This window comes from Streptomyces sp. NPDC045026, assembly GCF_056432625.1.
In genome coordinates this window covers 167528-280875 of sequence record NZ_JBWKIS010000009.1, presented here as the reverse complement: position 1 = coordinate 280875, position 113348 = coordinate 167528, and the positions used below count along the sequence as shown (strand labels likewise).

At 70.7% G+C, this 113348-nt stretch carries 103 protein-coding genes and 1 pseudogene (2 of these 104 running past the window's edge); 41 read left to right on the top strand and 63 right to left on the bottom strand.

The annotated features are described in order from the left end of the window. Positions 1-172, bottom strand: partial view of a right-handed parallel beta-helix repeat-containing protein gene (locus AC07EJ_RS21850; RefSeq protein WP_478884751.1) — the start only. The gene continues 2663 nt to the left of window position 1, outside the view; only the first 172 of its 2835 coding nucleotides appear in the window; the start codon lies at positions 170-172; its stop codon lies beyond the left edge, outside the window. 301 nt (positions 173-473) lie between these two features. Between AC07EJ_RS21850 and AC07EJ_RS21845 the strand changes: the two genes are divergently transcribed. Next, positions 474-1262, top strand: a complete 789-nt coding sequence (locus tag AC07EJ_RS21845) for an MBL fold metallo-hydrolase (RefSeq protein WP_478884750.1) — start codon at positions 474-476, stop codon at positions 1260-1262. Positions 1263-1272: 10 nt separating this feature from the next. Here AC07EJ_RS21845 and AC07EJ_RS21840 read toward each other — a convergent pair whose 3' ends face one another. Beyond that, entirely contained in the window at positions 1273-2079 is an 807-nt protein-coding gene (locus AC07EJ_RS21840; RefSeq protein ID WP_478884749.1) for a hypothetical protein, read from the bottom strand. A gap of 119 nt (positions 2080-2198) precedes the next feature. Next, complete coding sequence (locus AC07EJ_RS21835) at positions 2199-3473, bottom strand: FAD-binding protein (RefSeq protein WP_478884748.1); 1275 nt, start codon at positions 3471-3473, stop codon at positions 2199-2201. Positions 3474-3682: 209 nt separating this feature from the next. Between AC07EJ_RS21835 and AC07EJ_RS21830 the strand changes: the two genes are divergently transcribed. The 5 genes from AC07EJ_RS21830 to AC07EJ_RS21810 all read left to right on the top strand — a co-directional run bounded on the left by AC07EJ_RS21830 (position 3683) and on the right by AC07EJ_RS21810 (position 10470). Next, a complete protein-coding gene (locus AC07EJ_RS21830) occupies positions 3683-4744 on the top strand; it encodes a LacI family DNA-binding transcriptional regulator (RefSeq protein WP_389482289.1) in 1062 nt (353 codons plus the stop codon). A gap of 278 nt (positions 4745-5022) precedes the next feature. Then, complete coding sequence (locus tag AC07EJ_RS21825) at positions 5023-6333, top strand: ABC transporter substrate-binding protein (RefSeq protein ID WP_389482291.1); 1311 nt, start codon at positions 5023-5025, stop codon at positions 6331-6333. Positions 6334-6347: 14 nt separating this feature from the next. Then, positions 6348-7283, top strand: coding sequence for a carbohydrate ABC transporter permease (locus AC07EJ_RS21820; RefSeq protein ID WP_389482294.1), 936 nt, complete (start codon positions 6348-6350; stop codon positions 7281-7283). Beyond that, positions 7280-8101: a carbohydrate ABC transporter permease gene (locus AC07EJ_RS21815; protein ID WP_384676492.1), complete on the top strand. Its 822-nt coding sequence runs from the start codon at positions 7280-7282 to the stop codon at positions 8099-8101. The genes AC07EJ_RS21820 and AC07EJ_RS21815 overlap by 4 nt, the downstream gene beginning before the upstream one ends. Then, the gene (locus AC07EJ_RS21810) at positions 8098-10470 is read left to right on the top strand and encodes a beta-xylosidase/alpha-l-arabinosidase (protein ID WP_389482297.1); all 2373 of its coding nucleotides are present in this window, start codon (positions 8098-8100) and stop codon (positions 10468-10470) included. The genes AC07EJ_RS21815 and AC07EJ_RS21810 overlap by 4 nt, the downstream gene beginning before the upstream one ends. 79 nt (positions 10471-10549) lie before the next feature. Here the strand turns inward: AC07EJ_RS21810 and AC07EJ_RS21805 are convergent, their stop codons facing one another. Beyond that, on the bottom strand, positions 10550-12514 hold the full coding sequence (locus tag AC07EJ_RS21805) for a M13 family metallopeptidase (RefSeq protein WP_389482299.1): 1965 nt from the start codon (positions 12512-12514) through the stop codon (positions 10550-10552). A 171-nt stretch (positions 12515-12685) separates the two neighbouring features. On the opposite strand from AC07EJ_RS21805, the gene AC07EJ_RS21800 reads away from it, so the two are divergent. Both AC07EJ_RS21800 and AC07EJ_RS21795 read left to right on the top strand, forming a co-directional pair. Next, on the top strand, positions 12686-13864 hold the full coding sequence (locus AC07EJ_RS21800; RefSeq protein ID WP_478884747.1) for an FAD-dependent oxidoreductase: 1179 nt from the start codon (positions 12686-12688) through the stop codon (positions 13862-13864). 41 nt (positions 13865-13905) lie between these two features. After that, positions 13906-14610 (top strand): TetR/AcrR family transcriptional regulator, encoded by a 705-nt coding sequence (locus AC07EJ_RS21795; protein WP_389482303.1) that lies wholly within the window; start codon positions 13906-13908, stop codon positions 14608-14610. A 24-nt stretch (positions 14611-14634) separates the two neighbouring features. Here AC07EJ_RS21795 and AC07EJ_RS21790 read toward each other — a convergent pair whose 3' ends face one another. Continuing rightward, a complete protein-coding gene (locus tag AC07EJ_RS21790; protein WP_393581827.1) occupies positions 14635-15129 on the bottom strand; it encodes a YceI family protein in 495 nt (164 codons plus the stop codon). Positions 15130-15532: 403 nt separating this feature from the next. Here AC07EJ_RS21790 and AC07EJ_RS21785 point away from each other — a divergent pair, with 403 nt between their 5' ends. Both AC07EJ_RS21785 and AC07EJ_RS21780 read left to right on the top strand, forming a co-directional pair. Then, the gene (locus AC07EJ_RS21785) at positions 15533-16159 is read left to right on the top strand and encodes a hypothetical protein (protein ID WP_389482309.1); all 627 of its coding nucleotides are present in this window, start codon (positions 15533-15535) and stop codon (positions 16157-16159) included. A 114-nt stretch (positions 16160-16273) separates the two neighbouring features. Next, positions 16274-16873: a uridine kinase family protein gene (locus AC07EJ_RS21780; protein WP_478884746.1), complete on the top strand. Its 600-nt coding sequence runs from the start codon at positions 16274-16276 to the stop codon at positions 16871-16873. 22 nt (positions 16874-16895) lie between these two features. Here the strand turns inward: AC07EJ_RS21780 and AC07EJ_RS21775 are convergent, their stop codons facing one another. Beyond that, the gene (locus AC07EJ_RS21775) at positions 16896-17465 is read right to left on the bottom strand and encodes a PadR family transcriptional regulator (RefSeq protein ID WP_389482314.1); all 570 of its coding nucleotides are present in this window, start codon (positions 17463-17465) and stop codon (positions 16896-16898) included. Positions 17466-17536: 71 nt separating this feature from the next. Here AC07EJ_RS21775 and AC07EJ_RS21770 point away from each other — a divergent pair, with 71 nt between their 5' ends. The 5 genes from AC07EJ_RS21770 (at position 17537) to AC07EJ_RS21750 (ending at position 23344) form a co-directional block, all read left to right on the top strand. Beyond that, positions 17537-17929, top strand: a complete 393-nt coding sequence (locus tag AC07EJ_RS21770; RefSeq protein WP_389482317.1) for a nuclear transport factor 2 family protein — start codon at positions 17537-17539, stop codon at positions 17927-17929. 173 nt (positions 17930-18102) lie between these two features. Beyond that, on the top strand, positions 18103-18798 hold the full coding sequence (locus tag AC07EJ_RS21765) for a type 1 glutamine amidotransferase domain-containing protein (protein ID WP_389482320.1): 696 nt from the start codon (positions 18103-18105) through the stop codon (positions 18796-18798). Positions 18799-19017: 219 nt separating this feature from the next. Further along, on the top strand, positions 19018-20331 hold the full coding sequence (locus tag AC07EJ_RS21760; RefSeq protein ID WP_389482322.1) for an aldehyde dehydrogenase family protein: 1314 nt from the start codon (positions 19018-19020) through the stop codon (positions 20329-20331). 188 nt (positions 20332-20519) lie between these two features. Then, positions 20520-22856 (top strand): molybdopterin cofactor-binding domain-containing protein, encoded by a 2337-nt coding sequence (locus tag AC07EJ_RS21755; RefSeq protein ID WP_389482324.1) that lies wholly within the window; start codon positions 20520-20522, stop codon positions 22854-22856. Positions 22857-22867: 11 nt separating this feature from the next. Next, complete coding sequence (locus AC07EJ_RS21750; protein WP_389482327.1) at positions 22868-23344, top strand: (2Fe-2S)-binding protein; 477 nt, start codon at positions 22868-22870, stop codon at positions 23342-23344. Between the two features lie 33 nt (positions 23345-23377). On the opposite strand, the gene AC07EJ_RS21745 is transcribed toward AC07EJ_RS21750, so the two are convergent. Together AC07EJ_RS21745 and AC07EJ_RS21740 are read right to left on the bottom strand one after the other, a co-directional pair. Then, positions 23378-24163 (bottom strand): hypothetical protein, encoded by a 786-nt coding sequence (locus tag AC07EJ_RS21745; protein ID WP_389482329.1) that lies wholly within the window; start codon positions 24161-24163, stop codon positions 23378-23380. 147 nt (positions 24164-24310) lie between these two features. Then, entirely contained in the window at positions 24311-25501 is a 1191-nt protein-coding gene (locus AC07EJ_RS21740) for an MFS transporter (protein ID WP_478884745.1), read from the bottom strand. 110 nt (positions 25502-25611) lie between these two features. Between AC07EJ_RS21740 and AC07EJ_RS21735 the strand changes: the two genes are divergently transcribed. Next, a complete protein-coding gene (locus tag AC07EJ_RS21735; protein WP_389482334.1) occupies positions 25612-26763 on the top strand; it encodes a serine hydrolase domain-containing protein in 1152 nt (383 codons plus the stop codon). Between the two features lie 34 nt (positions 26764-26797). Here the strand turns inward: AC07EJ_RS21735 and hemC are convergent, their stop codons facing one another. Then, positions 26798-27733, bottom strand: coding sequence for a hydroxymethylbilane synthase (gene hemC / locus AC07EJ_RS21730; RefSeq protein WP_389482336.1), 936 nt, complete (start codon positions 27731-27733; stop codon positions 26798-26800). Positions 27734-27899: 166 nt separating this feature from the next. On the opposite strand from hemC, the gene AC07EJ_RS21725 reads away from it, so the two are divergent. Next, positions 27900-28433: a GNAT family N-acetyltransferase gene (locus AC07EJ_RS21725; RefSeq protein WP_393581822.1), complete on the top strand. Its 534-nt coding sequence runs from the start codon at positions 27900-27902 to the stop codon at positions 28431-28433. Here AC07EJ_RS21725 and add read toward each other — a convergent pair. From add to AC07EJ_RS21710, 3 genes are all read right to left on the bottom strand, one after another. Then, positions 28394-29425: an adenosine deaminase gene (gene add, locus AC07EJ_RS21720; protein ID WP_478884744.1), complete on the bottom strand. Its 1032-nt coding sequence runs from the start codon at positions 29423-29425 to the stop codon at positions 28394-28396. The genes AC07EJ_RS21725 and add overlap by 40 nt on opposite strands. Positions 29426-29442: 17 nt before the next feature. Then, a complete protein-coding gene (locus AC07EJ_RS21715; protein WP_478884743.1) occupies positions 29443-30402 on the bottom strand; it encodes a nucleoside hydrolase in 960 nt (319 codons plus the stop codon). 88 nt (positions 30403-30490) lie between these two features. After that, a complete protein-coding gene (locus AC07EJ_RS21710) occupies positions 30491-31918 on the bottom strand; it encodes an MFS transporter (protein WP_389482347.1) in 1428 nt (475 codons plus the stop codon). 137 nt (positions 31919-32055) lie between these two features. Here AC07EJ_RS21710 and AC07EJ_RS21705 point away from each other — a divergent pair, with 137 nt between their 5' ends. After that, positions 32056-32850 carry a GntR family transcriptional regulator gene (locus AC07EJ_RS21705; RefSeq protein WP_389482350.1) on the top strand — a complete coding sequence of 265 codons (795 nt, stop codon included), beginning with the start codon at positions 32056-32058 and terminating at the stop codon, positions 32848-32850. Positions 32851-32971: 121 nt separating this feature from the next. Here AC07EJ_RS21705 and AC07EJ_RS21700 read toward each other — a convergent pair whose 3' ends face one another. From AC07EJ_RS21700 to AC07EJ_RS21680, 5 genes are all read right to left on the bottom strand, one after another. Next, positions 32972-33616, bottom strand: coding sequence for a GOLPH3/VPS74 family protein (locus AC07EJ_RS21700; protein ID WP_478884742.1), 645 nt, complete (start codon positions 33614-33616; stop codon positions 32972-32974). Between the two features lie 131 nt (positions 33617-33747). Next, positions 33748-34437: an alpha/beta fold hydrolase gene (locus AC07EJ_RS21695; RefSeq protein ID WP_389482354.1), complete on the bottom strand. Its 690-nt coding sequence runs from the start codon at positions 34435-34437 to the stop codon at positions 33748-33750. Between the two features lie 89 nt (positions 34438-34526). Then, the gene (locus AC07EJ_RS21690; RefSeq protein ID WP_362902842.1) at positions 34527-35429 is read right to left on the bottom strand and encodes a polysaccharide deacetylase family protein; all 903 of its coding nucleotides are present in this window, start codon (positions 35427-35429) and stop codon (positions 34527-34529) included. A 188-nt stretch (positions 35430-35617) separates the two neighbouring features. After that, positions 35618-36772: a maleate cis-trans isomerase family protein gene (locus AC07EJ_RS21685; protein WP_478884741.1), complete on the bottom strand. Its 1155-nt coding sequence runs from the start codon at positions 36770-36772 to the stop codon at positions 35618-35620. After that, positions 36769-38010, bottom strand: a complete 1242-nt coding sequence (locus tag AC07EJ_RS21680; RefSeq protein WP_389482358.1) for an MFS transporter — start codon at positions 38008-38010, stop codon at positions 36769-36771. The genes AC07EJ_RS21685 and AC07EJ_RS21680 overlap by 4 nt, the downstream gene beginning before the upstream one ends. A gap of 235 nt (positions 38011-38245) precedes the next feature. Between AC07EJ_RS21680 and AC07EJ_RS21675 the strand changes: the two genes are divergently transcribed. Further along, positions 38246-38926: a GntR family transcriptional regulator gene (locus AC07EJ_RS21675; RefSeq protein WP_393581815.1), complete on the top strand. Its 681-nt coding sequence runs from the start codon at positions 38246-38248 to the stop codon at positions 38924-38926. Here AC07EJ_RS21675 and AC07EJ_RS21670 read toward each other — a convergent pair. The 13 genes from AC07EJ_RS21670 to AC07EJ_RS21610 all read right to left on the bottom strand — a co-directional run bounded on the left by AC07EJ_RS21670 (position 38920) and on the right by AC07EJ_RS21610 (position 52671). After that, positions 38920-40377, bottom strand: a complete 1458-nt coding sequence (locus AC07EJ_RS21670) for an amidase (RefSeq protein ID WP_389482363.1) — start codon at positions 40375-40377, stop codon at positions 38920-38922. The genes AC07EJ_RS21675 and AC07EJ_RS21670 overlap by 7 nt on opposite strands. A gap of 26 nt (positions 40378-40403) precedes the next feature. Further along, complete coding sequence (locus AC07EJ_RS21665; RefSeq protein ID WP_393581814.1) at positions 40404-41732, bottom strand: purine-cytosine permease family protein; 1329 nt, start codon at positions 41730-41732, stop codon at positions 40404-40406. A gap of 133 nt (positions 41733-41865) precedes the next feature. Further along, positions 41866-42378, bottom strand: coding sequence for a hypothetical protein (locus AC07EJ_RS21660; protein ID WP_389482369.1), 513 nt, complete (start codon positions 42376-42378; stop codon positions 41866-41868). Positions 42379-42469: 91 nt separating this feature from the next. Further along, positions 42470-43258: an SAM-dependent methyltransferase gene (locus tag AC07EJ_RS21655; RefSeq protein WP_389482371.1), complete on the bottom strand. Its 789-nt coding sequence runs from the start codon at positions 43256-43258 to the stop codon at positions 42470-42472. 66 nt (positions 43259-43324) lie between these two features. Next, positions 43325-44770 carry a hydrolase gene (locus AC07EJ_RS21650; protein WP_478884740.1) on the bottom strand — a complete coding sequence of 482 codons (1446 nt, stop codon included), beginning with the start codon at positions 44768-44770 and terminating at the stop codon, positions 43325-43327. A gap of 175 nt (positions 44771-44945) precedes the next feature. Beyond that, on the bottom strand, positions 44946-45818 hold the full coding sequence (locus AC07EJ_RS21645; RefSeq protein WP_478884739.1) for a MurR/RpiR family transcriptional regulator: 873 nt from the start codon (positions 45816-45818) through the stop codon (positions 44946-44948). Positions 45819-45983: 165 nt separating this feature from the next. After that, positions 45984-47198 carry a M20 family metallopeptidase gene (locus AC07EJ_RS21640; RefSeq protein ID WP_478884738.1) on the bottom strand — a complete coding sequence of 405 codons (1215 nt, stop codon included), beginning with the start codon at positions 47196-47198 and terminating at the stop codon, positions 45984-45986. Then, complete coding sequence (locus AC07EJ_RS21635) at positions 47195-47947, bottom strand: amino acid ABC transporter ATP-binding protein (protein ID WP_389482611.1); 753 nt, start codon at positions 47945-47947, stop codon at positions 47195-47197. Before AC07EJ_RS21635 ends, AC07EJ_RS21640 begins: the two co-directional genes overlap by 4 nt. An 8-nt stretch (positions 47948-47955) precedes the next feature. Beyond that, the gene (locus AC07EJ_RS21630) at positions 47956-48921 is read right to left on the bottom strand and encodes an amino acid ABC transporter permease (protein ID WP_389482379.1); all 966 of its coding nucleotides are present in this window, start codon (positions 48919-48921) and stop codon (positions 47956-47958) included. A gap of 2 nt (positions 48922-48923) precedes the next feature. Further along, the gene (locus AC07EJ_RS21625; RefSeq protein WP_389482381.1) at positions 48924-49871 is read right to left on the bottom strand and encodes an ABC transporter substrate-binding protein; all 948 of its coding nucleotides are present in this window, start codon (positions 49869-49871) and stop codon (positions 48924-48926) included. Positions 49872-50108: 237 nt separating this feature from the next. After that, the gene (locus AC07EJ_RS21620) at positions 50109-51002 is read right to left on the bottom strand and encodes a hypothetical protein (RefSeq protein WP_478884737.1); all 894 of its coding nucleotides are present in this window, start codon (positions 51000-51002) and stop codon (positions 50109-50111) included. After that, the gene (locus AC07EJ_RS21615) at positions 50999-52414 is read right to left on the bottom strand and encodes a phenylacetate--CoA ligase family protein (protein WP_478884736.1); all 1416 of its coding nucleotides are present in this window, start codon (positions 52412-52414) and stop codon (positions 50999-51001) included. The genes AC07EJ_RS21620 and AC07EJ_RS21615 overlap by 4 nt, the downstream gene beginning before the upstream one ends. A gap of 107 nt (positions 52415-52521) precedes the next feature. Next, on the bottom strand, positions 52522-52671 hold the full coding sequence (locus AC07EJ_RS21610) for a hypothetical protein (RefSeq protein ID WP_165914302.1): 150 nt from the start codon (positions 52669-52671) through the stop codon (positions 52522-52524). Between AC07EJ_RS21610 and AC07EJ_RS21605 the strand changes: the two are divergent. Both AC07EJ_RS21605 and AC07EJ_RS21600 read left to right on the top strand, forming a co-directional pair. Then, positions 52664-53728, top strand: a pseudogene (locus tag AC07EJ_RS21605) (TIGR03619 family F420-dependent LLM class oxidoreductase). The gene AC07EJ_RS21610 and the pseudogene AC07EJ_RS21605 overlap by 8 nt on opposite strands. Before the next feature lie 97 nt (positions 53729-53825). After that, positions 53826-54134, top strand: a complete 309-nt coding sequence (locus AC07EJ_RS21600) for a zinc ribbon domain-containing protein (RefSeq protein ID WP_362902818.1) — start codon at positions 53826-53828, stop codon at positions 54132-54134. Positions 54135-54138: 4 nt separating this feature from the next. Here AC07EJ_RS21600 and AC07EJ_RS21595 read toward each other — a convergent pair whose 3' ends face one another. The 6 genes from AC07EJ_RS21595 to AC07EJ_RS21570 form a co-directional block, all read right to left on the bottom strand. Beyond that, positions 54139-54705 carry a 2'-5' RNA ligase family protein gene (locus AC07EJ_RS21595; RefSeq protein WP_389482390.1) on the bottom strand — a complete coding sequence of 189 codons (567 nt, stop codon included), beginning with the start codon at positions 54703-54705 and terminating at the stop codon, positions 54139-54141. Positions 54706-54749: 44 nt separating this feature from the next. Continuing rightward, complete coding sequence (locus AC07EJ_RS21590; protein ID WP_389482392.1) at positions 54750-55385, bottom strand: LAETG motif-containing sortase-dependent surface protein; 636 nt, start codon at positions 55383-55385, stop codon at positions 54750-54752. Between the two features lie 108 nt (positions 55386-55493). Then, positions 55494-56699, bottom strand: coding sequence for a Gfo/Idh/MocA family protein (locus AC07EJ_RS21585; protein WP_478884735.1), 1206 nt, complete (start codon positions 56697-56699; stop codon positions 55494-55496). Positions 56700-56796: 97 nt separating this feature from the next. Further along, a complete protein-coding gene (locus AC07EJ_RS21580; protein ID WP_389482396.1) occupies positions 56797-58140 on the bottom strand; it encodes an ABC transporter substrate-binding protein in 1344 nt (447 codons plus the stop codon). A 15-nt stretch (positions 58141-58155) separates the two neighbouring features. After that, a complete protein-coding gene (locus tag AC07EJ_RS21575; protein ID WP_389482398.1) occupies positions 58156-59073 on the bottom strand; it encodes a carbohydrate ABC transporter permease in 918 nt (305 codons plus the stop codon). Positions 59074-59101: 28 nt separating this feature from the next. Next, entirely contained in the window at positions 59102-60073 is a 972-nt protein-coding gene (locus tag AC07EJ_RS21570) for a carbohydrate ABC transporter permease (RefSeq protein ID WP_478884734.1), read from the bottom strand. A 232-nt stretch (positions 60074-60305) separates the two neighbouring features. On the opposite strand from AC07EJ_RS21570, the gene AC07EJ_RS21565 reads away from it, so the two are divergent. From AC07EJ_RS21565 to pspAB, 3 genes are all read left to right on the top strand, one after another. Then, a complete protein-coding gene (locus tag AC07EJ_RS21565; protein ID WP_478884733.1) occupies positions 60306-61460 on the top strand; it encodes an ROK family protein in 1155 nt (384 codons plus the stop codon). Between the two features lie 206 nt (positions 61461-61666). Beyond that, on the top strand, positions 61667-62593 hold the full coding sequence (htpX, locus tag AC07EJ_RS21560) for a zinc metalloprotease HtpX (protein WP_389482405.1): 927 nt from the start codon (positions 61667-61669) through the stop codon (positions 62591-62593). Between the two features lie 17 nt (positions 62594-62610). Further along, positions 62611-63195 carry a PspA-associated protein PspAB gene (gene pspAB, locus AC07EJ_RS21555; protein WP_389482407.1) on the top strand — a complete coding sequence of 195 codons (585 nt, stop codon included), beginning with the start codon at positions 62611-62613 and terminating at the stop codon, positions 63193-63195. 1 nt (position 63196) lies between these two features. On the opposite strand, the gene AC07EJ_RS21550 is transcribed toward pspAB, so the two are convergent. From AC07EJ_RS21550 to AC07EJ_RS21530, 5 genes are all read right to left on the bottom strand, one after another. After that, positions 63197-63916: an HAD family hydrolase gene (locus AC07EJ_RS21550; RefSeq protein WP_389482409.1), complete on the bottom strand. Its 720-nt coding sequence runs from the start codon at positions 63914-63916 to the stop codon at positions 63197-63199. A 48-nt stretch (positions 63917-63964) separates the two neighbouring features. After that, positions 63965-64762: a family 1 encapsulin nanocompartment shell protein gene (locus AC07EJ_RS21545; RefSeq protein WP_389482411.1), complete on the bottom strand. Its 798-nt coding sequence runs from the start codon at positions 64760-64762 to the stop codon at positions 63965-63967. Then, entirely contained in the window at positions 64759-65799 is a 1041-nt protein-coding gene (locus AC07EJ_RS21540; RefSeq protein ID WP_478884732.1) for a Dyp-type peroxidase, read from the bottom strand. Before AC07EJ_RS21540 ends, AC07EJ_RS21545 begins: the two co-directional genes overlap by 4 nt. Positions 65800-65873: 74 nt before the next feature. Next, the gene (locus tag AC07EJ_RS21535) at positions 65874-66362 is read right to left on the bottom strand and encodes a DUF5709 domain-containing protein (RefSeq protein ID WP_389482614.1); all 489 of its coding nucleotides are present in this window, start codon (positions 66360-66362) and stop codon (positions 65874-65876) included. 591 nt (positions 66363-66953) lie between these two features. After that, the gene (locus tag AC07EJ_RS21530) at positions 66954-68096 is read right to left on the bottom strand and encodes a hypothetical protein (RefSeq protein ID WP_478884731.1); all 1143 of its coding nucleotides are present in this window, start codon (positions 68094-68096) and stop codon (positions 66954-66956) included. 306 nt (positions 68097-68402) lie between these two features. Here AC07EJ_RS21530 and AC07EJ_RS21525 point away from each other — a divergent pair, with 306 nt between their 5' ends. Next, positions 68403-68621, top strand: a complete 219-nt coding sequence (locus AC07EJ_RS21525; protein WP_100594626.1) for a hypothetical protein — start codon at positions 68403-68405, stop codon at positions 68619-68621. 96 nt (positions 68622-68717) lie between these two features. Here the strand turns inward: AC07EJ_RS21525 and AC07EJ_RS21520 are convergent, their stop codons facing one another. After that, positions 68718-69653 (bottom strand): SDR family oxidoreductase, encoded by a 936-nt coding sequence (locus AC07EJ_RS21520; protein ID WP_389482419.1) that lies wholly within the window; start codon positions 69651-69653, stop codon positions 68718-68720. A gap of 248 nt (positions 69654-69901) precedes the next feature. On the opposite strand from AC07EJ_RS21520, the gene AC07EJ_RS21515 reads away from it, so the two are divergent. Then, a complete protein-coding gene (locus AC07EJ_RS21515) occupies positions 69902-70357 on the top strand; it encodes a pyridoxamine 5'-phosphate oxidase family protein (protein ID WP_389482421.1) in 456 nt (151 codons plus the stop codon). Between the two features lie 140 nt (positions 70358-70497). Here the strand turns inward: AC07EJ_RS21515 and AC07EJ_RS21510 are convergent, their stop codons facing one another. Beyond that, entirely contained in the window at positions 70498-72108 is a 1611-nt protein-coding gene (locus AC07EJ_RS21510; RefSeq protein WP_478884730.1) for an MDR family MFS transporter, read from the bottom strand. 184 nt (positions 72109-72292) lie between these two features. After that, a complete protein-coding gene (locus AC07EJ_RS21505; protein ID WP_393581800.1) occupies positions 72293-72967 on the bottom strand; it encodes a TetR/AcrR family transcriptional regulator in 675 nt (224 codons plus the stop codon). 198 nt (positions 72968-73165) lie between these two features. Between AC07EJ_RS21505 and AC07EJ_RS21500 the strand changes: the two genes are divergently transcribed. Continuing rightward, entirely contained in the window at positions 73166-73735 is a 570-nt protein-coding gene (locus AC07EJ_RS21500) for a DUF4232 domain-containing protein (RefSeq protein WP_478884729.1), read from the top strand. Positions 73736-73832: 97 nt separating this feature from the next. Here AC07EJ_RS21500 and AC07EJ_RS21495 read toward each other — a convergent pair whose 3' ends face one another. From AC07EJ_RS21495 to AC07EJ_RS21485, 3 genes are all read right to left on the bottom strand, one after another. Continuing rightward, entirely contained in the window at positions 73833-74555 is a 723-nt protein-coding gene (locus tag AC07EJ_RS21495) for a PP2C family protein-serine/threonine phosphatase (protein WP_389482430.1), read from the bottom strand. Positions 74556-74781: 226 nt separating this feature from the next. Beyond that, positions 74782-75177 carry a nitroreductase/quinone reductase family protein gene (locus AC07EJ_RS21490; RefSeq protein ID WP_389482432.1) on the bottom strand — a complete coding sequence of 132 codons (396 nt, stop codon included), beginning with the start codon at positions 75175-75177 and terminating at the stop codon, positions 74782-74784. Positions 75178-75324: 147 nt separating this feature from the next. Beyond that, on the bottom strand, positions 75325-76014 hold the full coding sequence (locus tag AC07EJ_RS21485) for an MFS transporter (RefSeq protein ID WP_478884728.1): 690 nt from the start codon (positions 76012-76014) through the stop codon (positions 75325-75327). A 172-nt stretch (positions 76015-76186) separates the two neighbouring features. Here AC07EJ_RS21485 and AC07EJ_RS21480 point away from each other — a divergent pair, with 172 nt between their 5' ends. From AC07EJ_RS21480 to AC07EJ_RS21450, 7 genes are all read left to right on the top strand, one after another. Beyond that, positions 76187-77095, top strand: a complete 909-nt coding sequence (locus AC07EJ_RS21480) for a TIGR03619 family F420-dependent LLM class oxidoreductase (protein ID WP_478884727.1) — start codon at positions 76187-76189, stop codon at positions 77093-77095. 157 nt (positions 77096-77252) lie between these two features. Then, complete coding sequence (locus AC07EJ_RS21475) at positions 77253-78275, top strand: LacI family DNA-binding transcriptional regulator (RefSeq protein ID WP_393581796.1); 1023 nt, start codon at positions 77253-77255, stop codon at positions 78273-78275. Positions 78276-78425: 150 nt separating this feature from the next. Continuing rightward, complete coding sequence (locus AC07EJ_RS21470; RefSeq protein WP_478884726.1) at positions 78426-79838, top strand: extracellular solute-binding protein; 1413 nt, start codon at positions 78426-78428, stop codon at positions 79836-79838. Between the two features lie 31 nt (positions 79839-79869). Beyond that, positions 79870-80817: a carbohydrate ABC transporter permease gene (locus tag AC07EJ_RS21465; RefSeq protein WP_478884725.1), complete on the top strand. Its 948-nt coding sequence runs from the start codon at positions 79870-79872 to the stop codon at positions 80815-80817. A 32-nt stretch (positions 80818-80849) separates the two neighbouring features. Next, on the top strand, positions 80850-81725 hold the full coding sequence (locus AC07EJ_RS21460; RefSeq protein WP_389482617.1) for a carbohydrate ABC transporter permease: 876 nt from the start codon (positions 80850-80852) through the stop codon (positions 81723-81725). A 77-nt stretch (positions 81726-81802) separates the two neighbouring features. Then, positions 81803-83404: a glycoside hydrolase family 13 protein gene (locus AC07EJ_RS21455; protein WP_389482444.1), complete on the top strand. Its 1602-nt coding sequence runs from the start codon at positions 81803-81805 to the stop codon at positions 83402-83404. Between the two features lie 150 nt (positions 83405-83554). Then, positions 83555-84985: a PP2C family protein-serine/threonine phosphatase gene (locus AC07EJ_RS21450; RefSeq protein ID WP_389482446.1), complete on the top strand. Its 1431-nt coding sequence runs from the start codon at positions 83555-83557 to the stop codon at positions 84983-84985. 94 nt (positions 84986-85079) lie between these two features. On the opposite strand, the gene AC07EJ_RS21445 is transcribed toward AC07EJ_RS21450, so the two are convergent. Then, positions 85080-86579, bottom strand: a complete 1500-nt coding sequence (locus AC07EJ_RS21445) for a DNA-binding protein NsdB (protein ID WP_389482448.1) — start codon at positions 86577-86579, stop codon at positions 85080-85082. 232 nt (positions 86580-86811) lie between these two features. Between AC07EJ_RS21445 and AC07EJ_RS21440 the strand changes: the two genes are divergently transcribed. Continuing rightward, positions 86812-87990 carry an aminoglycoside phosphotransferase family protein gene (locus tag AC07EJ_RS21440; RefSeq protein WP_389482451.1) on the top strand — a complete coding sequence of 393 codons (1179 nt, stop codon included), beginning with the start codon at positions 86812-86814 and terminating at the stop codon, positions 87988-87990. 73 nt (positions 87991-88063) lie between these two features. Here AC07EJ_RS21440 and AC07EJ_RS21435 read toward each other — a convergent pair whose 3' ends face one another. The 6 genes from AC07EJ_RS21435 to AC07EJ_RS21410 form a co-directional block, all read right to left on the bottom strand. After that, positions 88064-91192, bottom strand: coding sequence for a ThuA domain-containing protein (locus AC07EJ_RS21435; protein WP_478884724.1), 3129 nt, complete (start codon positions 91190-91192; stop codon positions 88064-88066). 68 nt (positions 91193-91260) lie between these two features. After that, positions 91261-92136, bottom strand: a complete 876-nt coding sequence (locus tag AC07EJ_RS21430; RefSeq protein ID WP_478884723.1) for a sugar phosphate isomerase/epimerase family protein — start codon at positions 92134-92136, stop codon at positions 91261-91263. Further along, positions 92133-93332: a substrate-binding domain-containing protein gene (locus AC07EJ_RS21425; RefSeq protein WP_478884722.1), complete on the bottom strand. Its 1200-nt coding sequence runs from the start codon at positions 93330-93332 to the stop codon at positions 92133-92135. Before AC07EJ_RS21425 ends, AC07EJ_RS21430 begins: the two co-directional genes overlap by 4 nt. Next, positions 93329-94339, bottom strand: a complete 1011-nt coding sequence (locus AC07EJ_RS21420) for an ABC transporter permease (protein ID WP_389482459.1) — start codon at positions 94337-94339, stop codon at positions 93329-93331. Before AC07EJ_RS21420 ends, AC07EJ_RS21425 begins: the two co-directional genes overlap by 4 nt. Further along, positions 94336-95337: an ABC transporter permease gene (locus AC07EJ_RS21415; protein WP_478884721.1), complete on the bottom strand. Its 1002-nt coding sequence runs from the start codon at positions 95335-95337 to the stop codon at positions 94336-94338. Before AC07EJ_RS21415 ends, AC07EJ_RS21420 begins: the two co-directional genes overlap by 4 nt. Beyond that, positions 95334-96848, bottom strand: a complete 1515-nt coding sequence (locus AC07EJ_RS21410) for a sugar ABC transporter ATP-binding protein (RefSeq protein ID WP_478884765.1) — start codon at positions 96846-96848, stop codon at positions 95334-95336. The genes AC07EJ_RS21415 and AC07EJ_RS21410 overlap by 4 nt, the downstream gene beginning before the upstream one ends. Before the next feature lie 202 nt (positions 96849-97050). On the opposite strand from AC07EJ_RS21410, the gene AC07EJ_RS21405 reads away from it, so the two are divergent. Both AC07EJ_RS21405 and AC07EJ_RS21400 read left to right on the top strand, forming a co-directional pair. Next, positions 97051-98265: an ROK family protein gene (locus AC07EJ_RS21405; RefSeq protein ID WP_478884720.1), complete on the top strand. Its 1215-nt coding sequence runs from the start codon at positions 97051-97053 to the stop codon at positions 98263-98265. 323 nt (positions 98266-98588) lie between these two features. After that, a complete protein-coding gene (locus AC07EJ_RS21400) occupies positions 98589-100574 on the top strand; it encodes an N-acetylmuramoyl-L-alanine amidase (RefSeq protein WP_389482467.1) in 1986 nt (661 codons plus the stop codon). 68 nt (positions 100575-100642) lie between these two features. On the opposite strand, the gene AC07EJ_RS21395 is transcribed toward AC07EJ_RS21400, so the two are convergent. Together AC07EJ_RS21395 and AC07EJ_RS21390 are read right to left on the bottom strand one after the other, a co-directional pair. Continuing rightward, positions 100643-101143: a hypothetical protein gene (locus AC07EJ_RS21395; RefSeq protein WP_389482469.1), complete on the bottom strand. Its 501-nt coding sequence runs from the start codon at positions 101141-101143 to the stop codon at positions 100643-100645. A gap of 208 nt (positions 101144-101351) precedes the next feature. Then, positions 101352-101975 (bottom strand): CGNR zinc finger domain-containing protein, encoded by a 624-nt coding sequence (locus tag AC07EJ_RS21390; RefSeq protein WP_389482472.1) that lies wholly within the window; start codon positions 101973-101975, stop codon positions 101352-101354. 50 nt (positions 101976-102025) lie between these two features. Between AC07EJ_RS21390 and AC07EJ_RS21385 the strand changes: the two genes are divergently transcribed. Then, positions 102026-102736 carry a leucine-rich repeat domain-containing protein gene (locus tag AC07EJ_RS21385; protein WP_389482474.1) on the top strand — a complete coding sequence of 237 codons (711 nt, stop codon included), beginning with the start codon at positions 102026-102028 and terminating at the stop codon, positions 102734-102736. A 15-nt stretch (positions 102737-102751) separates the two neighbouring features. On the opposite strand, the gene AC07EJ_RS21380 is transcribed toward AC07EJ_RS21385, so the two are convergent. From AC07EJ_RS21380 to AC07EJ_RS21355, 6 genes are all read right to left on the bottom strand, one after another. After that, positions 102752-103666 carry a universal stress protein gene (locus tag AC07EJ_RS21380; RefSeq protein WP_389482477.1) on the bottom strand — a complete coding sequence of 305 codons (915 nt, stop codon included), beginning with the start codon at positions 103664-103666 and terminating at the stop codon, positions 102752-102754. A 198-nt stretch (positions 103667-103864) separates the two neighbouring features. After that, positions 103865-104107 (bottom strand): DUF397 domain-containing protein, encoded by a 243-nt coding sequence (locus tag AC07EJ_RS21375; protein WP_389482479.1) that lies wholly within the window; start codon positions 104105-104107, stop codon positions 103865-103867. Positions 104108-104189: 82 nt separating this feature from the next. Continuing rightward, the gene (locus tag AC07EJ_RS21370) at positions 104190-105377 is read right to left on the bottom strand and encodes a thiolase domain-containing protein (protein ID WP_389482482.1); all 1188 of its coding nucleotides are present in this window, start codon (positions 105375-105377) and stop codon (positions 104190-104192) included. Continuing rightward, positions 105374-106420, bottom strand: coding sequence for a thiolase domain-containing protein (locus tag AC07EJ_RS21365; RefSeq protein ID WP_393581782.1), 1047 nt, complete (start codon positions 106418-106420; stop codon positions 105374-105376). Before AC07EJ_RS21365 ends, AC07EJ_RS21370 begins: the two co-directional genes overlap by 4 nt. Beyond that, positions 106421-107377, bottom strand: coding sequence for a Zn-ribbon domain-containing OB-fold protein (locus AC07EJ_RS21360; protein WP_478884719.1), 957 nt, complete (start codon positions 107375-107377; stop codon positions 106421-106423). 28 nt (positions 107378-107405) lie between these two features. Next, a complete protein-coding gene (locus tag AC07EJ_RS21355) occupies positions 107406-108242 on the bottom strand; it encodes a crotonase/enoyl-CoA hydratase family protein (protein WP_389482489.1) in 837 nt (278 codons plus the stop codon). Positions 108243-108438: 196 nt separating this feature from the next. On the opposite strand from AC07EJ_RS21355, the gene AC07EJ_RS21350 reads away from it, so the two are divergent. The 3 genes from AC07EJ_RS21350 (at position 108439) to paaK (ending at position 112396) form a co-directional block, all read left to right on the top strand. Beyond that, positions 108439-110055 (top strand): acyl-CoA synthetase, encoded by a 1617-nt coding sequence (locus AC07EJ_RS21350; protein ID WP_389482492.1) that lies wholly within the window; start codon positions 108439-108441, stop codon positions 110053-110055. 92 nt (positions 110056-110147) lie between these two features. Continuing rightward, positions 110148-110936 carry a GNAT family N-acetyltransferase gene (locus tag AC07EJ_RS21345; RefSeq protein ID WP_478884718.1) on the top strand — a complete coding sequence of 263 codons (789 nt, stop codon included), beginning with the start codon at positions 110148-110150 and terminating at the stop codon, positions 110934-110936. Positions 110937-111100: 164 nt separating this feature from the next. Next, the gene (gene paaK / locus AC07EJ_RS21340) at positions 111101-112396 is read left to right on the top strand and encodes a phenylacetate--CoA ligase PaaK (RefSeq protein WP_389482496.1); all 1296 of its coding nucleotides are present in this window, start codon (positions 111101-111103) and stop codon (positions 112394-112396) included. A 79-nt stretch (positions 112397-112475) separates the two neighbouring features. On the opposite strand, the gene thrS is transcribed toward paaK, so the two are convergent. Next, positions 112476-113348, bottom strand: the 3' portion of a protein-coding gene (thrS, locus tag AC07EJ_RS21335; RefSeq protein ID WP_478884717.1) for a threonine--tRNA ligase. 513 nt of this gene lie beyond the right edge of the window; the window shows 873 of its 1386 coding nt (coding positions 514-1386); its start codon lies beyond the right edge, outside the window — the gene reads right to left on this strand; its stop codon occupies positions 112476-112478.

Below are 113348 nucleotides of genomic sequence, written 5' to 3'. Positions count from 1 at the left end.
GATCGTCGCCGGTGGGCGCCACGTGGAGGGTGACGGTCTTGCCGCCACCCGCGGCCGCCGACGCGGTGGGCGCGGTGGCGGCGCCGAGGCCCAACGTGACGGCCACCGCCGCGGCGAGCAGACCGGGGAACGGGGATCTTCGGCTCTTGCGGAAACCTGGGACGGTACGCACGGGGACTCCTGAGGCCGGGCAGGTCGGGATTGACCATCGATCTACGGACCGAACATCCAACGTTTGATGGACAGTTGGCTCAATTGAGGAGCGTCTGGCCACGGAAGCTATAAATTCATCGGATGACTGTCAAGGGATGCTGCACGCATCGGCTGCCCGATGCCCCCCATCGATGGCATCCGGGCGGGAGAGGCGATCGACTACCCTGCCTGCGACCGCTACAGCAGGCCGGTCACCGCGGTACCCCGGCTCCCCCGTGCTTCCCGGCCCCAGTGGCATACCTCAAGAGATGCGGTCCGTCATGCGCGAAGGCACCCTCGTTCACGCCGCCCCCGGCGTTCATCTGGTCCACGGCAGCAACACGAACTGGGTCATCCTGAGCGAGGGCGACGCCGTCACGCTCATCGACTGCGGCTACCCCGGCGACCGGCAGCAGGTCCTGGAGTCACTGGCCGACACGGGCCACTCCCCCGAGGCCGTCACGGCGATCCTGCTCACCCACGCGCACAACGACCACCTCGGGTCCGCCGAGTATCTCAGCCGCACCTTCGACGTCCCGGTGTACGCACACGAGGCGGAAGTCCCGCACGCCCGCCGCGAGTTCCTGGACCAGGTCTCGGTCGGCCGGGTCCTGCGCAACAGCTGGCGTCCTGGCGTCCTGTCCTGGGCCGTGCATGCCCTGCGCTCCGGCGGGACCACGGACGTCCGTGTCGAGGAGCCCCAACCGTTTCCCGCTGAAGGTGCCCTCGACCTGCCGGGCCGCCCCGTCCCGGTCCACACCCCCGGACACACCGCGGGCCACTGTGCCTACCACCTCCCTGGCGCGGGCATCGTCATCTCCGGCGACGGTCTGGTCACCGGCCACCCCACCTCGCGCACACGGGGGCCGGGGCTTCTGCCGACCATGTTCGACGGGGACCGCGAGCGCACCCGGGACTCCCTGAGCGTGTACGAGAGACTCGCGGGCGACATGCTGCTGCCCGGGCACGGACCGGCCCACCACGGCTCGGTGAGCGAGGCCGCGAGGACGGCACGCGAACGTGCGACCCCGGCGGGGCGGAGGTCCTCAGCGGTGCGCGTCCGAGCGTGAGCGGCCCGTCTCAGTCCTGCGAGCGGGAGCGGCGCCTGGCGACGTTCACGCCCGCGCCGCCCAGGGCGCCGGCCACCAGCGCGGCGCCCGCCACGAGCTGCACGGCGTCGAGCTTGGAGGGGCTGCCGCCGGCTCCGGCCTCTACGCCCCCCGGCACGGAGGGCGAGGCGGGCCGGGCACCACCGTCTGTACGACCGCCGGTGCCACCAGCATCCGTACGACCGTCGGTGCCGCCACCATCCGTACGACCACCGGCGCCACCACCGTCTGTGCGACCGCTGGTGCCACCACCATCCGTACGACCGTCGGTGCCGCCCTCGGCGTCTCCGCCACCACCGCCGTCGCTACCGAGGTCGGTACCGCTGTCGGAGCGGGCGCCACTGTCGGATTCGTAAGTGGGCGTGGGGTCGCCACCGTCGAGGGGGGTGGCGCCGCCGACGTCAAGCGGGGTGGTGCCGCCGACGTCAAGGGGCGCGGTACCACCGGAGTCAAGGGGCGCGGTGTCGCCGGCGCCGAGGGGCGCGGTACCACCGGCGTCAAGGGGCGCGGTGTCGCCGGCGCCGAGGGGCGCGGTACCACCGGCGTCAAGCGGCGCAGTGTCGCCGGCGCCGAGGGGCGCGCTACCACCGGCGTCAAGCGGCGCAGTGTCGCCGGCGCCGAGAGGCGCGGTACCACCGGCGTCGAGGGGGGTGATGCCGCCGGCGTCGACGAGGGGGGTGGTGTCGACAGCGTCGTCCGCCACGGACGCCGGTGCGGTCACGGACATCAGCGCGGCAGCGCCGAGCAGTGCTGCGGAAGCCAGACCTACGGAACGCACAGTGGACCCTCCAGACAGAAATACCCCGTGCCTGTGGGAACGCTAGGTTCGGCCCCGGACCGCTGCGACCCGGGCGCCGCCGAACGGACCAGCCCTGAGCTCCGCGCATGGGATCACGTTCAGTGACCGGCGAAGAGTTCCGTCACGAAGGAGTTGCTGAACTTCCCTGCCGGGTCCAGCTCTTGTCGTAGCCGCTGGAAGTCAGGGGCACGTTCATAGAGTGCGGCGACGCTGCCGGGGGCTGCCGTCGTCACCTTCCCCCAGTGCGGGCGCGCCCCGAGCGGCAGCAGCCGCTCCTCGACGGCACCGAGGACAGGGAGTACGTCGTCGGGGCGGGGCGCCCACGTGAAGTGCAAGGCGACGGATGCTCGGCCGTGGCTCGGGCTGAGCCACAGGTCGTCCGCGGCGACCGTGCGGATCTCCGAGACGAGGAGTACCGGGGCGATCCGGTCTCCGAGCGCGCGCAGGGCCGTCATGGCGTCGGCCACGGCCTCGCGCGGCAACAGCAGTTCGGACTGGAGCTCTTCGCCGTTGCTGGGGGTGAAGTCCGGCCGGAAGTGCGGCAGGCGCTCGTGCCACGGTCCGGGGACGCCCAGTTGTCCGGTGCAGGACACCGGTGGCATGCCGGGGACCGGGTGGCGTGGGCCGTCGGCAAGGCCGCCGCCCATCCACTTCTCCCCCGGGGTGCCGCTCGGCAGCCGGTCGGTGCGGCGCTTCAGCCACACCGTGGCGGTGTCCGCGCGCCAGTCGGTGAACGCGCTGACGCTGTACGCGGCACCGAACACGGCGTCGAAGTCCTCAGCGATCCGGCCCAGCGGCACGTCGTCGTACACCCATTGGGCGACGTCGAAGGCGGGCTCCACGGCGAGTGTCATGGCGACGACGACGCCCAGCGCGCCCAGGTTCACGACGGCGCCGGGGAAGCGGTCCGGGTCGGACGCGCGGTCCAGCGTCGTCCGCGTGCCGTCGGGGCCGATCAGCTCGATCCCGGTCACTGCGGTGGCCAGACCACGCAGCGAGTCCCCTGAACCGTGCGTGCCGGTGGCGCAGGATCCCGCGACCGAGATGTGCGGCAGCGAGGCGAGGTTGGCGAGAGCGAGCCCCTGGCCTTGGAGCGCCGAGGCGACCTCCGCGTACCGCATGCCAGCCGAGACGGTCACGGTGGCGCGGTCCTCGGACACCCGCACCTGACGCGCGAGCCCGTCCATGAGCACGAGGTCGCCGTCCGTGTCCGCGATGCGGTTGAACGAGTGGCCGCTGCCGAGGACCCGTACCTTCTCGGCGGAGGCGACGGTCCGGCGCAGTTCGGCCTCCGACGTCGGACGGTGGATCCGCGCCGGGGCGAAGGTGACGTTTCCCGCCCAGTTCCGCAGTGGTGTGTCGGTCGCGGGCATCCGCATGTCCGTTCTCAGGGGGTCGGAGTTCGAGGTTCAGGGGTCGGTGTTCGGGGTTCGGTGTTCAGTGTTCGGGGTTCGCCTTCAACTATTTCGGCACTGTAGGCGCATGTTGCGAAAAACTAGAAGGATCTTGCCGGTGCGTCAAGGCACCATGGCGCGCAGATCCCCTTGCCCTGCCTCACCCCCAAGAAGTTACGATCCGTACCGTGAACTCCTCAGCGGTGCAGAAGAAGCAGACGCCGGCGTCCAAGGAGGCCCCCGAGGCCGGCACGGCGACGCTCGCCGAGATCGCCCGCGAAGCGGGAGTCTCCGCTCCGACTGTTTCGAAGGTCCTCAACGGCCGGGCCGATGTGGCTCCGGCGACCCGCGAGCGGGTCGAGGAACTGCTCCGCCGTCACGGCTACCAGCGCCGCAGGGCCAACACCACGGCCATCCCCCTCCTCGAACTGGTCTTCCACGAGCTGGACAGCTCCTGGTCGATGGAGGTGATCCGCGGGGTCGAGAACGTCGCCCGCGAAGAGGGGCTCAGCCTGGTCCTGTCCGAGCACGCCGGGCAGCTCAGCATCGGCCAGTCCTGGGTCGACGGGGTCCTCGCCCGCCGCCCCACCGGCGTGATCCTCGTCCTGTCCGGGCTCGACGCCGCCCAGCGGGCGCAGCTCACCAGCCGCGACATCCCGTTCGTGGTGATGGACCCGGCCGGCGACCCCGGCGAGGACGTGCCCGCGATCGGCGCCACGAACTGGCAGGGCGGGCTCGCCGCCACGCGGCACCTGCTGGAGCTGGGGCATCGCCGGATCGGTGTGATCGCCGGCCCGACAGGGATGATGTGCAGCCGTGCCCGGATCGACGGCTACCGGGCGGCCCTGGAGACGGCCGGGGTCGCCTTCGACCCGACGCTGATCCGCGAGGGCACCTTCCACCACGAGTCCGGACACGCGGCCGGTCTCGAACTGCTCGGCCTGCCGGACCGGCCGACCGCCGTGTTCGCCGGAAACGACCTCCAGGCGCTGGGCCTCTACGAGGCGGCCCGCGAACTGGGCCTGCGGATTCCGGACGACCTCAGCGTCGTGGGCTTCGACGATCTGCCCCTGGCCCGCTGGGTCGGGCCGCCGCTGACCACCGTCCGCCAGCCCCTGGTCGAGATGGCCGAGGCGGCAGCACGACTGACGCTCGACCTGGCGCGGGGCAGGAAGCCCCCGACGCTGCGTATGGACCTGGCAACCCGTCTCGTCGTACGGAGCAGCACAGCGGCGCCCGCCGAGCGGTAGGCCTCGCCCCCTCGCCGCGACGCTCATCAGTCATCACGCTCTGCCGCGGTCTTCGAAACTGTCGGAGCGCATTGTCCGCGCCTTCCATGGCGGCCCGAACCGGGGCCGTCTCGCCGTCGTGCCCGTTTGCCGCAAGGCTCGACCTGCGCCGGGCGCCCGAACCGATAACGCTTCGGAAACCCCTACGCCGAGGGTTGACCGCCTCCTCGGCGCGCCTTAGCGTCACACCGCTCAATACATTTCGCTCTCTTGACCGACACTTTCGAGAGGCTCCAAAGATGAAGACACCCGCACGGATCTCCCGCGCCGTCGCCGGAGGTGTGGCGCTCACCCTCGGTCTGACCCTGTCGGCCTGCGGCGGCGGCTCCTCCGACTCGGCAGGCGGCGGGGGTTCCGACAAGATCCACGTGCTGGTGTACGGGGACGCGGCCAACAAGGTCGAGAAGCAGCTCGTCGCCACCTTCAACAAGACGTCGAAGGTCAAGGCGGTCCTGGACACCATCCCCGGCGCCGACTACCAGCAGAAGCTGCAGACCATCATCAGTACCCCGCAGGCCCCGGATGTCTTCTTCAACTGGGGCGGCGGCAGCATCAAGCCCTTCGTCGACGCCGACCTCCTGCTGCCGCTCGACGGCTTCATCAAGGACGACCCGGCCCTCAAGTCCAGCTTCCTGCCGTCGGTCTTCGACAGCGCGTCGGTGAACGGGAAGCCGTACGGCGTCCCGATGCGCGGCACGCAGCCCGTGCTGCTCTTCAACAACAAGAAGGTCCTCGCCGATGCCGGTGTCACGCCGCCGAAGACCTGGGACGACCTGCTCGGCGCGGTGAAGGCGCTGAAGGCCAAGGGCGTCACCCCGATCGCGCTCGGCGGCGGCGACCAGTGGCCGACGCTGATGTGGTTCGAGTACCTCTACGACCGTGTCGCAGGCCCGGAGGTGTTCCAGAAGGCGCTCGGCGGTGACAAGAGCGCCTGGGAGAGCGCCGGCAGCAAGAAGGCCCTGGGCATGATCAGGCAGCTCGTCGACGCGGGCGCGTTCGGCACCAACTACGACTCGGTCAAGTTCACCGACCAGGGCTCGCCCACGCTGCTCGCCAGCGGCAAGGCCGGCTTCGAGCTCATGGGTTCCTGGGAGTTCTCGACCCAGCAGGACTCCCACCCCGCGTTCGCCAAGAAGGACCTCGGCTACTCCTCGTTCCCGACGGTCGCGGGCGGCACGGGCGACGCGGGCAACCTCGTCGGCAACACCAACAACTTCTACTCCGTGATGAAGAAGACGAAGCACCCCGAGGCCGTCGCCGCGTTCCTGAAGCTCCAGTACTCCGACGAGTTCGTGAAGGCGCAGCTGGGCATCGGCAACCTGCCGACCACGACCAACACGGAGAAGTTCCTCGGCGCCTCCGCGAGCCCGGCGTACTCGAAGTACCAGTTCGACCTCGTGAAGAAGGCCCCGTCGTTCCAGCTCTCGTGGGACCAGGCCTACCCCCAGTCCGCCTCGACGCCCATGCACCAGGCGGTCCAGCAGTTCTTCAACGGCGGGCTCGACACCGACGGCTTCATCAAGGCCATGCAGGCCTTGCCCACCGCGTGAGACCTGGTACCGAAATGACCACCACCGTCACCAAGGCCGCGGTCGTCGCCGAACGGCGACCCGTCAAGCGGCAAGCGGGAGGCGTGGGGCGCCCGGGCTTCGCCTGGGCGCTGCCCGCCACCGCGTTCTTCGTCCTGTTCGCCGTCGTCCCGCTCGTCCTGGTCGCCGTGCTGTCCTTCACGAGCTGGAACGGTCTGGGCCCGCCCCGGTTCGCCGGGCTCGACAACTGGACCAAGCTCTTCGACGACCCGGTGATGCTCAACAGCCTCTGGCTGAGCGTGCTGATCACCGTCCTGGGCGTGCTGGTCCAGACGCCGCTGAGCATCCTGCTCGGCGTCTGGGCGGCGGGCCGCCAGCGCAACCGCGCCATCCTGTCGGCGATCTACTTCGTCCCGCTGCTGCTGTCCGCCACCGCGGTCTCCGTCCTGTGGCGCACCCTGCTCGACCCCAACTTCGGAGTGCCGTCGCAGGCCAAGTGGCTGTTCGGCGACGGCAATCTGCTCGGCATGCAGAGCGGGGCCATCGGGGTGCTCGTCTTCGTGGGGGCCTGGCAGTTCACCCCGTTCCACACCCTGATCTACCAGGGCGCGGCGCGGGCCATCCCTCAAGTCCTTTACCAGGCGGCGCAGATCGACGGTGCGGGCACAGTGCGCCAGTTCTTCCACATCACGCTGCCGCAACTGCGCAACACCATGATCACGTCGATGATCCTCATGGTCGTCGGCGGCCTCACCACGTTCGACACGGTCCTGATCCTGACCCAGGGCGGTCCCGGCACGGACACCACCATCAGCGCCTACTACATGTACCAAAAGGCCTTCAAGAGCTTCGACTTCGGCGCGGGCTCGGCCATCGCGCTGCTCCTGGTGGTGGTCGCGACGGTCATCTCGCTCGTCGTCGTACGGGTCTCGGGCTATGACAAGATGCGCAGCTCGGTGGAGGGCCTGTGAGCAAGCAACGCCCCAACTACCTGGCCGGCCTGGGCTCCGTGGTCTGGCTGCTCGTCGTCGGCGCACCGCTCTACGTCCTGGTCTCTGCGTCCGTGCAGTCCCGCGCGGACTACGGCGCGAGCGGCCCGCTGAGCCTGCCGCGGCACTTCACGCTGCACAACTACATCGACGACTTCTCCACCGGCTTCGGCCGGTACTTCCTCAACACGGTGATCGTGACCGTGTGCGTGGTCGCCATCGTCCTCGTGGTGGTGCCGCCGCTGTCGTACACCATCGTCCGCAGCCGCGGCCGCGTCACGACCGCCGTCTTCCGCCTCTTCCTGCTCGGCCTCGCCATCCCCGCGCAGGCGGTGATCGTGCCGATGTTCTACGTCATCAGCAAGGCCGGGCTCTACGACAACCTCATCGGCGTCATCCTGCCGACCGCGGCCTTCTCGCTTCCCATGTGCGCCCTGGTCCTGACCGGGGTGATGCGCGACATCACCCCGGATCTGTACGAGGCGATGGCCATCGACGGCGCCTCCTCGTGGCGGGTGTTCCGTCAGCTCGTGCTCCCCCTGTCGCGGGGCGGGCTCTCGACGATCGCGGTCTTCTCCGCCCTCCAGGCATGGAACGGCTTCCTGTTCCCCCTGGTGCTCACCCAGTCCGACTCCACCAAGGTGATCACCTTGGGGCTCTACAACTTCCGCACCCAGTACGGCATCAACGTCCCGGGGCTGCTGGCCGCCGTGGTCCTGTCCATGGTGCCCGTCCTGCTCGTCTACCTGTTCGCCCGGCGCACCCTGGTCCAGGGGCTCATGGGCGTGGGAGGAAAGTGACCCACAACGTGGCCGTAACGACAGAATCCACCACGCCCCTGTGGCGTGACACGACCCTCGACCACGAGACGCGCGCCGACGCCCTCATCGCCGAGATGACCCTCCAGGAGAAGGTCGCCCAGCTGTTCGGCGTCTGGGTCGGGGCGTCCGACGAGGGGGGCGACGTCGCCCCGCACCAGCACGAGATGGAAGAGGCCGTCGACCTCGACGCGCTGCTGCCGCACGGTCTCGGGCAGCTCACCAGGCCCTTCGGCACCGCCCCCGTGGACCCGGCTCTCGGCGCGCTGTCCCTGCTGCGCACCCAGCGCCGCATCGCCGCGGGAAACCGCTTCGGCATCCCGGCCCTCGCCCATGAGGAGTGCCTCGCGGGCTTCGCCGCCTGGGGCGCGACCGCCTACCCCGTCCCGCTGTCGTGGGGCGCGACGTTCGATCCGGCGCTGGTACGCCGCATGGCCCGGGCCATCGGGCAGGACATGCGCTCGGTGGGCGTGCACCAGGGTCTCGCCCCCGTACTCGACGTCGTGCGCGACGCGCGGTGGGGCCGCGTCGAGGAGACCATGGGCGAGGATCCGTACCTCGTGGGAACCCTCGGCACCGCATACGTCCAGGGCCTGGAGTCCGCCGGGATCGTCGCCACCGTGAAGCACTTCGTGGGCTACTCCGCCTCCCGTGCGGGGCGGAACCTCGCGCCGGTCGGCATGGGGCCCAGGGAGCGCGCCGATGTGATGCTGCCGCCGTTCGAGATGGCGCTGCGGGAGGGCGGCGCCCGCTCGGTGATGCACGCCTACACCGACACGGACGGCGTCCCGTCGGCAGCCGACGAACAGCTGCTCACCGGACTGTTGCGGGACACCTGGGGCTTCACGGGGACGGTCGTGGCGGACTACTTCGGTGTCGGGTTCCTCAAGACCCTGCACGGTGTCGCCGGCACCTGGGGCGAGGCGGCCGGGGCCGCGCTGGCCGCCGGAGTGGACGTGGAACTGCCTACCGTCAAGGCGTTCGGGCAACCGCTCCTCGACGCGGTCACGGACGGCCGGGTGTCCGAGGCCGTGGTGGACCGCGCGCTGCGCCGTGTGCTCGTACAGAAGGCGCAGCTGGGCCTTCTCGACACCGGCTGGGACGCGGTGCCGCAGGCGCTGGCCGGTTCGGACCTCGGGGATCCGCAGGCGCTGCGCGGCACGGTGGCACTCGACACGGCGGACCGCCGGGCCCTCGCGCGGGAGGTCGCCGAGCAGGCCGTCGTCCTGCTCCGCAACGACGGCACACTCCCCCTGGCCCGGCCCGCCAGGATCGCGGTCGTCGGCCCGACCGCCGACACCGCGACGGCCGTTCTCGGCTGCTACGCGTTCCCGGTGCACGTGGGTGCCCGGCACCCCGAGGTTCCGGTCGGTATCGAACTGCCCACCCTGGTCGAGTCGTTGAGGGCGGAGTTCCCGGACAGCGACGTCGTCACGGCGCCCGGGTGCGACATCGACGACACGGGCACCGGCGGCTTCGCCGAGGCCGTGGAGCTGGCCCGTGGCGCCGACGTCGTCGTCCTCGCGCTGGGCGACCGCGCCGGGCTCTTCGGCCGGGGCACCAGCGGCGAGGGCTGCGACGCCGCCACGCTCGCGCTGCCCGGCGTGCAGGAGCAGCTACTGAACACGCTCCTGGACACCGGCACACCGGTCGTCCTGACGCTCCTGGCGGGGCGTCCCTACGCGCTCGGCCGCGCGGTGCGGGAGTCGGCCGCCGTCGTCCAGTCCTTCTTCCCCGGCGAGGAGGGCACGCCCTCCATCGCCGGTGTGCTCAGCGGGCGGGTCGCCCCGTCGGGAAGGTTGCCCGTCAGCATCCCGAACGGCCCGGGGGCCCAGCCGTCCACGTATCTGGCGGCGCGGCTCGGGCACGTCAGCGGGGTGTCGAACATCGACCCGACGCCGGCGTTCGCCTTCGGGCACGGCCTGACGTACACCTCGTTCGACTGGTCCGACCTCACCGTGGAGCAGTCGACGGCCGGGACGGACGGCGAGGCCGAACTCGCCTTCACCGTAAGGAACTCGGGCGAACGGACCGGCAGCGAGGTCGTGCAGCTGTACCTGCACGATCCGGTCGCCTCGGTCGTGCAGCCCGTCCAGCGGCTGATCGGGTTCGTGCGCCTGGCGCTCACTCCCGGGCAGGCCGCGCGGGTCCGGGTGACGGTGCCCGCGGACCTCGCGTCGTTCACCGGGCGGGACGGGAGGCGGATCGTCGAGCCGGGAGAGCTGGAGCTGCGCCTCGGCGCGTCCAGCGCCGACCTCCGGCTGACCGCGAAGGTGACGCTCACCGGGCCCGTACGGGCCGTGGACCACACCCGCGGACTGCACGCCGACTTCAGCGTCACAGCCTCCTGAACCAGCCGTGGCCCGTGCCTTCCTGAAAGGTCTGCCTGGACGTCTTCCTGGAAGGTACGGGCCACGCACCACGGGCGCGCTACCAGATGCGCACGCGGTCCGCCGGATCGAGCCACAGACCGTCGCTGTCCGACGTGTCGAACGCGTCGTGGAACTCGTCGAGGTTGCGCACGATGTTCGCGCGGAACTCCGGCGGCGAGTGCGGGTCGATCGTCAGGTACTGCTGCTCCTGCTCCTTGCGCCGCTTGGTGCGCCAGCAGTACGCCCAGTTGAGGAACAGCCGCTGGGAGCCGGTGGTGGCCCCGTGCTCCGGCGACGGGGTGTCGCCGAGCGAGATGACGTACGCCTTGTGACCGATGGTCAGGCCGCCGAGGTCGCCGATGTTCTCGCCGACGGTGAGCGCGCCGTTGACGGTCTCGCCGGGCAGGTTGCGCGGCGAGAAGCCGTCGTACTGCTCGATGAGGGCCTTCGACTTGGCCTCGAAGGCCGTCTTGTCGGAGGCGGTCCACCAGTCGTTGAGGTTGCCCGCGCCGTCGTACTGGGCGCCCTGGTCGTCGAAGCCGTGGCCGATCTCGTGGCCGATCACGGAACCGATGCCGCCGTAGTTCTCCGCCGGGTCGGCGTCGGGCGCGAAGAACGGCTTCTGCAGGATGCCCGCGGGGAAGCAGATCTCGTTGGTACCCGGGTTGTAGTACGCGTTCACCGTCTGCGGCAGCATGAACCACTCGTCACGGTCGACCGGCGAGCCGATCTTGGCGAGCTCGCGGTCCGTCTCGAACGCCGCGGCCGCCTGCGCGTTGGCGAGCAGGTCGTCCGCGGTGACCTTGAGCTTGGAGTAGTCGCGGAACTTGTCCGGGTAGCCGATCTTGGGACGGAACGTGGCGAGCTTCTCGTACGCCCGCTCCTTCGTCTCGTCGGTCATCCAGTCGAGCTGGGCGATCGACTGGCGGTAGGCCTCGAGGAGGTTGGCGACGAGCTCGTCCATCATCGCCTTGGACGCCGGCGGGAAGTGCCGGGCCACGTACTCCTTGCCGACGGCCTCACCCATCGCGCCCTCGACGAGCGCGACGGCGCGCTTCCAGCGGGCGCGCAGCTCCGGGGTGCCGTTGAGCGTGCGCCCGTAGAAGTCGAAGTTGTTCTGCACGAACGCGTCCGAGAGGTACGGCGCCGAGGCGCGCAGCACGCGCACCAGGACCCAGTCGCGCCACTGCTCGATCGGGAACTCGGTCAGGACCTGGGAGAGGTGCGCGAAGTACGACGGCTGCCGGACGCAGGTCTCGGCGATGGTCGCTTCGGTTCCGCCGATGCCGACGGTGTAGGCGTGCCAGTCGAACTCCGGTGTCAGGGCCTTGAGTTCGTCCAGTGCGGTGAGGTTGTACGTCTTCTGCACGTCACGGGTCTCGGCCCGCTCCCAGTGGCCCGCGGCCAGCTTGGTCTCGATGGCGAGGACCGTCCGCGCGGCGGCCGCGGGGTCGGCGTGCTGGGCGAGCTTCAGGAGGTCGGCGAGGTAGGTGACGTACTTGTCGCGGATCTCGGCGAACTTGTCGTCCCGGTAGTACGACTCGTCGGGCAGGCCGAGGCCGCCCTGTACGACGTTGACGAGGTAGCGGTCGGAGTTGCGGTCGTCGGTGTCGACGTACGACCCGAAGAGGCCGGAGCCGCCGACGCGCTCGAAGCGGCCGAGGAACGTCGCGAGGCCCCGGAGGTCGGCGATGGCCGCGACCTCGTCGATCAGCGGGCGCACCGGCGCGAGCCCGAGCGCCTCGATGGCCTGCTCGTCCATGAAGGAGGCGTAGAGCGCGGCGATCTTGCGCGCCTCGCCGGAGTCGGCCGAGGTCGCGTCGGCTCCCGCCGCGAGTTCCTCGATGATCGCCTTGACCTGCTCCTCGGCGGTGTCGGCGAGCTGCACGAAGGGGCCCCAGCTCGAGCGGTCCTCGGGGATCGGCTCGGTGTCCAGCCAGTGGCCGTTGACGTGGCCGAACAGGTCGTCCTGCGGCCGGATCTCGGGGTTCATACCCGGGCGGGCGTCATCAAGAATGCTCATCGACGCAGCTTATGCGAGGCGCGGCCGGGACGTTTCGTAATCCCCCGGGCCCGGCTCCCCGCGAGATTTCACGAACACGTTCGTTAAAAACTTGTTCGTAACGAACATGTTCGTTACGGTCGTGGCGAGGCCCCGGAACAGCGGGCGCCACCCCCGCCCCGAGGAGCAGCCATGACCACCACCACCCATCACCCCATCGCGATCGTCGGAGGAGGCCTCGGCGGCCTCGTCCTCGCGCGCGTCCTGCACATCGGCGGCGTCGAAGCGGCCGTCTACGACCTGGAGGCCTCGGCGGCCGCCCGCCCCCAGGGCGGCATGCTCGACATGCACGTGGAGTCCGGCCAGGCCGCACTGCGCGCCGCGGGCCTCTACGAGGAGTTCCTCGCCGCCATCCACCCGGGCGGCGAGGCCATGCGGATCATCGACAAGCACGGCGCCGTGCGCATGGAGGAGAGCGACGACGGCGGCACCGACGGCCGGCCGGAGGTCAACCGACACGACCTTCGCGACATGCTGCTCGCCTCGCTGCCCGAGGGCACCATCCGCTGGGGCGCCAAGGCCACCGGCGTCCGCCCGCTGACCGGGGGCCGCCACGAGGTGACCCTCGCGTCCGGCGAGACCTTCACCGCCGATCTGCTCGTCGGCGCCGACGGCGCCTGGTCCAAGGTCCGCCCGCTGCTCTCCGACGCACGCCCCGCCTACTGCGGCATCTCTTTCGTCGAGGCGTACCTCGACGACGCGGACACCCGGCACCCGGAGAGCGCCGTCGTCGTCGGTGGCGGATCGCTGTTCGCCCTCGGGGACGAGAAGGGCTTCCTCGCCCACCGGGAGAGCGACGGCCGACTGCACATCTACTGCGCGCTGCGGGTGCCCGCCGACTGGTTCAGCACCAGCGGCGTCGACTTCACCGACGCCGAGGCGGCCAAGGCCCGCATCCTCACGTCCTTCGACGGCTGGGACGAGCGGCTGCGCGGGCTCATCGGTGACGCCGACAGCGCGCTCGTCCCGCGGTCCATCCACGCCCTGCCCGTCGGACACCGGTGGGACCGGGTTCCGGGCGTGACGCTGCTCGGCGACGCCGCCCACCTGATGTCGCCGTTCGCCGGTGAGGGCGCCAACCTGGCGATGCTCGACGGCGCGGAGCTGGCCGCCGCGATCCTGGCGCACCCCGGGGAGACCGAGAAGGCCCTCGCCGTCTACGAGGAGGCGCTCTTCCCCCGCAGCGAGCACGCCGCGGCCGAGTCCGCCGACAACCTCGACGTCATCTTCCGTCCCGACGCACCCCAGGGCCTGCTCGACATGTTCGCGTCGTTCCGCGAGGAGGCGGAAGCCGCGGGAACAGGTTCGTGACGAACTTGTTCGTCACGAACCTGGATCGTTACGGTGAGACCGTGTCCCCCCAGCCCGCAGCACCCCGCAGCCGCCGAGAGCGCCCGGCCAAGCCCGCCCTGACCCGGGACGGCATCGTCGCGACCGCGGTCGCGATCATGCGCGCCGAGGGCCTCAAGCGCGTCACCATGCGCCGTCTGGCACAGGAGCTCGACACGGGCCCGGCCTCGCTCTACGTCTACGTGCGCAACACCGCCGAGCTGCACGCGGCCATCCTGGACGAGCTGCTCGGAGCGGTCGACCTCTCCCCCGCCACCGCTCCGGGTCACTGGCAGGACCGTCTCGTGCGGATCCTGTCCTCTTACACCGCGGTGTTGTTCGAGCATCCGAGCCTGGCCCGGTCGGCGCTGGTGGCGATGCCCTTCGGCGAGCACTATCTCGACCTGCTCGAAGCCCTTCTCGCGCTGCTCGCCGAGGGCGGCGTCCCGGACGCGCAGGCCGCGTGGGGCGTGGACGCCCTTTTGCAGTACGCCACTTCGACCGCGGCCGAGCAGTCGACCCGCAACGGGGGCGAGGACGCCCAAGGCGACTGGGACGCGCTGACCACCGCACTGCACGACGTGTCCGCCACCACCCACCCGCGCCTCGCGGCGCTGGGTGACGAACTCCTGTCCGGGCCGGGCGAGGCCCGCCTGGGCTGGGGCCTGCGAGTGCTGATCAACGGGATGCCGCACACTCCGAGGCCGTCCACCGCCGACACCCCGTGACCCGGAACCGCCTGTCACGGCAGGTCAGCGCGTCGCCCTGACGTCCAGGCGCACGGTCAGCCGACGCCCGGTCATGCCCTTCGCCGTGGTCATGCCGAAGGCGTAGCGGTCCACGACGGCCGACCCCACGACAGACAGTCGGCGGCCCTCGACAGTCACACTCTCCACGGTGACGTCGACCCGTCGGCTGACACCCAGGACGGTCAACTCCCCTGCCAGGACCGGCCCGTTGGACCCCACCTCGACACCTTCAGCGCGGAACACGATTTCGGGGTGGGTGGCCACATCGAGGTAGTCGGCCGACCTGACGTGTTCATCGCGGCGCGCCACACCCGACTCGAACGTGTCCGCTCCGATCCTGACGTCCACCGTGGACTCCTCGACAGGTCCGACCACGTCGATACGTCCCCGCGTGATCCGGAAGCTGCCCCGCACCGGGAACAGCCCGAAGACCGTGCGCGTACGGAAGTTCACGCTCGACGCCGCAGGATCGATCTCGTACGTGCCGCTCTCGGGCACAGGATGTTCTCCCACTCGCGATGCCACCATGACCTCCATCGGTCTCGTCGCCGCCGGCGCGGCGGCCGACCTCAGCATCTCCGGCGGCGGACGGCACGCGGCAGAGCGAGATGTCGTCACCCGACCGGTACAAATGTCACCCCTGACGGCCAATGCACAGGTGCCGCGCGTGCCACGCCCACCCGCAGCGAGCAACTGCCGGGCCACATAGGGGTGTTGGTGTTACGCACACCCCTTCCGACACGCTCCCGGCACGCCTCGAAGCGCCCCGCACGGCCTTACATGGTGTCATCCCACCAACACTGCTCAGGGGCAATGCACCGAAGGACCGTGCACAAGTGTGTGTGGTGTGAGTACCCTTCGGCACCAACACACAGCCCCACAGCACAGGAAGCGGGCAGCCATGTCGGACAGCAACACGCTCAAGTCCCAATACTCCGCCCAGGTAGAGGCAGACCTCGAGCGCAACGCCAAGGAACAGGAGCGCGTCGCCGCCGAGTTGGCCGCGCTTCAGGAGCAGCTCCAGACACTGGACCACGACCGCACCCTGCTCGTGGGGATGCGCGAGGCGCTCTCCACTCAAGGCGCGGCAGCAGTGGCCGGGGAAGCACCGGTCACGCCGCAGGCGGCGCCTCCGGTCGAACTCCCCAAGGCACGCAAGCCGAAGGGCGAGAGCGCGGCACCCAAGCAGCGCGCGAAGAAGGCCGACGGCAAGAAGGCCGCCACGAAGAAGGCACCCTCCGTGGCGCAGCCCCGCACACCCGGCTCACCCACCCTGCGCGAACTGGTCCTGAACCTCATCACCGCCAGCACCGAGCCGCGTTCGGCCGCCGAGGTCACCACGACGCTCGCCGAGACCCACCCGGAGCGCAAGGCCGGCGGCACGGTCGTGCGCAACACCCTCGAATCGCTGGTCGCCCGCGGGCAGGCCGAGCGCACCAAGCAGAACAAGTCCGTGTTCTACACCGCCATTCCGGCCGCGGCCAAGCCTGAGGACGCCGACAAGAAGGACGCACCGGCGAACGCCTGAGACAGCATGGCAGGCGCCAGGTGGGTGCGTGCGATGCCTACGGTGCGTGCGGTGCCTGCGGTGCCTGCGAAAATCCCGGTGGCCGCCGGACAATCGCCGCTATCGTGCGCCCTCATGGAACCCACCCCTGAGACGTACACAGCGCTGGCGACCCGTATCCAGGCGGCGCCGCCGCGGTGCGGCCCGGTCAGGCTCGTCGCCGTCGACGGCCCGTCGGGGGCGGGCAAGAGCACGTTCGCCGAGCGCCTGGCCGGGGCACTCGGCAGCGCGCGCATCGTGCACACGGACGACTTCGCGTCGTGGGACGACCCGTTGGGCTGGTGGCCCCGCCTCGAGGAGCAGGTGCTCCAGCCACTGGGAAGCGGGGTGGCCGGCCGGTTCCAGCGCTACGACTGGGTTCGCCGCGAACTCGCCGAGTGGCACGACGTCCCCGTCGGCCACACCGTCGTCCTCGAAGGTGTGTCGACGGCGCGCCACGCCGTCGCCGACCGTCTCACCTGCGCCGTGTGGGTCGAGACGGGTCGGACGGTGCGTCTGCGCAGGGGCCTTGCCCGTGACGGTGAGGACGCGTTGCCGCAATGGCGCCGGTGGATGGCCGCGGAGGACGAGCACTTCGCCCAGGACAGGACGCGCGAGCGGGCCGACGTGGTGGTCGACGGCAACCCGCTCACCGCACCCGCCGATCCGGCACACACCTACATGCGGCTGCGCTAGACACCCCTCTGCGTACGGGAGTTCAGGTGCGGCCTGCACGTGACGTGCGGCGGGCCAGGATGTCCAGGACGCGCTCGCCCCACCGGAGGTTCTCCTCCTCGAAGGAGCGGCCGCGCATCAAGGTCAGGTAGGGGCCGATGCGTTCGGCCTCGCGCAGGTACGTGTCCTCGTCACGCCCGTTCAGGAGCCGCTCCCGAAGGCGTTCGTAGCGGGCCAGTTTGCCGCGCGCCCACCCCATGCGCTCCTCCACGAGCGCGCGTACGGCGTCCGGGTCCGCGCCGTCCGAGGCCTGGATCTTGACCATGAGTTCGTCGCGGATGGCGGTGGGCCTCGGAGGGGCGACCACGAAGTCGTCCAGGGCGGCACGTCCCGCGTCGGTGAGCGTGAACATCCGCTTGTTCGGCCTGCGTTCCTGCGGCACGACCCGCGCTTCGACCAGGCCGTCCACGGTGAGGCGCTCCAGCTCGCGGTAGAGCTGCTGCGGGGTCGCGGACCAGAAGTTGGCCACCGCCACGTCGAACACCTTGGCCAGGTCGTACCCCGACGCCTCGCCCTCGAGGAGGGCCGCGAGAACCGCGTGCTTCAGAGACATCTGGACACGCTAACACCAGCGCGACTAATCTCATCCGCACCTACTCAACAAATTGACTATGGAGCGCGCGCATGCAGGCATTCCGCAAGGCCGTGGAAGCGAACGACCCCGACGCCGTCGAGGCGCTCCTCGCCGAGGACGTCGTGTTCACCAGCCCGGTCGCCTTCCGCCCCTACCCGGGCAAGGCGATCACCGCCGCGATCCTCCGCGGCGTCACGCGGGTCTTCGAGGACTTCCACTACGTACGGGAGATCAGCAGCGCCGACGGCCGCGACCACGCCCTGGTCTTCGTCGCCCGCGTCGGCGACCGCGAGGTCAACGGCTGCGACTTCATCCACCTCGACGAGAACGGACTCATCGACGACCTCACGGTCATGGTGCGCCCCCTGTCCGGCGCCGAGGCCCTCTCCGAGGCCATGGGGGCGCAGTTCGAGCGGATCCGGCAGGAGGCCGCGGGCGCGTAGCCACGCCGCCACCGCGTGCGGGCCGGCCGGGCGCGGCGACGAGGACGAACGGGGAGACCCGTCCTACGGTCGGTGCCATCGCCACGCTGACGATCCGAGCACAGAGCGTCAGACGTTCCGCGATCCGAACCCGCCCTCCGGGCCCGCGGGCCCGCACCCTCGGAGCACCCACCATGTCGAAGATCCTTTTCGTAGTCACCGGCGCCACCCACTGGACGCTGGCCGACGGCACCCTGCACCCGACCGGCTTCTGGGCCGAGGAGGCCGTCGCCCCGTACGAAGCCTTCAAGGCCGCGGGCCACGACATCGTCGTGGCCACGCCCGGCGGCGTCGTCCCGACCGTGGACAAGGGCTCCCTCGCGCCCGAGTTCAACGGCGGCCAGGAAGGCGCGGACCAGGTGGCCGCGGCCCTCGCCTCCTTCACCGAACTCCAGCACCCGGTCAAGCTGGAGGACGTGCACCTCGACGACTACGCGGCGGTGTTCTACCCCGGCGGCCACGGCCCCATGGAGGACCTCTCCGCCGACGCCGACTCGGGCAGGCTCCTCACCCTCGCCCTGGAGACGGGCAAGCCGCTCGGCATCGTCTGCCACGCCCCGGCAGCCATGCTCGCCGCGATCAAGGAGGACGGCAGCAACGCCTTCGCCGGGTACCGGGTGACCGGCTTCACCAACACCGAGGAGACCCAGGCCGGCTTCGCCGACAAGGCGAAGTGGCTGCTCCAGGACCGGCTCGTCAACGCGGGCGTGGACTTCCAGGAGGGCGAGCCCTGGGCCCCGAAGACCGTCGTCGACCGCAACCTGGTCACCGGCCAGAACCCGTCCTCCGCCGCCCCGCTCGCGGCCGAGCTCCTCGACAAGCTGGCCTGACGGCGACATCGCCTCCGCCAGGGGCGTGCTCCTTCTCAGCCCCGTACCCGTGTGCACCTCGCGGGTGACAACGCCCGGCGGGGCGCCGCCCGGATCCGCGCCCGGCCCCGCGTGACCGACGAGACTGTGCCCCCCGTCCCCAGGCCACCGCCGGACGCTCCCCCCACCCCTGACCTCCTGCTCGACACCCGCCGAGCACCCCTCCACAGGAGACCCCTCGTGACCGACATCGAAGACCTGGTCGCCCGCCTCCGCGCCACGTTCGTCAGTGGCCGCACCAAGCCGCTCGCCTGGCGCAAGGAGCAGCTCACCCGGCTGCGCGCCATGTTCACCGAGCACCGAGGTGACATCGCGGACGCCCTGTACACCGATCTGCACAAGCCGCGCGCCGATGCCTTCGCCACCGAAATCGACTTCCCCGTAAGGGAGATCGACCACACGCTGAACCATCTCGACGAGTGGCTGCGCCCCCGTCCCGTGGCCTCCGGCGCGCTCGCGGGCCTGCCCGACGGATCGGCGGCCGGAACGCAGTACGACCCGCTGGGCACCGTCCTCATCATCGCGCCGTGGAACTACCCGGTGCAGCTGCTGCTCGTGCCCCTCGTCGGCGCGCTCGCCGCCGGCAACACCGTCGTCCTCAAACCGAGCGAGGTCACCCCGGCGACGTCCGCGCTCATCGCACGCCTGGTGCCCGAGTATCTCGACCAGGAGGCCGTCGCGGTCGTCGAGGGCGGCATCCCGGAGACCACCGAGCTGCTCGCCCAGCGCTGGGACCACATCTTCTACACCGGCAACGGCACGGTCGGCCGCATCGTCATGCGGGCCGCCGCCGAGCACCTCACCCCGGTCACCCTCGAACTGGGCGGCAAGTCACCGGTGTTCGTGGACCGCGACGTCGATCTGAACCGCGTCGCCGAGCGCCTCGCGGGAGCCAAGTTCCGCAACGCCGGGCAGACATGCGTCGCCCCCGACTACGTACTGACGGACCCGCAGACCGCCACCGCGCTCGCCGCCGCACTCGCCAAGGCGGTCGAGGCGATGTTCGGCACCGACCCGCAGTCCTCGGACGCGTACGGGCGCATCGTCAACGAGCGGCACTTCGACCGGGTGTCCGCGCTGCTCGACTCCGGGACGACCGCCTTCGGCGGGCACACCGACCGCGACGACACCTACATCGCGCCGACCGTCCTCACCGGTGTGAAGCCCGACGAGCCGGTCATGCAGGAGGAGATCTTCGGTCCCGTCCTGCCCATCGTCGAGGTCGCCGGGCTCGACGAGGCGATCGAATTCATCAACGACCGCGACAAGCCGCTCGCCCTCTACGGCTTCACGCAGAGCGAGGACACCCGGCGCCGCCTCGCCGACGAGACGTCCTCCGGCGGCATCGGATTCGGGCTGCCGATGGCCCATCTCCGCATCCCCGAGCTGCCGTTCGGCGGCGTCGGAGAGAGCGGTCTCGGCAACTACCACGGCCCGCACTCCATCGCGACGTTCAGCCACCGCAAGGCCCGGCTCGACGTGCCGCTGGGCTGAAACCGGCCGGGCGGGGCGGGGCCCGGCGGCCCGCCCCTCTCGCAGTCGCGAGCCGTGAGGCTCAACCGGCCCGCATACGCGAGTGTGTGGCGTTCATGTGGAGCTTGCCCGCACCGTGTACACCGCCCGCCTCCCGCGCCCTAGGCTCCCCGGTTGATCACCTCAATCCGTGCGCCGGGAGGCACCCCATGGCAGAACAGAGCCGTTCGCCACGCGAACCCGCACAACCCGATGGCCCCGGCGGTCCCGGACGGCGGCGGGTGCTCGCCTATCTGCTCGCCGCACCGACGCTGGCGGTCGGTGCGCGCATCGGCCTGGACGCCGTGGGCGGTGAGTCCGCAGAAGCCGCGGTGCCCTCCCTGCCGCAGCCGGAGGAGCTCTTCGACCTCGGTGACATGCAGAACCTGGCGGCGGCGCCCACGTCCGGTCTGATCTCCGTCCAGGTGCACGCCGACGGGACGGCGTCGTTCGCGGTTCCGCGCGCCGAGGTGGGCCAGGGCATGACGACCGCGGTCGCCATGATGATCGCCGAGGAGATGGACCTCCCGCTGGCGAAGGTGCGGGTGTCGCTGGCCGACGCCCGCCCGGAACTCCTGATGAACCAGCTGACGGGCGGCTCCAACTCGATGCGCAGCATCTACCTCCCGGTCCGCTCGGCCGCGGCTGTCGCCAGGCAGCGCCTCGTCGCCACGGCCGCACAGCAATGGGGCATACCGGAGTCCGAACTGACCACCCGGGACGGCGTGATCACGCACGGCACCGCCAAGAGCATTACGTACGGCTCGCTCGCCGGGGCCGCTGCCAGCACGCGCACCGTGACCGCCTCCGCCCTCCTCAAGGCGACGTCCGACTTCACGATCCTGGGCACGCCGCAGAACCGCGTCGACGCACGCGACATCGTGACCGGCGCCAAGAAGTTCGGCATGGACCTCCACGTGCCCGACGCCAAGCCGACGATGGTGCGCAGGCCGCCCACGGTCAACGGCACGGTGGTCTCCGTCGCGAACGCCGACGCCGTCAGGAACATGCCGGGCATCACCGACGTCGCCACCGTCGAGCACGGTGTCGCGGTACGCGGCGAGACCTTCGGCCAGTGCATCGACGCGCTGCGGGCGCTCGACGTGACCTGGGGCCCCGGCACCGTGGACAAGGAGTCGGACGACACCGTCCTCGCCAAGCTCAGGGCCGCGGCGCTGCCCATGGTCGTACCGCCGCTCCTCACCAAGAAGATCGACGCCGAGTTCACCTTCGCGTTCGCCAGCAACAGCCCGCTGGAGCCGGACAACGCGATCGCCGACGTGCGCTCCGACCGGGCCGAGATCTGGGCGAGCCTCAAGGTTCCGATCGTGGCGCAGCGCGACATCGCCGACCGGCTGGGGCTCCCGCAGACGGCTGTCACGGTGCATGTGGTGGAGGGCGGCGGTTCGTTCGGGCGGCATCTCTTCCATGACGTGGCCGCCGAGGCCGCGGAGATCTCGCAGAAGATGGGCAAGCCGGTCAAGCTGTCGTGGTCGCGGACCGACAACTTCCGGCAGGGCAGGACCCACCCGATGTGTGTCTCCCGGGTGCGCGCCACGTACGCGCTCGGCAATGTCGTGAGCTACGAGCAGCGTCACACCAGTTCGCAGACCGACTTCGGGCACGGGCTCGGAGAGATGATCACGTCGACTGCGGCGAAGCTCCCCGTGGCCGGCAACCTCACGTTCGCCGAGACCATCTTCCAGCTGACCCAGTCCACGCCGTACAACTTCGGTGTCACGACACAGCTCCTCAACGAGGTGCCGCTGAAGTTCAACACCGGCAGCATGCGCAACATCTACTCGCCCAACGTGGCGTGCGCGCGCGAACTCGTCGTCGACCAACTGGCCGCGAAAATGGGCAAGGACCCCGTCGCGTTCCGCCGCGAGTTCCTCAAGGAGAAGCGACTGCGCGCCGTCCTGGACAGGGCGGCCGAGGCCGGGGAGTGGGGCAGGGCGCTGCCCGCCGGAGTCGCCCAGGGGATCGCCCTGCACACGGAGTACCGCGGCGCGGTCGCCTCGCTCGTCGAGATCGACTGCCGGCCCGAAACGGTGAACCGGAAGGTCCGGGACGGTGTCACCGGCCCGCGTGTGACCCGCGCACTGATGGTCGTCGACGCCGGATTCGCCATCAACCCCCGTGGTCTGGAAGCCCAGATGATGGGCGGCATGAACGACGCGCTCGCGATGGCACTCACCTCCAGCCTGCACATCAAGGACGGCATCCCGCTGGAAGGCAGCTGGGACCACTACTTCTACACGCGGCAGTGGAACACCCCGCCCGAGCTGCGCGTCATCGTGATGCCGGCCACGGGTGACAAACCGTCAGGGGCGGGCGAGCTGGGTGTCGCGCCCGCGTTCGCCGCCATCGCCTGCGCCTACGCCCGCGCCACGGGCACACTGCCGACGAGCTTCCCGATCAACCACTCCACTCTCTCCTTCGACCCGCTGCCGCTCGAACCGTCCACGCCCCAGTCCCCCACCGACGGTCTCGACCGCGCCTTCTGAGGAGCCCTGTCATGCCCAGTCACACCTTCAAGCTCAACGGCGAGCAGATCACGGTCGAGGCCGAGGACGACGTGCGGCTGCTGTGGGTCCTGCGTGACCTGCTCGGCGTCACGGGACCCAAGTACGGCTGCGGCCTCGGCGTGTGCCAGGCCTGTACGTCGCACATCAACGGCAAGGCGTTCAACCCGTGTTCGGTGCCGGTGGCGAAGATCGGCCCCGACGACGAGGTCACCACGATCGAGGGTCTGCCCGCCACCGTGGGCAAGGATCTCCACCCGATGCAGGAGGCCTGGCTCGACCTCGACGTCGCACAGTGCGGCTACTGCCAGCCGGGCCAGATCATGACGGCGGTCGCCAAGGTCCGGCAAGCGGCGGAGGCCGGCCGCGACATCACCGACGCGGACCTCGACGAGATCCGCAACATCTGCCGCTGCGGCACGTACACCCGGATCCGCGAGGCCATCAGGACGGGCGCCAAGAACATGTGAACGCCCCTCGTGGGCCGCCCCGGCGAAAAGAACCTAGGTCAGCGGCCGGGGCGGTGCGGGTCCTCTGCCGACGTCGCGTACGAGGTCGAGGCCAAGCACCCGGTCCACGTACGCGAAGGTCTCGAAGAGCGCTCCGGCCGGGGCGTCCCCGGAGTGCTCGAGGCGGTGCAGCGTGCGCAGCACCCCGGGCAGGTCGAGGTTGTCCTCGAGGCAGTCGCTGATGCTGTCGCGGGCGGGGCCAGGCATCGGCCGGGACGGGCTGTCCGCCCAGGTGGCCACCGCGTGCCGCCAGCGCAGGAGCGTGTGATGCGCGGCGGCCACCGACGCGGGCGCGAGGCGGAGCGGCTCGGTGCGCGGCTCGGTCAGCAGCGCGAGGCGCAGGGCCAGGGGGTCGTCGGCCCTCTCCACGACGTCGGCGGCATGGGCGTCGCCGACGGCGAGCCGGATGACGTCCCCGTCCACGTCGTTCGGTGCTTCCTCGCTCCGGCTCACCCGGACGGCGAACGGCCCGCCCAGCTCACCCTCCACGCCCCGCTCGTCGCCGTGCGCGGCGGCCGGATGCATGCCGAGCTCGGCGGCCCGCGCCTGGAGCGCCGCCCGCCGCTCGTCGGCCCCGTCCGGGCAGATCAGCCCCGTGTACGCGATGGTTCCCGACAGTTCCAGTACGCGGGTCAGGACGTCGGCGACGAGCATCGCCCGTACGTCGGAAAGCGCCTCACCACCCTCGGGAAGCGCCACGGGTACGCCGATGCGCACCACGCTCCGGTGCATCACCGGAGCGACAGGAAGGCCCGAGCAGGCATCGACGAGGCGCAGCATGGCGCGAAGCCTATGCGCAACTCCCTCCGCGCGCCGAGACGTGCGGCCGAATCAGGACCTCGCGCGTCGCGGATCCCGGGTCCGGGGGCGGCGTTCCGTCCGAACTGACCTGCCCCGCCGAGGTGTTGGCTGGGCTGTTGGGGGCTGTCATGTGCGGCGGAGGCTGATGCCGGTGACGGCCAGCAGGAGGAGGGCCGCGGCCTGGATCGCGGCCACCACGGCGATCAGCACAGGGATCGAGACGTCGTAGAGCACACCCGTGAGTGCCCCTCCGGCGAACGCGGCCACGCCCACGACCGCGGCGAAGACACCGTACGCCGTCGCCCTGCGGCCCGGCGCGACGAGATCGGCCACGACGGCGCGCACGGTGGACTCCTGCACACCGGTCGCCGCGCCCCACACCAGAGACCCGAGTACGACCGGGGCGAGGGAGTCGGTGAACGCGAGCGCGGGCACCGCCGCCGAGAGGACCGGCAGGACGATCAGGACACGGGGCCCGACCCGGTCGTACACCCACCCGGTCGCCAGCGCGGCGAGCGCGTCGACGGCCATGGCGGCCGCGTAGAGCAGGGGGACGGCGGCGGTCGGGACGAGCCCGCGCGCGACGAGGTGGAAGGAGAGCACACCGAACGTCGCGAAGCCTGCCATCGTCGCGGCGGTGAAGGACGCGTACACCCAGTAGGCGCGCGGCAGTCGGGCGCCGGGTTGCGGCTCCTCGGCCTTGGGTGTGACCGCGCGTTCGTAGGCCGCCGGGTCGGGGACCTGGCGCCGCAACCATACGAGCAGGACGAGTACGGCGACGCCGGGCACCGCGAGGACCGCGAGCGTGGGCCCGTAGTCGTCACCCGTGAGCGCCAGCATCCCCGCCACCGTCAGCGGGCCCAGCAGCGCGCCCACCTGGTCCATCGCCTCGTGCACCGCGAAGCCCTTGCCGCGCCCGGTGGCCGCCGCCGCGTGGGAGAGCAGCGTGTCCTTGGCGGGTGAGCGCACCGCCTTGCCGACCCGCTCGGCGATGACGAGCGCGCACGCCGCCCACAGCACTCCGGTCACGCCGAGCGCGGGGACGCTGGCCACCGTCAGCGCGTAACCGGCGATCGCCCACCCCCAGAACCGGCCGCTGCGGTCGGCCAGCGGTCCCGAGCCGAGGCGCAGCAGGAGCGCCGCGGCCTCGCCCGCGCCCGTCACGACGCCGACGACGGCCGCGGAGGCGCCCAGCGAGGCGAGGAGGGGGCCGGTCACCGAGCGGGCGCCTTCGTAGACGAAGTCGGCGAGGAGGCTGACCGTCCCGAACCAGACCACGAACCGCCAGGGCCTCATCGTTGTCGCCTCTTGGGTCATCCGGCTTCCTCACCGCCGCCTTTCGGGTGCGTCGACGGCGCCCCGACCGATGATTCCGCGCCGTGTGGGGAGTCTCCCCTCCGACACCCCACACTCAAGAAGGTGGATCGATGACCAGCTTGCAGGACGTTCTCGCGCCGCACGTCCGTGACGGTTCGCTGCCGGGGGCGGTGGCGCTGGTGGCCCGTGGTGACCGGGTCGAGGTGGAGACCGCCGGTTCGACCGCCCTCGCAGGCGGCGTACCGATGGCCCGGGACTCGATCTTCCGGATCGCCTCGGTCACCAAGCCCATCGTCGCCGCGGCCGTGATGATGCTGGTCGACGAGGGGAGGATCGCGCTGAACGACCCGGTCGACCAGTGGCTTCCCGAGATCGCGAAGCCTGTTGTGGTCCGCACGCCGGAGGCTCCTGCCGACGACGTGGTCCCCGCGGCCCGGCCGATCACGGTGGCCGATCTCCTGACGTTCCGCGCGGGGTGGGGCTTCCCGTCCGACTTCTCGCTGCCGGCGGTCCAGTCACTGTTCGGGCTCCAGAAGAACGGACTCTCCCCTCAGCTCGTCCCGCCGCCCGGCGAGTGGATGGCGCACCTCGCCCGTATCCCGCTGCTCAACCAGCCGGGTGAGGCGTGGCTGTACAACACCTGTTCCGACATCCAGGGGGTGCTGATCTCGCGGGTGACGGGGAGCGCGCTGCCGGACTTCCTGGCCGAGCGGGTCTTCGAGCCGCTCGGCATGACCGACACCGGGTTCATGGTGCCGGCCGGCAAGCTCGACCGGTTCACCACGTCCTACCGCCCCCGCCCGGAGGGCGGCCTGGAGCAGGCGGACGCCCCCGACGGACAGTGGAGCAGCCTGCCCGAGTTCCCGTCCGGCGCGGGCGGGCTCGTCTCGACCGCGGACGACTGGCTCGCCTTCGCCAGGATGCTGCTCGCGGAAGGGGTCGCGGGCGACCGGCGCCTTCTGTCGGCCGACGCGGTGCGGCAGATGACGACGGATCATCTGACGCCTGCCCAGCGCGAGGCCAGCGGCCTGTTCACGGAGGGGCAGGGCTGGGGCTTCGGCGGCTCGGTCGACGTGGCGCCCATCAATCCGTGGAACGTCATGGGCCGCTACGGCTGGGTCGGCGGCACCGGAACGGCGGCGTATCTCGTCCCGTCCACGGGCGCGGTCAGCATCCTGCTCACGCAGGTGGAAATGACCGGCCCCACCCATCCCGCGCTGATGCGCGACTTCTGGCGGTACGTGGCCGCCGAGGCCGCCTGACGGTCGGGCGAGGCCGATCGCGTCGGCCGGCGTTTCAGTGCGCGATCGAGTCGATCAGCTCACGCGCTCCCTGCCGCAGCAGGGCAACGGCGACCGAGGTGCCGAGGGTGGCGGGGTCGAGAGGGCCGGCCCACTCGTGGGCGTTGAGCACGGTCTTCCCGTCCGGGGTGAACACACAGGCCCGCAGCGAGAGATCACCGCTGCGCTCCGCCCTGGCGAACCCGGCGATGGGGCTGTTGCAGTGTCCCTGGAGCACATGGAGGAACATGCGCTCCGCACTCGCCTCACGGTGGGCTCCGGGGTCACCGAGACCGGAGATCGTGTCGATCAGGTCGGTGTCACCCTCACGGCACTGAAGAGCCAGGATCCCGGCGCCGATCGGCGGGCACATGACCTCCGGCGAAAGGATCTCCGTGATCACGTCCGTACGTCCGATGCGTTCGAGGCCGGCGGCGGCAAGCAGGAGCGCGTCGGCGTCGCCCGCCGCGAGCTTCTCCAGGCGCCGGTTCGCGTTGCCGCGCATCGGCACGCACTCGATGTGCGGATACGCGGCGGCGAGCTGGGCGATGCGCCGCACGGACGAGGTGCCGATCCGGGTGCCGGACGGGAGTTGGTCGAGCGTCAGGCCGTCCGGGTGGATGAGGGCGTCCCTGATGTCGTCCCGCTTGAGGAACGCGGCGAACACCGTTCCGGCGGGCAGGGGCCGGTCGGCGGGCACGTCCTTGACGCAGTGCACCGCAAGGTCGGCCTCACCGGCGAGCAGCGCGGCGTCGACCTCCTTGGTGAACGCCCCCTTCCCCTCGACCAGGGACAGGTCACCCATCCACTTGTCGCCGGTCGTCTTGACGGGGACGACCGTGGTGCGGATTTCCGGATGCAGGGCGGCCAGTTCGGCGCGTACGCGCTCCACCTGGGCCAGCGCCATGGGCGAGTCGCGGGAGACGATTCGGATCAGTTCAGGGGCGGACATGGCCTCCACCTTAGAGGGTCGTGTCCGCCCCGCCCGCGTGACGTGTTCAGCCGTCGCGCGTGAACTTGTCACCCGTCACCGTGACCTGTGCCGATGTGCGCGACTCCGGCTGTCCGTGGTGGTCCTTCTACTATGGCGGCGGCGATCGGACGAGAGGCGAGAATCCGTGGACACGAGCCAGGCACTGCACACCGACGGCGACATCACGGTCCGCAAGGGAGGGGCCGAGTTCATCGACGGCCTCGCGCCCCTGTGGCTCGCGCTGCACGCCCATCACCGGTCCGTGCAGCCCGGGTTCACCTACTTCCCCGACGCGGACTCCTGGGAGCTGCGCCGCGATTGCTACCGGCGCTGGATCCTCGACGAGGGCTCGTTCGTGCTCCTCGCCGAACGGGACGGGCAGGCCGTCGGCTACGCCTTCGTACAGATCGAGGAGGGCCCCGACGACACCTGGGTGACCGGCACCCGCATCGCAGAGCTCCAGACACTGTCCGTCCTGCCGGCCGAGCGCGGCCACGGCATCGGCACGCTCCTGCTCGACCTGGTCGATGCCGAACTGGACCGCATGGGCGTCGCCGACCTCCTCATCGGCACACTGGCCGCGAACACGGGGGCGCAGCGCCTCTACGAACGCCGGGGCCTGCGGCCGGTGTTGGTGCACTACGCCCGGTTCGCCGCCGACGACGCGAAGCCTGCCTGAGCGCGGGCGCCGGCTGCCGTGTCCCGATCCGAGCGACGCCGCAGCGCGGCCCGGGTCCCGTCGTCCATGAATCCGGCCTCGACGGCTGCCAGCCCGACGGCCCTGAGCGCGGGTGCGTCGAAGCCGAGGTCGCGGGCGAGGAGCCGGTACTCGTCACTCAGGAGCGAGCGGGTCTGCATGGGGTTGTCGTCGCCGAGCACGACAGGGATCCCGGCCTGGCGGAAGCGGGGCGCGGGGTGGTGCAGGAGTGAACTCGTCGCGCCCGTATACCAGTTGGATGTCGGGCAGACCTCGACGGTGATGCCTGCGCCCGCCGCCCACGCCATGGTCTCGGCGTCGTCCGCGATGTGGGTTCCGTGGCCGATGCGGCTGACGCCGAGGTACTCGACCGCCTCGCGCGCGGCGGAGGCCGGGCCCGCCTCGGCGGCGTGGCACGTCAGCCCGAGACCGGCCGCGCCCGCGGGAGCGAACGCCCCCGCGTAGGCGCGGACGTCGGGGTGGAGGGCCTCGTCGCCGGCGAGATCGAAGCCGACGACGCCGTCGCCGGCGTGGCGGGCCGCGGCACGGGCCACCTGTTCGTTGAGTTCCGTCCCGTGGTGGCGCAGGGCCGCGACGACGATCCCGGCGGGCATCCCGGTGGCGGTGACGCCCTCGCGCAGCCCCTGGCAGGCGGCCGCGATCACGTCGTCGAGGCCGAAGCCGGGCCGGACGTGGGTGGCCGGCCCGAAGCGCAGTTCCAGATAGTCCTGGCCGTCGGCCGCCGAGTCCTCGACGGCCTCACGGGTGATGCGGGCCAGGGTCTCTCCGGTGTCGAAGAACGGGTACGTGGCCGCCACCTTCGCCAGGTAGACGGTCAGGTCGGCGGGGCCGTCGAGCCGGATGGCCGTCTCCCAGCCCTGCTCGGGTTCCACGAGCCCGGCGCGCCGGGCCAGTTCAGCCGCGGTGGACGGGCGGACCCGCCCTTCCAGGTGGGTGTGCAGGTTGATCAGCATGACGTATCCCGCGGTGGTCAGAGGGCGAGCATGCGCTCGGTGAGGTGGGCGGCCACGTCGGCGTCCGTGGCGAGGACGACGCGGCAGCGTGCGCCCGGCTGGTCCGGGAAGCCCTGGTGGGCGCCGCGCAGGTCGCAGATGGTCTGGCCGCGGCCGGGTCCGTCGGTGTCGTCCACGCTCACGTGCACGCGCGGGGCGAGGCTCGCCACGACTCCGCCGGTGGCTACGGCGGCGGCCAGCGGGTCGTGCGCGGCGCAGCACGGGCGGCCGAACGTCTGGACGTAGAAGGCGAAGTAGAGGTCGAGCATCTCGCCGAGTGCGCGCGCCAGGGGGCGTTCCGACTCCAGGAGTTGCGTGCGGTGCGACTCTTCGAGGGTGTGCGAGAGGGTCACGTCGAGGGGGACGAGGGTGATGTCCCAGGGCGCGGAGAGGACCGCGTTGGCCGCCTCGGGGTCGTTGTAGACGTTCGCCTCGGCGACGGGCGTGACGTTCCCGGAGACGAGTCCGGCGCCGCCCATGATGGTGATGTCCTCTACGAGGGACGGGAGTTCGGGGTCGAGCTTGAGGGCGGCCGCGATGTTCGTGAGGGGGCCGGTGGTCAGGAGCCGCAGGCGGCCCCCGTGGGCGCGGGCGAGACGGACGATCATCTCGGGGCCGCTCTCGGCCTCGGGTGCGGCCTGGGCGTCGGCCACTTCGATGTCACCGATGCCGTTCACGCCGTGGATGTGGGGGACGCCGCCGGGGAAGGTGCCCGCGAGCGGGTCGTGTTCGCCCACGGCGACGGGTATCTCGGGCCGCCCTGCCAGTTCGAGGAGCGCGAGGGTGTTGCGGGCGGCCTGCGTCGAGTCGACGTTGCCGCTGACCGTACCGATGCCGACGAGGGAGATCTCGGGCGAGGCGAGGAGGTAGGCCAGGGCCATCGAGTCGTCGATGCCCGTGTCGCAGTCGAAGTAGAGCGGCTGGGGCGCGTTGTTCATGTGGTTCTCGGCTTCCTTGTGTACGTGCGGGTTCGGGGAGGTCAGGGTTTCAGCGGTGGTCGGTGCGGAGTTCGGGGAGCTCGGGGTCTCAGTCGCGGTCGGTGCGGGGCGCCGCGATGAACAGGCTGGTCCCGAGGGCGAGGACGGTGATGGCGACCGAGATCCACAGGGCGGTGGCATAGCCGCCTGCCGTGGCGCGGGCCGCGTACGGGGCGACGATGCCGATGCCGAGACCCGCGCCGATGCCGAACGCGGCGCCGTTCAGACCCGGGAGCGCCGCGGGGGCGTCCTTCGGTGAGAGGAGGACGCCGAGCCCGTTGAGCGTCGTGAGGACCAGGCCGTTGTACGTGATGCCGAGGAACGCGACCGCCCCGAGGACGAGCCACTTGTCGAGCGGGAAGGCCGCGACGGCGCAGAGGGCCACGATGCTCAGGACGAGGCCGGCGCGCAGCGTGATGAGCCAGCCCTGCTTGCCCGCGAGCCATCCGGCCATCGGCGCGGCCCCGAGACCGATGAGCGCGGCCGGGGTGAGGAAGAGCAGGGCGGAGTCGGTCGCCGAGAGGCCGAAGCCGGTGTCGGGGTTCTGGCTGATGACGACGACGGTGAAGTTGATGACGGCGAAGACGCCGGACAGGACGAGCACCGTCGTCGTGACGAGCGGCCACATGCGGCGGGACTTGAGGTGGGCCAGGGAGACCAGCGGGGTGGCCCGGCGGCGCTCGACGAGGCCGAACGCGAGGGCGGAGACGAGGGTCCCGGCGAGGTAGCCGAGGGTGCTCGGGCTCGTCCATCCGTCGGACGAACCGTGCGACACGAAGTACGTGACGCAGTACAGCGCGACGGACAGCGCGCCCGCGCCCCACCAGTCCATGCGGCCCTGGGTGACCGACGGCCGGTCCTTGGGGATGAACAGCGCGACACAGACGGCCGCGAGGACACCGACCACCAGGATCACGGCGAAGATGGCGCGGAACCCGTAGCGGTCGGAGAGGGCGCCGCCGAAGAATCCGTCGACGCCGCCGACGCCGCCGTTGATGGCGGTGAGGACTCCGAGCGCGGCGCCGAAGACCTTCGCGCTCAGGCGTTCGTTGAGGATCACGTACGCGATCTGGAAGGCGGCGCTGGACGCGCCCTGGAGGACCCGGCCGATGAGCAGGACCGGCAGGTTGGGGGCCAGGAAGCAGATCAGGGTGCCGATCGCCGTGACGGTGAGCACCGCGACGAGGACCTTGCGCCGGCCCACGAAGTCGCTGATCCGGCTGAGGACGACACCACCGATGGCGCCGGCCAGGAAGAACAGCGAGGACACCTGGGCTATGTCGTCCAGGCTGCCGCCGAGCCTCCGGGCCATGTCCGGCAGGGCGGGCGTGACCATGCTCGCGTTGAGCTGGAACGAGATCACGCCGAGCAGCAGTGTGGCGACCAGGCCCACGACCTGCGCACCGCGCAGGGGCGGCGCGTCGGACGCGGCTTCGAGGCCGGCGCTCTCCCTGTTCTGCACACCGTGAGTAACCATGTTGGACACCTTGATTTCGTAGCGTCGCCGCCCGGTTGATGTGTGATGTTATACCTCTCGGTCCGACATGCGTCCAGAGCCGTGGTTCTGCGGCTACGCTGGTCCCCCAATCCAGCAGCACGGCCTAGTGAGGTGCAGTGGTCGCGACCGTCGACAACTTCGACGACTTCTTCGCTCAGCCCTTGACGGTTCCCCTGGGGCAGCCGCGACGTGTGGCGGTCTACTCACGCCTCGCCGCCGGCATCCGCGCGCAGGTCTTCCCGCTCGGCTCGCTCCTGCCGAAGGAGAGTGACCTCGGCACCCGCCTCGGCGTCAGCCGCACGGTCGTCAGGGAGGCCCTGATGCTCCTGGAGGAGGACGGCCTCATCCACACTCGGCGCGGTGTCGGCCGTTTCGTGGCGCCCGAGTTGCCCCGCGCGGGCCTCGAACGGCTGCGGCCCTTCGAAGAGGTGCTCGCCTCCCAGGGCAAGACCGTCGGTGTGGAGAACCTCCAGGCGACCATCCAGCACGCGACGGACTTCGTCGCGGGCGGCCTCAAGCTGGACCCCGATGCGAACACCTGGTTCTGGGAGACCCGTCTCACGCGCGACGGCGAGCCGGTGGCGCTCGTCCAGGAACACATCCCCGCCGGGCGCGACCTGCGCGACATCAGCCCGCTGCTCGCCGAGCGCCTGCGCGACGCCCAGGATCCGGGCCGCACCCTGTTCGCCGTGATGACGGACATACTCGGCCCCGTCTTCGGACCGGGCGAGTGCGCGATGACGGCGGGCGTCGCGGGGGCCACGCGCGGACGCCTGCTGTCCCTGGCCCCCTCGGCTCCGCTGCTCATCCTGACCCAGACCGCACAGCACGGCGGCCGGGCGGCCTATCTCGCGAAGTACATCGTCCGCGCCGGTGAACGGCTCTCGATCAATCAGCCGCCGCAGTCATAGGCCATTCCATTCCCAAGTGAGCGTCTGTAAGGGGCTGGTGGCCCAGTCGTCGCACGGGCGCGGGCACAGGCGCAGGCAATTCGACCGGCGCGCCCCTTCGGACCGTGGCTGAGGAGCCGACTCAGCCGCCGCCCAGCCCGCCCTGCGCGGCCACCATCGTCATGCCGAGTCCGCCGACCGCCTTGCCCAGACCGGGGGCCACGGCGTCGAGCCGTCCGGTCAGTTCCTCGATGCGGTCCTTGCGGGCGTGGGCGTCCGAGCGGGAGACGACCGACCGGATGCCGCCGACGGCGGCCAGGGCCACCAGCGCGGCGTCCTCGGGCGCGATCCGCGCGGCGGGCCCGGTGCCGTGCAGCAGTCCGGCCGCCGTGGCCTGGAGCGAGGTGACGGCGGAGGCGTCCCGCACCGTCACCTCGCGCCGGGACCGGCCGAAGGACTTCTTCTCCTCCACGGCCAGCACGCCCTGGGCGGCGAGCCGATCCTCGACCGCGTGCAGCGTCTCCTTGCGGTCGCGCTTGATCCAGGACTTCCAGCCGCGCCGGTCACTCGCGACGTGGCTGAGCGTCAGGTCGAGGACCGGGTCCCCGGTGGGTCCCGGCGTCGCGACCGACACATCGCCGCCGGAGCCGACCAGGTTCCCCCGGATCGCCAGCTCGGCCAGAACGGCGGCGCGGAGCAGGAACCCGGTCCTCGTGCGGTCGTAGAGGGCGTGGGCGGCGGTGTCGTAGGCCGTGAGGTAGACCCGGCCGTACAGAGTCTGCGTCATGGCATAGACGCTACGGCGATCACGACCGTGCGTGCTCCGCCCAGCGGGTGGAAGGGCGCTGGGCGGAACGGGTGAGTCGACCGTGTGCTCATGCTGAAAGGTGAGTCACGCCACCGGGGCGCCGGCGGGCGTCAGGCGCACTCCTTGGCGTAGGCCTCCAGCCGGTCGGCGAGCTCCATCGGGTGGCTCAGCGCCGCCAGATGCCCGCCCGGCACCTCGTCGGGCGTGATGCCGAGCCGGTCCTCCGCCACCCGGCGCTGGAAGTCGGCGGGGAAGAAGCGGTCGTCGCGGCCGGTCACCACCCGCGTCTCCACCGCCGGCCACACGTCGAGGGTGAACGGCGTGGCGAAGGCCGCCTCGGACTCCTCCGTGGCGTGCTCCGCCGACGCGTCGATCTCGGCCTGCGACAGGTCGTGCAGGAAGTACGTCTCCAGGTCGGTCTCGGCGTCGGGGTTGCGGCCCTCGCGCACGTCGTTCGCGCGACGGGCCTCTTCCTGCCCGGTGTGGGCCCACCACTCCCCCGGTGTCTCGCCGGGCCGGGGGATCATCCCGTTGACGAGTACGAGGAGCGACACGGGCAGGCGCGGGCAGACCAGCGGCGCGGTGAACCCGCCGAGGGACTGCCCCACGACCACCAGGTCGGTCCGGTCACCGACCGCGTCGACCACCGTGTCCACGTACTCCGGAAGACCTGCCCGGGTGTCGTCTCCAGGGAGGTCCACGGAGACGACGTCCCACCCCCGGCGCATCAGCTCGTCACCGACCCCGTGCCAGTACCAGGCCGAGCCGCCGGCTCCAGGGATCAACACGTACGTGGTCATGGTGCACCCTCCACGATGGGACCGTCCGTCTTCTGTGCGACCGTCGTGCGCACGACGGTCGTCTCTCTGACTGTCGGCCCCCGCGGAACTCACCGCATGTCGGCGGGCCGCTCCTTGGACTCGAACGGGAAGCGGCGGCGGAAGTCGTCCGCCGCGTCCTCCAGGGTGCAGAAGGAGACACCCTCGTGGGCCGAGACGTAGGCGATGAAGCGCTCCAGCATCAGCAGCACCTGGGGACGCCCGGAGACGTCCGGGTGCAGGGTCACCGGGATGACCGCGTAGTCGAGCTCGCGGTGGACCCAGTCGAACTGGTCCTTCCAGTCCTGTTCGAGCGCCCGCGGCGACACATAGCCGTGGCTGTTGTGGGAGTGCTTGTTGAACATCATGGGCGGGAGGTCGTCCACGTACCAGTTGCCGCAGAACTCGACGAGGTCGACCTCGTGCCCGTGGATGAGGGGCTTCATCCAGTCCTTCGCCTCACCGGCGTAGTCGATCTTCGTCCAGGAGTCGCCGACGCGGGCGTAGAAGGGGGTGAAGTCGCGGTAGTTCTGGGAGTGGTCGTAGGAGAAGCCGTACTTGTGGAGCAGCGCGGCGGTGGACTCGGACATCTCCCACCAAGGGGCTACGTAGCCCTTGGGCCTGCGGCCGGTGAAGCTCTCGATCAGCTCGACTGACTTGGCGAGGACGTCCTCCTCCTGCTGCGGGGACATCGCGATGGGGTTCTCGTGGCTGTAGCCGTGCGCGCCGATCTCGTGGCCCGCCTCGACGATCATGCGGGTCTGCTCGGGGAACGTCTCGATGGAGTGCCCGGGTATGAACCACGACGTGCGGATGCCATGGCGTTCCAACAGCTTGAGCAGGCGTGGGGTGCCGATCTCGCCGGCGAAGACGCCGCGCTGGATGTCGTTCGGGGAGTCCTCGCCTCCGTAGCTGCCGAGCCAGCCGGCGACGGCGTCGACGTCAACTCCGAGGGCGATCTTGATGTCCTTCATGGGGCGGCTCCTAGGGTCTTTCGTTTGGGTCGGGCCGGGTCAGGGAGCGGGGTCTGGTGCGTGCAGCTGCAAGGCGGAGGATTGAGGCGACGCGATGGGGGTCCCCCCTGCTCGAGCGAAGCCGAGAGCTTGGGGGAGTGCGTGCCAGGCCCCGCGAGCCCGGCATGATCCACACGAGAGGCCCTAGGTCACAGGGCGGTACGGATGCGGGTGACGGCGTCGTCGAGCGCGGCGGTGGCGGTGGGCGTCCAGTCGCGTTCGGCCAGGCTGTGGACGGAGATCCAGCCGGTCATGGCTCCGCCGGTCTCCACGGGGGCGAGCATCTGGGCCCGCACGCCGTAGACGTCGACGAGGGCCTGCGGCGGGTGGGGGTCCGCCTGGAAGTGGGGCTGGATCAGAGGCTTGCGGTGGTGTTCGAGCCACGCGACGGTGTTCAGGTTGCGCTGGTCGAGTGAGGCGTCGCGGCGAATCGGGCGGACGCCGGGGCGCAGCGCCTCTCCGGCGGTGCGGTCGACGTGGAGGCCGAGTCCGGGCAGGTCGACGCGGAACGTGGTGCGGTCGGCGCCGGTCGCGGCGAGGAGGCCGGTCAGGGTGTCCTGGATCAGGGCCCGCAGGCTGCCCGAGCGCAGCAGGTCGCCGTGGCCGGTGAGCCGGGGTGCGGCGCCCGCGAGGTCGAGGGCCTTCCAGAGGGTGACGGTGACTGAGTCCAACACCGGTATGCGCAGGGCCTGTTCGAGCCGTTCGGCCTCTTTGGCGCCGTGGACGTTCGTGCAGAGGACGGCCACGGCATGTGTGTCGCCCTCGGCGGCCCGTTCGATCTGCCGGGCGACGTCGGCGGCGGGGATGCGGGCGAAGGCCTCGTTGTCGTCCTCGCCGAACGGCTCCGCGAAGGAGCACGCGAGCCCCTCCTCCGCATACGTGTCGACGATCCGCTCGCACACGTCGCGGGTGTAGGGCAGGGCGAGTCCGAGCTCGGTGACGCCGTACGCGGCGCAGGCGTCGAGGAGGGCGAGCGTGGAGGTGGTGGCGGGGATGCCGGTCTCGGCGGTGATCGCGGCGGCGAGTGCGCGGTCGTGGTCGATGCCGAGCCAGGAGCCCGAGGTGCCGTTCCACGCGATGACGTCGACCTTGGCGTCGGCGAGCTGCCGGGCCGCGGCCAGCATCGGGGCCGGGTCGAACTGGGCGTCACTGTCCCCGTCGAGGGCGATCCGGGTGACCGGGACGCGGGCGAAGTGGGCGGTCGCGACATCGGTGCCGTGCAGGAGGGCGTAGGTCTCCGGCTCGAGGGCGATGTTGGACGACGGGGTCAGCATCCCGAGGCGGGGCGGCGTGTGACTGGTCATCGGGTGGCGAGCCTCCTGGAGTAGTCGATGACGAGGGACGAGACGGTGAACAGGACGCCGGCGCCGACGAAGTAGAGCAGGGCCCAGGTGTAGGAGCCGGTGCCGCCGACGATGAATCCGACGGCGATGGGCGTGACGATTCCGGCGATGTTGCCGGAGAGGTTCATGGCGGCGCCGACGACGCCCGCGTTGGCCCGGCCGCCGAGGATCGTGGGCAGGGACCAGTAGAGGCCGGCCCAGCGCAGGAAGAAGAGCACGACGGAGAGCAGCGCGACCGCGGTCAGGGCGTCGGGCACGAGGACGACGCCGAGAAGCCCGGCGACGACGGCGGCGCCGGCGATGCCCATCAGGGTGCGCATCACGCGGTTGGCTCCGGCGCCGGTGGCCTGCCAGCGGTCGGAGATCCAGCCGCCCGTCAGCTCGCCCACGAAGCCCGCGCCGAAGATGGCGAGGGTGGACCAGCCGATGGTCTTGATGTCGAAGCCCTTGGTCTCCGAGAGGTAGAGCGGGCCCCAGGTGAGGATGCCGTAGAAGACGCCGTTGAAGCCCATCCAGCCCAGGCACATGCCCCAGAACGAGCGGTACTTGAGGTAGGCGCCGAGGCGGGCGCGCCGGTCGGTGCCTGCGGTGGCGTCCTCGGCGGCGTGGGCGCGCTCGATGTAGTCGGCCTCCGCCGCGTTGACGCGGCGGTGGGCGCGCGGGGTGTCGCGCAGGAACCACAGGGCGAAGCAGCCGATGGCCGTCGTGAGGACACCGGCGACGACGAAACTGATGCGCCAGCTGCCGGTCCAGGCGATGAGTCCGGAGATGGCGATGCCGCCGAGTGCGGAGCCGAGCGGTGCGCCGCCGTCCATGAGGACGGCGCCGCGGCCGCGTTCCTTCGCGGGCAGCCAGTTGGCGTTGAGCTTGCCGCCGGCGGGCATGACCGGCGCCTCTACGGCGCCCAGGAGCAGGCGGAACCCGAGGAGGGAGCCGACGCCGGTGGCCGCGCCGGTGAGTCCCGTCGCGACGCCCCATCCGACGCAGGCGCCACCCGCCATGTAGCGGGGCCCGAAGCGGTCGATGAGCCAGCCGCTGGGGATCTGCATCAGGGCGTACGTCCAGAAGAACGCGCTGAGGACGAAGCCGGTGACCTCTTTGGAGAGGTGGAGGTCCTCGGTGATGAGGGGCAGCGCCACGGAGACGGACCCGCGGTCGATGTAGTTGAGGGCCACGACGGCCAGGAGAAGGACGAACACTTTCCAGCGGGTACGGGTGGGCCGGGCGGCGGGGGCGGGCCCCGCGCCGGCCCCGGTTCTTTCGTCTGTGCTGCGTACGGGGTTGACCTGCGACATGGCGGACCCTCGATTCGGCGGACTTCGGGTACGTGCTGACGTGCAACTTCCGCGCTATGGCATACCAAACAATGAAGGGAACCCCAGGGCCCCGTCAAGCGTTTGGTATACCGTAAGGGCAACTTTTCGGGGAGGACACATGACACAGGGCCAGACCCGGGACGCCACGTCCCAGAGCGGGACGGGGTGGCTGCGCGACCAGGTCTGCGAGGGGATCCGCGACCAGATCATCGGCGGCCGGCTCAAGCCGGGCGACCGCCTCGTCGAGCGGGACGTGGCCGAGGAGTTCGGCGTCTCCCGCATCCCAGTGCGCGAGGCCATCCGCATCCTGATGAGCGAGGGGTTCCTCCAGGCCCTCTCCCCGCGGCGCATCGTCGTCAAGGAGCTGTCGCGCCAGGACGTGGCGAACCTCTTCGACCTGCGCGAGGCCCTGGAGGTGCTCGCGGCGCGCCGCGCGGCGGAGAACGCGGACGAGGCTCAACTCCGCCAGCTGAAGCGCCTGTTGGAGAGCGCCCGCAAGGCCACGCTCGCCGGGCGCCCCGAGCGCGTGTCACGCGCCAACACCGCGTTCCACCACCACATCGTCGAGACGGCGGGCAACGAACTCCTCGCCGCGACCCTCGAACCCCTCGAAGGCCGCCTGCGCTGGCTGTTCCACCAGATCGACGACCCCACGTCGGTGTGGGAGGAACATCGCCGCCTGTACGAGACGATCGCCGCGGCCGACCCCGAGGCGGCGGCCGCGTGCGCGCTCCGGCATGTGCGCCACTACAGAGAGGTGGCGCTGCGCCTCCTGTTCGAGGCGCCCGACACCTACTGAGCTCCGAAGCCGACCGGCCAGCGGTGGGCCCATGGCGCCGCCCGCTCGAACGCCGCGGCGGCGCGCAGGACTTGGGCGTCGGCGAGGTGGCGGCCGACGATGTGCAGCCCGACCGGCAGACCGTCCCTGGTCCATCCGGCGGGGACGCTCACCGCGGGCTGGCCCGTCAGGTTGGCGGGGAACGTGAAGCCGGTCCAGGCCGTGTCGGCGACGGCGCGACCGTCGATGCGCTCGGGCCCCTGGACGCCGATCTCGAAGGGCGGCACCGCCGCCGTCGGCGTGACGAGCAGGTCGTACGTGGACATGAGGCGCGCGGTCCGGTTCACGACCGACTTGCGGACCATGTTGGCGTCAGTGAACTCCTCCGCTGTCCAAGGGCGTTGCATCATCGCCACGAGGTGGGGCGACATCCGCTCGCCGTGCCGGCCAACGAGGCGGCGCATACCGGTCAGGTCGGTCTCGGCGGCGATGAGCGCCGCGAACGCCTCGGCCGGGTCGTCCCAGCCGGGGTCGACGGCGTCGACACGGCAGCCGAGGTCCTTCTCCAGGACGGCGACGGCCTCACCCACGACGCGCCGCACCTCCGGGTCGACGGCAAGATAGCCGAGGTCGGCGCTGTAGGCGACGCGCAGACCGGCGAGGTCGCCCTCCTCCTGCTGCGCGGCCCAGTCGACGTCGCCGCACGGGACGGAGTGCCGGTCGCGCGGGTCGGGGCCGGCGAGCACGGACATCATGAGGGCGGCGTCGGCGACCGTGCGGGTCAGCGGGCCGATGTGCTCCAGGGACTCCCAGCCGGAGACTCCGGGATACCGTTCGTCGCGGCAGCCGGGCCACACCGGGACCCGGCCCATCGCTGCCTTGAACCCGACGAGCCCGCAGTGCGCGGCGGGCACCCGTACGGAGCCCCCTCCGTCGGAGCCGAGCGCGACCGGGCCGAGGCCCGCGGCGACGGCGGCGGCCGACCCGGCGCTCGAACCGCCGGTCGTGAGGGCGGTGTTCCAGGGGTTACGGGTAGCGGGAAAGACCGGGTTGTGGCCCACCGCGCTGTAGCCGAACTCGGTGGCGTTGGTCTTGCCGAGGACGACCGCGCCCGCGGCGAGGACGCGTTCGACCACGATGTCGTCCTCGTCGGGCACGAAGTGCTCGTAGGCGACGGAGCCCGAGGTGGTGCGGATGCCCCGGGTGGTGATCAGGTCCTTGACCCCGATGGGTACGCCGGCCAGCGGGCCGGGGTCCTCGCCGCGCGCCAGGCGCTCCGCGATGCGGCGGGCCCGTTCGCGTGCCTGATCGGGGACGGGGGTGCAGAAGGCGTGCAGGGTGGTGTCGAGGTCCGCCATGCGGTCGAGTGCCGCGTCGACGGCCTCGACCGGCGATACGTCCAACTTCCGTATACGGGCGGCGAGTTCGGTGGCGGGCAGGCGGCAGAGCTCGTTGCGGGCGGCGCGGTCCATGGGTGGGTCCTCCTCCGGCGTGCGGGTCAGGCGGTGCGGAGCGCGAGCGGGGCGGCCAGACGCTCCGAGATCACGTACACACCGCAGGCGACAGCCATGCCGATGACCGCGTCCACCGAGCCCGGCAGAAGGTAGTGGGCCAGCGTCGCGGCGCAGGCTCCCGCCGCCCAGGCGGCGAGGGCGGACGGGCGCAACGCGCGCGGCGCCCGCCCGGCCGTGCGGCGGCGCAGGAACACCTGGTCGGCGATGAGGACGGCGCCGATGGGCGGGACGAAGATGCCGAGCAGGTTCAGCCAGTCGAGGAAGAGGCTCCAGACACCCGTCAGCGCCGCCGCGAGTCCGATGGCACTGAGGACGACCGCGAGCGGGCGCATCCGCAGCGGCGTGATCGCGGACCAGCCGACGGCACCGTTGTAGAGGCAGTGCGAGGCGACCGAGCCGAGGTTGACGAAGACGAACAGCACGGCGACGGCGGTGAGGAGCGGCCCGTGGCCGGTGAGCAGGCCGAGGAATCCACCGCCGTTGACCGCGGGGTCGACCGCGCCGCCGACGGCCACGACGAGCCCGCCGATCAGGTACGAGACGCTGTTGGCGAGGGGGAACGCGCAGCTCGCGGCGGCGACGGCCGCCCTGCCGCTCCTGGCCCACCGCGTGAAGTCGGCCGTCATCGTGCCCGAGTCGGAGAACCCGGCGACGACGATGCTGGTCGCCGCGGCGAAGGACAGGGTGTGCCCCGCGCCGTCGTACGACAGGGCGGAGCCGAGCGAGGCGCCGCCCTCGCCGAGCGCGAACCAGACGGCGACGCCCGCGAGGACGACGAACAGCGGGGCCGCGATCAGGCCGATCAGCGCGAGCGCCCGGATCCCGATGACGGTCAGCACGGTGTAGAGGGCCCCGCCGGCCAGCGCACCCAGCAACGGCGCCCAGCCCAGGGCCTCTTGGAGTGTGGTGCCACTCAGGCCGATCTGGAACGAGTACCAGCCGATGACGACCGTGGAGAGGAACCCGGCCGGGATGCGGCTGCCCAGGGTGCCGAACGTGCGGGCGGCCTGGTGGGAGAAGTTCTCTCCGGTGCGGCCCGCCAGCCAGCTCAGGGCGCCGACGTAACCGAAAAGCACCAGGTTGCCCAGCAGGATCGCGGCGGCTCCTCGCGCGAAGCCGAGGTTGAAGACGATGACACCGCCGAACACGGCGTTGCCGAGGTTCATCGGGAAGCCGAACCAGACGGCGGACACCGACAGGAGTGAGCGGCGCGCGTGCGGGGGCACGGGCTCGTGCTCGAACTCCTCGCCCAGCGGCCCGCCGTCACTGTGCGGCGGCCGGGCGGCCTTGCTCGCGGTCGTGGTGGTGGTCACGGATCCTCCCCGGAAATTTGGTATACCGTCCTGTCGCTTGGACGGTAGGTTCCGGGTGTTTCCGTCGTGGACACGATGCGTTACGGGAACGGGACGCCTGCGCCGGTGCGTCAGGGCCCGCGCGGGCTCGCGGTCAGTGCCCCGCGAGCAGCTTCACCCCCACCACGCCGGCCCCGATCACCGCGTCGACCACGGCCGCCAGGCTCGACGCGAGCAGCCCGCCGCCCATCCGGCGGCCGCCCTCGAAGCCCCAGGCGGCGAGGCCGGCGAGGCCCACGCCGGCCGCGATCCACAAGGCGGTGTTGAGGTCGACGGCGCCGGTCGCGGACAGAGCGTCCATCACGAGCGGGCCCGCCGCTGACGACAGGAGAGGGCTGCTGACGTACAGCATGTGCCGCGCCTCGGCGCGCCCTGGGAATCGCTGGTGCACGACGCGGTGCGACTGCACGTCCGCCACCAGCGTGGCCAGCCACAGGCCGACCGCGGTACCCGTCACATAGGCGGCAGCGGTCCAGTGTCCGGTGTCCGGGTTCTGCGCGAGACCCACGACCACCGCGAGCATCGTGATCGCGGCATAGATGCGCTCCTTGAGCCGCTCGCGCAGGGTGCTGAGCAATTCCCCTTTTTTCTCCACATTCACAGCCATGCGCGAACGATAAATTGCGCGAACGACAAATGCAGCGCCCGCCGGGAGGTCGCTCCCGCCGGACGCTGCACCGGTGTCCGCTGTGAGGTGCCTACGGCTTGCGCGCCACCGCGGCGTAGATTCCGCCGTTCTCCGCCCGCGGTGCGTCCGTGCCCCGGAACCAGTCCGTCGCCGTCACCAGGCCCGGCTCCACGAGTTCGAGCCCCTCGAAGAAGCGGCCGACCCCGTCCCGCGAGCGGAACCCGAGCTCGATCCCGCCCTTCGCGTACTCGGCCGTCACCTGCGCGGACAGCTCCGGGAAGATGTCGGACGACGCATGCGACAGCACGAGGTGACTGCCGGAGGGCAGCGCTTCCACCAAGGTGGAGACGATGTCGTACGGCTCCTGCTCCCCGGGCAGGAAGTGCATGAGCGCGATGAGTGAGAGCGCGATCGGCCGGTCGAAGTCGAGGAGCTTGCGGGCGTGGTCGAGGATCTCCCCGGGCGCGCGCACATCCCCCTGGACGTAATCGGTCATGCCCTCGGGGCTGCTGACCAGCAGGGCCTCGGCGTGCCGCAGCACGATGGGGTCGTTGTCCGTGTAGACGACGCGGGACTCGGGGCGGATCGCCTGGACGATCTGGTGCAGGTTCGGCGAGGTCGGGATCCCGGTGCCGATGTCGAGGAACTGGTCGACACCGGTGCCCGCCAGCCACGCGACGGCGCGGTGCATGAACTCACGGTTCTGGCGCGCCCCGTCCCGTGCCTGGGGCGGCAGTTGCTCCCCCACTTCCTCGTCGACGGGATAGTTGTCCTTGCCGCCGAGGAGATAGTCGTAGACACGGGCCGGGTGGGGCTTGCTGGTGTCTATCCGGGGGCTGGATGGTGTCTCTGCCGTCATGACCGTGCAGTCTGCCACAGCAACTCGCTTGTCAGTACGGATGGTTGGCGGGTGACCTGCGGCCGGTCAGCTCACACTGACCGACGTGTCGTCGACGACGAACGACGTCTGGAGGGTGGACCCTTCCGTGCCGGTCAGCTTCACGGCCACCGACTGCCCCGCGTACGCGCCCAGGTCGAACTTCTTGAGCGCGTAGCCCGAGGCCGCGTCGAGGTTGGAGTACGTGCCCAGCGTCGACAGGACCGTGCCGCCACTGTTGAGGACCTGCACCTTGAGCGTGTCGTACGCCGTAGTGGTGGTGGTCTCGGCCGTGTCGATGTGGAGGTAGAGGCTGAGGGTGGCCGCGCAGCCGGTAGGGATGTTCACCGTCTGCGAGAGGGTGTCCGTGTGGGCTGAGCCGTAACCGTTCAGCCATGCCTTGTAGGTGCCGGTGCGGGCGGGTTCGCCGGTGTCGTCGGTGATGACGCCGCTGGAGGCGGTCCAGCTGGTGCTGCCCGACTCGAAGCCCTGGTTGCCGAGCAGTTGGGCGGCGGTGCAGGTGCCGCCGCCTCCCCCGCTGCTGCCGGTGGCTCCGGAGAGCCACTCGGTGGCGTTCAGGGCGAGCGCCGCGTTCGTGCCCGCGGGGTCGTTCCAGCCGTCGTAGAGCGTGTTGCCGGACTGGCCCGTGCCGTCGTCGATCGGGGAGCTGTCACCCCAGAACGCGACGCGGCCGCTGCCGAACGTGCTGGTGGCGAAGAAGGCGCCCGTGCTGCCGGAGGAGCCGGTGCGGTAGACGAGGCCCTTGACCGAGGAGTTGTCGGCCGGCTTGAGCGTGGCGGTGGTGCCGCTGCGGATGATGCTGCCGCCGACCTTGCCGAACGACCCGTTGATGACGGGGTCGGTGGTCGAGGTGATGGCCTTCGGGTCGTCGGTACTGATGCTCAGGGTGTCGACGGAGAAGCCGAACGGGTCGGTGGAGTCGACGGAGTTGCCGGTCATGAGGTCGTTGACGACCTCGACCGCGTCGTTGCCGTCGTTGTTGCGGTCCGCGCCGGTGTGGTCGGAGATGAGGAAGAGGCCGCCGCCGTTCTGGACGAACTTCATGACGGCGGTCTTCTCCGCCGCGCCGAGCAGCACGTTCGGCTCGGGCAGCACGAACGTGTCGAAGTTCTTGAGGTCCAGGGCGGACGAGGTCCCGTAGGTGATGGAGTTGCCGGCCGGCAGTGTCTTGAGCGCGTAGTCGCCGGTCTTCCGGAGGCCCACGCCCCATGCGGAGAGCGCGCCCGTCCAGTCGTTCTCGGCGGACGGGGTGGCGTCCTGGCCCAGCGGGTCGGGCTGGCTGGTGCCGACGATCCAGTCGGCGTTGCCGGCGGTCTCGGCCTTGGTGTTGTCGAAGAGCACGCGGTGGGGCGTCGCGGCGGCGGACGGGGTGGCGGCGGTGGCTGCCTGACCTGCCGTCACACCGGTGAGGAGCATTCCGAGGACGGCGGCCGCGCAGGCGACGCGGCGGCGGGGACGTCTGGATCCGAGCATCCGTCATACCTCCGTGAGGGGTGGGAGAAGGCGGTGCGGGCGTCGAGTCTGCGCGCGTAGAACATCGACGGTGAAGAGGGAGGACCACGCGTGATTGAACAGTACATGGCAACCCGGTGCCCCAACAGGGCATCGCGGGCCGACCGTCCGCGTCACCGCGGGCCGATGCCCGGCATCACTGCAGGCCGATACGCCGCGCGATCTCCTCGGTGTGCCGCAGGCGCGCCGCCGCGTCGTCGCCGAGGGCCGCGACGACTCCGGCGACGACGGTCTCGACCACGGCGAGGGTGGGCACGAAGCTGTCGTACGGCGACGGCGTCGTGACCAGGCTGGGCAGCACGACCTCGGCGTGCGCGGAGACCGGGGAGAGCCACCTGTCGGTGAACAGGATGACCTTCGCACCCTGCTCCAGGGCGAGTTGGGCCATGGTGACCTTGTCCTGCTCGTAACGGCGGTAGTCGAAGACGATCAGGACGTCGCGGCGGGTGAGCGCGCCGAGTACCGCGGTCCGCTCGACGTCGCCCTCGGGCAGGAGCCGGATGTCATCGCGCAACTGCATGAGGTGCAGCCCGAGGTACTGGGCGAGAAGATGCGTGAAGCGGCCGCCGGCCAGCGTGATGCGCCGCTTGCCGTCGGCCAGGAGCGAGACGGCGTGTTCCAGGTCGTGCGACGGGAGTTCGGTGAGGGTCTGGGCGACGGCGGAGCTGAACAGCCGACCGGCCTGCCCGAGAAGGGACGCGTCGCCGTCCGCCGCCTCGTCGGTGCGGGCGCGGCCGGCGGATTCGTACAGGGACAGGGGCGACGCGTTGCGTTCGTCGAGTTCCTCGCGCAGGGCGGTCTGGAAGTCGGGGAAGCCGCGGTAGCCGAGCCGGTTGACGAAGCGGATGACGGTCGGGGCGCTGACGCCCGCCCGCTCGGCGAGGACGGCGACGGTCTCGAAGCCGGCGGAGGGGTAATTGGCCAGGAGGACGCGGGCGACCTTGCGCTCGGCAGGGCTGAGGTCGCCCAGCTTGTGCCGGATCACGTCGGCGAGTGCGCCGGAGGCCATCGCGGGTTCCTTCCTCGGTCGTCGGCGGGCGTGGGCCCGCGGGCCGAGCCTAATGCCGATCTTCGGAGCTGTGGTCCCGACCGTCGCCGCGCCCCGTGGCCACGACGGGAGCTCCCGCACCGGGCAACGGCGCGATGAACCGGTGCGGGAGCGTCGGGGGCAGCGTCAGTCGCTGCGGCTGTCGCCGAGATCGGCGATGAGAGAGGCGAGCAGGGCGACCCGGGCCGGGACCGTACTGACGTCGAGCCACTCCTCGGGGGTGTGGTCGGCGCCACCGACCGGTCCCAGGCCGTCCAGCGTCGGGACCCCTGTGCCGGCGATGGTGTTGGCGTCCCCCACGCCGCCCGTCGCCGTGGCCCCGAAGGACAGGCCCAGGCGTATGCCGATGGCCTTGGCCCGGTCGAACATCCGGCGGGAGGCTTCGGTAGCCTCCATCGGCGGGCAGGATTCGAGTTCCTCGACGGTGACGCGGGTACCGGGGACGACGGGCCGCGCGGCGGCCTCCTGGATGGCGGCGGTGGCGTCACGCATCCCGCTGTCCGTGGCCGAGCGGATCTCGACGAGGAGTTCCGCGTCGGGGCAGACGATGTTGAAGCGGCTGCCCGCGCGAACGACGCCGACGTTGAGGGTGACGCCCTCCCACATGCCGTTCAGCGCCTGGATCGCGATGACGAGGTGGGCGGCGGTCAGAGCCGCGTTCGCTCCGCGTTCGGGTTCGATGCCCGCGTGTGCGGCGCGGCCGGTGACGGTGAGCCTGAAGTCGGCCACGCCCTTGCGGGCGATGACCAGGTCGCCGTTCTCCCGGGCGCATTCGAGGGCGAGGGCGTAGTGCGCCCCCTCGGCGGCCCGCCGGGTGACCGGTCTGCTGGCGGGTGAGCCGATCTCCTCGTCCGGCGTGGCGAGGAAGACGAGTTCCGCGTAGTCCTCGACGCCGGCCCGGGCGAGGATCTCGAGGGCGGCCAGTCCCGCGACCAGGCCTCCCTTGTCGTCGCTGACACCTGGTCCGTGGGCGAGGGATCCGTTGAGGGAGAAGGGGCGTTCGGCGGCGGCCCCGTCGTCGAAGACGGTGTCCATGTGCGCGGCGAGCAGGATTCTGCGGCCTCCGTCGGCGACGGCGAGGCGACCTTGTCTGCGCCCGATGAGCACGTCTCCGGTGCGGTGTCCGTGGGTCGGCGGCAGCGGGACGCGTTCCACGGAGAAGTCCAGACGCTCGAGGCTGGCCCGGACCAGGTCGGCGACCCGGTTGACGCCGTCGGAGCTGTACGAGCCGGAGTCGATCGCGACGAGTTCGGCCAGGTCTTCGAGGTACCGCGGCTGGTGCGCGTGGGACAGGGCCAGCAGCGCCTCGTCGAGGGGCTGCTGCCGGGGCGGGGCGCTCACAGGACCTTCGAGAGGAAGGCGCGGGTGCGCTCCTGCTCCGGTGCGGCCAGGACCCGTCGGGGGTCACCGGATTCGACGACGACGCCTTCGTCCATGAAGACGGCCAGGTCCCCGACTTCGCGGGCGAAGCCGATCTCGTGCGTGACGACGACCATGGTCATACCGTCGTCCGCGAGCCGGCGCATGACGTCAAGGACGTCACCCACGAGTTCGGGATCGAGTGCCGACGTCGGTTCGTCGAACAGCATCAGCTTCGGTTTCATGGCGAGGGCGCGGGCGATGGCGACGCGCTGCTGCTGGCCGCCCGAGAGCTCGGCCGGGTAGTGGCCCTCCCGGTCGGCGAGCCCCACCTGGTCCAGCAGAGCCCTCGCCTCGTCGCGGGCCTGGTCCCTGGCGGCGCCCGCGACCTTGACGGGGGCTTCCATGACGTTCTCCAGGGCCGTCATGTGCGGGAAGAGGTTGAACCGCTGGAACACCATGCCGATGTCGCGCCGCCGGGCGGCGACCTCGCGCTCACGCAACTCGTGGAGGCGGGTGCCCTGCGGCCGGTAGCCGACCGGTTCACCGTCGACGGAGAGGCGGCCCCCGTCGGTCTTCTCCAGATGGTTGATGCACCGCAGGAAGGTGGACTTGCCGGACCCCGAGGGCCCCAACAGGCAGCACACCTGGCCGCGTTCGACCGTCAGGTCGATGCCCTTGAGGACCTGGAGCTTGCCGAAGTGTTTGCGCACGCCCTCGGCGTGCACCATGGGCGCGTTCAACGGCCCGCCTCCTTCTGTGTGCGGCCGCGCAGGGCGGTGAGGGATCCGGCGCAGAGGCGCCGCAGCGGGGAGACCGCAGCTCCGCGGGCCGTGCCGCGCCCGTAGCGGCGTTCGAGCCACGCCTGCGGGACGCTCAGGACGCTGACCAGAGCCAGGTACCAGAGGGACGCCACCACGAGCATGGGGATGACCTGGTAGTTCTGCCCGTACACGTCCTGGATGTTGGACATGAGATCGTGCGCCGCGATCACCGACACGAGGGCGGTCATCTTGAGCATGTTGATCGTCTCGTTGCCCAGCGGCGGGATGATCACCCGCATCGCCTGGGGCAGCACGATCCGCCGCATGGTGAGCGCCGGGCGCATGCCGAGTGAGTGGGCCGCCTCGGTCTGTCCGGCGTCGACGGACCGGATCCCTGCGCGGACGATCTCGGAGGCGTACGCGGCCTCGTTCAGGCCGAGCGCGAGCAGGGCGGCGACGGCCGGGGTGAGCAGGGTGTTGGTGTCGGCCTGGAAGAAGGTGACGCCGGTGAACGGGATGCCGACCATCACGTGCTGGTAGAGGGCTCCGGCGTATCCCCAGAAGATGATCTGTACGAGCAGCGGGGTGCCGCGGAAGACCCAGACGAACAGCGACGAAAGGCCGTACAGGACCGGGTCGTCGGAGAGCCGCATGACGGCGACGAGGGTGCCGAGGACGAGGCCGAGCGTCATCGCGGCGACGGTCAGCCACAACGTGGTGGCCAGACCGTCGAAGATCAGCCCGGCGAACAGGTAGTGGCCGACGACGTCCCAGTGCAGGTTGCCGTTCTTCGCGAGCGAGCCGACGAGGCCGGCCAGCGCGGCGGCCGCGGCCAGCGCGGAGATCCAGCGGCCCCAGCGGCGGACGGGGACGATCTCGAAGGCGTCGGATGCGGGGGTCTCGCCCATGCGCGGCGTCCCCATGGGGGTGGTGGTGGCCATCTCTAGTCCACCGCCGCGTTCTTGGTGGCTTCCTTCACGGCGATGGAGGCGACGCCGTACTTGTCGCAGATCTTGGTGAGGGTGCCGTCGTCGATCAGGGCCTGGAGAGCCCGCCGGATCGCGTCGGTCAGTTGCGGAAGTTGCCGGGAGACCGCTATGCCGTTGGGTGAGGCGCGGTAGCCTGCCGGCGCCTCGGGGTCCTCGGCCAGGTCGAAGGCCTTGCCGTCGTCGGCGGTCTTGGCCGACCATCCGGCGGCGGGTTTGGTCACGACCTCGGCCGTCACCTTGCCCGAGCGCAGGGCGAGTTGGGCGTCCGAGTCCTTGGGGAAGGTCTGGATGTCGGCAGCCTTCCGGCCGGCCGCCCTGCACGTTGCCTGGTGGGCCTCGAGCAGCTTGTACTGGTTGGTCGCCGCCTGGACGCCGACCTTCCTGCCGCAGAGGTCGTCCAGCGTGCTGATCTTCGCCGGGTTGCCCTCGGTCACCAGGATTCCCGAGCCGGAACGCGAGTAGTCGACGAAGTCGACGACCTTCTGCCGCTCCTTGTTGTCGGTCAGGGCCGACATCGCGGCGTCGAACTTGCCGGCTTGGAGGGCGGGCACGATGCCGTCGAACTTCGTCGGGGTGAAGGCGAACCTGACGCCGAGCTTCGCGCCCAAGGCCTGGCCGAGGTCGTAGTCCAGGCCGGTCAGTTCGCTCTCCCCCTCGGTGACGAACATCGCGAACGGCGGGTAGGGGACGTCCGTGGCCACGCGCACGGTGCCCGCCTTCTTGATCCGCTCGGGCAGGGCCTCGTGCAGTGCCGCGTCCCGCGTGACCGTGGCCCCGGCGATCTTGTCCCGGGACGCCGGCTCAGCCCCGCCGGAGCCGCTCGAGCCGCAGCCGGAGACCACCGCCAGAGCCGTGCAGGCCAGCACGGCTGTCGCCCCGCGGCGGGGCACAGAGATGTACATCAACGTCGTTCCCTCTCGGACGTCCGAAGCGCGCGGAATCACCGCCGCCGACGTCCCAGAAGTTACACATCAATGTTCACGATGGCTAGATGTAATAGACGTTACATACCTGGTTCGCGCTCGGGGAGGTATCTGTTCCGTGTCTCATCGACAGGCGCGAGGCCCGACGCGCCCCTCAGTACCCGGGCGGAGGCGACGTCGAGGCCGGCCGGCCGGGCGCGCAGGTCCGACGGTGCTCTACGCGGCCACGGAGGCCGGCACTGGAGCGGGCGGGCGGACGTCCGCCATGCGGCGCTCCGGGCCACATCGCCGCAGCACCAGATGACCGACGAACGCGGCGGGCCCGAAGAAGATCTGCGCGGGCACGATCTCGGGAAGATGCCCGGTGAGCGCCTCGACCGTGACCGGTGCGAGGGTCGGCAGCAGCGCACCGAACACGGCGACGAGGCCGAGCGCGGTGGCGAGACCGGAGCGCCCGTAGGCCTTGTACGCGACGGTGCTGTAGAGGGCGTACACGAGGAGGTCACCCATGCCGAGCACCGCGCCGAGGTCTCCGACCCGCAGGCCCGCGGAAGGCGCGAAGGCATAGCCCTGCACGGCGTCGAAGAGCCGCTGCGTGATGGGCACGGCCGTGGCGAAGAACAGGTCGTACGCGGCGAGGGCGAGCGCGAACCGGGCGACGTGCCGCAGACGCAGACCGCCCTGGGCATTGAGATTGGCGGCGCCGACCGCCATCAGCATGATCACGGTGCTGTTGATCAGCCAGTACGGGAGCGCATGGGTCGGGTCGTGTTCGGCGGTGCGCGCGGCGAACCAGTCGGCCGCGAGGAGCGCGGCGATGAGGAGCCACCGGAGCCGGGCGCTTCGGACCACGGGCCCGTAGGCGACGGCGAGGCCGCCCGCCAGGGTGAGGCCGAGCACGGGCGGCAGGAGCGCGCCGGGCAGGGCCAGATAGAGGAACGGCAGGGCGATGACGAAGCCCATCATGATGACCATGTCGTTGCCGTTGAAGGCTCCGACTGCCGGCCGCGGGAGGGTGACGAGCCGGAAATACGCGACGCCGGCGAGCGAGACGCCCAGGGCGATGCCCAGCGTGACGAGGGTGAAGAACACGGACTGTGCGGCGGTCACGAGGCCCTCCCGGCGAAGCTGTGCTCGACCAAGTCGCAGCGGTACCGCCGCAGTTGGTGCCCCTCGGCGTCGGTGAGGGCGACGGTCGCGTCGATGCCAGCCGCGGCGAGGCGGCCGGCGATGTCGGCCGGGCTGTTGTCCGCGGCGCACGAGGCGGCGAGTTCGAGCCGTAGCCGGCCGTCGGTGACATCGGTCCGGTAGCGCATGGGCCACCGGGCGCCCGGCAGCGCGTCGAGGACCTCGATGATGTCGCGCGGCATCACGGCCCCGGCGCGGGTGCTCAGCACGTGGTCCGCCTTGCCGAGAATGTGCGAGGTGGCCGGGACGTTCGCCATCTCGCAGGTGAGGGGCGCGTCGGGCAGGCGCCGCACGAGATCGCGGGTGTCGTAGCGGAAGAGCGGCATGCACTCCCGGTACGGGTAGAACGGGGTCGCGACGATGGTGCCGAGCGCACCGGGCTCGGCCGGCTCACCGGTCTCCAGGTCGCACACCTCGACGAGGCCGATCCCGGCGTCGATGTGCAGATGCCGCTGCGCGCAGATCGCGCCCGCGACCGGAGTCACCTCGGTCATGCCGTAGCCGTCGTGGACCGGGGCGCCGAAGGTCTCCTCGGCGGCCGAGGCCAGGGCCGGCGACAGGACTTCGCTTCCCACGTTGATGCGCCGCAGCCGGAAGTCGGCGGGACCGAGGCCCCGTTCACGCGCGAGGATGACCAACTGGCCCAGGTAGCTCGGGTAGGTGGCCATCAGGGTCGGGGCGGGGGCGTCGGTGCCGACGGTGAGGTCGAGGGTCTCGGCGGGGGGCACCAGGCCGACCATGCGGATCGCGGCCCCGGCCATGCGGGCCACCTGCATCTCCGCGTACGCGGTGCCGGTGGCGCGGGAGCTGACGTTGAACTGGACGAGGTCCGTAGTGCGTACATTGCCGCGCAGGACCTGCGAGAGAGCGACCAGAGCAGGCCACAGCCGCTCCTCGTATCGGGAGTACCAGACCTCGGCGGGGCGGCCCGTCGTGCCGGTGGTGCGCGAGGCGAGGAACGGCTCACCGCACAGAAAGTCGCGGGACCGCTTGACGAGGTCCGTCTTCGTGGTGACAGGGACGCGGCCCATGGTCTCGATGGTCAGCGTGGCGGGGTCGACGCCCGCGGCCTCGAAGTGCTCGGCGTAGAAGGGTGACTTGTCGGCCAGGCGCCTGGCGGTGCGGCGCAGGGCCTTGTTCGTCAGGTCGGCGCGCAGTTGCGGGTCGGCGGCCGCACCCCGCAGGAGTTGCTCGACATCCTCTCCCGGCGAGCCGAACTCGGCGATCGTCGCCAGGGCGTCCTCGACCAGCCGCTCGGCGGAGCGTACGTCGATGGGGCGGCCGAGCACCATCGCCAACGCCATTCGGAACTGCCGGATCCCCGCGTCGAACATGGTTCCTCCCCCGCCTCCGACACATCGCGCACCGTGAACCGTGCCCCCCCCTGAAACGCGGCAGAGAAACGGGGCGGGCGGCCGTCGCCGCCCGCCCCGTCGCCGCGTCAGCTGGGGCAGTTGGTGAAGAGCACCGCCGCCAGCGAACCCATGACGTACTTGGTGTGCTTGAGCGTGGAAACGATCGCGGACATTCGTAAACCCCCTCCATCGTTCGGATGACCTTCACCGGCTGGTGAAAGCACAACGATGCTCATTGCGGCAAACTCTCCTGTCAAGGACACGTCCAGCGATCCATTGTTCGCACCGAAACATGCAATCGGGCGAGATCGTCCCGCGTCCGGTCGCTCCCGCGCTCACGCGATGAGTTCCGGGCCCGCTCACGGTCATACACGGAGCAGCACCCCCGACAGAGGAGAGCTCCCGATGAACACCCCCCGTATCGGCTTCGGTCTGCCGAGCTTCGGACCGTACGCAGGGCCCGAGGCCATCGCCGACGTGGCGCGGGCCGCCGAGCGTTTCGGCTTCGACAGCGTGTCCCTGTCCGAGCGGCTGCTGCTCCCCGCCGGACCCGACTGGCACAACGAGGCACGGCTGCCCGAGTCGTACGTGTGGGACCCGCTGGAGACGCTCACCTGGGCCGCGGCGCACACGAGCCGGATCAGGCTGGCGACGGGAATCGTCAACGCGCTGTTCCAGCCGCCGCTGATCCTTGCCCGGCGGCTCGCCACCCTCGACCGGCTCTCCGGCGGGCGGCTCGACGTCGGGATCGGCCAGGGCTGGCTGCCGGAGGAGTTCACGGCCACGGGGGTGCCGACCGGCCGTCGGGGCGCGGGCTTCGAGGAACACATCGCCGCGATGCGGGCCTGCTGGGGCCCGGACCCGGTGCGGTAGGAGGGGAAGTTCTACCGGATCCCGCCGGCGACCGTCGGGCCGAAGCCGGTGAACGGCCCGCTCCCCCTGGTGATCGGTGCGGGCGCGCGTTCCGCGGTGGAACGGGCGGCCCGGCTCGGCGCGGGATTCGTCACCGTGGTGTTCCCGCAGGACTGGGACACCGCCCGTACACAGATCGGCTGGTACCGGGAAGCCGGCGGCGCCGGTCCGGTGGTGATCCGGATCCTCGCGGTCTCCCAGGACACTCCCGACCCGGTGGCCACGCTGGTCGACGGCGCACGTGAACAACGGAAGCGGTGCGTGGAGCTGGGCGCGGACGAGATCCAGTGGGGCGACCTCAATCTGGCGGAGGTACCCGTCGAGGACCAGGTGGTGGCGATGGAGGCGATGGCCACGGCCCTGGACCTCGACGCCTCCTGAGGGCCACTGCGCCCGGCCGGCCTCGGTGTGCTCCCTCTACGATGGCGGGACACCGCCGCTCATGTGCCGGCGGGTCGCCGGTCGGGAGGGGCCACCAATGATCATTTTCGGTACGCGGGGATATCTGTACCAGCTCGCCATGCTCACGTTCGTCTGTGGCAACTGCGGCAATCCCGCGGCGCACGCGCTGCGCAAGTACGTCACGAAGTTCACGCTGTTCTTCGTGCCGCTGTTCCCCATCTCGAGCAAGTACCGCTCGCAGTGCACGTTCTGCGGGATCGAGCACCACCTCGCCAAGGAGCAGGCGGAGGCGCTGCTCGCGCAGGCCGCCGCGCCCGCCGGTTACCCGGCCCAGGGTCAGCAGCAGCCGGGCCAGCCGCTCGGCCAGAACCCGTACCAGCAGTAGTCGTTCAGGGGCTGGCGGCGAACGGCGCCGTGAGGCGCAGCCGCCAGTCCCGGTCGGTACGGACCACCAGATCGACCCGCCAGGCCGCCACGCGCAGCGGAAGCAGCGGCCGCACCCGGTCCCGCACGAGCTCCGCCTCCTCGTCCGTGGCCCCCGTCGCCAGCGTGACATGCGGCTCGGGACGCTCCCCGAACCGGCCGCCGTACGGCGCGATGTGCGGCCAGCGTGCGCAGAACGCATCGGCCACGGCCTGCAGCGCGGGCACGGGCACGGCGACGAAGCGCGGTGCCACCACGAAGTCCTTCAGATCCGTCTCGACCGCGGGCAGTGACGACGCGAGGTCGCGCACCTCGGCGTCGACGTCCGCCGTCAGCTCCGCCGCGGGCAGGAACGGGTAGAGCAGCGAGACATGGGCGGGCAGGCCCTTTCTCACCAGCGCGGGGTTGACCTCCGCCGCCGCTTCGAGCAGCGGGTTCGCCATGGGCAGAGTGATGACCAGAGCGCTCCGGTCCTCCGGGGCGTGCCCCTCGCCGACGGCCGTCATGGCCACCTCACCTCCGTGCTCGGACATGCGTGTGGGGGCGGACCAGGAACGGCCCGCCCCCACACATGTTCTCAGCCCTGAGCGGCGCTACGGCGCTTGCGCGTCGCCCACACGAGGCCACCACCCGCGACGATCACCACGGCGGCCGCCCCGGCGATGAGCGGCGTGGCGCTGGACGAGCCCGTCTCGGCGAGGTCGCCCGAGTCGGCGCTCGGCTTGGACGAGGGCACCGCGGCAGCGGAGCTCGTCGCCGTGCTGGGCTTGTCGCTCGGCGTGGGAGTCGCCGTGTCGGCGGGCTTCGACGGCGTCGGCGTCGGCTTCGGCGTGTCCGACGGCTTGGGCGTGCTGCCCTCGCACACCGGGGCCGTCTTCTCCTCGTCGCGCGAGTACTGGTCGCCGTCACTGGCCTTAACGACCAGGCGGACCGTGAGCTCCTTGCTGTGCTCAGGCAGGTCCAGCTTCTTGTGGAAGTCGTTCTGGAACGTCTCGGTGGGCAGGAGGTCCTTGCCGTCCACCGTGACGTTCACCGTGTTCTCGGACCGCGACCCGTAGTTGGTCAGGTCGAGGCTGACCTGCGAGCAGGTCACCTCCCACACGGGGGTGTGCGCCTGCGCCGGGCTCGCGAAGAGCCCCACGCCGAACGCACCTGCCGTGGCGGCCGCTATGAGAGCGCCCGATGCCCGCCACGTCTTCTTGTTCTCAGCCACAGAATTTTCCTCCGCGATGTGTTTCGCCCCGTGTGACAGTGCGCGCACCCTACTCCTGGCGCACCGGAGGCTCACAACCGCCTCCCCCTTATCTCTCGTCCCTCTGCTTCAGAGGGAGTTGGGAGCGTCCCCGAAGTCCGGGATGTCCAGGCGTGCACCCCCGCGAAGGGCCGACGCGTGGGCGACGATGCCGGGCAGGGTGTAGCGGGCGGCGACCCAGGCGTTCACCGACGGCAGGGTCCTCGTGGCGACGGCGGTGACGAAGTCGTCGACGAGGAAGTGGTGGCTTCCCTCGTGGCCGTTGGGCATGTGGTCGAACTCGCGGGGCAGCCGGGCGCGGTCGTGCACGGGCGCCGATCCTGAGGTGAACGCGTCCCGGAGGGCGGGCGCGATGTGCTGGAGCGAGGGGTCGTCGGCCGGCAGGGTCGGCTTGGGCTGGAGGAGCTCCGAGATGTCCTGCACGCCCTTCTTGTCCTGCCAGAAGCTGACCGTGGCCAGCTGCTCCATGCTGGCGTCGGTACCGAAGAACCGGAACCGCGATTCGCGGATGTGCGAGGGATAGCCGACCCTGCGGAACTCGTTCGTACGGAACGAGCCGCCGCCCGCGACCTCGAAGAGCGCCGTCGCGTTCGACAGGTCGTTGCCGAACTGGCTGACTTCCTTGTCGAAGACCCCGTCACCGTGCTCGTCGGGCACACCGATCGCGGAGACGCTCACGGCGTGGGTCTGCCAGGCGCCGAGCACGCCGCCGACGGAGTGCGTCGGGTAGAGCAGGGGCGGATAGCTGGCGGTGGCCTTCCAGTTGTCGCCGCCGCTGTACCGGTAGGCGTCGTAGAAGCCGAGGTCCATGTCGTGGACGTAGTCGCCCTCGGCGTAGAAGAGCCGTCCGAAGGCGCCGTCCGCGATCTGGTTGCGAGCGTGCACGGTCGCCGGGTTGTACTGGCTGGTCTCACCCATCATGTACGTAAGGCCCGTGTCGCGCACGGCGTCGATGATGGCGGCGATCTCGTCCTCGGTGATCGCCATCGGCACCGCCGAGTACACGTGCTTCCCGGCGCGCAGCGCCTTCAGGACGAGCGGGCCGTGGGTCCAGCGCTGGGTGAAGACCGCGACGGCGTCGATCGTGTCGGACTCCAGCATGGCGTCGAACGAGGGGAAGGTGCCGGTGAGCCGCTGGGCGGCGACGAGCTGTTCGGCGCGCTCCGGCAGCAGGTCCGTGACGTGGATGTCGCCGACACCGGGGTGGGCGCGGAACAGTTTGGCGAACTGCCCGGAGAACTGCCCGGCGCCGACGATGCCGATGGAGAACGTCATGAGGATCCCTTCACAGACTGAACTTCACTGAACTTCACTGAACGTCAAAGAACTTCACGGAACTGCACTGCTGCACACTCCTCCACTTCCCTGAACTTCACTGGGAGAGCAGGAGGTTGATCTGGTTGTTGGTGCGGTCGAGGCCGCCGACGGGCGCGTCGTTGGCGTAGATGTCCTGCATGGCGGGCCGCATCAACGCGTACACGTCCGCCGCGTAGTTGGTGATCGGGAAGGAGAAGGTCGTCTTGTCGGCGACCGGCTTGGTGAACGCCGTGACGTCGATGCCGTCCTTCTTGTACGCGGCCACGGCCGCCGCCGTGCCGTCCTTGGTCGCCGGGAACACGATCCCGTGCTCGCCGACCGTCCGCTGGCAGGCGTGGGAGGCGAGGTAGGCCACCCACTTCTCGGCGCCCGGCTTGTTGCGCGCGTTCTTGGTGATGGAGTCCGCGAGGCCGTTCATCATGGTGGCGCGCTTGCCGCTGGGGCCGACGGGAGTGACGGCGGTACCCGCCTGGATGCCCTTGAACCCGTAGTACGTCTTGATCATCCACGAGCCGTTGAGCGAGGTCGCCGCCGTGCCCGAACCGAACTGCACATCGGGTCCGTTGGTCTGGGAGAAGTCCTTCTGGGGCGGGAGGTAGCCCTTCTTGGCCAGGCCGAAGTACCAGTCGATCGCGGCCTTGAACCTCTTGTCGTCGTAGTTGTAGTGGGTGCCCCAGGCCGGCTGGTCGGTGTAGCGCCAGCCCATGGACGCGGCGAACGCGCTCCACTGGGTCTGGCCGTCGCCGTCTCCCGCGTCGTTCGTGGCGAGGCCGTAGACCTTGACGTGGTTCTTGTCGAAGCCCTTCTCGTCGCCGCGCACTCCGTTCCTGTCGACGGTCAGGTGCGCGATGGCCTTCTCGAAGGTGCCGCCGTCCTCGGGGTTCCAGGTGAGGTTGTTGAGCTGGCCGGCGGTCAGTCCGGCCTCGCGCGCCATCTTCTTGTTGTAGAAGAGGGCGACGGTGTCCCAGTCCTTCGGGGCGCCGTAGCGGTGCCCGTCCTGGCCGACCCAGGAGGCGGCGAGCCCGGGCTGGTAGTCCGCGTCCTTGATGCTCCTCGTGTGCGGGAGCCTGTCGAGGGGCGCGAGCACCTCCAGGTCGGCGAACTGGGCGAACTTCTGGATGTGGTCGGTGAACACGTCGGGCTGGGTACCGGCGATGAAGCTCGCGGTGAGTTTGGTCCAGTAGTCGTTCCACCCCATCTGTGTGATCTGTACGTCGAGGCCCGGGTTCTCCTTCTCGAAGTCCTTGGCGCAGGCCTCGTACGCGGGCAGCTGGTTGGAGTCCCACAGCCAGTAGGTCACGGTGTGCGCGGCGGAGCCGGAGGACGATCCCGCCGAACAGCCGGACACCAGTGAGAGGGCGAGCGCCCCCGCGAGGGCGGTGAAGGCACGCAGTCGCATCAGGTTCCTGCCTCTCTACTTGATCCCGCTGAAGCCGATGGAGTTGACGATGCGCCGCGCGAAGCAGCCGAAGAGCACGAGCATCGGGAGCGCGGCCACGAGCGTCGCCGCCATCAGGCCCGACCAGTCGGTGCCGCTCTGCGGGGTCTGCGCGCGGAAGATGCTCAGCGCGACGGTGAGCACGCGTGAGCTGTCGCTGTACGACACCATCAGCGGCCAGAAGTAGTCGTTCCAGGCGGTGATGTACGTCAGGACGCCGAGCGTGATGACGGGGGTCGACGCCATCGGCAGCAGCACCCGGAAGAAGATCCGCACCTTGCCGGCGCCGTCGAGCAGCGCGGCCTCCTCGACCTCTCGGGGCAGGTTCATGAAGAACTGCCGCAGGAAGAACACCGCGAAGGGCGTCATGAACAGGCTGGGCAGGGCGATCCCGAGCAGGGTGTCGACCAGGCCGAGCTGTTTGATCAGGACGAAGTTCGGCAGGAGGGTGAAGATGGTCGGCACCATGAGCCCGGCGAGGAACAGGCCGAACATCCGGTCCCTGCCGCGCCAGCGCAGCCGGGCGAAGGCGTACGCGGCCATGGCGGAGAACAGGAGCTGGCAGACGGTGATCAGGGTCGAGACGACCACGGAGTTCAGCAGATAGCGCCAGAAGTCGATCGACCCGCCCGCGCCGCCCTGGGCAAGCGCCTCCTTCGTGCTCTGCTGCCCGAAGACCCGGGCGAAGCCGCCGCCTGTCAGGCCGGTGGGCAGCGGGGACGAAGGGTCGGCGGTGAGCGCGGCGTTGGAGGACAGGGCGGTGCGCAGGATCCAGTAGAACGGCACCAGGGTGATGACGACGATCGCGGTCATCGCGGCCCAGGCGAGGGCGCGTCCGGGCGAGATCCTGCGCCGGGCGCGGGTGCGGGGCGCTGTGGTGGTCACGGCGGCCATGGCGATGGCTCCTTTCTCTCGCTCGTCGCTAGCCGAGGTCGGTGTGTCCGGCGCGGGTGAGCCGGTACTGGATGACGGTGATCACGCTGAGGACGACCAGGAGGGCCACGGACATGGCGGAGGCGTAGCCGAACTGGAAGCGGCCGAACGCGGAGCCGTAGATGTACAGCTGGAGGACGTTCGAGGCGTTGGCGGGCCCGCCGTTCGTCGTCACGGCGACGGAGTCGAAAACCTGGAACGAGCCGATGACGGTCATGATCAGGACGACCGCGAGCACCGGGCGCAGCAGTGGCAGCGTCACGCGCCAGAACATCCGCCACTCGCTCGCACCGTCGACCTTCGCCGCCTCGTACACGTCGGAGGGGATGGTCTGGAGCCCCGCGAACAGGAGCAGCGCGGTGTAGCCGACGTGGCGCCACACGTTGATCAGCGCGATGGTCGGGATCGCCCAGGTCTCGTCGGTCAGGAAGGGGATGTGGTCGAAGCCGAGCCCGCCGATGACGCGGTTGCCGATGCCCAGCTGGGTGTCGAGCATCCACAGCCAGACGATGCCGGCGACGACGTTCGACACGAGGTAGGGCGTCAGGACGATGCCTCGTAGCAGCGCCGACTTCGTCAGCCGCTGCATCAGGACGGCGATGGTGAGCGCCGCGACGGTCTGGATGCCGATGTTGATGACCACGTACTCGACGGTGACCTTCAACGACCCCCAGAAAATGGGGTCGTTGACCATGCGCACGTAGTTGTCGAGGCCGACCCACTCGGCGGGCGTGAGCAGGTTGAAGCGGGTGAAGCTCAGATAGATCCCGCGCAGCGTGGGCCAGAGCAGGAAGACCAGGAAGCCGAGCAGCGCCGGGGCGATGAACACCGCCGCGAGGGCGCCGTCCCCGCCGCTTCCTCCACCGTCCCGCTCCCTGATCCGGTCCTTGGTCTTCTTGTTCGCTGCTTCGGCACCAGGCAGCCGCACTCGGGTGGGTGGGCTGCTTGAGGCGACAGTCATCTGAGACTCCCTCGTCCGCGACTCGTCCTCGCGCCGATTACTTTTGACGCGAAACAATCAGCGCGTCAAGAGGCGTGCAGCGACCTCCATGACCTCCTTCAGGCGCCGCTCCCACAGGATCGAGCCTTGACATTGATTCCGCCCCGGAATAATTCTTTGCGACAGGCCGCGACGGGCTGTGACAGGCTCAGGTCCGCACCCCACCCCCTTCGACAACCAGCGCGAGGAGCCCATGAGCGCACGTACCGCGAGCTGGCTGCCCCTGAGCCCCGGTGAACGCGCGGTCGCGATCGAGGTGTTGACGCACGGCCCGCTGTCCCGCAGCGAGATCGCCAAGCGGCTGAGCCTGTCCGCCGGCAGCCTCACCCGTCTGACGAAGCCGCTCATCGAGTCCGGCCTGCTGGTCGAGGACTCCACGACGGCGGCCTCACTGCGCCAGGGACGCCCCTCGCAGCCGCTCGACATCGTCGCCGGGTCACAGAATTTCGCCGGGTTCAAGATCACGGCGGACGCGGTCTACGGCGTGGTCACCACTCTCAGGAGCGAGATCGTCGCCCGCCGCTCCGAGCCCCTGGACACGCACGACCCGGAGGAGATCGCGGACCTCCTGCATCGGATGACCACGGGCTTCCAGGAGAGCTTCCCGCGCCTCGCCGGAATCGGCATCGGCGTGGGCGGCAAGGTCAGACACCGGGCGACCGTCGTCGCGAACGCGTTCCTCGGCTGGGAGGAAGTACCGCTCGCCGAGATGATCGAGGAGCGCACGGGACTGCCCGTCGTCGTCGACAGCGACGTGGCGGCGCTGATCGAGGCCGAGGCCTGGTTCGGAGCGGGCCGCGGCCTCGACCGGTTCGCGGTCCTCACCATCGGGGCGGGCATCGGCTACGGTCTCGTGCTCGGCGGACGCCTGGTCCGCACCGGCGAGGACGGCCACGGCGTCGGCAAGCGCTGGATCATCAACGCCAACGGCCCGCTCACCCCGAACGGCGAACGGGGCAGCGCCATGGCTCTGTTGACCATCCCCAGCATCTGCTACCAGGTCCGCGCGGCCACCGGCCGGGACGTGACGTACGAGGAGATCCTGGCCGGCGCCGAGTCCGGCGACCCGCTCTGCTCACGCGTGATCGGCGAGGCGGCCCGGGCCCTGGGCACCCTGGTCGCGCAGATCGCCAACTTCGCGATGCCGGAGAAGATCCTGCTGGCGGGCGAGGGGGTGGGCCTCGCCGACGTCGCGGGCGGCGTGGTCCGCGAGGCGATCCTCGCCAACCGCCACCCCATGGCGGACCCCGTCCTGCTGGAGACAAAGGTCTCCGACTTCCACGAGTGGGCCCGCGGCGCCGCGGTCCTGGCCATCCAGGTACTGGTATTGGGGACGAACGAGGGGTGAGGGGGCGCCCTGACGGGGGCGGGCGTCTCGTCGCGGCCGAGCAGGACGACCGAGGCGGGCTCACGAGGAACTGACGGGCTCCGTGCGCTACTGGTCGGAAGAGCCCCGGTTAGTGGCATCGTGGAAGGTGAGCGCACCGCCGGTCCCGCTCCGCGCGAGCGGCCCGTACGGCGGCGCGTCGCTGCGGAACGAAGGCGGTGACGGCTGTGGCAACCACTCTGAAGGCCGGAGGGAGCCGGTTCAAGGCCGACCGGCAGCTGACCGCACGCATGCTGGTCACCGTGTTCCTGCTGGGCCTGCTGTACGTGGCCTTCGTCGGCGCGCTCCTCGTCCTGCTCAAGTCGACGCTCCTGGTCGTCGTGATCGCCGCGGGACTCCTCGGGTCGCAGTATTGGTTCTCCGACCGGATCGCCCTGTACGCCATGCACGGCCGGATCGTGACCCGTGAGGAGCAGCCCCAGCTGCACGGCGTGATCGACCGGCTGTGCGCGACCGCCGACATGCCGAAACCGCAGGTGGCCCTCGCCGGCACCGATCTGCCGAACGCCTTCGCCACCGGCCGCAACGCCAATCACGCCGTGATCTGCGTGACCACGGGTCTGCTGCACCGTCTGGAGCCCGACGAGCTGGAGGGCGTCCTCGCGCACGAGCTGTCCCACGTGGCGCACCGCGACGTCGCCGTGATCACCGTGGCCTCGTTCCTCGGCGTGATCGCCGGCATCGTCGTGCGCTTCGCGTTCTACTCCGAGCTGCTCGGCGGCCGCCGCAGGACCGACCAGAACACGCTGGTCGTCCTCGCCGTGGTGGTGGGCGTCTCGGCCGCCGTCTACGCGATCAGCTTCGTCCTCATCCGGGCGCTCTCCCGGTACCGGGAGCTGGCCGCCGACCGGGCCGCGGCGCTGCTCACCGGCCGGCCGTCGGCACTGGCGTCCGCCCTGACCAAGCTCGACGGGGACATCGCCCGCATCCCGAACAAGGACCTGCGGACGGCCCGCGCGTTCAATGCGTTCTACTTCATCCCCGCGCTGTCGAGGAACGCCCCGCTCCCCCGGCTCTTCTCCACGCACCCCTCGCTCGAACAGCGCCTCGACCAGCTGGCGGCGATCTCCGCCGACCTCGGCCGCCCGGCCTGAGCCCCGAAGGGATCCACATGGGTTTCCTGGACATCCTGCTCGGGCGCACGAGGCCCGCCCCACCGGACCTCGACCGGCTCTTCGGCCTGCCGTCGGCGGCGGTCACGCTGGAGGCTGCCGCCGGGTTCACGCCGACGGGCCTCGGCTCGGTGTGCTTCACGTCGGTCGAGGGGACGGCCTTCGACACGATCCGTCAGGACGTAGGGGCGCTCTTGAACGCCGACGCCGAACGGGGCGACGCGGCGGAGTTCAGCCGGGACGAATACGGCTACACGTGGCTGCTCTCCCGACGCGCCCCCTCGGACCTCCCGGCGCTGGTCGGCGATCTGCACGCGGTGAACGCCACGCTCGAAGGCAACGGCTTCGGCCCTCAGCTCCTGTGCTCCCTGGCCGGCTTCCGCAACGCGGAGGGCCGCTCACTGGCGCTCGTGTACCTCTACAAGCGGGGCACGTTCTACCCCTTCGCCCCTCTCCCCGGAGAGAAGCGCGACAACGCCCTCGAACTGCGCGTACGTGCGGTGGTCGGAGACGACCTCCGCATCGAGCCGGACCTCGAACGCTGGTTCCCGGTGTGGGGCGCGCCCGGACTGGGACGGACGTGACCTAGCCCGCGGCGACAAGCCGGAGCACGGCGTCGAGCCCGCGACGGGCCCCGGGGGTCGCCCCGGCCGGCAGGACGTAGGCGCGCAGCCCCGCGGCGACGGCCCCGCCGTCCTTGGCCGGGTGGTCGCCCACCATCAGGGCCTCGGCGGGCGAGACGCCGAGTTCGTCGCAGGCCAGCTGGAAGAGCACCGGATCCGGCTTCTCGGTGACGTGCTCATAGGAGTGCACCCAGCTGGAGAAGAAACCGTCGAGCCCGTGCCGCGCGAAGGTCGCTCGCAGATCCCAGCCGACGTCACTGACGACGCCCAACAGAATCCCCTCGTCGACAAGCCGGGCAAGGATCGCTTCGACGTCGGCGTACGGCACCCAGTGTTCGGGCTCGCGCAGTTGCTCGTACAGCACGTCTGCGACCGGGGCCAGCTCTGGAGCCGACGCGTACCAGGTGGTGAAGGCATGCCGGTGGGCCTTCGCGGACACGTCCCTGCCGAGCTGCGCGGCGACCACGTCCGGGTCGGTGAGGCCGGCTTCGAGTCCATCGAGGATGCCGTCCATGACCAGCTCATCGACGGGCCCCAGCACGGCCCTGATCCTGTCGGCGTAGGTGCCGATCTGGAAGAGGGTGCCGGAGAAGTCGAAGAGAACGGCGCGCACGGGCAGCTCGGACGCAGCGGGTCCGGCGCGCAGAGGCCCTTCGGGCCCGCAAACGGTAGGTCGACTCATCCGATCTTCCTAGCCGCCCCCGCACACCGAGTCAACAGACCCCGGTCGTCACGCCCGCAGAGCCACAACGGCCTCATCCGTGTACATCAGGAACGTCAGCGTCTCCTGGAAGTACAGCTCGACGCCGCTCGCGTCGTGGGAGGTGTAACCGATCGAAAGATCCTGGCCGATGCGGAGTTCGTAGTCGCCGCCACGGGTGGTCAGGACGAAGGCGCCGTTGATCGCGGGTGCCCAGATCAGTTCGCCGTCCAGGAGGCGGGCGATGTGGCCGGACACGGGGAACCCGTGGTCGGTGGTCTCGCTGACCGCCGTGTACGCCTCGGCGCCGAGCAGCAGCGAGTACGGGCCGCCGACGCCGGCGAGGCGCAGGGCGCTGAGGGCCCTGCTGATGGTGTCGGGGTAGTCGCGGGGTTCGGCGGGCAGGCTCAGAACCGGGTTGGACGTCCGCTCACGGACACCCTGGATCTGCGCCGCGGCGTAGCCGTCGAAGATCGCCTGGTCCTCGGCGAAAGCCATGGTGCGGGCCGCGTCCTTGACCGGCTGCCAGTCGGAGTCGTTGGAGCCGCGTGCGACGTCGTCCACGGCCTCGCGGCTGACGGTGAAGGGGACGCGCAGTTCGACGAGAGGCTGGGCCTCGCGCAGCCGCGCCATGACTCCCGGGGCGGGAGGAGTGACGGACCGCAGGTGCCCGGTGCCGACGGCCGCGAGTTCGAGCCCGTCGGGTCCGGTGACGTCGAGGACGCGGCGTCCCGCGACATGGCGCTGGAAGGTGCGGCCGGCCTCTTGTTCGATCTCCGCCCAGGCGGCTTCGCTGATGGGGGCGAGTTCGCGGTGCAGGTTGTTCATGACGCGGGGGCTCCTTTGAGGCCGCCGATGCCCAGCGAACCGTCGGGCGGGGCGACGACGGGCTGCGGTGACGCGGCGGGGGCGGGAAGTTCGCGTGCTGCGTCCCGGAGAGCGGGCGGGTCCGGCAGGTTGTCGAGGAATTCTGCGCTGGGGACGAAGAACAGGTTTCCGGTGACGGCGGTGGAGAAGTCGAGGATCCGGTCGGTATTGCCGGGCGGGCTGCCGATGAACATGTTCTCGAGCATCTGCTCGGTGACCTCCGGGGTCCGCGCGTACCCGATGAAGTACGTCCCGAACTCGCCGCGCCCGAGCGTCCCGAACGGCATGTTCTGACGGACGATCTTCCGTTCCTCGCCGTCCTCGGTGATGGTGTTGAGGGCGACGTGGGAGTTGGCAGGCTTGGTCTCGTCGGACATCTCGATGTTGTCCGCCTTGGAGCGGCCGATGACCTTCTCCTGCTCCTCCGTCGACAGTGCGTTCCAGGCAGTCATGTCATGCAGGTACTTCTGCACCACGACGTAACTGCCGCCGGCGAACGGGGCGTCCTCATCGCCGATGAACACGGCAGAGCGCGCCGCGTCACCGGTCGGATTCTCGCTCCCGTCGACGAACCCGAGCAGGTCCCGGTCGTCGAAGTAGTTGAAGCCGTGCACCTCGTCCACAACGGTCACGGCGTCGCCGAGCTGTCCGACGATGTGGCCGGCCAGCTCGAAACAGAGGTCCATGCGCCGAGCCCGCACATGAAAAAGGAGATCCCCCGCAGTGGCGACGGCCCGGTGCCGATCGCCGTTCAGCTCACGAAAGGGATGCAGCCCCGCAGGCCGTGGCCCGTCGAACAACCGATCCCAGACAAGAGAACCGATCCCGACGGTGCACGACAGGAACGAGTCCGGGGAGCGGAACGAGACCGAGCGCAGCAGCCCGTTCAGGTTGCTGAGCTCGTCGCGGACGCGGAGTTCGGCGCCGGGTGCCGTGGTCACGACGAGGAAGAGGGCCGCTGTCGAGTGCGGCGCCATGACAGGCTGCGTTTGCGTCACTGACTCTCCCGCAGGGGTGCAATGCAGTCGGCTGACTTCCGTCACCCTAAGCCGGGCTCACCTCTCCCGCACGGTCAGTCGGTGACCCGCCGCGGATCACGCCCTCTGCGGACGTCCTCCACCAGGTGCATGGCGGCCTCCTCGGCGGATGCGGCCGCACCGTCGATCCCGACGTCCTCGGCGAACAGCTCGCTCTCGTCGTCCCTGCGGACGCCTTCGCCGGGTGCCACGAGCCGACCCGAGCGCGTGTCTCCCACCTCGTCGTCGAGCGGTTCGCCGTCGGTGTCCCAGGTGTCGCCGATGCCGTCGTCGTCGGGCACGGCCAGGTCAGGGATCTCCTCGGACAGGCGCTCGTCGAGCGTCTCGCCGAGCCGCTGCTCGGTGCAGGTGACTCCGGTGTGCTCCACCCCCCAGGGCCGCTCGGGCGGCGAATAGCCCTGGTCGAGCGGATCGGTGACGCCGCCGCCGAGCAGGGTGTCCTCCTGATCGAGGAGCCCCTCGTCGTCCTGGACCTCGGACCCGTCGGGCTGGTAGACGTCGTCTCCCCGCCCTTGATCGTCGATGTCCACGTCGCCTCCTTCAGCGGTGGCCTCTGCCTCCATTGTGGGCGGCGAGGGGGCGGCGCGTCCTGCGGAAGGATGCCGAACAACGAAAGTGCCCCGACCGTGACGGGGGATCACGGCCGGGGCGGTCCTGGTGGCGGCGGATGGCGGTCGCCTCGCGGCGGGGGCTCCACAAGGCTTCAGCCGAACGATCGTCCTTGCAGGCAAATGAGATGAGGCCCGGGGACACAGTTCCATCCGCGTCCACGCCTAATTTAACGACGGACCACCCAAGGGAATTCCCCAGCCCCCAAGTCCGCCCTATGAACTACGCCACGGTCACAAAAGCGCCGCCCCAGGCACGAAACACGGCCCACCGGCTGGGCCCCACCGGACCGTCGGCCGCGTACGAGACAGGAGGGGCCGTGGGGGCATGCGCGCGCGGAGCCACCAGCACCACGTACAGGCAATTCGGCTGGGCAGCGGGAACCCGTAGAACAGTGAGCACGTACATGCCCCCACGGCCCCGCACCCAAAAACGCACCCGAGCACCGCCCACGATCCGGCACCCGACAACACACCCGAGCCCACCACCACCCCACCACCCCACCGTCAGGGCGTGACCAGCACATTCTCCAGCGCCGAGAGACGCCGGCCGATCGCATCGAGCGCGCCGGGCCGCCGACCGGGAACCGCACGCCGCAATCGCGTAAGAGACGCCGCGAGCGCACGGGCCTGCGCCGGATCGGCAAGCTGCTCCCACTGATGATGAGCGCGGTCCGCCGCAGCCTCGACGTCCTCCTCGCCCGATGCCTGCCCGCGCGCGAGCCGGGCCTCGGCGGCAGCCGTCCACAGTTCGCAACTGCGGCCTGGATCCTGCGCGAGCCGGGCAAGATCCGCACGCACCTCGAGCCAGTGGAGCGCCTCGGGCGACCCCACACCGTGAGTACGCAGAGCGGTGCTCTCCCCCATGGCGGCGATGGCCGCTGCCTCACCGTGCCGCCCGGACTGCGCTGCCGCAAGGATCGCGGGGTGCGGATCGGCATCAGGGCGAGGCCCGACGACTGGATCAGCCGCCTCCGGAGCGACCGGCGGCACAGCCGGCCTGGCAGCCGTCGGCACATGCCCCGGCCCACCATCGGCCACGAGGAACACCGCATCGCCGGGACCGGCCTCCCCAGCCGCCTGAGCATGAAGATGCGCAAGCGACGGACGGTGCCCGTTGCGCCATATCGACGCGTAGGTCTTGAGATAACCAGGCACCGCAAGAGAACGGCGCGGAGGAGGCGGCGATACCCGCCCGAACAAGCGAACCCCAGGCCCCACACCGAAACCCCCGCCCCGCACCTGCTCCCAAGCCTCGCCATCGGCCACCAGATCGAGGACCACCGTGGTGGTCTCGGGCCGCCGCAGCGCGAGTTCGCCGGTGAGCCAGTGCCAGGGCAGAGCGGTGTAGCGCAGGGTCGACGGAGTCGTACGGGCCAGGGCGAGATGCAGCAGGCGCTGGCGGTGATCCAGATGGAGCTGCCCGGTCACGTACAGGGCGAGAGGCCCGGCCGCGGCGGCCGCCGTACGGATGCGGGTGAGGACGGTCTGGGGGTCGACGGGGTCGGCGAGTTCGACGACGGTCGCGGCGGCGGTGCCGGTCAGGGCACTGGGTGGTACGGCCGCGAGAGCGGGCAGTACGGAAGTCGCGTCGATGAGGCAGCTCTTGTTCGCCGGGGCGGCCGCAAGGAGCAGCGCGGCCCCGGTCACTGTCTGTTCCCCGTTGTCCTGCTGAGTGATCACCACTACAGCACCGTAACTGGCCCTTCTGTGGCACGGGTGACCGGTAGCAGGGGCTCGACTGGTGCTCATACAGGGCGATTTGGGTTGAATCAGGAAGTGGCTGCCGCACGCGCACGGGTTCCGCCATTGTTGGCGGAACGAGAAAGAGAACGAGAAAGAGAACGAGGAAGAGCCACCCCCCGCAGCCGGCCGCGGTGAACGCAAACGCCACGCGTCCAGCGCCGGCGCCCCGTCCGGGTGCGGAGCCGTTTCACGTCACGGAAGCTGAGGACTATGGACGAACCCGAAGGATTTCCCCCCGTCGTCGTGCATGCCACCCAGCCCGGCGGCCGCCGTGTGACGATCCGCGGCGAGGACGCCGGGCTGGCCACCGGGCAGGAGGACGTGCTCGAATTCCTGCGGCGCGCGGGCCTGGAGGACGCGCGGCTGGACGACCCCGAGCTGGTCGAGTGGCGGGGCGGCGGTACGCAGGTGTGGCCGGCGCAGATCTAGAACCAGCACAGAGCGGATCCGGAACCAGCACAGATCTGAAAGCCGCCGCCCGCACCGCGCACGCCCCCGCACCACGCCGCACTACACCACAAGGCGTCAGCGGTAAGAGCTCGTGTCGGCCGGCTTGCCAGGATCCTGTACCTCGACGAGATAGCGCCAGGCGTCGGGCCGGCTCCCGTCGACGTCGGTGAACCCGTACACCTGGGCAAGTGCTCCGCTGGAGGTCGACCGACCGTTCCAGCGGGCCACTTCGGGGTCGGCGGCGAGCGCGGCGACGGCCCGGCCGACGTAGAACGGGGTCTCGGAGATGCCGAAGTGCGGCTGCCGCTCCAGGGCGTCACGCCAGTTGTCCTCGGTGACGCCGTAGTGGCCGAGCATGATCTCCGAGCGGAGCCAGCCCGGGGTGAGGGCGAGGGCTGTCGCGCCGCGCGGGCCCAGCTCCTGCCCGAGGGCGAAGCCCATCCGCAGGACGGAGCTCTTGGCGAGGTCGTAGAAGAACGAGACGCGGTAGTTGTCGCGGTTGTACTCGGCCGTGCCGTCGGTCACCTCGACCACGAGACCGCCGGGGTTGCGCAGCATGAGCGGCAGTGCGTGGTGGCTGGTGATGGCGTGCGTCTCGACGGCGAGGCGGAGGAGCCGAAGTCCGTCGTCGAGGTCGTGCTCCCAGACGGGGGTGTCCCAGGCGAAGAGGTTCTCGCCGCCCCAGATGTCGTTGACCAGAACATCCAGCCGGCCCTGTTCGGCGGCGATGCGGTCGACGAGGGCCTTGACCTGGGCGGGCTCCAGGTGGTCGGTGGGCACGGCGATACCGCGCCCGCCGGCCGCGGTCACCAGGTCGGCCGTGTCCTCGATGGTCTCCGGCCGGTCGTACTCGGAGCGCCGGTCGCGGGTGGTGCGCCCGGTCACGTACACCGTGGCGCCGGCCGCGCCGAGTTCCACGGCGATGCCCCGTCCCGCGCCGCGGGTCGCACCCGCCACGAGGGCGACCTTGCCGTCCAGCCGGGGACTTCCGGTCCCGGGTTCCTGCGTCATGAAGCCGTCTCCTTGCTGCTGCTGGACGGGGCCGCCGTGCCACGCCCTGGGCTTCGAGCATGACCCGAAATCCGGACAACGAATGTCGCCATTCATGAGCGGATGACGACGACGATGACCAAGACGAGAAGAACGAAGAACGAAGTGCGAAGAACGGAACACGGTTCTCGCCCATCGGTCACATTCCAGGGCCGGCCCGTGTCATAACAGTGACCAGGGAACCCGCACGATGTGACAGGGAGACACCGATGCCACCCGCCCGGACCACGAAGCAGCGCAAGCAGGACACCCTCGACCGGCTCGAACGGGACGAAGACGTCTGGGTGGCCACGGCCGACAGGGAGGATGCGACGCCGTATCTCGTACCGCTGTCGTTCCGGTGGGACGGTTCGACGCTGCTGCTCGCCACCCCTGCGGCCAGCCCGACCGGACGCAATCTGCGGACCACGGGGCGGGCCCGGCTCGGCGTCGGCCCGACGCGGGACGTCGTCATGATCGAGGGCACGGTACAGACGCTGACGGCCGCCGGACTCCCGGACGACGTCGGTAACGCGTTCGCGGAGAAGACCGGGTTCGACCCGCGCCGGCAGACGTCGGAGTACCTCTACTTCCGGGTCACGCCGCAGCGGGTCCAGGCCTGGCGCGAGGCGAACGAGCTGGCGGGCAGGGAGCTGATGCGCGAGGGCGAATGGATCGCAGACTGAACTGCCCGCACCGGCCCACGAGTTGAGCCCACCGAAACGACCGCACGACCGAAGCCCGACAACGCGGAATACGGAACGCGGAACGCGCCCGCCGAAGAGATCTCCGACGGGCGCGTCCAGGGCCACACACTCACGCCGGCTCAGCCGGCGGCGGCAGGCTCCAGCTCCTTCTCCTCGCCGCCCGGCCGCGACGTCTCGTTCTCGGCGTGCCAGTCCTCGTTGTCGGCGAGCGGCTTCTCCTTCAGGACGAAGGCGAGAACGAGGCCGACCGCGAAAACGGGCACCAGGTACAGGAAAATCGGCACGAGTGCCTCCTGGTACGAGGAGACGACGGTGGCGCGCAGGTCGCCCGGCAGGACCCGTACGAGGGCGGGCGTCAGCGAGTCGCTGTCGCCGACCTTCGACGCGGCGTCCGCGGGCAGGCGCGAGGCGAGCTGGTCGGTGAGGCGACTGGCGAAGACCGCGCCGACGACGGCGGTGCCCAGGGTCGCGCCGATCTCCCGGAAGAAGTTGTTCGCGGAGGTGGCGGTACCGACCTCCGCGCCCGGGAAGTCGTTCTGCACGGCGAGTACGAGGGTCTGCATCATCAGGCCGACACCCGCACCCGCGAGACCGACGTACAGGCAGACCAGCCAGACCGGGTCGCTCACGTCGAGGCGGGACATCAGGAAGGCGACGAGCATGATGATGACCGTGCCGACGATCGGATAGATCTTGTAGCGGCCGGTCTTGCTCATGATGGCGCCGGACGGCAGGGCCGTGGCCATGATGCCGACGACCATCGGGATCAGCAGCAGCCCCGACTCGGTGGCGGTCTTGCCGTAGACCATCTGGAGATACGTGGGCATGTAGCCGACGATCGCGAACATGCCGAGGCCGATCACGATCATGCCGAGCAGCGTGGCGACGTTGAAGATCGGGCTGCGGAAGAGGTGCAGCGGGATGACCGGCTCGGCGGCCCGCTTCTCGGCGACGAAGAACAGCACCCAGGCGACGACCGCGCCGATGCCGAGCCCGACGACCAGCGGGTCGGACCACTCGTACTGCGTGCCGCCCCAGCTGGCGAACAGCACGGTGCAGGTGACGGCCGCGGCCATGAGGGCGGTGCCGAGGTAGTCGAGGGTGACCTTGACGGCCTTGCGCGGCAGCTTGATCGCGACGGCCGCGACGAAGAAGGCGAGGATGCCGAGCGGCAGGTTGACCCAGAACGCCCAGCGCCACGAGTGCTCGTCGGTGAACCAGCCGCCGAGCAGCGGCCCGACGACCGAGGAGAGACCGAACACGGCGCCCATGGGGGCCATGTACTTGGCGCGTTCCCGGGGCGGTACGAGGTCGGCGATGATCGCCTGCGAGGTGATCATGAGGCCGCCGCCGCCCAGGCCCTGGAGGGCGCGGCCGGCGACGAGCGTGCCCATGTTCTGGGCGAGCCCGCAGACCACGGAGCCGACCAGGAAGAGCGCGATGCCCGCGAGGAAGATGTTCTTGCGGCCCATGAGGTCGCCGAGCTTGCCGTAGACCGGCATGCCGATGGTGGCGGCGAGGATGTACGCGGTGGTGATCCACGCCATGTGCTCGATGCCGTTGAGCTCGCCGACGATGGTCGGCAGGGCGGTGCTGACGATGGTCTGGTCGAGCGCGCCGAGCAGCATCGTCAGCATCAGCGCGCCGAAGATCAGCCCGAAGTTGTGCGGCTTGGCTATGCCGTCCTCAGGGGCGGGATCGGTGCCCGCCGGTGCGGGGGCGTGGGTCATGCTCAGGTCTCCGTACGTGAAGGGATGGGATGCGCGGCGCGCGAGCGGTCGCCGCCCGAGGAGTCCGGGGAGTGCTCGGGGAATGCTCGGGGCTGGGGTGGGGGGTCTCGTGGGGGCCTGCGCGGGGAGCGCTCGCACCGGCGCCGTGGGGGCGGCTGCCGGGTCGCGCTTCGGGAGCCGCGCCTCAGGCCTCCGGTTCGGTGGTGGCGTGTGGGGAGTGCGCCGGTGAGAGGAGGCCGCGCAGGGCGGTGAAGGAGTCGCGCACCGAGGCCGCGGGACCGTCGGGGTGCTGCTTGTCGCGGGCCCATCGCATGAGGCCGTTGCGTACGGCGGTCATGGCGATCCCCGCGAGCAGGGCGACGGTCTGCCCGTCGGGGGCGGCTCCGGTGCGGCGGGCGATGGCGCCGGCGAGGTCCCGTTCGAGCGCGTCGCACTCGGCGAGGAACGCGCCGAGCGCCGAGGGCACCTTCTCGACGATGGCGAAGACGTCCTCGAACGCTCCGGCGCCGGGCGCCATCTCGTCCACGTGCGCGGCGAACACGTCGCCGAGGTCCCGCAGCACGGAGTCCGGGTCCCGGCCGGGCGCGGAGACGAACTGCTCCGCCTCGGCCTCCGTCAGACCGCCGGGCCAGGCGAAGAGCGCTGTCTCCTTGGTGCGGAAGTAGTTGAAGAAGGTCCGCGGGGAGACGCCGGCCTCCTTGCTGATCATCTCGACCGTGACGTGTTCGAGGCCGTGCTCACGGGCCAGGCGGACCGTGGCGGCGTGCAGTTCGGCCCGGGTCTGGCGCCGTCGCCGGGCGCGCAGCCCCTCGGCCGGCGCCTGCTCGCGGACCGCCGACGTCGCGGTGCCTGATGTCATCACGCGGAAGATTCTTGCACACACTGCAATCTTTGCGTGCACTGCACCTACGGGCCTACGCCCCTTCCTGGCTTACGGATCTGCGGTTATGGCAGGGATCCGGGCGGTGACGTGGGCAGAGTCATTCATCCGAGATACGCTCCTTAGGCATTGTTTCGGGTGAATTGCGAAAGCCACGTTTGCCGGGAGACCAGACTGATGCTCACTCGCACCGTCCTTGCCGCCTCCGCCACCGCGCTGCTGGTGTCCGCCACCGGCGTGTCCGCCTCCGCCGCGCCGGCCGACGCCCGCCCCAAGAACCCGGCCGCCGCACCGGCCGCCGCCCTCAAGCCCTGCGCGGAGAACGCGCTGACGCTGCGGGCGACTGCGTCGGGCCAGGACCACGTCCTGCGGCTGAGCGTCAAGAACCACTCCTCGCAGGCCTGCCTCGTGGACCGCGTCCCGCTGGTCACGTACGGCGATCTGGACGGGGCGGCCGTTCCGTTCCCGCTCTCCGGCAGCGCCGCGTACAAGCTGGATGCGGGCAAGACGGCCCACGCCGTCGTGCGATCCCTGTCCGCGAGCGGTGACAAGGACGCCCGGTCGGTCGGCTACGTCATGGTGTCGACGAACCCGGAACACCACGGCCGGAAATTCACCGCCGCCGCGCTCGCCGCGCCGGGCGGGCTGCGCGTCTGGGAGCCGGTGACGACCCTGTGGCAGCCGACGCGGGCTCTGGCGGACGAGGTCCTGGCCGAGTCCGACGGCGCGGGGATCCTGAAGGTGTGACTCCTCCCGCCCCAACACGGAGCGTCGGCGAGTGACGACAACGCCGCGAGGTGCGGTGCCAGACCCCGCGAGCCCGGCGTGACCCAAACGAAAGGCCCTAGGCCGCGACCCGCACCGCAAGGAGCGAGGCGTCGTCCTGGAGCCGGCCCTCCGCATGGCGGAGGAGGTCGGCGACGAGGGCGTCGGTGAAATCGTCGAGGGCCGTGTTCTCCAAGGCGGCGGCCCGCTCCGCCAGCGGGTAGAACGCTCCGCGCGCGTCCCTGGCCTCGCTCACTCCGTCCGTGTAGAGCAGCATGGATTCCCAGGCGGTGGCCGGCACCGGCTGGGCGGCGCACCAGCCGGAGTGCAGGTCGAGCAGGCCGAGCGGCGGCGCGGGCGCGGGGACCGCCGCGTGGACGGCGGCGCCGTCGCGCAGCAGGACGGGCGGCGGGTGTCCGCAGCAGACCAATTGGGCGGATCCGTCGGGTTCGACGCTGAGCAGAGTGGCCGTGACGAAGCGGTCGGGTTCGTCCGAGCGCGCGATCAGCGAGTGCAGCCGTACGGCGATTGCCTCCAACCGCGCCTCACAGGAGGCGAGATCGCGCCAGGCGCGTAAGACGCTGTCCGCGGTGCGGGCGAGGGCGCGACCCTTGCCCATGACATCACCCATCAACAGGCGTGTGCCGTAGGGGGATTCGAGGGCGCCGTACATGTCGCCACCGGCTCCCGCGGGGCTTCTCTCCACCGGCGCGACGGCGGCGTTCGCCAGGTGCCGGGCACTGACACGCAGCGTGCCGACCCGCTCGGGGAGAGGAGAGACCGGTTGGGAACGGGCAGCCATGCAGGGACCTTCCGGGGTGCGGCCGGACGTACTGCCCGACGTGTCGCGCCGCGCAAGTGTAGCCAGTCGCACGCGACCGGTAACCGATTGTCACCGAATCCGTCCAACCGGATTCCGCCGCCCCGAGGTCGTCAACTTCCTGCTCGCACGAACCAGTTCACGCATCCGCACCGAGGGCCGCCGCCCTCGCCGCGCTGCATGGGCGCCCGTGCGCGCACGGCGCGCCTCAGTCGGTGAGGTCGGCCCGCAGCGTCAGCAGGTTCGTGCCAAGGGCGCGCACGGCGGCGCTGTTGTACCGCGGCAGGCGCTTCAGTCGCGCGCGGGCGTCGTCGTCCGGGAGGAGGTGCGCCGTACCGGTGTGCCAGCGCCCCTTGATCCGTACGCGGATCCTGGGGTCGGCCTGGATGTTGCGCACGTACTGCGACTTGTCGCCGTACTCGGACACCCACCAGAACTCGCTCCCGACCAGGCGGCCGCCGACCGGGGTCCGCCGGGGCAGCCCGGACGTGCGGCCGGTGGTCTCCAGCAGGATCTGGCCGGGGAGCCGAGAGAGGAACGGATTCCCGATGCGTCGCTGGAACGACGTCACGGCCCTGAACTTGAACTCGCGATACCGCGACATGTACGTCCCTCCGCCGGCGCTGTGACTACCCGGCGCACTCTAGGCTCTTTCGTTTGGATCAGGCCGGATCAGGGACCAGCCCCCGCGAGCCCGGCATGATCCAGACTAGAGGCCCAAGGTGACCCGGCGGACAAGGTGCGGACAAGGTCAGGCAGGCGCCTTCCCCGGTGCCGCGGCGGGCGCCGTACGGGCCAGGGCCAGGGCCGCCGCCACCGCGAACACCCCGACGGCCGCGGCGGTCAGCCAGCCGTGACGGAACGCCGTGAGGGCGCCTTCCGCCGTACGGGGCTCGCCGATGAGACCGACCATCACGGCCACTCCGAGGACAGAGCCCGTCTGCCGGGCCATGGTCGTGACCGCTGATCCGGTGGCGAACCGGCCCGGTGGCAGCGCCGTGGCAGCCGCACCCACGAGGGTCGGCAGGGCGAACCCGACGCCGACGCCGGTGACGAGCATGCCGGGCAGGAACGCGGCCGCGTAGTGCGGCGCCGCGCCCAGCGCGAGGGCCCACCACACGAGACCGCCCGCGAAGAGGAGGCAGCCGGTCGCGGCCGTGCGGCCGGCACCCAGGCGTCGCACGACGGGCCCGGACGCGACGGCGAGCACGGGGACGACCAGCGGGCCCGGCGCGATGGCCAGTCCGGTCCGGATCGCGGAGTAGCCCCACACCTGCTGGCACCACAGGACGGAGGTGAGCAGCATCGCGGCGAACGCGACCGTGAACAGGAGTGCGGCGAGCGTGGCGAACGCGAAGGCGGGAATGCGCAGGAGCGGCAGTTCGACGATGGGTACCGGATGCCGGGCCGAGCGCAGCCAGAACGCCGCCGCGAGGATCACGACAGCGGCCAGCGAGCCGAGCCCGCGCCCCGACGCGCGCCGTCGCCGCGCCGCACCGGACGCCCCACCGAAACGTCCTTCTCGCTCACCCCGAGCCCACCCCCGGTTCGACAAGCCCGCTTCGGCAACCCCGGTTCGACAAGCCCACCCATGATCATCAAGACTGCGGATCATGCGATTCGGCGTGAACCTTCTCAACTTCGGCCCCGGCACGACCCCGCGAACCCTCGAGCGCCAGGCGACGGACGCCCGCGCGCTGGGGTTCACGTTCGCGATGATCTCCGACCACATAGCCGTCACCCCTGACGTGCACGAGGTGTATCCCGCCCCGTTCTACGACCAGTTCGTCCTGGCCGCGCATCTGGCGGGGCGGGTCCCGGGGCTTCAGCTCGGCACCACCATCACCGTCATCCCGTACCGGCATCCGCTTCAGACGGCGCGGCTCGCGGCCAACATCGACCAGCTCAACGACGCCGGGTTCATCCTCGGCGCGGGCGTGGGCTGGTCGGCCGCCGAGTACCGCGCGCTGGGCGTCCCGTTCGAGGAGCGCGGCGCCATCACCGACGAGTACCTGGCCGCGATCCGCGCCGCCTGGGCGCAGGACCCGTGCGGCTTCGAGGGGCGCTACGTCTCGTACGAGGGGATCCGGACGGCCCCCGCGCCGGCCGCCGCTCAGCTGCCGGTCTGGGTCGGCGGCGACTCCCCCGCCGCACTGCGCAGGGCCGCGCGACTCGGCGAGGGGTGGCATCCCTTCATGCCGACCCTTGAGGGCCTGCGCGCGAAGCTGCCGGTCGTGGCGGCCGAGGCCGAGAAGGCCGGGCGGCCCGTGCCGGAGCTCGTGCCGCGGCTGCAGATCGCGCTCGGGGCACGGCCCGACACCGAGGACCGCCCGCTCGGCCACGGCAGCGTCGACCAGATCCGCGCCGACCTGCACGCGCTGGCCGAACTCGGCACCACGCACGTGCTGTTCGACACCTACCCGGGCGACCCGACCGCGCGCGCCACGGCCGACGAGGACCGCCGCGTCCTGGAACTCCTCGTGGAGAAGGTGGTCGATCCGGCCACGGGCGACGTCCGCTGACGTCAGGACCCACAGCCGTCCGAACATCCTCTGGACGGATGGACCCCGGGCCCAGGGCGCCTGTCAGCACCTCTCAGAACCCGCGCACCGCGCCCTGGGCATCCGTTCACCGAACTTACGCAAGCAGACTGCAAGCCTTGCGCTAATCTTGCGTTCCATGACACGGAGACTTGCTCAGGTGGCACAAAAGGTCGGCGTCAGCGAGGCGACGGTCAGCCGGGTGCTCAACAACAAGCCCGGCGTCTCGGAGGCCACCCGGCAGGCCGTGCTCACGGCCCTGGACGTCCTGGGCTACGAGCGGCCGACCCAGCTGCGCGGCGAGCGCGCGCGCCTGGTCGGGCTCGTCCTGCCGGAGCTGCAGAACCCGATCTTTCCCGCGTTCGCGGACGTGATCGGCGGCGCGCTCGCCCAGCAGGGCCTCACCCCCGTCCTGTGCACCCAGACCAATGGCGGCGTCTCCGAGGCGGACTACGTGGAACTGCTGCTCCAGCAGCAGGTGTCCGGGGTGGTCTTCGCGGGCGGCCTGTTCGCCCAGGCGGACGCCCGGCACGAGCACTACCGGCTGCTCTCGGAACGCAAGGTCCCGGTGGTCCTCGTGAACGCCGCGATCGAGGACCTCGGATTCCCCTGCGTCGCGTGCGACGATGCCGTCGCCGTCGAGCAGGCCTGGCGGCATCTGTCCTCGCTGGGCCATGAACGTATCGGGCTCGTGCTCGGCCCGGACGACCACATGCCGTCGATGCGCAAACTCGCCGCCGCGCGGAGCGTGGCGCGGGCGGCCGGCGGGACGCTGCCCGAAGACGCGGTCGAGCGGGCCATGTTCTCCCTGGAGGGCGGCCAGGCGGCGGCGGCGCGCCTCATGCGTCGCGGCGTCACGGGCATCATCTGCGCGAGCGACCCGCTGGCTCTCGGCGCGGTGCGGGCCGCTCGACGCGAGGGCCTGCGCGTGCCGGACGACATCTCGGTGGTCGGGTACGACGACTCCGCCTTCATGAATTGCACGGAGCCGCCCCTGACCACGATGCGCCAGCCGATCGAGGCGATGGGCCGGGCCGCGGTCGAGCTGCTCGTCACGCAGATCCAGGGCGGCTCGGTGACACCCGGTGAGCTGCTGTTCGAGCCCGAGCTGGTGGTGCGCGGCTCCACGGCGCAGGCGCCGCCCCGCACAACCGTGGCATAGTCAATTTTTTGCGGAGTCTGCACGACATCTTGCGGGCACCTGTTCGCGGTGGTTGAGTATGCCGCGCCCCGGCTACGCGGTAGCCGTAGGCCTTCCTGCGGTTGTCGTCAGCCGTGGGCCCTCCATGCTCATGCCCGAAGGGGACCACCGATGAGAAGCTCCTGGTTCCGCCCTACCCGCCGCACCTCCGCGGCCACGGTCGCCGCCGTGCTCACCCTGACCTCCCTCGCCGCCTGCGGCACCAGCAGCAGTGACGACAACAGCGGGTCGGGCGGCGGCTCGAAGGCCGACGTATCGGCTCCCCTGGATCCGAAGACCAAGGTCACGCTCACCATCGACTGCATGCCGCCGGCGGCGAAGGCGGCCGAGCTCAAGGAGTGGAAGCAGGACGTCAAGGAGTTCAACAAGAAGTACCCGAACGTCACGATCAGCGGGAAGTCGACGCCGGGCCAGTGCGAGGAGCCCGCCCGCTTCACCGCCCAGCTCAAGGCGAAGTCCCAACCCGACGTCTTCTACACGTACTTCACCGATGTCCAGCAGGTGCTCGACAACAACGGCGCCGAGGACATCACCGCCTACGTGACCCCCAAGACCGTGCCGGCCCTGAACTCCATCGACGCGAACGTCCTCGGAGTCCTGAAGAAGGACGGCAAGCTCTACGGCCTGCCCACCAGCAACTACACGATGGGCCTGCTGATCAACCGCAAGCTCTTCGAGCGGGCCGGGCTCGACCCGGACAAGCCGCCGACGAACTGGGAAGAGGTCCGCACCGCCGCCAAGAAGATCGCCGGCCTCGGAAACGGCATCTCGGGCTACGGCGAGTACAGCGCGGAGAACACCGGCGGCTGGCACTTCACCGCCGCGATGTACGGCCTCGGCGCCGACGTCGTCTCCGCGGACGGCAAGAAGGCCGCGTTCAACGACGCCACCGGCAAGCAGGTCGCCCAGCAGCTGCACGACATGCGCTGGAAGGACGACAGCATGGGCAAGACGCAGCTGCTGAAGTGGGGTGACCTCCAGAAGCAGATCGCCTCCGACAAGCTCGGCATGTTCCTCGCCGCGCCCGACGACATCACGTACATGGTCCAGCAACTGGGCGCCGACTACGAGAACTTCGGGATGGGACCGATCCCCGGAGGCAAGACCACGCTCTTCGGCGGCAACGACTACATGATCAAGAAAGGCTCGTCGCCCGACAAGGTCAAGGCGGCCATCGCCTGGCTGAACTTCAAGAACCTCACCCCGGGCAAGGGCCAGTTCCAGTGGGACCGCACCAAGGCGGACAAGCTGCCCGTGGGCCTGCCGCAGCCGAACTTCTTCACCGGTGACACCAAGGCCAAGGACCTCGCGTCCCGCACGCAGAACGCGACGATGCCCGTCGAGAACTTCAAGCCGTTCCTGGCCAACACTGTGCCCGGCAAGGCGGAGCCGCCGAAGGCGCAGGAGGTCTACAAGGTCCTCGACAACGTGATGTCGGGCGTCCTCACCAACCGCAACGCCGACATCGACAAGCTGCTCGCCACCGCGGAGCAGCAGGTCAACCAGGTGCTGGCCAACCAGTAGCCCACCGGCACCTGCACCCCGAGGAGCGACCATGTCGGCCCCCACGCTGCCCACGAGCCCCCTGGCGACCGCCCCTGCGGCGCATCAACTCCCGGCACAACACGGCGCGTTGGCGCCATTGGTGAAGCGCAATCTCTCCGCCCACGGCTTCCTGATCGGCGCGGTGCTCTGCTTCTCCTTCTTCTCCTGGTATCCGATGGTCAGGGAGTTCCTCCTCGCCTTCCAGAAGAACAAGGACGGCCGGACCACCTGGGCCGGCTGGTCCAACCTCTCCTACGTCTTCAACGACCCGGCCTTCTGGCAGGCCTGGCGCAACACCCTCCTGTTCACAGGGCTCGCGCTCGTGCTGGGGTTCGCGGTGCCGTTCCTCGTGGCGGTCCTGCTCAACGAATTCCGGCACGGCCAGGGCTACTTGAGGATGCTCGTCTACTTGCCGGTGATGCTTCCGCCGGTCGCCTCGGTCCTGCTGTTCAAATACTTCTACGACCCCGGCTACGGCCTGTTCAACCGGATCCTCGGCATCTTCGGGATACCTGACCAGCAGTGGCTGCAGTCCACGAGTACGGCGATGATCTCCGTGGTCATCGCGGCGACCTGGATGAACATGGGCGGCGCGACCCTGATCTATCTCGCCGCGCTCCAGGGCATCCCCGGCGAACTGTACGAGGCGGCGGAGCTGGACGGCGCCGGACTGTGGCGCAAGATCTGGCATGTGACGATCCCTCAGACGAGGCTGATCCTCTCGCTGATGTTCCTCATGCAGATCATCGCCACGATGCAGGTCTTCACCGAGCCGTTCCTGCTCACCAACGGCGCGGGCCCCGAGGGCTCGACCATGACCGTCGTCTACCTCATCTACCAGTACGCCTTCAACTTCAACAACTACGGCGGCGCGGCGGCGCTCGGCCTCGTTCTGCTCGTCCTGCTCGCCGGGTTCTCGGCAGTGTACGTACGCCTCAGCCGCACCCAAGAAGACTGACCGGCACGGGAGTTCACATGGCTACCGACACGATGCGCCCCCGGACCCTGATCTCGCCGGCCCAGCTCGGCAGGCGGCGCGGCAAGGTCATCTACTGGGTCGTCTTCGCCCTGGCGATGGTTCTCTTCACGCTGGTCTTCCTGGGGCCGATGTACTGGATGGTCAGCGGCGGCCTCAAGACCACGCAGGAATTCGTCAAGAGCCCGCCGACGCTCGTACCCACCAGCGTGCACCCGGGCAACTACGGGGACGCGTGGCGGGTGATGGATCTGGCGAAGCTGCTCGGCAACACGCTGTACTACGCGTTCGGCGCTCTCGCCTTCCAGCTCGTCCTCGACGTCGCCGCGGCCTACTCGCTGTCCAAGCTGCGTCCCCTGTTCGGCAAGGCCATCCTCGGCATGATGCTGGCGACGCTGATGATCCCGGCCACGGTCCTGGTCGTGCCGCAGTACCTGACGGTCCTCGACGTGCCGATATTCGAGCGCAATCTGCTCAACAGCCCCTGGGTGATCTGGCTGCCGTCCGTCACCAACGCCTTCAACATCTTCCTGCTCAAGCGGTTCTTCGACTCGATCCCGCAGGAGCTGCTGGACGCGGCGTCCATCGACGGGGCGTCCGCGCTGCGGACCCTGCGGTCCGTGGTGCTGCCCATCTCGCGGCCCATCCTGGGCGTCGTCTCCATCTTCGCGGTCGTCGGCGTGTGGAAGGACTTCCTCTGGCCGATGCTGACGCTGCCCGACCCCGGCAAGCAGACCCTGAACGTCGGCATCTACTCGCTGGCCAGCGGCGTTCCCGAGAACTGGCTGATCGCCGCCCTCACCATCGCTTCGCTACCGACCCTGATCCTCTTCCTGTTGTTCCAGCGCAACATCATGAGCGGTCTCACCGCGGGCGGCCTCAAGGGCTGACGCCCGCCGCCCCTCCCCGTACGCCGCCTCCGTGACGGCGCGCCCCGGCACGCCCTCCTGCCCGAAAGGACCTCTACGTGGCAGCCCCCCATACCCCAGACACCGGCGACTGGTGGCGTTCCGCCGCCATCTACCAGGTGTACGTACGCAGCTTCGCCGACGGCGACGGAGACGGGACGGGCGATCTCGCGGGGGTCAGAGCCCGGCTGGGCCACCTGGCCCGCCTGGGGATCGACGCGATCTGGTTCACTCCCTGGTACCGCTCCCCGATGGCGGACGGCGGCTACGACGTGGCCGACTACCGGTCGATCGACCCGTCGTTCGGCACGCTCGCCGAGGCGGAGAAGCTCATCGAGGAGGCGCGGGACCTCGGCATCCGCGTCATCGTGGACGTCGTGCCCAACCACGTCTCCGACCGGCACGCCTGGTTCACGGCGGCGCTCGCTGCGGGCCCCGGCAGCCCCGAGCGCGAGCTGTTCCACTTCCGGCCCGGCCGGGGCGCGCACGGCGAACTGCCGCCCAACAACTGGCCGTCCCAGTTCTCCGGCGAGACGTGGACCCGCGTCCCCGACGGCGAGTGGTACCTGCATCTGTTCACCCCCGAGCAGCCCGATCTCAACTGGGCGCACCCCGCGGTGCGTCACGAGCACGAGGAGGTGCTGCGGTTCTGGTTCCAGCGGGGCGCGTCGGGCGTACGCGTCGACTCGGCGGCGCTGCTCGCCAAGGACCCGACGCTCGCCGATGCCGCGGCGGACGACACGAGCGGCTATGTGGACCGCGACGAACTGCACGCGGTCTACCGCTCCTGGCGGGCCGTCGCCGACGAGTACGACGGCGTGCTGATCGGTGAGCTGTGGGTCCCCGACCCCGAGCGCTTCTCCCGCTATCTGCGCCCCGACGAGCTGCACACGGCCTTCAACTTCGACTTCCTGTCCCGCCCGTGGGACGCGTCGGAACTGCGTGAGTCCATCGACATGACGCTGGCCCACCACGCTCCGGTGGGGGCTCCCGCGACCTGGGTCCTGTGCAACCACGACGTGACGCGGACGGTGACCCGCTACGGCCGGACGGACACGACGTTCGCGTTCGCTTCGAAGCGCTACGGCACGCCCACGGACCTGGCGCTCGGCACCCGCAGGGCGCGCGCGGCGGCGCTGCTGTCGCTGGCCCTGCCGGGCGCCGTCTACCTCTACCAGGGGGAGGAGCTGGGCCTGCCCGAGGCGGAGGTCCCGCCCGGCCGCATCGAGGACCCGATGCATTTCCGCTCCGGCGGTACCGACCCGGGCCGCGACGGCTGCCGGGTGCCCCTGCCCTGGACGCAGGACGGACCCTCGTACGGCTTCGGGTCAGCCGGGGAGCCCTGGCTGCCGCAGCCGGCGGGCTGGGGGACGTACGCCGCCGAGCGGCAGGGCGCCGACCCGGATTCAATGCTCTCGCTCTACCGCGAGGCGCTGCGCCTGCGCCGTACGGAGCCGGGCTTCGGGGACGGGCCGATGCGCTGGCTCCCAAGTCCCTCTGGTGTGCTGGCTCTTGCCCGGGGCGACGGCCTGGTCTGCGTCGTCAACTTCGCCGATCCGGCCGCTCCGCTCCCGCCCCGTGCCCGTCTCCTGCTGGCCAGTGGTCCCTTGGACGACGAGGGGCGGCTCCCACAGGACACGGCGGTGTGGCTCCGCGTCTGAACCGCACGCCCGGGAGGACTCAGGTATATGCCAGAAGCATCACCGCGTCGGGTGTTGCCAAACCTCTTACGGGGCCTGTCAGGCTGTGCGACAGTCATTACCGGTCCTTCCGTCAGTCTTGGTCGTGCCGCGCCTGTATCGGAGTACGTCATGCCTCCCCATGTCTTCGCGGACCGCCCCGCCGCCCAGCCGCCCGAGCACGATTCGGTCGACGCGCTGATCACGCAGACGCGTCGGCTGCTCGGTGACGTCGACGCCGTGCGCCGCGAGGCCGTCTCGGACGACGGGGACCCCGAGCGACGCTGGCAGCGCGCCCTCTACGAGCTGGCCGTGCACCAACTCAGCGACCTCGACAAGCACTTGGCGCAGCTGCGCGACGGTCCGCCGCGGCCGACCGCGGAGTCCCTGATCCCGGAGGCACTCGGATCCGCGCCGGCCGAGCCGCACAGCGGTTCCCTGCTCAGTCGCGTGGGCAGTGCGGAATGGAATCTCCTGACCGACGAGGCGAGCTGGTCCGGGGAGCTGTTCCAGATCCTCGGCCGCAGCCCCGGCGCACCGCCGCTGACCCTCGACGAACTGCCGTCCGTCGTGCACACCGATGACCAGGCCATGCTCACCAGGATGGTGACGGACTGCCTCATCGAGGGGAAGCCGATCGACGGCGAGTTCCGCATCGTGCGCCCCGACGGCACCGCCCGCACGGTACACATGATGGGCGAGCCCATGCTCGACGCCGACGGCTCCACCGCCTCGATGTGGGCGGTCCTGCGCGACGTCAGCGAGCTGCGCCGCACCCAGCGGACCGTACGCGAGACCCATGACTCGCTCCAGCGCCGGCGGCACGTCGAGCAGACGGAACACCGGCTCGCGGCCGAGCTCCAAGAGGCCGTGCTGCCGCCGTGGCGTGGCTCCCTGCGGTTCTCCCAGGGGGCTCCGCACGACCTCGATCTCGCGGCCCGCCATCTGCCGTCGTCCACGGGCGAGCTCGCCGGCGGCGACTGGTACGACGCCCTCGAACTGCCCGACGGACAGACCCTGCTGAGCGTGGGCGGCCTGACCGGACACGGCGTGGCCGTGACCTCCGGCATGGCGATGCTCCTCGGCGCCCTGCGCGGCATGGCCGTCACGGGGACCCGTCCCGGTGAGCTGATGGGCTGGCTCAACCAGCTCGCCGACACCTCCGTGCAGCCGTCCCTGGGCAGCGCGCTCTGCTGTCGCTACGACCCCCGGTCGCGCGCGCTGACCTGGGCGCAGGCGGGACACCCCGCCCCGCTGCTGTTCCGCGACGGGGTGGGGCGCGCGCTGACGCCGCCGGAGGGCGTGCTGCTCGGAGCGACCACGGGTGCCACCTACGGGCAGGCCGAGGAGTCGCTCCGCGCCGGCGATCTGCTGCTGCTGCACACCGACGGCCTGGTCCCCCACCACAGCGGCGCCGCGGCGGCGAACAGGCTCCTCGATCTCGCGCCACGACTCGCCGAGGCCGCCACCGCACAGGACTGCGTGCGGACGGTCTTCGAGGAGTTCGCCGCGTACGAGCGCGCGGACGAGGCCTGTGTGCTGGTCGCCAGGATCGGCTCCTGACGCAGACAGCTCATGTGTCGTAGTCGGGTACTTGTTGAGGTCCGGTACGTGTTGAGGTCGGGCACTTGTCGAAGTCGGGCCGCGTGCCCCGGGGTCAGGCCTGGGCGCGCTTGCCTCCCGTGGGCTTTCCGGGGGTCTTCGGCAGCGCGAGCTTGATCTCCTCACGCAGGTCCACGATCTTCGGGTAGCTCGCGTACTGCCCGGTGAGCCGGTACATCTCGCGGAGCCGGTCCCAGGTGCGATGGGACGAGTTGGCCCCCATCGACACCAGTGCCAGACGCGCGTACCGGTCGGCCTGCTCCGGGTCGTCGGCGATGAACAGCGCCGATGCGAGCGAGATGTAGTCGAAGATCTGCGACCGCTGCCGCCCGTTCGCCCGCAGTTCGAGGGCTTCCTTGGCGTGGCGCTGCGCGGTGCTCGCCGCGGCCGGTTCGTGGTCGGCGAGGGTGCGGTACGCCAGGGCCTGCATCCCGTGCAGATCCGCCTCGTCGAACATCTGCATCCAGCTGGGCGGCGGGACGTCGCCCTTGTCGGAGACGAAGAGGTCCTCCGCGTGGCCGAGGGTGCGCCGCATGGCCTGGCCCTTGCCCATCGACGCCTGTGCCCAGGCCTCGATGGTGTAGAGCATGGCCCGGGTCCGCGGCAGGGTCTCGTCGCCGGATCCGGACTTGGCGAGCTTCATGAGGTCGAGGGCGTCGTCGGGCCGGCCGAGGTGCACCATCTGACGGGCCGCCCTGGACAGGGCCTCCCCGGCGCGCGGCCGGTCGCCGCCCTCCCGCGCCGCGTGCGCGGCGATGACGAAATACTTCTGGGCCGTGGGTTCGAGGCCGACGTCGTGCGACATCCAGCCCGCGAGGACGGCCAGGTTGGCGGCGACGCCCCACAGGCGCCGCTGGAGATGGTCGGGATGCCGGTAGCTGAGCATGCCGCCCACTTCGTTGAGCTGGCCCACCACCGCCTTGCGTTGGAGACCGCCACCGCGGGCCGCGTCCCAGGCCCGGAACACCTCGACGGAGCGCTCCAGTTCCTCGATCTCCTGCGACCCGATGGGGGCGGCCTCATAGCGGTCGAACCCGGCGGGGTCGGCGTGCAGGGGGTCTTCGAAACGTGGGGCGTCGGCCGCGAGGGCCGGATCGGTGTGCAGCCAGTCATGCATGGCGCCGCTGAGTACAGATCCTGTGGCAAGCGCGGCACCCGCGCCCACCAAGCCGCGTCGGTTGAGCATGAGGTCCATTCCCGTGAATTCGGTGAGGACCGCAGCTGTCCGCTCGGGCGCCCATGGCATTCCGTCGGGGTGTTGCACAGCCCCGTCGTCACGCCGTTTCCCCGTGCGCCCGTGCCGGACCAGACCGAGGTCCTCGATGGTCACGACACGGCCGAGTCGCTCGGTGAACAGCGCCGCCAGCACCCGGGGCACCGGATCGCGCGGGATCTCTCCCATGTCGATCCAACGCCGCACCCGTGAGGTGTCGGTCGACAGCTGTGGGTGGCCCATGGCCGCCGCCTGCCGGTTGACCAGCCTCGCGAGCTCCCCCTTGGACCAGCCGGCGAGGCCGAACAGGTCGTTCAGGCGGGTGTTGGGTTGTCCGTTCACGTCAAGCCCCCAGGTTCTCGGCTGAGTTGACAGTAACCCTCTGTCAGTTGCTGAGCGACTATTCGCCAGGGTTCGCCAGGGTGCGCCAGATGGTGTGCCAGTGGGCACCGGGTGTCAGGTAGGAATGCGCCACCCCGACCCGGTTGCCGCGGCTCACTCCCCAGGGTGCACCACGGTTCCCGGGGCGGGTGGCGCAGGCAACTCGCAGGCACACGAAGGGATCTGTTCGCCCATGTACGCAGCATCGTCCTCCGTGTCCGCTCCGCCCCGGCCGCTCTACGCCCGGCCCCCGGCTCGCGGCAACGGCCGCGCAGGGGAGGCCCCGGCGGCCGGCAGCGGCCCGTATCTCGACCCCACGCGACCTGCGGCCGCAGCGCTCGGCTCCGGTCGGACAAGGCGCGCCCCGGGGGTCGGCACTCAACCGCTCAGCGGGAGACTCGACTTGTCCGGCCCCCAAGGCGCGCAGCTGCGCACGGCGATCGCCTCGGTGCACCGGATCTGCCCGGAGTTCAATCCGGTGCAGGTGCTGCGCCGCAGTGGACGGTCCGTGCTGCTCGTCGGCACCACAGGGCGCAGCACCGCCGTCGCCAAGTGTTTAGTGGACCACTCCCCGATCTGGGCCGAGCGGATCCGCCATGAGATAGCGGCATACCGCTCGTTCGTCCGGCACCGGCCACCGGTCCGGGTGCCGCGGTTGATCGCCGCGGACCCCGACAACTGCACGCTGGTGATCGAGCGGATGCCCGGCCGGGTCGCTGCCCTGCAGCGGCACCCGGCCGAGGCACCGCCGCGGGCGGACGTGCGGGCCGCGCTCAGCGCGATCTGCCGGCTCAACCTCTGGCGTCCGCCGGCCGGCACGTTCAACGCGCCGCTCGACTACGCGGACCGGATCTCCCGCTACCACGACCTCGGACTGCTCACCGACCGGGACATGGGCGATCTGCAGAAGCTGCTGCACGGCATCGCGCACTCGTCGGGCCGCCAGGGCATGGGCCAGTTCTGTCACGGGGACGCGCTGCTGTCGAACATCCTGCTGTCCCCGGCGGGCCCGGTGCTCGTGGACTGGGAACACGCGGGCTGGTACCTGCCGGGGTACGACCTGGCGACGCTGTGGTCGGTGCTCGGTGACGCTCCGGTGGCGCGGCGCCAGATCAGCCAGCTCGCCCAGTCCGGCGGTCCCGCGGCGCGGGACGCGTTCCTGGTGAACCTGATGCTCGTACTGACGCGGGAGATCCGGACGTACGAGACGGCCGTGCAGCGCTCGATGCACGACACGACCCCGGCGGCATCGGGCTCGGCCCCACACGGTGCTGCGCCGTCCGGCGAGGAACAGCGGCTGCTGCTGAGGCGGCTGCACGACGACTGCCAGCTGGCCCGCCGGGCCGTGCGTGCGGCGGTCGGCACTCGCTGAGGGGACAGGGATCCGCGGTGCGCCAGGACAGCGGCGCACCGCGGATCCTCGTGTGCTCCAGTTCTCTATGGGGCTACGGGCTGCTGAACTGCACGGCGTCCACGTCGAACGAGTTGTCCTGCGGGGACTTGAACACGAGGTACAGCTTGTGCGTTCCGGTCAGCGCGTCGACCGGGACGGCGGGTGTGGCCTGGTAGGTGTCCCAGTCGCCGGTGTTCGGGACGGGTGTGGTGGACATGAGTTTGCCGTCGGGGGCGTCCGCGCGCAGCTCGATGGAGCCGACGCCGTACGGTGACGACAGTTTGTAGCTCACCTGTCCGATGCCCTCGACGCTCATCGGGTCGAACGCGACCCAGTCGCCGTCGCTGACATCACCGATGCGCTTGCCGTTCTCGGCGCCCTCCTGCGCGACGACGCGCGTGCCGGACTGGCCGTCGTAGTATTCGGCCTGCTTGTGCTTGGGCTGGAGCACGGACCGGCCGTAGCCGGTCAGGGCGCTGACGCCGTCGCCTCCCTTGTCGGTGTACTTGGCGTTGAGTACGTAGGTGAGGTCCGCACCCTCGGGGTGGCCGCCCAGGTCACCGGTGTCGACGGTGCCTTCGCAGCCGGGGATGTCCGTGGTGGGGTGCTCGTGGTCGTCGTGGCCGAGGGCCGGGTTGACGGTGACCTTGGAGCAGTCGACCGTGCCGTCCTCCGGGTCGATGACGGTGACCTTGTACGGGATCTTGTCGCCGAAGTCGATGAGCTTGCCGTCGACGGGGAACTCAATCTTCACTTTGGGCGCGGTGTTGCCCGCGGTGACGGGGACGTTGGCGTAGCCGGCCTTGCCGGTGGAGTCGGTGACCTTCAGCTGGGCGTTGAAGTCACCCTTCGCCGTGTAGGTGTGGCTCGGGCTCGCCTCGGTGGAGTCGTAGGTGCCGTCGCCGTCGAAGTCCCAGGCGTAGGTGAGCGCGTCACCGTCGGGGTCCTTGCTTCCCTCGCTGGAGAAGGAGACCTCCAGCGGGGTGGGGCCGTTGGTGACGGAGGCCTTCGCCTCGGCGATCGGTACGCGCTGTCCCTGCGCGTAGTCGATCCGGTAGAGCCCGGAGTCGTTGTTTCCGCCGCCGAACTCGCTGCCCCATTCGAGGACGTAGAGCGAGCCGTCGGGTCCGAAGGTCATGTCCATCGGCTTGGCGAACTTCGCGGTGTCCAGGAAGTCGTTGATCTTGAGGAGTTTGCCGTCCTGGTCGAAGCGGATCTCCTTGACCTGGTCACGGGCCCACTCGTAGAAGAAGCTCGCGCCCTCGAAGTAGGCGGGGAACTTGGTCTTCGACGGGTTCTTGGCGTCGTAGTGGTAGACGGGCCCGCTCATGGGCGCGGAGCCGCCTTCGCCCATCTCCGGGAACTCCTTGGACTTCCCGTAGCCGTACCAGATCACCGGCTGCTGCACGGGCGGCAGGTCGGTGAGGCCCGTGTTGTTCGGCGAGGGGTTGACCGGCTTGTCGCAGTCGAACTTGGCGCCGACCTCCTTGGTGTCCGGGTTGTAGGGGGCGTACGGCTGGTTGTTGCCGTGGCAGAAGGGCCAGCCGTAGTTGCCGGGCTTCTTGATGACGTTGTACTCGACGAGGCCCTCGGGGCCGCGGTCGGTCGTCGGGCCGCCGCGGTCGGGGCCGTAGTCGGAGACGTGGACGGCGCCGTTCTTGGGGTCGACGTTGAAGCGGAACGGGTTGCGGAAGCCCATCGCGTAGATCTCGGGGCGGGTCTTGGCGGTGCCCTTCGCGAAGAGGTTGCCCTTGGGGATGGTGTAGCCGCCCGCATCGGTGGGCTTGATGCGCAGGATCTTGCCGCGCAGGTCGTTCGTGTTGCCGGCGGTGCGGGCGGCGTCCAGCATCTGTTTGCCGGGGCGCCAGTCGATCGGCGCGTAGCCCTGCCAGTCGGGGTCGAGGTTGGGCGGGGTGTCGTCGCCGACGCCGAGGTAGAGGGTGCGGTTCGGGCCGAACTCGACGGCGCCGCCGGTGTGTCCGGGCTCGGGGAAGCTGCGGTCGCGGTAGGCGGGGACGTCGAGGAGCTTCTTCTCACTGCCCAGGTCAAGGGTGTTGTCGGATTTGACCGTGAAGCGGGAGAGCCGGTTGACGTCGTCCTTGGCGTCCTTCGGCGCGTAGTACAGATAGATCCAGTGGTTGTCCTTGAACGACGGGTCGAGCTCCATGCCCACCAGGCCGTCCTCGCCGCCGGTGTAGACGTCGAGCTTGCCCGCGGTCGCGGTGGCGTGGGTGGCCGGGTCGTAGACCTTCACCTCGCCGCTGCGCTGGACGTAGAAGACCTTGCCGTCCTTGGCGACGTCGAGCTCCATCGGGTCGGCGGTGTTGTCGTCGAGGGCGGTCTTCTCGTAGCCGGACCAGACGGTGCCGCCGCAGTCGCCGGGCTTGTCGCCCGCGGCCCACTGGATGCCGCCGAGCACGTGGGAGCGGAAGGCGGGTTCGCTGTAGGAGGCGGTGTCGTGGCCCATGGCGGTGGCCCAGACCTTGCCGCCCTCGGCGTTGCGGCACCAGGAGATGGGGTGGTCGGCGCCCATCGCTGAGCCGCCCGGGTCGTACGTGGTCTCGTCGGCGGTCACGAGGACGTGCACGTCGCCGCGCGGGTCCTTGTCGAAGTTGTACCACTCCTCGGGGCGCTCCCAGCGCTCGGGAAGTCCCTTGGTGGAGGGGTGCACGCGGTCGGCGACCTTGGCCGTGCCCTTGAGCACGCCGGGTGAGTGGGCGGGCATGTGGGCGCCGCCGTTGATGGTCTCGTCCCACCAGGGGAACTGTTCCTCGACGCCCATGTCGAGGGTGTTGTGGATGGCGACGACGCCCTTGCCGCCGCGGACGTACTTCTGCAGGGCTTCGCGCTGGCCGTCGGTGTCCCAGACCATGCCGGAGTTCTGCAGCATGATGATGACGTCGAAGTCCTTGAGCTTCGCGTCGTCGAAGACGGTCGAGTCGTCGGTCTGGACGACCTCGAAGTTGTTCGCGGCGGCCTGCTCCTCGACCATCTTGATGCCGTCCGGGATGGAGCCGTGGACGTAGCCGACGGCCTTGGTGAAGAGCAGGGCGCGGAAGGCGGGGGCCTTCTGCGCGGCCGTGGCGCCGGTCGGCAGGAAGCCGACGGCGAGCAGCAGTGCGGTCAGTAACACGAGGGCAGCTCTTCGCATGCCTCTGATGTCACGAGCATGACATCCCATCAGGTGGTCCTTTCCGTGGAAACAGTGGACGGACTTGCGGGGTGCCGGAATTCGGGGAAGTCAGAGGTTCAGCGGGTTCGGCCGGTCGCGGCGCGCAGGAAGCGCAGGCCCTCCGTGGCCAGCGCGTCCTGGCTGTCGGCGAGCGGGCGCCACACGGAGGCCGCGACGGCGATCGCGTCGTTGTGCGCGGTGAACGACTCGATGCACAGCGGGCCTTGGTAGCCCGCCTCGCGCAGCGCGTCCAGGAATCCGCTCCAGTCCAGGTGGTCGGCCCCGGGCGTGCCACGGTCGTTCGCGCAGACCTGGACGTGCACGATGCGGTCCCCGGCCGCGCGGACGGCGGCGGGCAGGGAGTGTTCCTCGATGTTCTGGTGGTACGTGTCGAGCGCGACGCCGATCCCGTCGTGCGGGAGCCCTTCGAGGGCGTCCAGGGTCTGGGCGACAGTGTTGAGCAGACTGGTCTCGTAGCGGTTGAGGGGTTCCACCGCGAGACGCACTCCGGCCGCGCGGGCGTGCTCGACCAGGGGGGCGAGGTGTGTGCGCAGCTCGTCGTACGCGGCCCCGCGCGCGGCACTGTCCATGCGCCAGGTCCTGCCCACGGACGCGTACATGGGGCCTGCGACCACCGGTGCCCCGATCGCCTGGGCGGCGTCCACGCAGTGACGCACGTAGTCCTGGGTGGCGCGCACCGTGGCGGGATCCGAGTCGACCAGGTCGCGGCCGTGCGGCATGACGGCGATCACGGCGGCGGGCGCGAGACCGGTCGCGTCGAGGAGCTTCGCCGCGTCGCCGGGGTCCCAGTCGGCCGCGCTCTCCATGGGCAGTTCCACGCAGTCGAACCCCCAGGCGGCGAGCCGGGGCAGCGTGTCGGTGAGAGCGCGGCCGGTGACCGGCGAGTGCCAGATCCAGGGGTTGGCGCCCAACTCCCAGGCGGGGAAGGTCACTTCCAGTCCTTCGGGTAACCGGGCAGGTCCTGGCAGCCGCACATGGCGTAGTGCAGTGGCGGCATGCCCTCCTGGAGGTATTCGTCGAGGTTGTCCTGGGTGACGGTGGGCTGCGGCAGCTTCCACTCCTTGGGAACCCGCTTCCCGCCGAGCACGCGCAGGGCGGCGATGACCGGCGTACGCCACTGGAAAGTGGGGTACGTGGGCGCGATCGCGGTGAGCTTCTTGTCCTTCCACGCCTGGAGGAAGTCCTGCTGGTCCTCGCCGGTGATGGGCGGGACGTCCACGCCGGCGTCCTCGAACGCCTCGACGGCGGCCAGCGAGGTGGCGCCCGAGTCCATCCACACCCCGTCGACCGAGCCGTGGCGCGAGATCGCGTCCGCGACGATCGACTTCGTCTTGGCAGGGTCGCCGTCGGTGAACTTGACGTCGACGACGTCGAGTTGACTCTTGTCGAAGGCGAGCTTCGCGGCGGACCAGCGGGTCTCCAGGACGTCGACGCCGGGTGAGATGCGCAGCGCGAGGATCTTGCCCTTGGGCTTGACCTTGTCGACGAGGAAGTCCGCCGCGACGGCTCCGTAGCCGTAGCCGCCGATGGGGTTGATGAACGTGACGGCGCAGTCCGTCTCCACGCCCCGGTCGAAGACGATGACGGGCAGCTTGCCGCAGGCCTCCTTCACGGCCGGGGTGAGGGTGGCGGTGGTGTTCGGGGACACGATCAGGGCGTCGCAGCTCTTGTTCCCGGCGAGTTCCTGGATGTCGGAGATCTGCTTGTCGTCCTTGCCCTGGGCGTCGAGGACGGTGAAGTCGGTGATCTCCTTGTGGAGTTTCGCCTCGGCCTTCATGTCCTTGAGGCCGACCTGGCGCCACGGGTTGAAGACGCCGGCGTTGGAGAAGCAGAGGTGGGTGCCGCCGGAGCCCTTCTTCTTGTACTGTGCCGTGTCGGTCATCTCGGGTTCGAGCATCTGCTCCCAGGGCTTGTCGGCGGGCCCCTCGGGCGTGACCTCGGCGAGAGCCAACTGCTTGTCGTATTCGGCCTGTTGGAAGAACTTCGACGGCTTCTCGGCACCTCCCTTCGCGGCGCTCTTTGATGCCGCGCCCGCCGCGGAGTCGGCCGGCATGTCGCTGGAGCACGAGGTGAGCAGGGCCGCTGCCGCCAGGGCGGCGGCGACGGCGAGTGGACGTCTGCGGGTCATGAGGGGGTCCCTCCCGAGGGGTGAGTACGACGGCGGCGCAGGCGGGAGAAGTCGGCGGCTCCGAGACCTACCGCGGCGATGACGATGACGCCTTGGACCGTGGATTCGAGGGCGCCCGAGACGCCCTGCAGATTGAGCAGCGTGAACAGGGCCTGGAGCGAGAAGGCGCCGGCCATCGCGGCGACGACGCTGCCGCGGCCCCCGCCGAGTGCCACGCCGCCGAGCACGACGGCGGTGATGGCCTCGAACTCATAGCCGCGGCCCGCCTGCGCGGACACTCCGGAGAATCCGCCGACCAGTACGGCGGCGAGCGCGGCGGCGACGCCCGACAGGACGAACGCGATGATGCGGGCCCGGTGGACACGGACGCCCGCGAGGGCGGCGGTGCGCTCGCTGTCGCCGGTCGCGATCAGCGTACGGCCGAAGTCCGAGCGCATGAGGAACACTGCGGCGGCGCCCGCGACGAGGCAGGCGAGGACCGCCCAGGGCAGCCAGCCGCCCGCCGTGCCGCGGCCGAGCCGGCGGAACTCCTCCGGGAGCGATCCGTGCGGGGAGCCGCCGGTCCAGAAGAAGACGGCGCCTTCGAGGATCAGCATCATGCCGAGCGTGGTGATGAACGACGGCACGCGCAGTTTCGTCGTGATCAGCCCGCTGACGAGGCCGGTCAGCGCTCCGGCGAGGAGCAGCCCGCCGGTCACCACGATCCAGGAGGCGCCCGGGTACGAGCCGTAGAGTTCCGCCGCGACGACGACACCGGCGGTGACGACGGCCCCCACGGAGAGGTCGAACTCCCCGCAGACGATGACCAGATACTGGCCCGCCGCGAGGATGACGAGCGGTGCGGCGCGTTTGACGAAGGCGAGGAAGCGGTCGGGTTCGTAGAAGCCGGGGTCGGTGGCGGCGAGGGCCACGAGGAGTACGGCGAGGAGTACGTAGACGGGGGCGCCGGTCCCCAGGGTGCGGGTAACTCGCCGGTGTGGGCTGACTGTTGGGTTCGCCGTGGTCATGCGGTCCTCCCTGTGCCGCGCCGGGCGTACAGGGCTACGGCGGCGATGATGACGACGCCGCGTACGACGTTCTTGAAGAACGGGTCGACGCCCAGCTGGTTGAACACGGAGTCGAGCACGGCGAGGACCAGGACGCCGCCGAGCGTGCCCGCCACTCCCCCTCGGCCGCCCGCGAGCGCGGTGCCGCCGAGGACGACGGCGGCGATCGACTCGAGGTCGTAGCGGGCCTCGGTGCCGGCCCAGGGGGCGCCCGCGCCGAGCCTCGCGGCGAGGAAGAGTGCGGCGGCTCCCACGCACAGCGAGCACAGGACGTGGGCGGCGACGACGGTGCGCCGGGTGCGGACGCCGGAGAGGCGGGCCGCGTGCTCGTCGCCCCCGGTCGCGTACAGGTGGTGGCCGAAGCGGGTGCGGCGGGTGACGAGCCACAGGGCGGCGGCGACCGCGGCGAGCAGGAACAGGGAGACGGGGACGGGCCCGACGCGGTCGTAGCCGAGGTGCTGGAAGGAGGCGGGGACTTTGCCGGCGGGGCCCGTGTAGTTGTCCTCGATCCAGCCGCGCAGGATGAACGCGGTGCCGAGCGTCGCGATGAACGCGTTGACCTTGAGGCCGGTGACGACGAGGCCGTTGGCGAGGCCGACGGCCGCGGAGAGCGCGAGCACGGCGAGGACGGCCGTGAGGACGCCGCCGTTCTCCATCGTGGTGGCGGCGACGAGGGTGCCGAGGCTGATGAGGTACGCCACGGAGAGGTCGAGGGAGCCGGTGAGGATGACGGCGGTCTGCCCGACGGCGACGAGTCCGAGTGCCACGCAGTTCTGGAGGATGCCGACGACGTTGGCGAGGGTCAGGAAGTCCCCGCCGCGCGCGGCCACCACGATCCACCCGGCGGCGGTGACGGCCGCGGCGGCCAGCCAGACACCGACGGCGGGGTCGGTCAGGCGGGCCCTGCGCGGCGGGGCGGACTTCGCGACGGTAGGCGGGGCGAGGGCGGTCCCGGTCATGCGCTTCCTTCCGCGGGGGCGGGCGGGTGGTCTGCCGGAGCGCCGCTGGTGGCCAGGCGCATGATGTCCTCCTCGCTCGCTCCGGCCGGGAGTTCGCCGGCGAGGCGGCCCTCGGCCATGACGAGGACGCGGTCGCTCATGCCGATGAGCTCGGGCAGCTCGGAGGACACGATGAGGACGGCGAGGCCCTCGCGGGCGAGGTCGCGGACGAGGGTGTGGATGGCGGCCTTGGCGCCGACGTCGACGCCCCGGGTCGGCTCGTCGAAGAGCAGGATCTGCGGGCGGGCGGCGAGCCACTTGGCGATGACGACCTTCTGCTGGTTGCCGCCGGAGAGGAACTGCGCCTGCTGGTCCTCGCCGCGCGCCTGCAGCCGGACGCGCTCCAGGAGGGCGGTGAGGTCGCGGGCCGCGGGCGGGCGGCCGCGCGCGGGGACGGCCCGGGTGACGAGGAGCGCGTTGTCGCGCACGGACTGGCGCAGGGCGAGTCCTTCGGCCTTGCGGTCCTCGGTGACCAGGGCGATCCCGGCGCGGATGGCCTGGCGCGGGCTCGTGGGGCGCAGATCGCGCCCGCCCACGGTCATGGCGCCGGTGGTGAAGGGCGCGGCCCCGAACAGGGCGCGGGCCAGGGACGTACGTCCTGATCCCTGGAGGCCCGCGATGCCGGTGACCTCTCCCGAGCGCAGCGTCAGGTCGATGTCGCGCAGGCGTGCGTTGCCTGCGCCGCGCACGGTCAGCCGGACGTCGCCCGCCTCGCCGGGGCGGGCGCGCGGCGGGTAGTAGGCGCTGAGCTCCCGGCCGACCATGGCGCGGACGACCTGGTCGGTGTCGGTGTCCTCGGTGCGTACGGTCGTGACGTGCCGGCCGTCCTTGAGGACGGTGATGCGCTGAGAGAGGTCGAAGACCTCGCGCAGGCGGTGCGAGATGTACAGGATGCCGAGGCCGCGAGCAGCCAACCGTCGTACAAGTGCCTGGAGTTGGGCCGCCTCGTGGTCGGCGAGGGGGGCGGTCGGCTCGTCCATGACGAGGACGCGGGCGGGCGCGTCGTCGGAGGTGAGGGCCTTGACGATCTCGACGGTCTGCTGGCGCGCGACCGGCAGATCGCGGACGTAGGTGCGCGGGGTGATGCCAGACTCGCCTAATTCGGCGAGGAGTTCGGCGGTGCGCGCCTCCATCGTGCGGCGGTCGACGAGGCCGCGCCGGGTCGGCTCGCGGCCGAGGAACACGTTCTCGGCGACGGTGCGGTGGGGCAGGAGCGCGAACTCCTGGTGGATGATGCCGATTCCGGCGGCCTGGGCCTGCGCGGGGTGGGTGAAGGACTGCTCGGCGCCGTCCAGGGTGATGGTGCCCTCGTCGGGGACGTGCTCGCCCGCGAGAACCTTCATCAGGGTGGACTTTCCCGCGCCGTTCTCCCCGACGAGTGCGTGCACCTCGCCCGCGGCGAGATCGAGGGAGACCCCGTGCAGCACCCGTACACCGAGAAAGCTCTTGGACACGCCGTGCATCGCCAACATCGTCTGTGTCGCCTGCATCGTTCAGCCTCTCCGGCCTCTTCGGCAGTCTTCCGCAGCGGTCTGCATTGCAATGTGCTGACCCTTCTTTGACCTGTCAAGGGCCCAACCCTGGTCTGTACAAAGGAAATTGACAGGTACTTAGGTCGATCGGCGAACAGCATCGGGCTTGTGAGCAGCGGAACTCGTCCCTATCGTGACTGCCATGTCTGGAGCGCCGGATCACCTGAATTCCGCGCCGCCGTCGTCGCCCGGCGAGGTCCTCGCCCTGCTGCGTACGGGGGCCGCCGCGACCCGCGCGGACATCGCGCGGGTCACCGGCCTCGCGCGGTCGACCGTGTCGCAGCGCGTCGACGCGCTGATCGCGCACGGCTTCCTCATCGAGGCCGGAGCGGAGGCCGGGGACTCGACGGGCGGCCGGCCCCCGCGACGTCTCCATCTGCGCACCCGCGAGCACGTGGTGGCAGGGGTCGACCTGGGCGCCTCGCACTGCCGGGTCGCGCTGCTCGACATCGGCGGGGATCAACTCACCCTGCGCGAGGACCAGTTGTCGATCGCCGACGGCCCGTCAGCGATTCTCGGCCACGTCGAGCGGACGCTCCACGCGCTTCTCGACGAGGCGGGCCTAGCCCCGGCCTCGCTTCAGTCGATCGGTGTGGGCGTGCCGGGCCCCGTCGAGTTCACCACCGGCCGGCCCGTGGATCCGCCCATCATGCCCGGCTGGCACCAGTATCCGATCCCGGAGTTCTTCGCCGACCGGTTCGGTGTGCGGGCCCTCGTGGACAACGACGTGAACGTGATGGCGCTGGCCGAGCAGCGCCGGGCGTTTCCGGACACCCGCTATCTCCTCTACATCAAGGTCGGTACGGGCATCGGCTGCGGCATCGTCGCGGACGGCCGGCTGCACCGGGGCGCACAGGGCAGCGCGGGCGACATCGGGCACATCCGGGTGGGTGACAGCCGGCAGGAGGCGGCACCGTGCCGGTGCGGGAACTCGGGGTGCCTGGAGGCGGTGGCGGGCGGCGCGGCGCTGGCCCGCGAGCTGGCGGACCTGGGCCTGGACGCCGCGTCGAGCCGCGACGTCGTGCGCCTGGTGAAGTCCGGCAACCGTGACGCCGTACGGATGGTGCGCGAGGCGGGGCGTGCGGTCGGCGAGGTACTCGCGGGCCTGGTGAACTTCTTCAACCCGGACACGGTGGTGGTCGGCGGCGCGCTGGCCGCCGTCCACGACCAACTCCTCGCGGGCGTGCGGGAGGCCGTGTACCGCCGCTCCCATCCGCTGGCCACCCATGTGCTGCGCATCGAGCCGAGCCGCACCGGAGCGAACGCGGCCGTGGTCGGCGCGGCCATCCTGGCGATCGAGCACGCCCTCTCGCCCGAGCAGGTGGACCGGGTCCTCGGGGGCGCGTCGCTGCGCTAGGCCCTGGCCATGCCGAAGCGGCCCGGGGAACACCCGCGCGGCCGATCCGCCGATCAGGTGGAGTAGGCGGATGAGTTCGGGTCGCCCTCCCGTATACCGAGACGGCGGCCCCACTCTTTGCGAGCGGTCATTGGTCCACTCCACTGACGCGCCGCAGGCGGTGAGCCCTCCTTGGCGAAAGCCCGCCGAACGGGCGCTGACATGGGAAATCCCTTGCCCTGAGCATGATTGACGGATCGTCGGCAAGCCGATACGACTGACCCACGATCGCCCCCGCACACCGTCGAGCTCATCTGTCCCAGGACCGTTCCCAGGAGGCCGCTTTGCCCTCGACCACCAGCGACCGCTCTCCGGCCGCCCGCAGACGCACGAACCAGGCGGCCCGGGCGGCGGGGACGCTCGCGACGGCGGCCCTGCTGCTCCCCCTCCTCGGCGCCGCCCCACCGAGCGAGGCCCAGGGGGCGTCGGACGCGGGGCTCCAGCACGCGTTCGCGAGCGCGGCGGCCGAGTACCGGGTGCCCCAGAGCGTCCTGCTCGGCGTCTCCTACCTCCAGTCCCGGTGGGACGCGCACGGCGGTGCGCCCAGTGTCACCGGCGGCTACGGCCCCATGCACCTCACGGACGCCCGCGCCGCGCTCGCCGGTGTGGCCGCGCACAGCGAGGCCGAGGGCGATCCGCGCGGCGACTCGTCACGGCGGGCACTCACCCCGAAGACGAAGGTGCCGCAGAACTCCCAACTCCCGGCCCGCCTCAAGTCGTTGACGCGCGCCGCCAAAATCAGCGGCATCCCCGCCGAGGAGCTGCGCTCCGACCCCGCGGCCAATGTGCGCGGCGGCGCCGCGCTGCTCGCCGCGGCGCAGAAGGCCCTCGGCAAGTCCCTCAGCTCCGACCCGTCCGACTGGTACGGCGCGATCGCGAAGTTCTCCGGCGCCGACGACACCGCCACGGCGGCGACGTACGCGAACGACGTGTTCGCCGTGATCCACGACGGTGAGCGGCGCACGACGGATACCGGGCAGCGCGTGGAACTCGCGGCGGACCCCAGCCTGAAGCCCGACGCGGCGCAGGTGCAGCGCATGGGGCTGCGCAAGTCCGACGAGAGCGGTACGGAGTGCCCGCCGACGGTGTCGTGCGAGTGGATCCCGGCGCCCTACGAGGAGTTCGGGGACGGCGACTACGGCAACCACGACCTCGCCGACCGGCCGAACGACCAGAGCATCGACTACATCGTCATCCACGACACCGAGGGGTCGTGGGACACGACTCTGAAACTGGTCCAGGACAAGACGTACCTGGCCTGGCACTACACCCTGCGGTCCACGGACGGGCACATCGCCCAGCACGTGAAGGCCAAGGACGTCGGCTGGCACGCGGGCAACTGGTACGTCAACGCCAAGTCCGTGGGTCTGGAACACGAGGGTTTCCTCGCCGAGCCGGACTCCTGGTACACGGAGGAGATGTACCGGGCGTCGTCGCGCCTGGTGAAGTACCTGGCGAAGAAGTACGACATCCCGCTGGACCGGCAGCACATCCTCGGCCATGACAACGTGCCCGGCACGACCCCGGCCGGTATCCCGGCGATGCACACGGACCCCGGTCCGTACTGGGACTGGGCGCACTACTTCGCGTTGATGGGCAAGCCGTTCAAGGCGACCGCGGGCACGAAGGGCGGGCTCGTCACCGTGGCCCCCGACTTCGCGAAGAACAAGCCCGTGTACACCGGCTGTGTCAAGGCGGGCGAGGCCTGCGCGGCGCACGGTTCCGGCGCCGTACGGGTCCACACCGCGCCCAGCGAAACCGCGCCGCTGATCAAGGACATCGGGCTGCGCCCCGGCGGCGACGACTCCACGATCGACGTGAACGACATGGGCGCGCGTCTGTCGACCGGCCAGCAGTACGCGGTCGCGGAGCGCAAGGGCGACTGGACGGCGGTCTGGTACCTCGGCCAGAAGGCCTGGTTCAAGAACCCGAAGAAGCAGCCCACGGCCGTGAACGCGACGGGCCTGGTCATCGCCCCGAAGGCCGGCCGCACCGACGTCCCGGTGTACGGGCGCGCCTACCCCGAGAAGGAGGCGTACCCGGCGGACATCACCCCGCAGGCGATCACCCCGCTGCCGTACAAGCTCCTCGCGGGACAGCGGTACGTGATCGGTGGCAGGACGACGGGTGAGTATTTCTACTCGCCGACGTTCGACACGACGTCGCACCGGGTGGTGCGCGGCAAGGACGTCTACTACGAGATCCAGTTCGGTCACCGGGTGGCGTACGTGAGGGCCGCCGACGTGCAGGTGCTGCCGTCGGGCGTCTGAGGGCCCATGACTCGGCCGGGTCCGGATCTGCCGTGGGGGCGGATCCGGGCCCGGCCGGTTTTCGTGGCTCAGGCCTGCTGGAACAGCTCGGGGGGCAGCGGCTTCAGGAGGGCGTAGAGGTCGTCCGTGATGGGCCGGTCCCAGGCGGCGATCGTCACGAGGACGTTGTCGCTGCGGTCGAACTGCACGCAGGAGATACGGCCCTCGGAGAGCTTGAGGCGGCGCACGATGAGGAGGTTGTCGCCCTGCATCACCGGGACGTCCTCGGTGTCGACGACGGTGACCTCCTCGTCGTTCTCCAGCGCGAGGAGGAGCTGGGCCACCTCGAAGGGGATCTCGCCCTCGGTGACCTCGCGGGCCGACGATCCCTCGGGAAGGTTCCCGATGATCATCGCGGGGCCGCGGCCGCCGAACAGGTCGTAGCGCAGGAAGACGCCCTGGCAGCTGCCGTCGGGGGCGGGCAGCAGGCCCGCGCCGAGATTGCCCGGCCAGTCGCCCGGGTCCATGGCGAGGACATCGAAGTCAGGACCCGCGGGTGTGGCGGAGCTGCGTCGGCGGAGGAAGGACATGCCGCAATGGTACGTGCACCGGGGCACTCCGCGGCGCGGGGGCCGCGGCCCCGACGCGGTCCTGACCGGACCGGCGCGGGCGGATCCGGGGGCGTCACCACTTCCCGCGGGCACGGTCCGGCCTGCTCACGGGTGTGCAACCGGCCGGGCAGGGGCTTCCGGGCGAACGCCTGCGAGATCACTCAACGGCCTTTGCCCCGCCACGAGTTCAGTCTCCCGCGACGTCCGCGCGGTGCCGCTCGTGATGCCGGGCGACCCGTGCGCGGTTGCCGCAGGACGGCTTGCACCACTCCTGACGGGGATGGTCCTTGAGGAAGTAGCGCACACAGCGCGGGGCGTGGCAGGCGCGCAGCCGCTCGCGGTCGTCGCCCGCGAGGAAGCCGACGGCGGCACGGGCCAGGGCAGCGGTGAGCAGGTCGGCGGCGGCCGCCGGGGGGCGTGCCTCCTGGCGTACGAGGGGGGTGGCGCCGTCGTCCCAGGTGAGGACGGGGACGGTGGGGGCGAGCGCCGCCGCCGCGTTGAGCCTTCGTACCGCCTCGCTCACGGGGAGCAGCCGGTGGGCGTCGGCCGGGCTGGGCTCGCCGGGGCGCACGGCGTGGGCGAAGAGCGCGCGGACGGCGGCCCGTACCTCGCGCACTTCGGCGAGCGCCGTCGCGTCCGCCTCGAACGTGAGGGTGTCCGGCAGCGCCTCGGCGTGCTCCCGCACCCAGGCCGTCAGCCCTTCGGGCCGGTCGAGGTCGTCGGCGACACCGCCGTGCCCGTCGTGGCGGATGGTGAGGGCGAGGTCCAGGGCGAGCGCTGTGACGCGCGGGCCTGTGCTGATGTCACGCATATGGCTAATGATAAGGTCCCGCTCATCCATTAGACCTGAGGGGGGCGGTTGTGCTCTCGTACTGGCGGGCGGGCCTGAGCGACGTACCGGACGAGGTGTGGGAGCACCCCCGCCTGGAGGTTCTCCTCCTGCCCGACAACGCGCTCACCCGGCTCCCCGACCGCATCGGATCGCTCCCCCACCTGCACACTCTCGACCTCGGGCACAACCGACTCACCTCGGTTCCGGACACGCTCGGCGATCTGAGGGGTCTGACCCGCTTCCTCTACCTGCACGACAACGCGCTCACCGCGCTCCCGGACTCGCTCGGCGGGCTCTCGCGGCTGGCCTATCTGAACGTCGGCGAGAACCCGCTCGCCGGTCTCCCGGCATCGATCGGCTCGATGACGGGTCTCGTGGAGCTGCGCGCGCAGCACGCCACCCTCGCCCGGCTCCCCGACTCGATCGGCGGCCTGACCCTGCTGCGCGAGCTGTGGCTGCGCGGCAACCGGCTCACCGCCCTCCCCGATTCCGTACGGCACCTGCGTGAGCTGCGGGAACTCGAACTGCGGGAGAACGCCTTCACCGACGTGCCCGCAGCCCTGCGCGCCCTTCCGCTGCTGCGGCGGCTCGATCTGCGGTCCAACCGGCTTCGCGAGCTGCCCGACTGGATCGCCGCACTGCCCGCGCTGGAGAAGCTGGACCTCAGGTGGAACGACGTGCACGTACCGCCCGCGCTGCTCGGGACACTCACGGCGCGGGGCTGCGCGGTCCTGTACTGACCCTCGGCCTTGTCGTCAGGCCTTGTCGGTCAGGACCGGGGGCACCACCGCGACCGGGCTCGCCGCGTGCAGCAGCACCGCCATGGTCACGGAGCCGAGCATCGGTGCGGGGCGCGTGAAGCTGCGCCGATGGCGGCCGACGATCACGAGCTCGGCGTCGCGGGAGTTCTCGACGAGGTGTCCGGCCGCATCGCCCGGGGCCACGTACAGGTCCGCCTGCACGTCGGGGTGCGCCTCGCGGAACGGGGCCACCGCCGCGTTCACCAGCGTCAGGGTCTCGCGTTCGGCCGCTTCCTGGTCGACGGTCGTGGGCGTGAAGTCGCCGAACGTCGTCCAGGCGAGGGCCGGCCACGGGAACGCGGCGATCACCTGAAGCCGCGCCCCGCCCCGCTCGGCCTCCTCGAAGGCGAAGGCGAGGACGGTGTCGTCGGGCTCGTCCACCTCGACGCCGACGACCACGCGGGGGCCGGGCGGTACGTCGTTGTCACCGTGCACGGAGCGCCCCGGTCGGGGGACCACGACGACGGGGCAGGCGGCATCCCGCGCCGCGGCCACGCCGTTCGAACCGAGCAGCAGACTGGCGAAGCCGCCGCGCCCCCGGGAACCGAGGACCAACAGCTGCGCCTCGGCGCCGAGTTCAGGCAGGACAGCCGCCGGAGCGCCCTCCGATGTCACGTACTCGACCGGTGGCAGTTCGCCTCGCCCGGCCAGGGTGGCGCGCACCTCGTCGAGGACCGCGTCGCCCGCGGGTTCCGGCGGCCCGGACACCAGTACCCCGGGCTGGGTCCAGGGGGCGTACTGGCGCACATGGACGATCCGGACGGGCGCCCCGCGCCTGCCCGCTTCCGTGAGCGCCCATTCCAGGGCGCGCAGGCTGTCTTCGGATCCGTCGACGGCGGCCACGACGGGCAGGGGACGCGGGGTACTCATGTCCAACCTCCGACACCGGGGCACGGTGTCGACGGGCCCCGGCAAGAGCGACTGTTCCTGCCCCCAGCCTCGCGTACACCGGGGCGAAGGGGCAGGGCCGGATGTCGCATGTCGTCGGAAAAGCCGGAAACCTCACCTGACCGCGGCTCGGGCCTGTGCGGCTCGAGGTCAGGCAGAGCGGCTCGGGTCAGCCCCGGCTCAGGTCAGGTCGAACTCTCCCTCGCGTGCCCCCAGCACGAACGCCCCCCATTCCGCGGGCGTGAAGATCAGCGACGGATTCTGGGGACTGTCGCCGTTGCGCATCGCGATGAACCCCTCGACGAAGGCGATCTGGACGTCGCCCCGCCCCTTGCTGCTCGAATGCCAGTCCGCGGCACTCAGATCGAGGTCCGGCTTGTCCCAACCCGCGAGCGTGTGCTGCTCGATGGTGCTTTCGGCCACGTCCGTGCTCCTCCCGGTTCGTCGTCCGCCCGCCAGCCTAGCGATCGGCCCGCGCGGCGGACAGGCCGCGGCGCCGAGCCGTTCAGGACGTGGGCGGCTGCGCGCCGACGAGCCACATCGAGAAGAACTGCGAGCCGCCCCCGTAGGCGTGCCCGAGGACCTTGCGAGCGCCGTCGACCTGGTGTTCTCCGGCCTGCCCCCGGACCTGGAGCGCGGCCTCCGCGAAACGGATCATCCCGGAGGCGCCGATGGGATTGGTGGACAGGACGCCGCCCGACATGTTGACGGGCAGGTCGCCGTCGAGTTCCGTGACGCCCGATTCCGTGAGCTTCCAGCCCTCGCCCTCGGCGGCGAAGCCGAGGTTCTCCAGCCACATCGGCTCGTACCAGGAGAACGGCACGTACATCTCGACGGCGTCGATCTCGCGGCGCGGGTCGCCGATGCCCGCCTGCCGGTAGACGTCGGCGGCGCAGTCCTTGCCGGCCTGCGGTGACACGAAGTCCTTGCCCGCGAACATGGTGGGCTCCGAGCGCATCGCGCCACCGTGCATCCAGGCCGGCGGCTGCGGTGAGCGGGCCGCGCCCGCACGGTCGGTGAGGATCATGGCGCACGCGCCGTCGGAGGACGGGCAGGTCTCGGAGTAGCGGACCGGGTCCCAGAGCATCGGCGAGGACTGGACCTTCTCCAGGGTGATGCCGTGCTCGTGCAGATGCGCGTAGGGGTTCTTCAGCGCGTTGCGCCGGTCCTTGTACGCGACCAGGGAGCCGACGTGGTCGGGTGCGCCGGTACGCCGCATGTACGCGCGCACGTGCGGGGCGAAGAAGCCGCCCGCCCCGGCGAGCAGCGGCTGCGTGAAGGGGATCGGCAGGGACAGGCCCCACATCGCGTTGGACTCGGACTGCTTCTCGAAGGCGAGGGTGAGGACGGTCCGGTGGACGCGGGACGCGACCAGGTTGGAGGCGACGAGTGCGGTGGAGCCGCCGACCGAGCCCGCGGTGTGCACCCGCAGCATGGGCTTGCCCACCGCGCCGAGCGCGTCCGCGAGATACAGCTCGGGCATCATGACGCCCTCGAAGAAGTCGGGGGCCTTGCCGATGACCACGGCGTCGATGTCGGCCCACGTCAACTGGGCGTCTTCCAGGGCTCGTTGAGCTGCCTCGCGGACGAGTCCGGCGATCGAGACGTCCTTGCGGGCCGCGACATGCTTGGTCTGGCCGATACCGACGACGGCCACGGGTTCTTTGTGCGTGGCGTGCCCCGTATTGCTCATCGGGCGTCTCCTTCCAGGACGGCGACCAGGTTCTGCTGCAGGCAGGGGCCGGACGTGGCGTGCGCGAGGGCCCGGTCGGACTCACCACGGTGGATGCGGGCGGCGGCCTCGCCGATCCGCAGCAGGCCCGCGGCCATGACGGGGTTGGCGGCGAGCGCACCGCCGGAGGGGTTCACGGCCACGTGGTCGCCCAGCTTCAGCGCCTTGCGCAGGACGACCTCCTGCGAGGTGAACGGGGCGTGCAACTCGGCGGTGTCCACGGGCCGTTCGTAGGCCCCGGCCCGCTCGGCGGCGAGTCGCGTGGACGGGGAGTCGGTGAGGTCGCGGACGCCGAGACTGTGCGCCTCGATGCGGTGGTCCATGCCGCGGATCCAGGCGGGCCGCTCGCACAGTTCGCGCGCCTTGTCACCGGCGGCGAGGATCACGGCGACGGCGCCGTCGCCGACCGGCGGGCAGTCGCCCCTGCGCAGCGGCTGCACCTCGTAGTCGCCCTGCGGCACCGAACCCTTCACCTGCGCATGGGAGTTGGTGCTCGCCGACTCGCGGCTGCGGGCCGCGATCCCGGCGAGCGCGGGCTCGTCCGTCTCCCCCGCGTCGATCAGCGCCTGCGCCTGGAGTGCGGCGAGCGCGACGGAGTCCGGCCACAGCGGGGCCACGTAGTACGGGTCGAGCTGGCGGGTGAGCACATCGCGCACGGAGCCGGGCGAGGACTTGCCGTACGAGTAGACGAGCGCGGTGTCGACCTCGCCGGTGAGCAGCTTCACCCAGGCCTCGTACATCGCCCAGGCCCCGTCCATCTCCACGTGCGACTCGGAGATCGGCGGCCAGGCGCCCACGCCGTCCAGGGTCATGGTGAACGAGAAGGCGCGGCCGGCGAGATAGTCGGAGGAGCCGGAGCAGGTGAAGCCGATGTCGCTGGCCCTGAGGCCGGTCTGGGCCAGCACCTGGTGCAGCACCGGCATCACCATGTCGACCTCGGAGAGTTCGTCGGTGGTGCGCAGATGATCGCTCTGCGCGAAGGCGACGATCGCTACCTCTCGCATCTACACCAGCTCCTTGTACGTGTCGTAGTCGGCGTCCGGTTCGCCGGTGGGCCGGTAGTGGTCGGGGTAGCGGCCGCCCTCGGTCCACACCGGCTCGACCCTGAGGCCCATCCGCACCTGGTCGTACGGGATGCCGGCGATGCGGCCGTGCAGGGCGAGGTCGGCGCCGTCCAGCGCGATGTGGGCGTAGACGTAGGGCAGTTCGATGTCGAGGTTCTTGGCCTTGACGTTGACGATGCAGAAGGTGGTGACGGTGCCGGCCGGACCGACCTCGACCCGGTCGGTCGTGGCGACGCCGCACGTGGGGCAGGCGCCGCGCGGCGGGACGTAGACCTTGTGGCAGGACGGGCAGCGTTCGCCGACGGTGCGCCGGTCGGCGAGGGCGTTGATGTACGCGGTCTGGGCGCGGCCCGGGGAGTACACGTAGTCGAGCCGGGCCGCTGCGACGATCCCGGTGACCGGTTCGTCGAACTGCCCGTCGTGCGCGGCGGGTTCGACAGCCGCCGCCTCCGCCCCCTCCGCGTCGGATGGCTCGAAGCAGGCGATGTCGGTGATGGCACCGGTGCGTTCGGCGGCCCAGCGGACGCGCACGCGCATACCGGTATGCACGGCGTCGGGGCCGGGTGCGTCGAGGGCGTGCAGGAGGGCGGTGTCGGCGCCGTCGAGGCGGACGAGGACCCAGGCGAAGGGGGTGGTGAGGGGCTGGCCGCGGCGGGGCTCGTGGTTCCAGGCCCAGGTGGTGACCGTTCCGGTGGACTCGACCTCGACCAGGTCGCGGATCTCCGCGGCGGTCACCGGGTCGTACTCGACGGGCGGCACGAGGACCTTGCCGTCGGCCGCCTTCACACCGAGCACGGTCTGCTCGCGCAGCCCGGTGAGGAAGGCGCTCTGGACGGGGCCGAGCGAGCGGGTGAAGGGGAACTCGACGACGAGCGGGGCTTTGAGGACTTCGGGCACTTCATGACTCCTTGGCGGTCGGAGGGCTTCACGCGCGCCGGTAGACGGCGGGACGCTTCTCGGCGAAGGCCCTGGGGCCCTCCTTGGCGTCCTCGGTGGCGAAGATCGGCCAGCCGCGCTCCAGTTCGGACTTGAGGCCGTCGGTCTCGGTCATCTCGGCGGTCTCGTACACCGAGGCCTTGACCGCCTCCACCGCGAGCGGGCCGCAGGCGTTGACCTGCTCGGCGATCTCCAGGGCCCTGTCGAGGGCGGTGCCGGCCGGGACGACACTGCCGATCAGCCCGATGGAGAGGGCCTCGGCCGCGCTGTAGTGCCTGCCGGTCAGCAGCATCTCCAGGGCGTGGGTGCGCGGGATCTGGCGCTGCAGCCGCACGGTGGAACCGCCGATCGGGAAGAGGGCGCGCCTGACCTCGGAGAGGCCGAAGGTCGCGGTCTCGGCGGCGACGCGGATGTCGGTGCCCTGGAGGATCTCCGTGCCGCCGGCCACGCAGTAGCCCTCGACGGCGGCGATCACGGGTTTGCGGGGCCGGTGGTGGCGCAGCATCGCCTTCCAGTGCAGGTCGGGGTCGGCCTTGAGGCGGTCCCGGTACTGCTCGCCCTCCATCCCCTTGCCGGCCAGGGCCTTGAGGTCCATGCCGGCGCAGAAGGTGCCGCCCGCTCCGGTCAGGACGACCGACCGGATCGCGTCGTCCTCGTCGGCGGCGACCCATCCGTCGTAGAGGCCGACCAGCATCGGCAGCGAGAGCGCATTCTTGGCCTCGGGCCTGTTGAGCGTGAGCACGAGGGTGGCGCCCTCGCGTCGCACCGCGAGGTGTTCCGTCCCGTGGCCCGCCCCGTGTCCCGCGTCGTGTTCCGTGCCACCCATGGCCGTACTCCCGTCTCGGATGCGTCTCGGATGCCGCGCACGTCTCGGATGCGAGAACAGGTTGCAGTAGCCGGGTGGCCAGTTCAAGAGTTTTCTGACAGTCAGTCAGATTTCTTGTGCGAGGGCCCTTCCCTGTTCCCAGCGGCTCTGCTGAGATGACGGCCACATCGAGATGGCGCCTGGGTCAGGAGGAGCGGTGGAGTACAACCTTGCCGACCTGTTCGAGTCGGTCGTCGACGTGGTCCCCGACCGCGAGGCGCTCGTGCACATCGACCATCCCGGCACGGGCGCCGAGCGGCGGCTCACCTATGCCGAGCTCGACGCGGCCGCCAACCGCCTCGCGCACCATCTGATCGACAGCGGGATCCGCCCCGGCGAGCACCTGGGCCTGCACCTCTACAACGGCATCGAGTACCTCCAGACCGTCCTCGCCTGCCTCAAGGCGCGGATCGTCCCGGTCAACGTCAACTACCGGTATGTGGAAGAGGAGCTGGTCTACCTCTACCGTGACGCGGACCTCGCGGCGCTGGTCTTCGACGCCGAGTTCACCGAACGCGTCGCGGCCGCCCAGCCACAGACGGAGAAGCTGCGCCACCTCGTGCGCGTGGGGACCCCGCCGTCCGGCGCGCCGCCGGTCAAGGCAGTGGACTTCAAGGAGGCGGAGGCCGCCGGCTCAGCGGAGCGCGGGTTCGGGCCGCGCTCGGCCGACGACCTCTTCATCATCTACACGGGCGGCACGACCGGTATGCCCAAGGGTGTGATGTGGCGCCAGGAGGACCTGTTCTTCTCGGGGCTCGGCGGCGGCGCGCCCACGGGCGAGCCGGTGAGCAGGCCCGAGGAGCTGTCCGAGCGCGTCGCGGCCGGCGGCGACGGGATCACCTTCTTCCCCACCCCTCCCCTGATGCACGGCACCTCCACCCTCACCGCCTTCATCGGCTTCAACTTCGGCCAACGCCTCGTCATCCACACGAAGTTCGTGCCCGATGAAGTGCTGCGCACCATCGAGAAGGAGAAGGTGACGAGCGTGTCGCTCGTCGGGGACGCCATGCTGCGGCCGCTGATCGACGCGCTGAACGGGCCGATGAAGGGCACGGACTGCTCGTCGATGTTCAGCGTCTCGTCATCGGGCGCGATCATGTCGGAGACCGTGCGCGCCCAGTTCCAGGCACTCGTCCCGAACGTGATGCTCCTGAACAACTTCGGCTCCTCCGAGTCCGGCTTCAACGGCACGGCGACGGACGACTCGGGCCCGGAGAAGGGTTTCCGTCTGCGGGTCAACTCCCGTACGCAGGTGGTCGATCCGGCGACCTACGAACCCGTGGCCGCCGGGGAGCCGGGCCGTATCGCCCAGCGCGGGCACGTCCCGCTCGGTTACTACAACGACCCGAAGAAGACGGCCGAGACCTTCTTCCAGAAGGGCGAAGAGCGGTGGGTACTGCTCGGGGACATGGCGACGGTCGACGAGGAGGGCATCGTCACGGTCCTCGGGCGCGGCTCGCAGTGCATCAACACGGGCGGCGAGAAGGTGTACCCGGAAGAGGTCGAGCAGGCGCTGAAGTCGCATCCCGACGTGTACGACGCGCTGGTGGCCGGGGTGCCCGACCCGAAGTGGGGCAATCACGTCGCCGCGGTGGTCCAGGTCCGCGAGGGCGCGGCGCCGCCCTCGCTCGACGACATCCAGAACCACTGCCGCACGCGTCTCGCCGGCTACAAGATCCCCCGCCAGCTGGTCCTGACCGACCACATCCAGCGCTCGCCCAGCGGCAAGGCGGACTATCGGTGGGCGCGGGCGGTGACGGCGGACGGGGCGTAACCAGACACAACGACAGATCCCGACGGGACGCGGCCTCGCACCGGTACACAATCCGGTTGCCGCCCCCGTCGTCCCGGTGCTGGAGTGACCGGATGGATCATCAAACAGTGTTGCCCCTGTTCGACCGGCAGCTGAGGCGGGACGCCAAGCCCGACGGCCTTGGCGCGCGGGTCGAGCGGGTGGACGGCGTGGTACGGCAGACCGGCGCCGAGGGCGGCTGGAGCGGCGTCGTGTGGTCGGACCTCGACGAGAGCTCGGCGGACGCGGCGATCGCCGCCCAGGTGCGCCATTTCACCGGGCTCGGGCGCGAATTCGAGTGGAAGGTGTACGGGCACGACCTTCCGTCCGACCTTCCTCGGCGGCTCACGGCCGCCGGATTCGTCCCCGAGCCCCTGGAGACGCTCCTCGTCGCCGAGGTCGCGGACCTGCCGACGGACGTCCCGCCTCCCGAAGGGATCCGGCTGCTCCCCGTCACCGACGAGGCCGGAGTCGGCCTCATGGCCGAGGTGCACGACAAGGCGTTCGGCAGGAGTCTCGGCCTCACCCGGCACCAGCTCCTGGCCCAGCTGGCCGCGGACCCGGACGCGGTGCCCGCGGTGCTCGCCCTGGCCGGGGACGTGCCGGTGAGCGCGGCCCGCATGGAGACGCACCCGGGGACGGACTTCGCGAGCCTGTGGGGCGGCGGCACCGTCGCCGAGTGGCGCGGGCGCGGCATCTACCGCAGCCTCGTCGCGTTCCGCACCCGCATCGCCGCCGACCGCGGCTACCGCTACCTCCAGGTCGACGCCTCCAGCATGAGCCGCCCCATCCTTCAGCGCCTCGGCTTCGCGGCGCTGAGCACGACGACTCCATACGTCCACGAGGCCGCCGGTGACGCCTGAGGGCGCACCGCCGGCGATTGAGTCCGTCCCGCCTCTTGACGCCTGGCCCCGCCCCTTGAATTACTGGCCCTGAACGGATCAACCGAATGATCGGTCGACCGAATCGCCCGTTATGTCGCTACGGGTGGACGGTCGGCCCCCAGGGCTCGGGAGTGCGGTCGACGATGACAGAACTACTGGACGCGGGGGAACGGCTCAGCCCGGAGGAACTGCACGCACAGCAGCTGGAGAGGCTGCGGGCGACGCTGCGCCGCGTGTACGAGAGGGTGCCGTTCTACCGCGCGTCCTTCGACCGGGCGGGCGTACACCCAGAGGACTGCCGCTCGCTCGCCGATCTGGCCCGCTTCCCGTTCACCACGAAGGCCGACCTGCGGGACAACTACCCGTTCGGGATGTTCGCCGTGCCGGACACGGACGTGCGCCGGCTGCACGCGTCCAGCGGCACCACGGGCCTGCCCGTCGTCGTCGCCTACACGGAGAACGACCTCTCCATGTGGGCCGCCATGGTGGCGCGTTCCCTGCGCGCAGCGGGTGCCCACCCCGGCAACAAGGTCCACGTGGCGTACGGATACGGCCTGTTCACGGGCGGGCTCGGCGCACACTACGGTGCCGAGCACCTCGGCTGCACGGTCATCCCCGCGTCCGGCGGCATGACCGCCCGGCAGGTGCAGCTGATCCAGGACTTCCGCCCCGAGGTCATCATGGTCACCCCGTCTTACATGCTGACGATTCTCGACGAGTTCGAGCGCCAGGGCGTGGACCCGCGCGGCACGTCCCTCAAGGTCGGGGTCTTCGGCGCCGAGCCGTGGACGGAGGAGATGCGCCGCGAGATCGAGGAACGCTTCGCCATCGACGCCGTCGACATCTACGGCCTCTCGGAGGTGATCGGCCCGGGTGTCGCCCAGGAGTGCGTCGAGACGAAGGACGGGCTGCACATCTGGGAGGACCAGTTCTATCCGGAGGTCGTCGACCCGATCACCGGCGAGGTCCTGCCGGACGGCGAGCAGGGCGAGCTGGTGTTCACCTCGCTCACCAAGGAGGCGATGCCCTTGATCCGCTACCGGACACGGGACCTGACCCGGCTCCTGCCCGGCACGGCCCGCCCCTCCTTCCGCCGCATGGAGAAGGTGACGGGCCGCAGCGACGACATGGTCATCCTGCGCGGCGTGAACCTCTTCCCGACGCAGGTCGAGGAGATCGTCCTGCGCACTCCGGGCGTCGCCCCGCACTTCCAGCTCCGGCTGACCCGCGAGGGCCGCATGGACGCCCTGACGGTACGCGCGGAGGCTCGCGGCGACGCGACCGCCGCCGAACGCGACGCGGCGGCCCGCGCCATCGCGACCGGCGTGAAGGACGGCATCGGTGTCTCGGTGACGGTGGAGGTCGTGGACCCTGAGACGCTCGAGCGGTCGGTGGGCAAGATCAAGCGCATCGTGGACCTGCGGGAGCGGGAGGGGTAACCCGCCGTGCGGAGGCGGGAGGGGTAACCCGCCCTGCGGAGGCGGGCGGGGTAACCCTCCCTCATCGGCCCCGACTCCGTCAGCTCACCTCGCTCCACAGGTCGTGCCGGTACGCGCCGACGACTGCCCCGATCCTGGCGAGCGCCTCCTCGGCGGGCAACGGGGCGGGGCGGCGGCCGTCACGCAGGCGCAGCGCGACCCGACCGTCCGCCGCCTCTCTCGCGCCGATGACCGCCTGGTACGGCACGAGCCTGGCCTCCCGGACGCGGGCGCCCAGGGTGCCGCGGTCCGGGCCCGCGACCTCCGCCCGCAGCCCCAGCTCGGCGCACCGCCGCGCGAGGGCGTCGGCGTGCGCAAGCTCAGCGTCCGAGATCGGCAGGATCGCCACCTGGGTGGGCGCGAGCCACGCCGGGAAGGCGCCGCCCTGCTGCTCGACGAGGTGCGCGACGACCCGCTCCACGCTGCCGATGATGCTGCGGTGGACCATCACCGGACGGTGCTTCGCGCCGTCCGGACCGATGTAGTGCAGGTCGAAACGCTCGGGCTGGTGGAAGTCGACCTGGACGGTGGAGAGGGTGGACTCGCGGCCCGCGCCGTCGGCGACCTGGACGTCGATCTTGGGCCCGTAGAACGCGGCCTCGCCCTCCGCGGCCTCGTAGGCGAGACCCGACCGGTCGAGGACCGCGGTGAGCAGCGCGGTGGAGCGCTGCCACATCTCGGGGGCGGCGACGTACTTCCCGCCGGGGCCCGGCAGTGAGAGCCGGTAGCGCGCCGGGGCGATGCCGAGCGCCTCGTAGGCCCTGCGGATCATCTCCAGGGCCGCCTGCGCCTCGTCGGCCACCTGGTCGAGGGTGCAGAAGATGTGCGCGTCGTTGAGCTGGATGGCCCGTACGCGGGTCAGTCCGCCGAGCACGCCCGACAGCTCGGAGCGGTACATGCCACCCAACTCCGC

Excerpts from the sequence above, each read along its gene's own strand:
- AC07EJ_RS21845 (WP_478884750.1), top strand. The coding sequence starts at position 474 with ATGCGCGAAGGCACCCTCGTTCACGCCGCCCCCGGCGTTCATCTGGTC.
- AC07EJ_RS21835 (WP_478884748.1), bottom strand. The coding sequence starts at position 3,473 with ATGCCCGCGACCGACACACCACTGCGGAACTGGGCGGGAAACGTCACC.
- AC07EJ_RS21825 (WP_389482291.1), top strand. The coding sequence starts at position 5,023 with ATGAAGACACCCGCACGGATCTCCCGCGCCGTCGCCGGAGGTGTGGCG.
- AC07EJ_RS21820 (WP_389482294.1), top strand. The coding sequence starts at position 6,348 with ATGACCACCACCGTCACCAAGGCCGCGGTCGTCGCCGAACGGCGACCC.
- AC07EJ_RS21805 (WP_389482299.1), bottom strand. The coding sequence starts at position 12,514 with ATGAGCATTCTTGATGACGCCCGCCCGGGTATGAACCCCGAGATCCGG.
- AC07EJ_RS21800 (WP_478884747.1), top strand. The coding sequence starts at position 12,686 with ATGACCACCACCACCCATCACCCCATCGCGATCGTCGGAGGAGGCCTC.
- AC07EJ_RS21785 (WP_389482309.1), top strand. The coding sequence starts at position 15,533 with ATGTCGGACAGCAACACGCTCAAGTCCCAATACTCCGCCCAGGTAGAG.
- AC07EJ_RS21780 (WP_478884746.1), top strand. The coding sequence starts at position 16,274 with ATGGAACCCACCCCTGAGACGTACACAGCGCTGGCGACCCGTATCCAG.
- AC07EJ_RS21775 (WP_389482314.1), bottom strand. The coding sequence starts at position 17,465 with ATGTCTCTGAAGCACGCGGTTCTCGCGGCCCTCCTCGAGGGCGAGGCG.
- AC07EJ_RS21770 (WP_389482317.1), top strand. The coding sequence starts at position 17,537 with ATGCAGGCATTCCGCAAGGCCGTGGAAGCGAACGACCCCGACGCCGTC.
- AC07EJ_RS21765 (WP_389482320.1), top strand. The coding sequence starts at position 18,103 with ATGTCGAAGATCCTTTTCGTAGTCACCGGCGCCACCCACTGGACGCTG.
- AC07EJ_RS21755 (WP_389482324.1), top strand. The coding sequence starts at position 20,520 with ATGGCAGAACAGAGCCGTTCGCCACGCGAACCCGCACAACCCGATGGC.
- AC07EJ_RS21750 (WP_389482327.1), top strand. The coding sequence starts at position 22,868 with ATGCCCAGTCACACCTTCAAGCTCAACGGCGAGCAGATCACGGTCGAG.
- AC07EJ_RS21745 (WP_389482329.1), bottom strand. The coding sequence starts at position 24,163 with ATGCTGCGCCTCGTCGATGCCTGCTCGGGCCTTCCTGTCGCTCCGGTG.
- AC07EJ_RS21740 (WP_478884745.1), bottom strand. The coding sequence starts at position 25,501 with ATGACCCAAGAGGCGACAACGATGAGGCCCTGGCGGTTCGTGGTCTGG.
- AC07EJ_RS21735 (WP_389482334.1), top strand. The coding sequence starts at position 25,612 with ATGACCAGCTTGCAGGACGTTCTCGCGCCGCACGTCCGTGACGGTTCG.
- hemC (WP_389482336.1), bottom strand. The coding sequence starts at position 27,733 with ATGTCCGCCCCTGAACTGATCCGAATCGTCTCCCGCGACTCGCCCATG.
- add (WP_478884744.1), bottom strand. The coding sequence starts at position 29,425 with ATGCTGATCAACCTGCACACCCACCTGGAAGGGCGGGTCCGCCCGTCC.
- AC07EJ_RS21715 (WP_478884743.1), bottom strand. The coding sequence starts at position 30,402 with ATGAACAACGCGCCCCAGCCGCTCTACTTCGACTGCGACACGGGCATC.
- AC07EJ_RS21710 (WP_389482347.1), bottom strand. The coding sequence starts at position 31,918 with ATGGTTACTCACGGTGTGCAGAACAGGGAGAGCGCCGGCCTCGAAGCC.
- AC07EJ_RS21700 (WP_478884742.1), bottom strand. The coding sequence starts at position 33,616 with ATGACGCAGACTCTGTACGGCCGGGTCTACCTCACGGCCTACGACACC.
- AC07EJ_RS21695 (WP_389482354.1), bottom strand. The coding sequence starts at position 34,437 with ATGACCACGTACGTGTTGATCCCTGGAGCCGGCGGCTCGGCCTGGTAC.
- AC07EJ_RS21690 (WP_362902842.1), bottom strand. The coding sequence starts at position 35,429 with ATGAAGGACATCAAGATCGCCCTCGGAGTTGACGTCGACGCCGTCGCC.
- AC07EJ_RS21685 (WP_478884741.1), bottom strand. The coding sequence starts at position 36,772 with ATGACCAGTCACACGCCGCCCCGCCTCGGGATGCTGACCCCGTCGTCC.
- AC07EJ_RS21675 (WP_393581815.1), top strand. The coding sequence starts at position 38,246 with ATGACACAGGGCCAGACCCGGGACGCCACGTCCCAGAGCGGGACGGGG.
- AC07EJ_RS21670 (WP_389482363.1), bottom strand. The coding sequence starts at position 40,377 with ATGGACCGCGCCGCCCGCAACGAGCTCTGCCGCCTGCCCGCCACCGAA.
- AC07EJ_RS21660 (WP_389482369.1), bottom strand. The coding sequence starts at position 42,378 with ATGGCTGTGAATGTGGAGAAAAAAGGGGAATTGCTCAGCACCCTGCGC.
- AC07EJ_RS21655 (WP_389482371.1), bottom strand. The coding sequence starts at position 43,258 with ATGACGGCAGAGACACCATCCAGCCCCCGGATAGACACCAGCAAGCCC.
- AC07EJ_RS21650 (WP_478884740.1), bottom strand. The coding sequence starts at position 44,770 with ATGCTCGGATCCAGACGTCCCCGCCGCCGCGTCGCCTGCGCGGCCGCC.
- AC07EJ_RS21645 (WP_478884739.1), bottom strand. The coding sequence starts at position 45,818 with ATGGCCTCCGGCGCACTCGCCGACGTGATCCGGCACAAGCTGGGCGAC.
- AC07EJ_RS21635 (WP_389482611.1), bottom strand. The coding sequence starts at position 47,947 with ATGGTGCACGCCGAGGGCGTGCGCAAACACTTCGGCAAGCTCCAGGTC.
- AC07EJ_RS21630 (WP_389482379.1), bottom strand. The coding sequence starts at position 48,921 with ATGGCCACCACCACCCCCATGGGGACGCCGCGCATGGGCGAGACCCCC.
- AC07EJ_RS21625 (WP_389482381.1), bottom strand. The coding sequence starts at position 49,871 with ATGTACATCTCTGTGCCCCGCCGCGGGGCGACAGCCGTGCTGGCCTGC.
- AC07EJ_RS21615 (WP_478884736.1), bottom strand. The coding sequence starts at position 52,414 with ATGTTCGACGCGGGGATCCGGCAGTTCCGAATGGCGTTGGCGATGGTG.
- AC07EJ_RS21610 (WP_165914302.1), bottom strand. The coding sequence starts at position 52,671 with ATGAGCATCGTTGTGCTTTCACCAGCCGGTGAAGGTCATCCGAACGAT.
- AC07EJ_RS21600 (WP_362902818.1), top strand. The coding sequence starts at position 53,826 with ATGATCATTTTCGGTACGCGGGGATATCTGTACCAGCTCGCCATGCTC.
- AC07EJ_RS21595 (WP_389482390.1), bottom strand. The coding sequence starts at position 54,705 with ATGTCCGAGCACGGAGGTGAGGTGGCCATGACGGCCGTCGGCGAGGGG.
- AC07EJ_RS21585 (WP_478884735.1), bottom strand. The coding sequence starts at position 56,699 with ATGACGTTCTCCATCGGCATCGTCGGCGCCGGGCAGTTCTCCGGGCAG.
- AC07EJ_RS21580 (WP_389482396.1), bottom strand. The coding sequence starts at position 58,140 with ATGCGACTGCGTGCCTTCACCGCCCTCGCGGGGGCGCTCGCCCTCTCA.
- AC07EJ_RS21575 (WP_389482398.1), bottom strand. The coding sequence starts at position 59,073 with ATGGCCGCCGTGACCACCACAGCGCCCCGCACCCGCGCCCGGCGCAGG.
- AC07EJ_RS21570 (WP_478884734.1), bottom strand. The coding sequence starts at position 60,073 with ATGACTGTCGCCTCAAGCAGCCCACCCACCCGAGTGCGGCTGCCTGGT.
- AC07EJ_RS21565 (WP_478884733.1), top strand. The coding sequence starts at position 60,306 with ATGAGCGCACGTACCGCGAGCTGGCTGCCCCTGAGCCCCGGTGAACGC.
- pspAB (WP_389482407.1), top strand. The coding sequence starts at position 62,611 with ATGGGTTTCCTGGACATCCTGCTCGGGCGCACGAGGCCCGCCCCACCG.
- AC07EJ_RS21550 (WP_389482409.1), bottom strand. The coding sequence starts at position 63,916 with ATGAGTCGACCTACCGTTTGCGGGCCCGAAGGGCCTCTGCGCGCCGGA.
- AC07EJ_RS21545 (WP_389482411.1), bottom strand. The coding sequence starts at position 64,762 with ATGAACAACCTGCACCGCGAACTCGCCCCCATCAGCGAAGCCGCCTGG.
- AC07EJ_RS21525 (WP_100594626.1), top strand. The coding sequence starts at position 68,403 with ATGGACGAACCCGAAGGATTTCCCCCCGTCGTCGTGCATGCCACCCAG.
- AC07EJ_RS21520 (WP_389482419.1), bottom strand. The coding sequence starts at position 69,653 with ATGACGCAGGAACCCGGGACCGGAAGTCCCCGGCTGGACGGCAAGGTC.
- AC07EJ_RS21515 (WP_389482421.1), top strand. The coding sequence starts at position 69,902 with ATGCCACCCGCCCGGACCACGAAGCAGCGCAAGCAGGACACCCTCGAC.
- AC07EJ_RS21510 (WP_478884730.1), bottom strand. The coding sequence starts at position 72,108 with ATGACCCACGCCCCCGCACCGGCGGGCACCGATCCCGCCCCTGAGGAC.
- AC07EJ_RS21505 (WP_393581800.1), bottom strand. The coding sequence starts at position 72,967 with ATGACATCAGGCACCGCGACGTCGGCGGTCCGCGAGCAGGCGCCGGCC.
- AC07EJ_RS21500 (WP_478884729.1), top strand. The coding sequence starts at position 73,166 with ATGCTCACTCGCACCGTCCTTGCCGCCTCCGCCACCGCGCTGCTGGTG.
- AC07EJ_RS21495 (WP_389482430.1), bottom strand. The coding sequence starts at position 74,555 with ATGGCTGCCCGTTCCCAACCGGTCTCTCCTCTCCCCGAGCGGGTCGGC.
- AC07EJ_RS21490 (WP_389482432.1), bottom strand. The coding sequence starts at position 75,177 with ATGTCGCGGTATCGCGAGTTCAAGTTCAGGGCCGTGACGTCGTTCCAG.
- AC07EJ_RS21480 (WP_478884727.1), top strand. The coding sequence starts at position 76,187 with ATGCGATTCGGCGTGAACCTTCTCAACTTCGGCCCCGGCACGACCCCG.
- AC07EJ_RS21475 (WP_393581796.1), top strand. The coding sequence starts at position 77,253 with ATGACACGGAGACTTGCTCAGGTGGCACAAAAGGTCGGCGTCAGCGAG.
- AC07EJ_RS21470 (WP_478884726.1), top strand. The coding sequence starts at position 78,426 with ATGAGAAGCTCCTGGTTCCGCCCTACCCGCCGCACCTCCGCGGCCACG.
- AC07EJ_RS21465 (WP_478884725.1), top strand. The coding sequence starts at position 79,870 with ATGTCGGCCCCCACGCTGCCCACGAGCCCCCTGGCGACCGCCCCTGCG.
- AC07EJ_RS21460 (WP_389482617.1), top strand. The coding sequence starts at position 80,850 with ATGCGCCCCCGGACCCTGATCTCGCCGGCCCAGCTCGGCAGGCGGCGC.
- AC07EJ_RS21450 (WP_389482446.1), top strand. The coding sequence starts at position 83,555 with ATGCCTCCCCATGTCTTCGCGGACCGCCCCGCCGCCCAGCCGCCCGAG.
- AC07EJ_RS21440 (WP_389482451.1), top strand. The coding sequence starts at position 86,812 with ATGTACGCAGCATCGTCCTCCGTGTCCGCTCCGCCCCGGCCGCTCTAC.
- AC07EJ_RS21435 (WP_478884724.1), bottom strand. The coding sequence starts at position 91,192 with ATGGGATGTCATGCTCGTGACATCAGAGGCATGCGAAGAGCTGCCCTC.
- AC07EJ_RS21425 (WP_478884722.1), bottom strand. The coding sequence starts at position 93,332 with ATGACCCGCAGACGTCCACTCGCCGTCGCCGCCGCCCTGGCGGCAGCG.
- AC07EJ_RS21420 (WP_389482459.1), bottom strand. The coding sequence starts at position 94,339 with ATGACCACGGCGAACCCAACAGTCAGCCCACACCGGCGAGTTACCCGC.
- AC07EJ_RS21415 (WP_478884721.1), bottom strand. The coding sequence starts at position 95,337 with ATGACCGGGACCGCCCTCGCCCCGCCTACCGTCGCGAAGTCCGCCCCG.
- AC07EJ_RS21410 (WP_478884765.1), bottom strand. The coding sequence starts at position 96,848 with ATGTTGGCGATGCACGGCGTGTCCAAGAGCTTTCTCGGTGTACGGGTG.
- AC07EJ_RS21405 (WP_478884720.1), top strand. The coding sequence starts at position 97,051 with ATGTCTGGAGCGCCGGATCACCTGAATTCCGCGCCGCCGTCGTCGCCC.
- AC07EJ_RS21395 (WP_389482469.1), bottom strand. The coding sequence starts at position 101,143 with ATGTCCTTCCTCCGCCGACGCAGCTCCGCCACACCCGCGGGTCCTGAC.
- AC07EJ_RS21390 (WP_389482472.1), bottom strand. The coding sequence starts at position 101,975 with ATGCGTGACATCAGCACAGGCCCGCGCGTCACAGCGCTCGCCCTGGAC.
- AC07EJ_RS21380 (WP_389482477.1), bottom strand. The coding sequence starts at position 103,666 with ATGAGTACCCCGCGTCCCCTGCCCGTCGTGGCCGCCGTCGACGGATCC.
- AC07EJ_RS21370 (WP_389482482.1), bottom strand. The coding sequence starts at position 105,377 with ATGAGCAATACGGGGCACGCCACGCACAAAGAACCCGTGGCCGTCGTC.
- AC07EJ_RS21365 (WP_393581782.1), bottom strand. The coding sequence starts at position 106,420 with ATGCGAGAGGTAGCGATCGTCGCCTTCGCGCAGAGCGATCATCTGCGC.
- AC07EJ_RS21355 (WP_389482489.1), bottom strand. The coding sequence starts at position 108,242 with ATGGGTGGCACGGAACACGACGCGGGACACGGGGCGGGCCACGGGACG.
- AC07EJ_RS21345 (WP_478884718.1), top strand. The coding sequence starts at position 110,148 with ATGGATCATCAAACAGTGTTGCCCCTGTTCGACCGGCAGCTGAGGCGG.
- paaK (WP_389482496.1), top strand. The coding sequence starts at position 111,101 with ATGACAGAACTACTGGACGCGGGGGAACGGCTCAGCCCGGAGGAACTG.